The organism is Pseudidiomarina aestuarii, assembly GCF_003987355.1.
In the GTDB taxonomy this organism is placed as follows: domain Bacteria; phylum Pseudomonadota; class Gammaproteobacteria; order Enterobacterales; family Alteromonadaceae; genus Pseudidiomarina; species Pseudidiomarina aestuarii.
Genome location: NZ_PIPR01000002.1, coordinates 113,436 through 228,778, shown reverse-complemented (window position 1 = coordinate 228,778; position 115,343 = coordinate 113,436). Strand labels below are relative to the sequence as shown.

At 49.3% G+C, this 115,343-nt stretch carries 105 protein-coding genes and 1 riboswitch (2 of these 106 cut by a window edge); of the genes, 39 read left to right on the top strand and 66 right to left on the bottom strand.

Translation table 11 applies throughout. The annotated features are described in order from the left end of the window. The 3 genes from CWE22_RS09905 to nudC form a co-directional block, all read right to left on the bottom strand. A protein-coding gene (locus CWE22_RS09905; RefSeq protein ID WP_169931310.1) for an efflux RND transporter periplasmic adaptor subunit crosses the window boundary here: on the bottom strand, window positions 1-52 show its 5' portion. It extends 1,004 nt beyond the left edge of the window; only the first 52 of its 1,056 coding nucleotides appear in the window; the start codon lies at window positions 50-52; its stop codon lies off the left edge, out of view. 121 nt (window positions 53-173) lie between these two features. Then, entirely contained in the window at window positions 174-1,244 is a 1,071-nt protein-coding gene (hemE, locus tag CWE22_RS09900) for a uroporphyrinogen decarboxylase (protein WP_169931367.1), read from the bottom strand. Window positions 1,245-1,289: 45 nt separating this feature from the next. Beyond that, window positions 1,290-2,120 carry an NAD(+) diphosphatase gene (gene nudC / locus CWE22_RS09895; protein WP_169931309.1) on the bottom strand — a complete coding sequence of 277 codons (831 nt, stop codon included), beginning with the start codon at window positions 2,118-2,120 and terminating at the stop codon, window positions 1,290-1,292. A 111-nt stretch (window positions 2,121-2,231) separates the two neighbouring features. On the opposite strand from nudC, the gene rsd reads away from it, so the two are divergent. Next, window positions 2,232-2,723: a sigma D regulator gene (rsd, locus tag CWE22_RS09890; RefSeq protein ID WP_169931308.1), complete on the top strand. Its 492-nt coding sequence runs from the start codon at window positions 2,232-2,234 to the stop codon at window positions 2,721-2,723. A gap of 63 nt (window positions 2,724-2,786) precedes the next feature. On the opposite strand, the gene CWE22_RS09885 is transcribed toward rsd, so the two are convergent. Continuing rightward, entirely contained in the window at window positions 2,787-3,575 is a 789-nt protein-coding gene (locus CWE22_RS09885) for an FKBP-type peptidyl-prolyl cis-trans isomerase (RefSeq protein ID WP_169931307.1), read from the bottom strand. An 86-nt stretch (window positions 3,576-3,661) separates the two neighbouring features. Between CWE22_RS09885 and CWE22_RS09880 the strand changes: the two genes are divergently transcribed. Together CWE22_RS09880 and CWE22_RS09875 are read left to right on the top strand one after the other, a co-directional pair. Beyond that, a complete protein-coding gene (locus CWE22_RS09880) occupies window positions 3,662-3,895 on the top strand; it encodes a SlyX family protein (RefSeq protein WP_169931306.1) in 234 nt (77 codons plus the stop codon). 50 nt (window positions 3,896-3,945) lie between these two features. Then, the gene (locus CWE22_RS09875; RefSeq protein WP_169931305.1) at window positions 3,946-4,839 is read left to right on the top strand and encodes a phosphoribulokinase; all 894 of its coding nucleotides are present in this window, start codon (window positions 3,946-3,948) and stop codon (window positions 4,837-4,839) included. An 87-nt stretch (window positions 4,840-4,926) separates the two neighbouring features. Here the strand turns inward: CWE22_RS09875 and CWE22_RS09870 are convergent, their stop codons facing one another. The 9 genes from CWE22_RS09870 to rpe all read right to left on the bottom strand — a co-directional run bounded on the left by CWE22_RS09870 (window position 4,927) and on the right by rpe (window position 14,986). Further along, entirely contained in the window at window positions 4,927-5,769 is an 843-nt protein-coding gene (locus CWE22_RS09870) for a 23S rRNA (adenine(2030)-N(6))-methyltransferase RlmJ (RefSeq protein ID WP_169931304.1), read from the bottom strand. Window positions 5,770-5,777: 8 nt separating this feature from the next. After that, the gene (locus CWE22_RS09865) at window positions 5,778-6,185 is read right to left on the bottom strand and encodes an OsmC family protein (protein WP_169931366.1); all 408 of its coding nucleotides are present in this window, start codon (window positions 6,183-6,185) and stop codon (window positions 5,778-5,780) included. Between the two features lie 31 nt (window positions 6,186-6,216). Beyond that, complete coding sequence (gene astD / locus CWE22_RS09860; RefSeq protein ID WP_169931303.1) at window positions 6,217-7,686, bottom strand: succinylglutamate-semialdehyde dehydrogenase; 1,470 nt, start codon at window positions 7,684-7,686, stop codon at window positions 6,217-6,219. Between the two features lie 44 nt (window positions 7,687-7,730). Further along, entirely contained in the window at window positions 7,731-8,744 is a 1,014-nt protein-coding gene (gene astA, locus CWE22_RS09855; protein ID WP_169931302.1) for an arginine N-succinyltransferase, read from the bottom strand. A gap of 28 nt (window positions 8,745-8,772) precedes the next feature. Beyond that, entirely contained in the window at window positions 8,773-9,975 is a 1,203-nt protein-coding gene (locus tag CWE22_RS09850; RefSeq protein WP_169931365.1) for an aspartate aminotransferase family protein, read from the bottom strand. Window positions 9,976-10,251: 276 nt separating this feature from the next. Beyond that, the gene (locus tag CWE22_RS09845; RefSeq protein WP_169931301.1) at window positions 10,252-10,851 is read right to left on the bottom strand and encodes an anthranilate synthase component II; all 600 of its coding nucleotides are present in this window, start codon (window positions 10,849-10,851) and stop codon (window positions 10,252-10,254) included. Between the two features lie 67 nt (window positions 10,852-10,918). Further along, window positions 10,919-13,168 (bottom strand): sensor domain-containing phosphodiesterase, encoded by a 2,250-nt coding sequence (locus tag CWE22_RS09840; RefSeq protein ID WP_169931300.1) that lies wholly within the window; start codon window positions 13,166-13,168, stop codon window positions 10,919-10,921. Window positions 13,169-13,274: 106 nt separating this feature from the next. Further along, window positions 13,275-14,279: a tryptophan--tRNA ligase gene (trpS, locus tag CWE22_RS09835; RefSeq protein WP_169931298.1), complete on the bottom strand. Its 1,005-nt coding sequence runs from the start codon at window positions 14,277-14,279 to the stop codon at window positions 13,275-13,277. Between the two features lie 23 nt (window positions 14,280-14,302). Further along, window positions 14,303-14,986, bottom strand: a complete 684-nt coding sequence (gene rpe, locus CWE22_RS09830) for a ribulose-phosphate 3-epimerase (protein ID WP_169931296.1) — start codon at window positions 14,984-14,986, stop codon at window positions 14,303-14,305. Window positions 14,987-15,168: 182 nt separating this feature from the next. On the opposite strand from rpe, the gene CWE22_RS09825 reads away from it, so the two are divergent. Further along, the gene (locus CWE22_RS09825) at window positions 15,169-15,468 is read left to right on the top strand and encodes a hypothetical protein (protein WP_169931294.1); all 300 of its coding nucleotides are present in this window, start codon (window positions 15,169-15,171) and stop codon (window positions 15,466-15,468) included. 21 nt (window positions 15,469-15,489) lie between these two features. Continuing rightward, complete coding sequence (locus CWE22_RS09820) at window positions 15,490-15,681, top strand: DUF2970 domain-containing protein (protein ID WP_169931292.1); 192 nt, start codon at window positions 15,490-15,492, stop codon at window positions 15,679-15,681. Window positions 15,682-15,711: 30 nt separating this feature from the next. Here the strand turns inward: CWE22_RS09820 and prlC are convergent, their stop codons facing one another. After that, window positions 15,712-17,760: an oligopeptidase A gene (prlC, locus tag CWE22_RS09815; protein ID WP_169931290.1), complete on the bottom strand. Its 2,049-nt coding sequence runs from the start codon at window positions 17,758-17,760 to the stop codon at window positions 15,712-15,714. A gap of 102 nt (window positions 17,761-17,862) precedes the next feature. On the opposite strand from prlC, the gene CWE22_RS09810 reads away from it, so the two are divergent. Then, window positions 17,863-20,142 (top strand): S9 family peptidase, encoded by a 2,280-nt coding sequence (locus CWE22_RS09810; RefSeq protein WP_169931288.1) that lies wholly within the window; start codon window positions 17,863-17,865, stop codon window positions 20,140-20,142. Between the two features lie 75 nt (window positions 20,143-20,217). Here CWE22_RS09810 and CWE22_RS09805 read toward each other — a convergent pair whose 3' ends face one another. Beyond that, entirely contained in the window at window positions 20,218-20,919 is a 702-nt protein-coding gene (locus tag CWE22_RS09805) for a M48 family metallopeptidase (RefSeq protein WP_169931286.1), read from the bottom strand. Window positions 20,920-21,029: 110 nt separating this feature from the next. Here CWE22_RS09805 and gorA point away from each other — a divergent pair, with 110 nt between their 5' ends. Then, complete coding sequence (gene gorA / locus CWE22_RS09800; RefSeq protein ID WP_169931284.1) at window positions 21,030-22,385, top strand: glutathione-disulfide reductase; 1,356 nt, start codon at window positions 21,030-21,032, stop codon at window positions 22,383-22,385. 3 nt (window positions 22,386-22,388) lie between these two features. Here the strand turns inward: gorA and CWE22_RS09795 are convergent, their stop codons facing one another. Together CWE22_RS09795 and CWE22_RS09790 are read right to left on the bottom strand one after the other, a co-directional pair. Continuing rightward, the gene (locus CWE22_RS09795) at window positions 22,389-23,069 is read right to left on the bottom strand and encodes a DNA-3-methyladenine glycosylase I (protein ID WP_244596049.1); all 681 of its coding nucleotides are present in this window, start codon (window positions 23,067-23,069) and stop codon (window positions 22,389-22,391) included. Next, window positions 23,057-23,596 (bottom strand): GNAT family N-acetyltransferase, encoded by a 540-nt coding sequence (locus tag CWE22_RS09790; RefSeq protein ID WP_169931282.1) that lies wholly within the window; start codon window positions 23,594-23,596, stop codon window positions 23,057-23,059. The genes CWE22_RS09795 and CWE22_RS09790 overlap by 13 nt, the downstream gene beginning before the upstream one ends. Before the next feature lie 115 nt (window positions 23,597-23,711). Here CWE22_RS09790 and CWE22_RS09785 point away from each other — a divergent pair, with 115 nt between their 5' ends. Next, window positions 23,712-24,398: a GOLPH3/VPS74 family protein gene (locus tag CWE22_RS09785; protein WP_169931280.1), complete on the top strand. Its 687-nt coding sequence runs from the start codon at window positions 23,712-23,714 to the stop codon at window positions 24,396-24,398. A gap of 114 nt (window positions 24,399-24,512) precedes the next feature. After that, window positions 24,513-24,950 carry a VOC family protein gene (locus CWE22_RS09780; protein WP_244596048.1) on the top strand — a complete coding sequence of 146 codons (438 nt, stop codon included), beginning with the start codon at window positions 24,513-24,515 and terminating at the stop codon, window positions 24,948-24,950. Here the strand turns inward: CWE22_RS09780 and CWE22_RS09775 are convergent. The 3 genes from CWE22_RS09775 to CWE22_RS09765 form a co-directional block, all read right to left on the bottom strand. After that, on the bottom strand, window positions 24,908-25,147 hold the full coding sequence (locus CWE22_RS09775; RefSeq protein ID WP_169931278.1) for a helix-turn-helix transcriptional regulator: 240 nt from the start codon (window positions 25,145-25,147) through the stop codon (window positions 24,908-24,910). The two genes, CWE22_RS09780 and CWE22_RS09775, sit on opposite strands and share 43 nt — an antisense overlap. A gap of 2 nt (window positions 25,148-25,149) precedes the next feature. Further along, the gene (locus CWE22_RS09770; protein WP_169931276.1) at window positions 25,150-25,566 is read right to left on the bottom strand and encodes a hypothetical protein; all 417 of its coding nucleotides are present in this window, start codon (window positions 25,564-25,566) and stop codon (window positions 25,150-25,152) included. Window positions 25,567-25,649: 83 nt separating this feature from the next. Beyond that, entirely contained in the window at window positions 25,650-26,150 is a 501-nt protein-coding gene (locus CWE22_RS09765) for a MarR family winged helix-turn-helix transcriptional regulator (protein ID WP_169931274.1), read from the bottom strand. A gap of 197 nt (window positions 26,151-26,347) precedes the next feature. On the opposite strand from CWE22_RS09765, the gene CWE22_RS09760 reads away from it, so the two are divergent. After that, complete coding sequence (locus tag CWE22_RS09760) at window positions 26,348-29,242, top strand: insulinase family protein (protein WP_169931272.1); 2,895 nt, start codon at window positions 26,348-26,350, stop codon at window positions 29,240-29,242. A gap of 68 nt (window positions 29,243-29,310) precedes the next feature. On the opposite strand, the gene CWE22_RS09755 is transcribed toward CWE22_RS09760, so the two are convergent. Further along, window positions 29,311-30,816: a DUF3300 domain-containing protein gene (locus tag CWE22_RS09755; RefSeq protein ID WP_169931271.1), complete on the bottom strand. Its 1,506-nt coding sequence runs from the start codon at window positions 30,814-30,816 to the stop codon at window positions 29,311-29,313. Between the two features lie 188 nt (window positions 30,817-31,004). Between CWE22_RS09755 and CWE22_RS09750 the strand changes: the two genes are divergently transcribed. Then, window positions 31,005-32,009, top strand: a complete 1,005-nt coding sequence (locus CWE22_RS09750; RefSeq protein ID WP_169931269.1) for a GGDEF domain-containing protein — start codon at window positions 31,005-31,007, stop codon at window positions 32,007-32,009. 12 nt (window positions 32,010-32,021) lie between these two features. Here the strand turns inward: CWE22_RS09750 and gdhA are convergent, their stop codons facing one another. Next, the gene (gdhA, locus tag CWE22_RS09745; RefSeq protein ID WP_169931261.1) at window positions 32,022-33,374 is read right to left on the bottom strand and encodes an NADP-specific glutamate dehydrogenase; all 1,353 of its coding nucleotides are present in this window, start codon (window positions 33,372-33,374) and stop codon (window positions 32,022-32,024) included. 166 nt (window positions 33,375-33,540) lie between these two features. Between gdhA and CWE22_RS09740 the strand changes: the two genes are divergently transcribed. Genes CWE22_RS09740 through CWE22_RS09730 form a run of 3 tightly spaced genes read left to right on the top strand, consistent with a single transcriptional unit; the run spans window position 33,541 to window position 35,714 of the window. Beyond that, entirely contained in the window at window positions 33,541-34,227 is a 687-nt protein-coding gene (locus CWE22_RS09740) for a hypothetical protein (RefSeq protein WP_169931260.1), read from the top strand. A 2-nt stretch (window positions 34,228-34,229) separates the two neighbouring features. Beyond that, entirely contained in the window at window positions 34,230-34,838 is a 609-nt protein-coding gene (locus CWE22_RS09735) for an FtsB/FtsL family cell division protein (protein WP_169931259.1), read from the top strand. A 21-nt stretch (window positions 34,839-34,859) separates the two neighbouring features. Further along, window positions 34,860-35,714 carry an MgtC/SapB family protein gene (locus tag CWE22_RS09730; protein WP_169931257.1) on the top strand — a complete coding sequence of 285 codons (855 nt, stop codon included), beginning with the start codon at window positions 34,860-34,862 and terminating at the stop codon, window positions 35,712-35,714. Here the strand turns inward: CWE22_RS09730 and CWE22_RS09725 are convergent. Beyond that, window positions 35,694-37,358, bottom strand: coding sequence for a serine hydrolase domain-containing protein (locus CWE22_RS09725; RefSeq protein ID WP_169931255.1), 1,665 nt, complete (start codon window positions 37,356-37,358; stop codon window positions 35,694-35,696). The two genes, CWE22_RS09730 and CWE22_RS09725, sit on opposite strands and share 21 nt — an antisense overlap. 135 nt (window positions 37,359-37,493) lie before the next feature. Between CWE22_RS09725 and CWE22_RS09720 the strand changes: the two genes are divergently transcribed. The 4 genes from CWE22_RS09720 to CWE22_RS09705 all read left to right on the top strand — a co-directional run bounded on the left by CWE22_RS09720 (window position 37,494) and on the right by CWE22_RS09705 (window position 40,717). After that, window positions 37,494-38,060 (top strand): SOS response-associated peptidase, encoded by a 567-nt coding sequence (locus CWE22_RS09720; protein ID WP_244596047.1) that lies wholly within the window; start codon window positions 37,494-37,496, stop codon window positions 38,058-38,060. A 154-nt stretch (window positions 38,061-38,214) separates the two neighbouring features. Beyond that, window positions 38,215-38,847, top strand: a complete 633-nt coding sequence (locus CWE22_RS09715) for a peroxiredoxin (RefSeq protein ID WP_169931251.1) — start codon at window positions 38,215-38,217, stop codon at window positions 38,845-38,847. Between the two features lie 83 nt (window positions 38,848-38,930). Then, window positions 38,931-39,821, top strand: coding sequence for a response regulator (locus CWE22_RS09710; protein ID WP_169931250.1), 891 nt, complete (start codon window positions 38,931-38,933; stop codon window positions 39,819-39,821). Window positions 39,822-40,018: 197 nt separating this feature from the next. Further along, the gene (locus CWE22_RS09705) at window positions 40,019-40,717 is read left to right on the top strand and encodes a 2OG-Fe(II) oxygenase (protein WP_169931248.1); all 699 of its coding nucleotides are present in this window, start codon (window positions 40,019-40,021) and stop codon (window positions 40,715-40,717) included. On the opposite strand, the gene CWE22_RS09700 is transcribed toward CWE22_RS09705, so the two are convergent. Beyond that, window positions 40,703-41,155, bottom strand: coding sequence for an OsmC family protein (locus tag CWE22_RS09700; RefSeq protein WP_169931247.1), 453 nt, complete (start codon window positions 41,153-41,155; stop codon window positions 40,703-40,705). The genes CWE22_RS09705 and CWE22_RS09700 overlap by 15 nt on opposite strands. A 64-nt stretch (window positions 41,156-41,219) precedes the next feature. Here CWE22_RS09700 and CWE22_RS09695 point away from each other — a divergent pair, with 64 nt between their 5' ends. Together CWE22_RS09695 and CWE22_RS09690 are read left to right on the top strand one after the other, a co-directional pair. Further along, entirely contained in the window at window positions 41,220-42,899 is a 1,680-nt protein-coding gene (locus tag CWE22_RS09695; protein ID WP_169931245.1) for an NAD-dependent malic enzyme, read from the top strand. Between the two features lie 68 nt (window positions 42,900-42,967). Further along, on the top strand, window positions 42,968-43,951 hold the full coding sequence (locus CWE22_RS09690) for a hypothetical protein (protein WP_169931243.1): 984 nt from the start codon (window positions 42,968-42,970) through the stop codon (window positions 43,949-43,951). Window position 43,952: 1 nt separating this feature from the next. On the opposite strand, the gene CWE22_RS09685 is transcribed toward CWE22_RS09690, so the two are convergent. Continuing rightward, entirely contained in the window at window positions 43,953-45,191 is a 1,239-nt protein-coding gene (locus tag CWE22_RS09685; protein WP_169931241.1) for an Nramp family divalent metal transporter, read from the bottom strand. A gap of 106 nt (window positions 45,192-45,297) precedes the next feature. Here CWE22_RS09685 and CWE22_RS09680 point away from each other — a divergent pair, with 106 nt between their 5' ends. The 6 genes from CWE22_RS09680 (at window position 45,298) to CWE22_RS09655 (ending at window position 49,766) form a co-directional block, all read left to right on the top strand. Then, window positions 45,298-45,786, top strand: coding sequence for a methylated-DNA--[protein]-cysteine S-methyltransferase (locus CWE22_RS09680; protein WP_244596046.1), 489 nt, complete (start codon window positions 45,298-45,300; stop codon window positions 45,784-45,786). 166 nt (window positions 45,787-45,952) lie between these two features. Beyond that, window positions 45,953-46,258, top strand: a complete 306-nt coding sequence (locus CWE22_RS09675) for a DUF4148 domain-containing protein (protein ID WP_169931239.1) — start codon at window positions 45,953-45,955, stop codon at window positions 46,256-46,258. Window positions 46,259-46,493: 235 nt separating this feature from the next. Continuing rightward, window positions 46,494-47,282, top strand: a complete 789-nt coding sequence (locus tag CWE22_RS09670) for a DUF3667 domain-containing protein (RefSeq protein ID WP_244596044.1) — start codon at window positions 46,494-46,496, stop codon at window positions 47,280-47,282. Between the two features lie 6 nt (window positions 47,283-47,288). Continuing rightward, complete coding sequence (locus tag CWE22_RS09665; protein WP_244596042.1) at window positions 47,289-48,335, top strand: bifunctional glycosyltransferase family 2/GtrA family protein; 1,047 nt, start codon at window positions 47,289-47,291, stop codon at window positions 48,333-48,335. Then, window positions 48,332-49,060, top strand: a complete 729-nt coding sequence (locus tag CWE22_RS09660) for a hypothetical protein (RefSeq protein WP_169931235.1) — start codon at window positions 48,332-48,334, stop codon at window positions 49,058-49,060. Before CWE22_RS09665 ends, CWE22_RS09660 begins: the two co-directional genes overlap by 4 nt. Continuing rightward, the gene (locus tag CWE22_RS09655) at window positions 49,053-49,766 is read left to right on the top strand and encodes a PepSY domain-containing protein (protein ID WP_169931234.1); all 714 of its coding nucleotides are present in this window, start codon (window positions 49,053-49,055) and stop codon (window positions 49,764-49,766) included. Before CWE22_RS09660 ends, CWE22_RS09655 begins: the two co-directional genes overlap by 8 nt. Here the strand turns inward: CWE22_RS09655 and CWE22_RS09650 are convergent. Beyond that, window positions 49,763-50,824 (bottom strand): helix-turn-helix transcriptional regulator, encoded by a 1,062-nt coding sequence (locus CWE22_RS09650; RefSeq protein ID WP_169931232.1) that lies wholly within the window; start codon window positions 50,822-50,824, stop codon window positions 49,763-49,765. The genes CWE22_RS09655 and CWE22_RS09650 overlap by 4 nt on opposite strands. A 107-nt stretch (window positions 50,825-50,931) precedes the next feature. Here CWE22_RS09650 and CWE22_RS09645 point away from each other — a divergent pair, with 107 nt between their 5' ends. Further along, the gene (locus CWE22_RS09645) at window positions 50,932-51,816 is read left to right on the top strand and encodes a MaoC family dehydratase (protein ID WP_169931230.1); all 885 of its coding nucleotides are present in this window, start codon (window positions 50,932-50,934) and stop codon (window positions 51,814-51,816) included. A 31-nt stretch (window positions 51,817-51,847) separates the two neighbouring features. Here CWE22_RS09645 and CWE22_RS09640 read toward each other — a convergent pair whose 3' ends face one another. From CWE22_RS09640 to CWE22_RS09610, 7 genes are all read right to left on the bottom strand, one after another. After that, window positions 51,848-54,385 (bottom strand): penicillin acylase family protein, encoded by a 2,538-nt coding sequence (locus CWE22_RS09640; RefSeq protein ID WP_169931228.1) that lies wholly within the window; start codon window positions 54,383-54,385, stop codon window positions 51,848-51,850. Between the two features lie 174 nt (window positions 54,386-54,559). After that, window positions 54,560-57,064 carry a cellulose synthase subunit BcsC-related outer membrane protein gene (locus tag CWE22_RS09635; protein ID WP_169931226.1) on the bottom strand — a complete coding sequence of 835 codons (2,505 nt, stop codon included), beginning with the start codon at window positions 57,062-57,064 and terminating at the stop codon, window positions 54,560-54,562. Continuing rightward, window positions 57,054-58,223, bottom strand: a complete 1,170-nt coding sequence (bcsZ, locus tag CWE22_RS09630) for a cellulose synthase complex periplasmic endoglucanase BcsZ (protein WP_169931224.1) — start codon at window positions 58,221-58,223, stop codon at window positions 57,054-57,056. The genes CWE22_RS09635 and bcsZ overlap by 11 nt, the downstream gene beginning before the upstream one ends. A gap of 1 nt (window position 58,224) precedes the next feature. Beyond that, window positions 58,225-60,393, bottom strand: coding sequence for a cellulose biosynthesis cyclic di-GMP-binding regulatory protein BcsB (gene bcsB / locus CWE22_RS09625; RefSeq protein WP_169931222.1), 2,169 nt, complete (start codon window positions 60,391-60,393; stop codon window positions 58,225-58,227). An 85-nt stretch (window positions 60,394-60,478) separates the two neighbouring features. After that, complete coding sequence (bcsA, locus tag CWE22_RS09620) at window positions 60,479-63,067, bottom strand: UDP-forming cellulose synthase catalytic subunit (RefSeq protein WP_244596051.1); 2,589 nt, start codon at window positions 63,065-63,067, stop codon at window positions 60,479-60,481. Next, window positions 63,067-63,822: a cellulose biosynthesis protein BcsQ gene (bcsQ, locus tag CWE22_RS09615; RefSeq protein WP_169931218.1), complete on the bottom strand. Its 756-nt coding sequence runs from the start codon at window positions 63,820-63,822 to the stop codon at window positions 63,067-63,069. Before bcsQ ends, bcsA begins: the two co-directional genes overlap by 1 nt. Beyond that, entirely contained in the window at window positions 63,819-64,019 is a 201-nt protein-coding gene (locus CWE22_RS09610; RefSeq protein ID WP_169931217.1) for a hypothetical protein, read from the bottom strand. Before CWE22_RS09610 ends, bcsQ begins: the two co-directional genes overlap by 4 nt. Before the next feature lie 152 nt (window positions 64,020-64,171). Between CWE22_RS09610 and CWE22_RS09605 the strand changes: the two genes are divergently transcribed. Genes CWE22_RS09605 through bcsG form a run of 3 tightly spaced genes read left to right on the top strand, consistent with a single transcriptional unit; the run spans window position 64,172 to window position 67,507 of the window. After that, entirely contained in the window at window positions 64,172-65,710 is a 1,539-nt protein-coding gene (locus CWE22_RS09605) for a BcsE family c-di-GMP-binding protein (protein ID WP_169931215.1), read from the top strand. A 10-nt stretch (window positions 65,711-65,720) separates the two neighbouring features. Next, window positions 65,721-65,882, top strand: coding sequence for a hypothetical protein (locus CWE22_RS09600; protein ID WP_169931213.1), 162 nt, complete (start codon window positions 65,721-65,723; stop codon window positions 65,880-65,882). Beyond that, window positions 65,879-67,507, top strand: a complete 1,629-nt coding sequence (bcsG, locus tag CWE22_RS09595) for a cellulose biosynthesis protein BcsG (RefSeq protein WP_169931211.1) — start codon at window positions 65,879-65,881, stop codon at window positions 67,505-67,507. The genes CWE22_RS09600 and bcsG overlap by 4 nt, the downstream gene beginning before the upstream one ends. 1 nt (window position 67,508) lies before the next feature. Here bcsG and arfB read toward each other — a convergent pair whose 3' ends face one another. The 5 genes from arfB to CWE22_RS09570 all read right to left on the bottom strand — a co-directional run bounded on the left by arfB (window position 67,509) and on the right by CWE22_RS09570 (window position 77,973). After that, window positions 67,509-67,922, bottom strand: a complete 414-nt coding sequence (gene arfB / locus CWE22_RS09590) for an alternative ribosome rescue aminoacyl-tRNA hydrolase ArfB (RefSeq protein WP_169931210.1) — start codon at window positions 67,920-67,922, stop codon at window positions 67,509-67,511. Beyond that, the gene (gene recD, locus CWE22_RS09585; RefSeq protein ID WP_169931209.1) at window positions 67,923-69,848 is read right to left on the bottom strand and encodes an exodeoxyribonuclease V subunit alpha; all 1,926 of its coding nucleotides are present in this window, start codon (window positions 69,846-69,848) and stop codon (window positions 67,923-67,925) included. Then, window positions 69,845-73,501, bottom strand: a complete 3,657-nt coding sequence (gene recB / locus CWE22_RS09580) for an exodeoxyribonuclease V subunit beta (protein WP_169931208.1) — start codon at window positions 73,499-73,501, stop codon at window positions 69,845-69,847. Before recB ends, recD begins: the two co-directional genes overlap by 4 nt. After that, window positions 73,498-76,968, bottom strand: a complete 3,471-nt coding sequence (gene recC, locus CWE22_RS09575) for an exodeoxyribonuclease V subunit gamma (RefSeq protein WP_169931207.1) — start codon at window positions 76,966-76,968, stop codon at window positions 73,498-73,500. Before recC ends, recB begins: the two co-directional genes overlap by 4 nt. 87 nt (window positions 76,969-77,055) lie before the next feature. Continuing rightward, window positions 77,056-77,973: an META domain-containing protein gene (locus tag CWE22_RS09570; protein WP_169931206.1), complete on the bottom strand. Its 918-nt coding sequence runs from the start codon at window positions 77,971-77,973 to the stop codon at window positions 77,056-77,058. A gap of 62 nt (window positions 77,974-78,035) precedes the next feature. Here CWE22_RS09570 and CWE22_RS09565 point away from each other — a divergent pair, with 62 nt between their 5' ends. From CWE22_RS09565 to CWE22_RS09550, 4 genes are all read left to right on the top strand, one after another. After that, entirely contained in the window at window positions 78,036-78,563 is a 528-nt protein-coding gene (locus CWE22_RS09565) for a protein tyrosine phosphatase family protein (protein ID WP_169931205.1), read from the top strand. Window positions 78,564-78,631: 68 nt separating this feature from the next. Then, window positions 78,632-79,561, top strand: coding sequence for an oxygen-dependent tRNA uridine(34) hydroxylase TrhO (gene trhO / locus CWE22_RS09560; protein ID WP_169931204.1), 930 nt, complete (start codon window positions 78,632-78,634; stop codon window positions 79,559-79,561). Window positions 79,562-79,639: 78 nt separating this feature from the next. Further along, on the top strand, window positions 79,640-80,113 hold the full coding sequence (locus CWE22_RS09555) for a Dps family protein (RefSeq protein WP_169931203.1): 474 nt from the start codon (window positions 79,640-79,642) through the stop codon (window positions 80,111-80,113). Window positions 80,114-80,185: 72 nt separating this feature from the next. Further along, window positions 80,186-80,383, top strand: coding sequence for a DUF3185 family protein (locus tag CWE22_RS09550; RefSeq protein ID WP_169931202.1), 198 nt, complete (start codon window positions 80,186-80,188; stop codon window positions 80,381-80,383). Window positions 80,384-80,470: 87 nt separating this feature from the next. On the opposite strand, the gene CWE22_RS09545 is transcribed toward CWE22_RS09550, so the two are convergent. From CWE22_RS09545 to trxA, 10 genes are all read right to left on the bottom strand, one after another. Beyond that, entirely contained in the window at window positions 80,471-81,823 is a 1,353-nt protein-coding gene (locus tag CWE22_RS09545) for an MFS transporter (protein ID WP_169931201.1), read from the bottom strand. An 11-nt stretch (window positions 81,824-81,834) separates the two neighbouring features. Further along, window positions 81,835-82,617, bottom strand: coding sequence for a phosphotransferase (locus tag CWE22_RS09540; RefSeq protein WP_169931200.1), 783 nt, complete (start codon window positions 82,615-82,617; stop codon window positions 81,835-81,837). A 12-nt stretch (window positions 82,618-82,629) separates the two neighbouring features. After that, on the bottom strand, window positions 82,630-83,214 hold the full coding sequence (locus tag CWE22_RS09535) for a nicotinamide mononucleotide transporter family protein (RefSeq protein ID WP_169931199.1): 585 nt from the start codon (window positions 83,212-83,214) through the stop codon (window positions 82,630-82,632). After that, a complete protein-coding gene (locus tag CWE22_RS09530) occupies window positions 83,214-85,334 on the bottom strand; it encodes a TonB-dependent receptor (RefSeq protein WP_169931198.1) in 2,121 nt (706 codons plus the stop codon). The genes CWE22_RS09535 and CWE22_RS09530 overlap by 1 nt, the downstream gene beginning before the upstream one ends. Window positions 85,335-85,391: 57 nt before the next feature. Continuing rightward, window positions 85,392-85,502, bottom strand: a riboswitch (TPP riboswitch). A 42-nt stretch (window positions 85,503-85,544) separates the two neighbouring features. Continuing rightward, complete coding sequence (gene fre / locus CWE22_RS09525) at window positions 85,545-86,243, bottom strand: NAD(P)H-flavin reductase (protein WP_169931360.1); 699 nt, start codon at window positions 86,241-86,243, stop codon at window positions 85,545-85,547. After that, a complete protein-coding gene (ubiD, locus tag CWE22_RS09520; protein WP_169931197.1) occupies window positions 86,243-87,730 on the bottom strand; it encodes a 4-hydroxy-3-polyprenylbenzoate decarboxylase in 1,488 nt (495 codons plus the stop codon). The genes fre and ubiD overlap by 1 nt, the downstream gene beginning before the upstream one ends. Before the next feature lie 80 nt (window positions 87,731-87,810). Then, a complete protein-coding gene (locus tag CWE22_RS09515) occupies window positions 87,811-88,344 on the bottom strand; it encodes an Lcl C-terminal domain-containing protein (protein ID WP_169931196.1) in 534 nt (177 codons plus the stop codon). A gap of 10 nt (window positions 88,345-88,354) precedes the next feature. After that, window positions 88,355-89,944, bottom strand: a complete 1,590-nt coding sequence (locus CWE22_RS09510; RefSeq protein ID WP_169931195.1) for an Lcl C-terminal domain-containing protein — start codon at window positions 89,942-89,944, stop codon at window positions 88,355-88,357. Between the two features lie 163 nt (window positions 89,945-90,107). Next, on the bottom strand, window positions 90,108-91,373 hold the full coding sequence (gene rho, locus CWE22_RS09505; RefSeq protein WP_169931194.1) for a transcription termination factor Rho: 1,266 nt from the start codon (window positions 91,371-91,373) through the stop codon (window positions 90,108-90,110). A 216-nt stretch (window positions 91,374-91,589) separates the two neighbouring features. Continuing rightward, window positions 91,590-91,916, bottom strand: a complete 327-nt coding sequence (gene trxA, locus CWE22_RS09500; protein WP_169931193.1) for a thioredoxin TrxA — start codon at window positions 91,914-91,916, stop codon at window positions 91,590-91,592. Between the two features lie 90 nt (window positions 91,917-92,006). On the opposite strand from trxA, the gene rhlB reads away from it, so the two are divergent. Together rhlB and CWE22_RS09490 are read left to right on the top strand one after the other, a co-directional pair. Then, window positions 92,007-93,296 (top strand): ATP-dependent RNA helicase RhlB, encoded by a 1,290-nt coding sequence (gene rhlB, locus CWE22_RS09495; RefSeq protein WP_169931192.1) that lies wholly within the window; start codon window positions 92,007-92,009, stop codon window positions 93,294-93,296. Further along, window positions 93,297-94,208: a Ppx/GppA phosphatase family protein gene (locus CWE22_RS09490; protein ID WP_169931191.1), complete on the top strand. Its 912-nt coding sequence runs from the start codon at window positions 93,297-93,299 to the stop codon at window positions 94,206-94,208. On the opposite strand, the gene hemB is transcribed toward CWE22_RS09490, so the two are convergent. From hemB to trmH, 12 genes are all read right to left on the bottom strand, one after another. Continuing rightward, on the bottom strand, window positions 94,191-95,171 hold the full coding sequence (hemB, locus tag CWE22_RS09485; RefSeq protein ID WP_169931190.1) for a porphobilinogen synthase: 981 nt from the start codon (window positions 95,169-95,171) through the stop codon (window positions 94,191-94,193). The two genes, CWE22_RS09490 and hemB, sit on opposite strands and share 18 nt — an antisense overlap. Window positions 95,172-95,242: 71 nt before the next feature. Beyond that, a complete protein-coding gene (locus CWE22_RS09480) occupies window positions 95,243-97,036 on the bottom strand; it encodes a sensor domain-containing diguanylate cyclase (protein WP_169931189.1) in 1,794 nt (597 codons plus the stop codon). A gap of 7 nt (window positions 97,037-97,043) precedes the next feature. Beyond that, complete coding sequence (locus tag CWE22_RS09475) at window positions 97,044-97,826, bottom strand: TatD family hydrolase (RefSeq protein ID WP_169931188.1); 783 nt, start codon at window positions 97,824-97,826, stop codon at window positions 97,044-97,046. Then, window positions 97,826-98,302 carry a hypothetical protein gene (locus tag CWE22_RS09470; protein ID WP_169931187.1) on the bottom strand — a complete coding sequence of 159 codons (477 nt, stop codon included), beginning with the start codon at window positions 98,300-98,302 and terminating at the stop codon, window positions 97,826-97,828. Before CWE22_RS09470 ends, CWE22_RS09475 begins: the two co-directional genes overlap by 1 nt. Before the next feature lie 6 nt (window positions 98,303-98,308). Beyond that, complete coding sequence (gene tatC / locus CWE22_RS09465) at window positions 98,309-99,040, bottom strand: twin-arginine translocase subunit TatC (protein ID WP_169931186.1); 732 nt, start codon at window positions 99,038-99,040, stop codon at window positions 98,309-98,311. After that, the gene (tatB, locus tag CWE22_RS09460; protein ID WP_169931185.1) at window positions 99,033-99,347 is read right to left on the bottom strand and encodes a Sec-independent protein translocase protein TatB; all 315 of its coding nucleotides are present in this window, start codon (window positions 99,345-99,347) and stop codon (window positions 99,033-99,035) included. The genes tatC and tatB overlap by 8 nt, the downstream gene beginning before the upstream one ends. Window positions 99,348-99,350: 3 nt before the next feature. After that, on the bottom strand, window positions 99,351-99,539 hold the full coding sequence (gene tatA, locus CWE22_RS09455) for a Sec-independent protein translocase subunit TatA (RefSeq protein ID WP_169931184.1): 189 nt from the start codon (window positions 99,537-99,539) through the stop codon (window positions 99,351-99,353). Window positions 99,540-99,572: 33 nt separating this feature from the next. After that, window positions 99,573-101,219 (bottom strand): ubiquinone biosynthesis regulatory protein kinase UbiB, encoded by a 1,647-nt coding sequence (gene ubiB, locus CWE22_RS09450; RefSeq protein WP_169931183.1) that lies wholly within the window; start codon window positions 101,217-101,219, stop codon window positions 99,573-99,575. A gap of 3 nt (window positions 101,220-101,222) precedes the next feature. After that, window positions 101,223-101,828, bottom strand: coding sequence for a ubiquinone biosynthesis accessory factor UbiJ (locus CWE22_RS09445; RefSeq protein ID WP_169931182.1), 606 nt, complete (start codon window positions 101,826-101,828; stop codon window positions 101,223-101,225). After that, entirely contained in the window at window positions 101,828-102,580 is a 753-nt protein-coding gene (ubiE, locus tag CWE22_RS09440) for a bifunctional demethylmenaquinone methyltransferase/2-methoxy-6-polyprenyl-1,4-benzoquinol methylase UbiE (RefSeq protein WP_169931181.1), read from the bottom strand. Before ubiE ends, CWE22_RS09445 begins: the two co-directional genes overlap by 1 nt. A gap of 54 nt (window positions 102,581-102,634) precedes the next feature. Further along, entirely contained in the window at window positions 102,635-104,719 is a 2,085-nt protein-coding gene (gene recG, locus CWE22_RS09435; protein WP_169931180.1) for an ATP-dependent DNA helicase RecG, read from the bottom strand. Then, window positions 104,716-105,405, bottom strand: coding sequence for a tRNA (guanosine(18)-2'-O)-methyltransferase TrmH (trmH, locus tag CWE22_RS09430; protein WP_169931179.1), 690 nt, complete (start codon window positions 105,403-105,405; stop codon window positions 104,716-104,718). The genes recG and trmH overlap by 4 nt, the downstream gene beginning before the upstream one ends. Window positions 105,406-105,457: 52 nt before the next feature. On the opposite strand from trmH, the gene CWE22_RS09425 reads away from it, so the two are divergent. Together CWE22_RS09425 and CWE22_RS09420 are read left to right on the top strand one after the other, a co-directional pair. Next, window positions 105,458-106,108, top strand: a complete 651-nt coding sequence (locus CWE22_RS09425) for a TIGR01621 family pseudouridine synthase (protein WP_169931178.1) — start codon at window positions 105,458-105,460, stop codon at window positions 106,106-106,108. A 74-nt stretch (window positions 106,109-106,182) separates the two neighbouring features. Continuing rightward, entirely contained in the window at window positions 106,183-107,469 is a 1,287-nt protein-coding gene (locus CWE22_RS09420; RefSeq protein WP_169931177.1) for a M20 family metallopeptidase, read from the top strand. Window positions 107,470-107,530: 61 nt separating this feature from the next. Here the strand turns inward: CWE22_RS09420 and CWE22_RS09415 are convergent, their stop codons facing one another. Together CWE22_RS09415 and CWE22_RS09410 are read right to left on the bottom strand one after the other, a co-directional pair. Continuing rightward, window positions 107,531-109,177, bottom strand: coding sequence for a fatty acid--CoA ligase (locus tag CWE22_RS09415; RefSeq protein ID WP_169931176.1), 1,647 nt, complete (start codon window positions 109,175-109,177; stop codon window positions 107,531-107,533). A 90-nt stretch (window positions 109,178-109,267) separates the two neighbouring features. Then, window positions 109,268-110,791 carry a carbon-nitrogen hydrolase family protein gene (locus CWE22_RS09410; RefSeq protein WP_169931175.1) on the bottom strand — a complete coding sequence of 508 codons (1,524 nt, stop codon included), beginning with the start codon at window positions 110,789-110,791 and terminating at the stop codon, window positions 109,268-109,270. Between the two features lie 167 nt (window positions 110,792-110,958). Here CWE22_RS09410 and CWE22_RS09405 point away from each other — a divergent pair, with 167 nt between their 5' ends. Beyond that, the gene (locus tag CWE22_RS09405; protein ID WP_169931174.1) at window positions 110,959-112,293 is read left to right on the top strand and encodes a Na+/H+ antiporter NhaC family protein; all 1,335 of its coding nucleotides are present in this window, start codon (window positions 110,959-110,961) and stop codon (window positions 112,291-112,293) included. Here the strand turns inward: CWE22_RS09405 and CWE22_RS09400 are convergent. The 4 genes in view from CWE22_RS09400 to gmk are tightly spaced (at most 43 nt apart) and all read right to left on the bottom strand, a layout consistent with a single transcriptional unit that may run on beyond the window. Continuing rightward, the gene (locus CWE22_RS09400) at window positions 112,290-112,682 is read right to left on the bottom strand and encodes a RidA family protein (RefSeq protein WP_169931173.1); all 393 of its coding nucleotides are present in this window, start codon (window positions 112,680-112,682) and stop codon (window positions 112,290-112,292) included. The genes CWE22_RS09405 and CWE22_RS09400 overlap by 4 nt on opposite strands. A gap of 15 nt (window positions 112,683-112,697) precedes the next feature. Further along, entirely contained in the window at window positions 112,698-114,812 is a 2,115-nt protein-coding gene (spoT, locus tag CWE22_RS09395; protein WP_169931172.1) for a bifunctional GTP diphosphokinase/guanosine-3',5'-bis pyrophosphate 3'-pyrophosphohydrolase, read from the bottom strand. A 5-nt stretch (window positions 114,813-114,817) separates the two neighbouring features. Continuing rightward, window positions 114,818-115,093 carry a DNA-directed RNA polymerase subunit omega gene (rpoZ, locus tag CWE22_RS09390; protein WP_169931171.1) on the bottom strand — a complete coding sequence of 92 codons (276 nt, stop codon included), beginning with the start codon at window positions 115,091-115,093 and terminating at the stop codon, window positions 114,818-114,820. A gap of 43 nt (window positions 115,094-115,136) precedes the next feature. Next, window positions 115,137-115,343 carry the 3' portion of a guanylate kinase gene (gmk, locus tag CWE22_RS09385; protein ID WP_169931170.1) on the bottom strand. 441 nt of this gene lie beyond the right edge of the window, so the window shows 207 of its 648 coding nt (coding positions 442-648); its start codon lies beyond the right edge, outside the window — the gene reads right to left on this strand; the stop codon is at window positions 115,137-115,139.

The following is a 115,343-nucleotide window of genomic DNA, read 5'->3' as shown; positions in this document are numbered from 1 at the left end:
CAATGACGACGGCAAAAATAGTCACTGGATTGAAGAGGTTCCGTTTCGACATATAATCCTCGGTTACTGCGCTGTGGGCTTGGGTGAGAATAAACTAGGTTTATTGTAACGCAGCATGCACCAACGGCAGCCCCGCTTAACGCTCATTAAACGGGGTTTACCGCAAATAAGGATCAACGGTGGTAGGCAGGGCTCAATTTGTGGACTGCTTCAATAAATGCGCCCGCATGATCAGGGTTTACTTCGGGATGAATTCCATGCCCCAAGTTAAAGACATGACCATGTCCTTGCCCATAGCTCGCAAGGATGGTCGCTACTTCCTCTTCAATACGTTGTGGTGATGCGTATAACACGCTCGGATCCATGTTGCCTTGCAGCGCTACTTGGTCTTGAACCAACTGCCGCGCGATGCCCATATCGGTGGTCCAATCGACACCCAGCGCATCACAGCCAGAGGCAGCCATATCTGCCAACCAAGCACCACCGCCTTTAGTAAACAAAGTAACCGGTACCGCACGACCATCGGCATGTCGAGTTAAACCGGCCACAATTTTCTTCATATAGGCTAGGCTAAACTCGCGATAATCGCGTGGACTGAGCACGCCACCCCAAGTATCAAATACCATGACTGCTTGCGCACCTGCCGCAATTTGCGCATTCAAGTACAGAATGACTGAATCGGCGAGCTTATCGAGCAATAAATGCATGGTTTGCGGCTCGGCAAACAGCATCTTTTTCACGACACTAAAGTTCTTCGTACTACCGCCCTCAACCATGTAAGTAGCGAGAGTCCAAGGACTACCTGAAAAGCCAATCAGCGGCACTTTACCGCCCAGTTCGTGGCGAATGGTACGCACGGCATCCGTGACGTAGCGCAGCTCTTGTTCTGGGTCTGGAATACCCAAGCTTTCAACGGCACGGTGATCACGCAGCGGTCGCTCGAAACGCGGGCCTTCACCTGCTTCAAAATACAAACCTAACCCCATCGCATCGGGGATCGTTAAGATATCTGAAAACAGAATGGCGGCGTCTAAAGGGAAGCGGCGTAGCGGTTGCATGGTCACTTCACAAGCCAATTCTGCGTTCTTACACAGGCTCATAAAGTCGCCTGCATGCGCTCGAGTAGCTTTATATTCTGGCAAATAACGTCCAGCCTGGCGCATCATCCAAATCGGCGTGCGTTCGGTCGGCTCACGCATCAAAGCGCGTAGATAGACATCATTTTGTAGGGCTGGTTTGCTCAAGCTCATGCTCACATCTCGTCTCGTCGCTGAATGGCGCGCATTCTATCAATCTTCGCCGGTGGTTTCCTGCTCAATTTTCCGTTTAAGGGAATCGATTAACTTATAGGCGATGGTTCCTTGCGGTGGCACCCGCGGCAACGCATCAATCGGAAACCAATCTCCTTCTTCCAATTCGAATGGATCGAGGTGGATTTCACCCGCTTCCCACTCCGCTATAAATCCGATCATCAACGAATGTGGAAAGGGCCACGACTGACTAGAAATGTATTCGATGTTTTTGATTTCTACGCCCGCCTCCTCCATCACTTCTCGAGCGAGCGTCTGCTCGAGCGTTTCACCCGATTCGACAAAACCTGCGAGAACTGAAAACAATCCCTCGGGATGACGCTTGCCGCGAGCGAGAAGTACTTGGTTGCCTTTGCGAATCGCAACGATAATGCAGGGTGAAATGCGCGGGTAGCAACGATGCTGGCAACTATGACAATGCATCGCTAACTCCCAATCAACAGCCTGCATACGGGTTCCACAGCGGCCGCAAAATCTATGGGTCAGGAGAAACTCGGTAAATTGCTTGGCTCGAGCCGCTACTGCAAATAACTCTTCATCACCTTGCAGCAGTATCTCGCGCACGTTCCCGAACTCCCCCAACTCCGCAAATTGCGTATCGCCATAGTCAGCCAGAATCAAATAACAGTTGCGCTCACGAAGTTCGCCAAGGTAGACCACTTTATAGTCGCTGAGATCCGGCATCGGAATTTGATTCAAGATGCCGTGTGGAGGCAGTGATTCGCCTCGTTCGAGAATGATCTCGCCGCCTGCCACTATGAACCACCATGCGGGTTCGTCGGCAGCTGGCCGTTGATACGGTTTATTCATCTGATTCGACTCACAGGTATATGCTCTTTTACGATTATTCTGAGCGAAAACGGTTGACGGTAGCTTAGCATCATCAGTATGTTGAACACTATGTTCTGACAGGAGAATCGAATGCTAGAAAGGAACGAGCAAGCAAAGCAGCGCTGGGGTGGTGCTCATAAATCTATCGACACCTGGCTGCATGCACGTCAAGACTTGCTAATTGAATACTTCAAGCTAGCCGGCTTACCGCCATACGAGCGGGAAAGTCAGGCGCTGCCCGCGTTAGCAGACGTGCGCAATTTTTGCAGCATGCTTATGGATTACATTTCTGCCGGACACTTTGAGATCTATGACCACATTATTGAGTCGACCGATAAAGCACCGCAAAGTACGCGTGACATTGCTAACGAACTATTTCCATTAATTAGCGACACGACAGAAATAGCGCTCGACTTTAATGATCGATACAGCGAACGCGATGAACGGTCCGACCTAAAGAATTTTGATCGTGAATTGTCATCGCTGGGCGAAGCGTTAGAGCTACGCATGGAGTTTGAAGATCGCTTACTAGCGGCTCTCGATCAGCATGAGTTACTGGTCGTGGTTAACGAATCGCAATAGCACTACAAAACTGATAAAAAAACCAGCTCAAACGAGCTGGTTTTTTTGTTTCCGGGTAACCGTTTAGTTACCAGTAGATTCTTCCGGTTGAACTTCGGCAGCTGGCATTTCAGCTTCTTCTTGCTCAACAATGTCTAACAACTCAACTTCAAAAATGAGTGTTGAGTTTGGTGGAATCATGCCACCACCAACTTCACGCTCACCATAAGCTAAGTTCGCTGGGATAACGAAGCGATATTTGGAGCCAACACCCATCAACTGAACGCCCTCGGTCCAGCCCGCAATCACACGATTCAGTGGGAAAACAGCAGGTTCGCCGCGCTCGAATGAGCTATCAAATACTTCGCCATCAATCAGCGTGCCTTCGTAGTGAACTTCGACAATGTCGGTTGCTACTGGCTTTGGAGCATCGTCTGGCGCAGCACTGATGACTTCATATTGCAGGCCTGATTCAGTGACCATCACGCCTTCTTTTTTCGCGTTTTCAGCAAGGTAGGCTTCGCCTTCGGCTTGCGCTTTGCCGCCAATCACTTGCTGACGTTGCTCGACAACCATTTCTTGCATTTGCGTCAACAGCGCTTCGGCATCTTCTTGGCTGATTTTTGATTCAGCTTTCAATGAGTCGACAAAACCTGCAATAACCAACTGACGATCTAAAACAAATTCAGCTTCTTCTTGGTTCGTTAAATTAGTCGCGACAAAAGTTCCTACAGACGAACCCAACGCATAAGCCATGCGGTCACGCTCTTCGGTCGGTTCTACTTCGCTAACTGGATAAGGTTCTGGTTTACTACAGCCAACAATTGCCACTGCTAAAGCAGTCAGAACAAATGGCTTTACTAATTGCTTCATGTACATCTCCATCATTGAATTCTGTATGAGAGTAGGTTGTAATTCGCTGCGGTCACTATACTACACATAAAGAAGGGTGTTTGCCTATGGCAGCTCAAAAAGAAGACGAGTTTAACGAGAGACTTACACAACTGGAAAGTCAGTTAGCGTTTCAAGAGGATGAAATTGCCTCATTGAATCAACTTGTCACCAGTCACAACGATGAGTTGCAAATGTTGCAGCGTAAAATGGCATTGCTGATAGATAAATTTCAGCAAATTCAAGAACGTGGTAATGATGACCCACAAGACCCTGCCGCGGAGATTCCACCCCACTATTGATCAAAAGCGACTGAGCCCGTATAACATGTAGTCCACTTTTCGGAGGATTCATGTCGCAAACACATCCAATCATCGCTGTTACAGGCTCATCTGGAGCAGGTACAACGACGACCAGTCAGGCACTGCGACACATTTTTCGCACGCAAAATTTGCACGCTGCATTCGTTGAGGGTGACAGCTTTCATCGGTATTCGCGTCCAGAAATGGAATTGGCGATTCGGAAAGCTCAAGAGCAAGGCAAGCACATTAGTTATTTTGGTCCGGAAGCAAATAACTTTAATCGACTGGAATCCTTATTCCGCGAGTACAGCGAAACCGGCATGGGTCAAACACGCCGTTACTTGCATAACTTTGATGATGCCGTTCCATACCATCAGATGCCGGGTACATTTACCCCCTGGGAAGACTTACCCAGCGATACCGATTTACTCTTCTATGAAGGCTTACATGGCGGAGTAACGGGCGACGACTATGACGTTGCACAATATGTCGACTTATTAATTGGCATGGTGCCGATCGTCAACTTAGAGTGGATTCAAAAGTTGATGCGCGATACTTCGGAACGCGGTCACTCCCGCGAAGCCGTGACGCAAAGCATCGTGCGCAGTATGGAAGACTATATTCACCATATTGTTCCGCAATTCTCACGTACACACATAAACTTTCAGCGTGTTCCAACCGTGGATACCTCAAACCCATTTAGCGCGAAAGATATTCCTTCATTAGACGAGAGCTTCGTAGTTATTCGCTTCCGCGGCATGCGCCACGTCGACTTCCCGTATTACTTGCAGATGATTGATGGTTCATTCATGTCGCGCATGAATACGCTAGTCGTACCGGGTGGAAAAATGGTGTTTGCGATGGAACTGATCCTGGCACCGCTGATTGACGATCTGATGTCGAAAAAGCGTCACGGCGGCGAACTCGACTGGATCTGCCGCTAAAAAATGCGAATAGCTATTGGCTACTTGATACTAGAAAAGACAGATCTCGCTCTGCGAATAGCCAGTAGCTAGTCACCAATAACGCTTTTAGTCAGTTAGCCATTGGGTTTGTGCTTGAGCGCCGCGGTCCTGAGCTAACAATGGACGCAGGAACTCAAGTAAAGCCGGGGCTTGTTGGGTCAGTCCGTACGGAGGATTGATAAACAGCATGCCGCACCCATTCAGCTTGGTGTTGTCGAGCGGCTCACGGATCAGTAAATCAACCGCATACACTTTGTCAGCTTGTGGCAACGCTAAGACGCGTTGATGAAACTCGCCGATGGTGAGCGGATCTTTGATGGGATACCACACTGCGTAGGTACCCGTACTCCAGCGCTTCAGTGCCGCTTGCAAGGCATTGATGACTTGGTCGAACTCATCACGTTGCTCAAAGGGTGGGTCAATCAATACCATTCCGCGCTTTTGCGGGGGTGGTAACAGCGCCTTCATTGCTGCGTAACCATTTTCTTGCTGCAGCACTTTGACCTGACGCTGACGGCGAAAGTTGACCGCAAGTTCCATCGCATCCAACGGGTGCAATTCAGACAATGTCAGTTGATCTTGCTCGCGCAAATGTGCTTGTGTGAGCCATGGTGAGCCGGGGTACCAGCGCATGCTATCACCGTCATTTAATGAGCGCACTGCGGCAACATAACCTGCTAACGCTTCGGGCACCTGAGACGCTTGTAGCAAGCGGCCAATACCTTGTTCCCACTCTGCAGTTTTCTGAGCTTGCTCTCCGGTCAAATCATACATACCGATGCCTGCGTGGGTATCCAACACAAACATCGGTTTATCCTTTTGCGTCAAGTAGTCTAAACACACCCATTGCAACGCATGTTTCAAAACATCAGCAAAGTTGCCTGCATGATAGCTATGGCGATAGTTCATAGAGCCCGTTACTCAGTTGCCGCTTCAATACTGAAGCTATGCGTCACATTGACTGAAACTTCCAACATTTTCGCGACCGAGCAATATTTCTCTGCACTCAATTGCACCGCTCGCTCCACATGCTTCTCGGCAATATCCGTGCCGGTCACCACAAAGTGCAAATGAATATCTGTGAACACTGCAGGCGTAGCATCGGCACGCTTGCCATCCACGTCACAGCGCACAGCCGTCACTTGCTGACGAGTTTTTTCGAGTATCGACACCACATCAACAGATGAGCAGCCACCAGCAGCCATGAGCACCAGCTCCATTGGACTCGCAGCAGTAGCTTTATCACCATCCATTCGCACGGTATGGCCAGAGCCCGACTCTGCGGAAAACTCCATGCCTTGTATCCATTTCACTTGCGCATGCATTGCTGCTGCCATCGTCATTTCCCTCGTTCGACTAAAACTTTAGACCGGGCGCAAACTTCTCTGGCAATGTTGAACGCTCGGCTTCAACGGACGCCACAGGGTATGCACAATAATCCGCTGCATAATAGGCGCTGGCACGATGATTGCCGCTGGCACCAATGCCACCGAATGGTGCAGCACTGCTGGCACCGGTAATGGGCTTATTCCAATTCACAATACCTGCGCGAATGCGTTTAAAGAAGTACCTATAAGTGTCTTCACTATCACACAAAATTCCGGCCGATAGACCGAAACTCGTATTGTTCGCTTCGACAATAGCCGCGTCAAAATCTGAGTACCGGTACACTTTCAAAAGTGGACCAAAATGTTCGATATCCGGCATCTTCTCAACGTTAGTTACGTCCAAGATTCCCGGTGTGACGAAGCCAAGATGATGGTCCTTTTGCTCCATTCGCAGTAAGACTTTGGCGCCGGCATCAATCAAGTCGTTTTGCGCACTGACCATGTCTCGCGCCGCCTTGGCTGAAATCATCGCACCCATAAAAGGTTGCGGTTCTGCCTGATAATCACCAATTTCAATTGCCTTGGTCACTTCCAAGAGGCGTTGCAGAATGGCATCGCCTCGCTCACCCTTTTGGATGAACAAGCGGCGGGCACAGGTACAGCGCTGCCCAGAGGTAATGAAAGCAGACTGTACGATGTCATGCACAGCGGCATCGATATCGCTCACGTCATGAACGAGCAATGGGTTGTTACCACCCATCTCTAACGCCAGGATTTTATCAGGACGGCCGCCAAATTGCTTATGCAGCACATGTCCAGTCGATGATGAACCCGTGAAGAACAGGCCATCAATTTGTGGATGTGCAGACAGCGCTTTGCCGGTTTCTACCAAACCTTGAACTAAATTCAGAACGCCATTCGGCAAGCCAGCTTGCTGCCACAATTTCACCGTAAACTCGGCAACTTTCGGAGTCATTTCGCTCGGCTTAAACACCACTGTATTACCGGCTAAGAGTGACGGCACGATATGACCGTTCGGCAAATGCCCCGGGAAGTTATATGGCCCGTACACAGCAACTACACCATGCGGCTTATGCCGAATAAATGCTTTGGCACCGGGCATCGGGTTCTCAACCGTTCCCGTGCGCTCATGATATGCTCGCTCTGAAATGGCAACTTTACCGATCATGGCACCCACTTCAGTGAGTGTTTCCCATACTGGCTTGCCTGTTTCTTGAGCGATAGTGAGTGCTAACTCTTGTTTATTGGCTTCGAGTAACTCGGCAAACTTTTGACAGATAGCGAGACGCTCTGAAAAGTCTTTGTCTGCCCACGCGACAAAAGCCTCACGGGCTGCATAAATAGCTCGCTCGACCTGTTCTTCAGTCGCGGCCTTGCCTTCCCAAACCACTTCGTCGCGGGCTGGGTCGATCGATTTGAATGAATCACCTGCACCGGCAACCCATTCGCCGTTAATAAATAAATTCTGTTCAGACATTCTGTTCTCCAGTTGCAACTGTGAGGCGCCCTTCAATTGCTGAATTAAAGAGCTACGATACGAACTGCATCATCTGCTTTCAAGCGCAGTCCGGCGGCACTTTCCGCATCGATAACAATATGGTCGTCGCGCACATGAATACGGGCTTGAGCGGCTCGAAAATCGGCAACTCGTGTGTTACACACAATGTAAGCCTGACCGTCAGTAACTACGCCAATTTTTACCGGCAGACGGCGGCTGTCGCGCACGCTACGAATATTTTCTACTTCCACTTCCACGGTTGGACCTGCGTCAAAAATATCGACATAACCACGGAATCGAAAACCTTCATTCTCGAGCATCCGCAGCGCTGGTCTGGTGTTCTCGTGAACTTTACCAATCACGGCTTGGGCCGCCTCGTCTAATAGCTTGACGTAAATAGGATACCGCGGCATCAATTCGGCTACGAAAGTCTTTTCGCCAATACCGGTAAGATAGTCGGCTTGGGTAAAGTCCATCGAGAAGAAGTGCTTCTGTAACCAACCCCAGAATGGCGATTGGCCGTCGGCATCGGATACACCGCGCATTTCAGCAATCGCAAATTGACTGAAACGTTTTCTAAACTCCGCCATAAACAACATGCGAAACCGCGATAACACCCGGCCATTCATATTTTTGCGATAGGGCTCACGCAGAAATAGCGTGCAGAGTTCACTCACACCCGTGTAGTCATTGCATAAAGTCAGCGTTTCGAGTGCGTTGTAGACATCAAGTTCTTTCGAATGATGAATCACTTTACCCAGCCGATAATGATAAAAAGCATCGGTCAAACCGACTGCCGCCTCAATGCCGCTGCAACCGACAATCTCGCCAGTTGCAGTATCTTCCATGACGAACAAATACCCTTCTTCACCAGGCTCACTGACCTGTTCACGCGCGAACGCCTCTTGCGCTCTCGCAATGCGACGCCGCAACAGCCTCTCGTCAACAGGCAGTGAAGTAAAGCCATGTCCTGATTCTACCGCACATGTGTATAACGCCGCATAATCTTGCGGCGTAATAGGACGAACCACTAACATAATGTGTCTCCGCTAGCGCTGGGCTAGCTTAACCAACAACTTTCGCGATAGCGCGTTCGAATCGAGCAAGACCTTCGTTAATATCTGCTTCTGGAATGACCAACGATGGAGTGAAACGAATCACGCTTGGTCCTGCGACCAACACCATCACACCCTCTTCACCACCGGCGTTTAGAAAGTCGCGTGCTTTGCCTTCGTATTGGTCAGCAAGCTCCGCGCCCAGCAACATGCCTTGGCCACGAATGTCTTTAAAGACGTTGTACTTGGCATTGATTTCGGCGAGCTTCTGCTTGAAGATTTTTTCGCGATGTTTGACGCCTTGTAATACTTCGTCAGTATTCACAACGTCGTACACAGCTTCAGCCACAGCGCATGCCAGCGGGTTACCGCCATAAGTACTGCCGTGAGTGCCTGGTTTTAAATGCTCGGCAATGGCTTTTGTCGTAAGCATCGCGCCAATTGGGAAACCGCCTCCCAATGATTTGGCAGACGCCAAAATATCAGGAGTAATACCCAATTGTTGGTATGCATACAGGCTACCTGTGCGACCAAATCCGGTTTGCACTTCATCAAAAATCAAGAGTGCATTGTGCTTATCACACAACTCACGTACGCCTTTTACGAAGTCAGCATCAGGGCTAATCACGCCGCCTTCACCTTGCAATGGCTCCATCATGATCGCACAGGTGCGATCAGACATCTGCTTCTCAAGTGCTGCTAAATCGTTGTACGCAACGTGCTCTATGCCACCAGGTTTCGGCCCGAAACCATCAGAATAAGCAGGTTGGCCACCTACGGTAACGGTAAAGAACGTCCGCCCATGGAATCCTTTGGTAAACGCAATGATTTGGTCTTTTTCTGGCCCAAACTTGTCCAAAGCCCAACGGCGCGCTAATTTCAGCGCGGCTTCGTTCGCTTCTGCACCCGAGTTAGCGAAGTAAACGCGGTCTGCAAAGGTCGACTCTGTAAGCTTTTTTGCCAACCGTATAGCAGGCTCATTCGTAAACACGTTACTTAAGTGCCATAACTTATTGCCTTGTTCAGTCAACGCCTTGACCATAGCTGGATGGCAATGACCTAAACAGTTCACCGCAATACCACCAGCAAAATCGATATATTCACGACCTTCTTGATCCCACACACGCGAGCCTTCGCCTTTCACTGGAACCATTTTTGCTGGATTGTAGTTTGGTACCATGACCTCATCAAAGGTCGCACGGGTTACAGTCATATTCTGTGTCATAAAACTCCCTCTCGCTGTGGGTATTCAAAGATGAATTCGGCTTTAAAAGTGCGTCTATTATCGCAGATTTTTTGCTCGCTGTCGTCGCTACAGCGTAGAAAAATCAAGCTATCACGGGGAGTTAGTTGGTTTTGCACAAGGGCTGCATGAATATGCGGAAAAGCCAGTGAATAGTGAATAGTTAACAGTTAAAAAAGAGCGCTATTGGCTATTAGCTACTGGTTACTCGAAAACACAGATCTGCGCTCTTCTAGTAACGAGTAGCTAATAGCTAGTAACGCTTTTCGCTTTGAGGTTGAGCCAGTTGGCTAGTAGTTGGTGGCCATGCTCGGTTTGGATGGCTTCAGGATGATACTGGACGCCCCAGATGGGTAGATCGCGATGCCGTATCGCCATCACTTCGCGTTCACCTGAGCTTGCAGTAGTCCAAGCATCAACGACCAAAGTATCGGGAATACTGTCGCTGGCTAACAGCAGTGAATGGTAGCGAGCGACTGTGAAAGGATTCGGTAGATTGTGAAACAGGCCTGTTTGAGTGTGCTCGACACTCGACGTTTTACCATGCATGACTGCGTTTGCTCGCACCACTTTGGCGCCAAAAACTTGGCCAATGGCTTGATGCCCAAGACATACCCCCAGAATAGGAAGTTTCCCAGCAAAGTGTTCAATGACTGCGAGTGAAATACCGGCTTCATTGGGCGTACACGGACCCGGTGAAATGACGATACCGCTGAGCGGAAGCTCCTCGATTCCTGCTAGTGTCAGTTCGTCGTTACGAATAACTTTGACTTCCGCTTTCAGCTCACGGAAATAACGTACGACGTTGTGTGTGAAAGAGTCGTAATTATCGATCATCAGCAACATAAATTTACTCTAACGTATCGACTGGAATCGCCGCATCCTAGCATTGATTGGCGTGTCGTTGCTAAGCTTACGAGTTAGAAGTCTCGCAACCAGCGGCGCGGCCATCACGCAACCAGTTCGCTTCGAAATCAGCGATAGGTTGCGGCTCACCATACCAATAACCTTGCGCGTAATCACAACCCAAGCGGCGAAGTTCTTGCGCTTGCTCCGCAGATTCAACACCCTCAGCTAAAGTCTTCATCCCAAAAATATTCGCAGTAGCGATAATGGTCTGAATTATTGCTTTATCAGCAGCGCTGGTCAGTAATTCACGCGTGAAGCTGATGTCGATTTTGAGCACATCGGCTTGAATTTGTTTTAAGTAATTCAATACGGAGTGGCCGATGCCGAAGTCATCAATTGCTAGTGAAAAACCTGCTTCGTGGAGCTTGGTTAGGGTTGCCAGTGCCACCTCAGGATCGCGCATAAAAGCGGTTTCGGTTATCTCCAACTCGAGTTGTTTCGGATGACAACCCGACGTCGCTACTTGCTCCAGTAATTCTTCGACAAACTGCGGTTGCTCTAGGTCGCGAATAGAGATGTTGATGCCAACCCGACCGCACATTTCCAGACCTTCTTCACGCCAGATCTGCAGTTGTTGCAGCACGTTTCGAATCACATATTGCGTGATGCGACATATCAAACCGCGCTCTTCGGCAAGAGGAATAAACTCAGCCGGACTAACCCAACCAAAATCAGGATCTTGCCAACGCAACAATACTTCTGCGCCAACTAACTGACCCGTTTGAATGTTCAACTGCGGCTGTAAGTAGGTCCGTAATGCTGACGTGCGGATGGCATACTCCAAACCTTCCACTAGGGCAATTCGACGTAAATAAAAGTTATTCAATGCTTCGTGATAGCGGCAGTACGGGAGATCCATAGTCTTCGCATGGAACATCGCCATATCCGCGCGGCGCAGCAACACATCAGCACTGTCGGAGTGCCGCGGTAAGGTTGCCACACCAGCACTAATGTTGATACGAAATTCAGCGGACTGAATTTCATAGGCCTGACTCAGTTGCGCCAACAATCGCTCAATCAACGCCTCAATTTCGGCTTCATGATGGAAAGTGATAATCGCAAATTCATCACCACCAATTCGCGCTATCAAATCACGGCTACGCACATGTCGCTGCAGACGCTTCGCAACTTCCAGCAATAATTGGTCGCCTATGGCGTGTCCAGCGGACTCATTGATTTCTTTGAAGTGATTAATATCGAAAGTGATCACAGACAACGTTTGGTCCGTGTTTCTCGCTACCGCAATTCGTCCGTCGAGCTCATGCATAAATTCAGAGCGATTGCAGAGCCCAGTCAATTGGTCGTGCGCGGCTAAATAACGAATGCGATCTTGTTGCTGCTTTAAGTCAGAGATATCCGAATAAACAATAATCGCACCGCCGTCTGGCAACGGTGATGCGCTGACTGACAACCATACCGAATAAGCACCCTGCTCTAACTTCATGATTTGGTTGGTGACCGGACGCCGTTCCCGTAACGCCCGTGATGAAGCAAAATCTTGCGGAGCAAGAATGAAGCCACGTTCATCGAAGATCCGCCAATCTGGGTCATCAATTTGGCGATGCGTCAACGCTTCCATGCTTTGATTAAGAATTGCCTCAGCTGCATGGTTTGCTTCGATTAACTGTCCGTCAGCATTGCAAATCGATATGCCAACCGGAGCCAAATCATAAATAGAGGAAAGTCGCTGTTCGCGCTCCTGCAGTCGCTGATTGGTCTCGCTGGTTTCAGATTGTTGTTGAATGAGGTCTTCGGCAGCACTTTGGTACGCACGCAAGTTCATTTCTGCTTGCACAGCATCACCGAGTGCCCGGAGCGTAGTGAGTTGGCTCTCTGTAAGCTGTCGCACTCGGGTATCGAGAATGCACAAGGTTCCGACTTGCTCGCCGTTTGGCGTTTGCAGCGGAGCACCGGCGTAAAAACGAATACCGGGGTCATCATGTACAAACCGATTATCTTTGAAACGCGCATCTTGCGTGGCGTCTTCGACCACCATGATATCGCGCTGCTGAATAGCATGACTACAAAACGACAGACTACGCGGAGTTTCCTGCACGCTTAAGCCACTTTTTGCCTTGAACCACTGTCTATCAGCATCGACGAATGAAACCAGCGCGATGGGAACATCAAATGTTTGGCGCGCTAATTGAACCCAGCGATCAAACCGCGCTTCGTTGGGCGTATCGAGCAATTTAGTTGCACGTAATGCTGCTAACCGGCGGTTCTCCGCCATGCTCGAATCCGATTCACTCATTCACCAAGCCTTCATGATAGAAGTACGTCGATATATGACATTTTATATAAGCAAAATAGCATAAAGATTTTTCGAAGCGAACACTTATTTATGTGCTCTGAAGGCCTTATGGGCGCGGCACAAAACCGACTGCGTCATAGACCTGCCGTAACGTCTGCGCTGCTCGTTCCGACGCAGCATCGGCACCTTTTCTCATTACCTGCTGCAAATAATCTAAGTTATTCCGATACTCTTGGTAACGCTGTTGAATTGGCTCCAACATTGCCACAACTGCTGCGGCCGTATCGGTTTTCAAATGACCGTACATTTTGTCTTCGTATTGCGGAACTAAGTCGGCAATGGAAGTCCCAGTAGCTGCTGACAAAATCGACAGTAAGTTAGAGACACCTGGTTTTTCTTCAGTATCAAAATAGATGCGTGCCTGCTCATCGGAATCCGTGACAGCCCGCTTCAATTTTTTGGTTATCTTCTTCGGATCTTCTAACAAACCAATGTAGTTATTTTCATTATCGTCAGACTTGGACATTTTTTTCGTCGGATCTTGCAAGCTCATCACACGCGCACCCACCTCAGGAATAAACGGCTCGGGTACGGTAAATATGTCGCCATAAATATTGTTAAAGCGCGTCGCAACATCACGAGTCAATTCAAGATGCTGCTTTTGGTCGTTACCCACGGGTACTTCATTCGCTTGATATAACAGAATATCGGCAGCCATGAGTGCAGGATAGGTAAACAAGCCAGCATTGACGTTATGGGCATGACGGTCAGACTTGTCTTTGAACTGAGTCATCCGATTCAATTCACCCATTTGCGTATAACAATTCAAGATCCAAGCTAGCTCGGCGTGCTGTGGAACATGCGACTGCACGAAGATAGTGCTCTGCTCTGGATCCAAGCCACATGCCATATACAAGGCGAGACCGTCGAGGGTAGCATTGCGCAATTGCTCTGGCTCTTGACGGACGGTGATCGCGTGAAGGTCGACCAGCATGAAGAGGCAATCATGAGTACTCTGCATTTTCACCCACTGGCGTAGTGCACCGATATAGTTACCGATGGACAATTGACCGGATGGCTGACAGCCACTGAGAACAATGGGTTTAGACATGATTGACTTCCTGAATGAAAAAATTAATTAGATGATTTTGTAACTGTGGCAAGTTCGGCGCGCATTGCCTCGATAACAGTTCGATAGTCTGACTGATTAAAAATAGCTGAACCTGCAACAAACATATCTGCTCCAGCGGCTGCCACAGAGGCAATATTATCCACCTTAATGCCACCATCAATTTCTAATCGAATGGGGCGACCGCTCGCGGTGATGCGCTGCCGTGCTTCTTTAAGTTTATCGAGGGTGGTTGGAATAAACTGTTGCCCACCAAAACCTGGGTTGACTGACATCAACAATATGACGTCCACTTTATCCATGACGTAATCGAGGTAATGCAACGGCGTTGCCGGATTAAACACTAGCCCAGATTGGCACCCTGCAGCACGAATCAATTCCAACGACCGGTCAATATGTGTTGAAGCCTCTGGATGAAAAGTAATGATCGACGCCCCCGCTTCCGCAAAATCACCGATAATACGATCGACGGGTTGTACCATTAAATGCACATCGATAGGCGCGGTAACACCGTACTTGCGTAGAGCCGAGCACACCATAGGACCTATCGTCAGATTCGGAACAAAGTGATTATCCATAACATCAAAATGGACGACATCAGCACCAGCCTCTAAGACAGCATCAACTTCTGCGCCAAGTCGCGCAAAGTCTGCAGATAAAATGGAGGGGGCGATTAAAAAATCAGTCACTTTAGTATCCTCATACTTGCCTCAGCCACGCGGGCTGTGGGCAAGGGCCGGCTGTGTTTATTCATGCGCCATAGTGTACCAGAGGATAACGCGCTTGGCAGTCAAAAAAATACGCCAAGATACTTGGCAAAATAGGCATTTGCCTGCTACATTATGAGCAATTATTAAACAAGGTTATTTCAATGACTTCACGTTTAGCGTCAATATTGGTGGTTTGCGGCATGATCCTGCTGGGGTCGATGCTGTCTCCGTCGTGGCAAGCCCGCGCCAATAATGTCACGCAGCAATGCGATGAGCTGTTGAAAAACACCGAGCAAAAGCAAGCCTACGAAGAATGCACAGCTCTCGAAAAAGAAGTCACTTGGAAAAGTTGGTTCTCGGGACAAAGCCGTTCAACACAATTTCACTTCCTCGACTTATTCGAATTACTGTTTGGCAATTCTGAAACCAAACGCGATTTCGCTCCGAAGAAAGTTCGCTAGTTATTAATGAGTAAGTACTGAATGAGTAAGCCAGGCCCTCTCAGTATTTTATTGAGCGTGCTCGCTGCCTTATTTGGTGTCCAAACCGAACAAAATCGTCAACGTGACTTTACCAATGGTAACCCCGCCGTTTACATCACGGTCGGTATCATTTTTATTATTCTGTTCGTCGTCTCATTACTCTTAATCGTGAACTGGGTGCTACCCGCTTAAGCACGAAGCTAGGTAACACCCACTGAATCATTAACGCGCGGCAATTCCCGAATGTCGCAGTAGCGCATCGACTTGTGGTTCACGACCACGAAAAGCTTTGAACAACTCCATCGCATCCTTTGAGCCACCGCGCTCTAATATCGCTTCAAGGAAATCGCGTCCGGTAGCTGCGTTGAAAATACCCTCTTCTTCAAAGCGTGCAAACGCATCGGCAGACAGCACTTCAGCCCATTTGTAGCTGTAGTAACCAGCAGCATAACCACCAGCAAAGATATGTCCAAAGCCATGTTGAAAGCGGTTGTACTCAGGCGGCTGACGCACTGCAACCTCACGGCGTGTTTGATCCAAGATAGCTTGAATCTGAGCGCCACCTTGACTCGGATCGAAATCACGGTGAATACGCAAGTCGAACAAACTGAATTCGAGTTGTCGCACCATCTGCATAGCCGATTGGAAGTTCCGCGCGGCTAACATATTGTTGAGTAAATCTTGCGGCAAGGGTTCACCGGTTTCGTAGTGGCCTGAAATCGTCTGCAACGCTTCCGGTTCCCAACACCAATTTTCAAGAAACTGTGACGGCAGTTCAACAGCGTCCCAAGCCACACCATTAATACCAGACACCCCAGCCACATCGACGCGAGTCAACATGTGGTGCAGGCCGTGTCCGAACTCATGAAATAGTGTCAGCACTTCATCATGGGTAAATAGCGCTGGTTTACCACCCACCGGCTTATTGAAGTTACAGGTGAGATACGCCACAGGCAGTTGAACTTGGTTGGTAGCGGTGATGCGACGGACAGCACATTCAGCCATCCAAGCCCCGCCACGCTTGCCGGAACGCGCGTATAAATCAAGGAAAAACGAGCCGCGCGGTGAGCCATCCTGATCAGAAATTACGAAATAGCGGACATTCTGATGCCAGATATCTTCTCTCGGCTGTTCGGTAATGCTTACGCTGAACAGTGACTCGACGACATGGAACAACCCCTTGATGACTTGATTCTCGGGGAAGTACGGACGCAGTTGCTCATCCGAAATGGCGTATTCTTGCTGCTTCAGCTTCTCACTGTAGTAAGCAACATCCCATGCCTCAATGCTATCGACACCAAACTGTTGCCGAGCGAAGTCAACGACATCCTGATAGTCTCGCTGCGCCTGGGGTAAGGATTTTGCCGCTAGGTCACTGAGAAAATCTTCAACTTGCTGCGGGGATTCCGCCATTTTAGTCGCGAGTGATAACTCCGCATAGTTATTGAAACCGAGCAATACTGCTAACTCATGGCGCAGTGCCAAGGTTTCTGCCATGATCTCAGAGTTATCAAACTGTCCGGCTTGCGGACCTTGGTCCGATGCTCGAGTGGTAAAGGCTACGTACATTTTCTCGCGCAGTGGTTGGTGATCGGCGTACATCATCACCGGCAAATAGCTGGGGATGTCGAGACCAAAGCGCCAGCCTTGTTGGTCATGTTCACGCGCCAGTGCAGCGGCTGATTCAATTGCACTATCTGGCAGTCCAGCCAAGTGCGATTCATCGGTAACGAGACAATGCCAACCGTCGGTAGCATCCAACACATGATTACTAAATTGCGAAGACAAATCAGCCAACCGCGACGAGATTTCTGCATAACGTTGCTTCTGCTCTTGCGGCAGCGCCACACCACTCAATTCAAAATCACGCAATGTATCCACAATCACTTTTTGCTGAGCTTCACTCAACTCGGTAAAACTTGGTTGCTCGTGCAAAGTCCGAATCGTTCGATAAAGACCTTCATGCTGTCCAACAAACGTTCCATAGTCGGATAACAAGGGCAGACACGCATCATGTGCTTCACGCAGCTCTGGCGAACTCACCACAGCATTTAAATGTGATATCGGTGACCAGCTTCGCTCTAGCAAATCGTCAACGTGCTCAAGGGGCGCCATGACGGTTTCCCAACTTGGTGAGGGCGTTGCCACGACTTGCTCAATAACCTGTTTACACGCCGCAATGCGTGCTTCAATGGCAGGCTTGATGTGTTCAGGCCGAATCGACTGAAACGGTGGTAAGTGGTAATCATTGAGCAAAGGGTTTTGACTCATTGGACATCCTCTTGAATAATGCGTGAACTGATTTTGTGCTAATGCAGATGGATCTGAGGGCTTCTACCCCAGATATCAACTCCAGTTCAAGGAAACGGATCTATGTCGACGCCACTATCTTACACCAAACTCATCGTATCGAGTGCGGCCACCTTATTTCTACTCGCTGGTTGTAGCGCTTTGCCGCAGGCTTCCGATCCTGCCCCAGTGAAAACTGCAGATAGTGAACCAGCTCTGACGCTAGAGCGACTTTATCAAACCAGTGATTTTAGTGCGGGTGGCGTTCCACCAACGCGTTGGCTTGCTGACGGCAGCGGCTACACCACGTTGGAACTTTCGGATTCCGGCGCCGGCGACGATCTCGTTCGGTATCATCCTGAAACGCAACAGCGCACTGTTTTGATCACTGCGGACCAACTGCGCCCGACCGCAACCGAAGCACCGTTAGCGGTTGCTGATTACTCATGGTCAGACGACGGTCAAAAACTTCTGATTTTCACCAATACCAAACGGTCTTGGCGGACCCATACATTGGGTGATTATTGGGTTTTCGACCGCGCCAGCAAACGCCTGCAGAAACTGGGCGGTAGTGCCGATGCATCGACACTGCAGTTCGCGAAGTTTGATCCTCAAGGTGAACGCGTCGCTTATGTGATGAAGAACAATATCTATGTTGAAGACCTAGCGACATCACGCATCACCCAAATCACCAAAGATGGCAACGACACCATTGTGAACGGAACTTTTGATTGGGTAAATGAAGAGGAATTCTTCTTACGTGATGGCTTCCGCTGGTCTCCAGATGGCCAGTCGATTGCCTACTGGCAGCTGGATACCGAAGGCACTCCGTTGTTCACCATGATCAACAATACCGATACCTTGTATCCCACCCTCAAGCAGTTTCCGTATCCGAAAGTTGGAGAGACGAATGCCGCCATGCGTATTGGCGTCATTCCTGCCAATGGCGGCGCGACAACGTGGATGAAGGTTCCTGGCGATCCTCGTCAGCATTATTTGGTGCGGATGCAATGGGCCGGTAATAGTGACCAGTTGCTGATTCAACAACTCACACGCTCACAAGCGGTGAACGTAGCATTCATCGCCGATGCGGATAATGGCAGCGTGCGTGAAGTCATTCGCGAAACGACGGAAAGTTGGGCTGACTACGTTGATGATCCGAAATTCATCAACTCAGGCGCAGCCTTTACATGGTTGAGTGAGCGCAGTGGTTGGCGGCATCTGTACCGAGTACAACCGGATAACGGTCGTGTGACCGCCATTACTCGCGGGAACTGGGATGTTATCGACGTTTTGCAGATCAATGAAGATCAAGGTTGGGTCTACTTCATAGCATCTCCGGACACGCCGTTGGAGCGTTACTTATTCCGCGCCAGCCTCGATGGCAGTGGCAAACTCGAGCGCCTCACACCGAATCAACCCGGCACGCATAGTTACCAGCTCTCTGCCGATGCAGCGTACGCAGTGCATACATACTCGGCGGTTTCGCAAGTACCTGTGGTCGATATGATCACCCTACCCGATCACCGCTCGATTCGAGTCATCAAAGACAACGCAGACGTCCAGGCCAATTTCGATGCGTTGGAACAAGCACAATTCGAGTTCTTCCAAGTGACTGCACAAGATGGTCTGGCGCTAGATGGCTTCTTAATGAAGCCTGCAGATTTTGACCCGGCAAAGCAGTATCCGATTCTGTTTTATGTGTACGGCGAACCTTGGGGGCAAACGGTCAGCAACAGTTGGGGTGGCGAGCGCTTTATGTTCCATCAGTACCTAACTCAGCAAGGTTACTTAGTGGCTTCCATTGATAACCGCGGTACGCGTTCACCGCGTGGCTATGAATGGCGCCGTTCGATTTATAAGCAGCTTGGCGTGGTAACGGTGCGTGACCAAAACGATGCGTTACAAGAAATGCTCGAACGTTGGTCATTTATCGACGCAGATCGCGTAGGTATTTGGGGCCACAGCGGCGGCGGCTCGCAAACGCTGAATGCCTTATTCCGTTATCCAGAATCGTTCCATGTCGGCATGGCGTTAGCACCGGTACCTGATTTGACTTTGTACGACACGATTTACCAAGAACGTTACTCTGGCTTACTGCCTGAAGATGCAGACAGTTACCGCGAAACATCCGCGATTACGCATGCTAAGAACCTGCAAGGTGATTTGTTGCTAGTACATGGAACCGCCGACGACAATGTTCATTTTCAGGGCAGCGAACGGTTAGTCAACGAGCTAATTAAGCACGGAAAGCAGTTTGAGTTCTTCGCCTATCCGAATCGAACGCATGGTATTCGCGAAGGCGAAGGCACGACGTATCATCTGCGCACCATGATGGTCGACTTCCTCGCCGAAAATCTTTAAAAGCGTGACTGGTTATTGGTTACTGGCTACTAGAAAACACAGATCTGCGCTTTTCTAGTAACTAGAAGCTAATAGCTAGTAGCTGAGGTAGTTGGGAGCTAGGGTGGTGCTGCCGTGCTGTTTGAGCCAGCGCTCAGACACCTGATAGTCCGGGTCGATAGCCGCGACCTCTTGCCAGAAGGCTTTGCTGTGATTGAACTCGCGCAGGTGTGCGAGTTCGTGCAGCACAACCGAGCGCACGACTGATTCTGGGGCTAGCCACAACTTCCACGTGAATTTGAGTTCCCCCTTTACCGAACAATGTCCCCATTTGCTGGAAAAGTCAGCCAGTGCCCAACTTTTGGGCTGCAGCTCAGCATGGCTCCACTGCGCAAAAAATGCATCTAACCATTGCAGTGCATGTTGTTTGAACCAAGCTTTCACGTGCTTCTCAATATACGCACTTTGCTGCTTCACGCGCTGCGGAACGGTCACCAATAACTGCTGTTCATGGCGCTCGCACTGCCCCTTGCTGCCTGTTTGCACCTTCAACAGCAACGGCTCACCCAACCAACGAATTTCTTCACCCGCTTGCCAAAGTCGCCGAGTCAACGCTTGCAGCTGTTGTTGCTGACGGTAAAGGTGCTTCTCAATCCACTCACGTTTCTGCTCCACCACAGCGTGAATACGACTGTCTGTGACATACCACGGGGCGTCCACTCGCACCTCGCCCTGCTTCACTTTGATAGCAACAGAGCGGCGTTTGCGGCTGCGATTGATTTGATAGATTAGTGTCATCGACTCTTTGTTCTCAGTGTTCACTCAGGTTGCGTTGCACGCTGTCGAGAAATGGGCGATCATTGCCGACTTTACCACAATCGGATTCAGTGATTACAGGAGTACACTACATGACACGTCATTTCGACTATCTTGCCATTGGCGCCGGCAGCGGCGGTATCGCATCTGCAAACCGGGCAGCCATTCGCGGTGCGAAAGCAGCTGTGATTGAGGCGAAAGCGGTTGGCGGTACTTGTGTCAATGTGGGTTGTGTCCCGAAAAAAGTAATGTGGTATGGCGCGCACATTGCGGAAGCACTGAAATACGCGGAAGCCTATGGTTTTCATCTGACCCAAGACGGCTTTGATTGGGCAACCCTAGTCAAACATCGCGAAGCTTATATTGAGCGTATTCATGGCGGCTATCAGCGCGGATTTTCCAGTAATGGTGTGGACTACATTGAAGGATTCGCTCGCTTTGTCGACGCCAACACAGTTGAAGTCAATGGCGAACATATCACGGCTGATCACATCACCATAGCTACAGGGGGGCGACCGCTCATTCCTGATGTACCTGGGGCAGACTTCGGTATCGACTCGGATGGCTTTTTTGCTCTGCAAGAGCAACCCAAGAAAGCTGTAGTTGTGGGCGCGGGTTATATTGCTGTCGAAATCGCCGGGGTATTGCATGCTTTGGGCACTGATACCCATTTACTCGTGCGTCACGACCGTCCTTTACGCCAATTCGACAATGACATTACTGATGCCTTGTTACAGCGCATGGACCAAGATGGGCATCAATTGCATACCCATTGCGACGTCGAAAAAGTTGAGAAAAACTCAGCAGGTCTGCTCACCATTACTTGTAAAGATGGCCAACAGTTCACTGACGTTGATTGCCTGATTTGGGCTATCGGCCGAGTCCCGGCGACTGATAAAATTAACCTTGAGGCAGCCGGTGTAGAAGTCGGCGAGAATGGCCTCATCCCCGTCGATGAGTATCAAAACACCAACGTCAAGGGGATCTATGCAGTTGGCGATATCACTGGTGCTGCGCAACTCACACCGGTTGCCATTAAAGCAGGTCGATTGCTCGCAGAACGGCTTTTTAACAAAGATATGGCCGACGCCAAAATGGACTTTTCGCTGATCCCTACGATTGTGTTCAGTCACCCGCCCATTGGGACTATCGGCATGACCGAAGACCAAGCACGAGCCTGTCACGATGACCAGGAGATCAAAGTGTATCGCTCACAGTTTGCAGCTATGTATAACGCGATTACGCCGCATCGTGCGCTCAGCACGTTTAAGTTGATTTGTTGTGGCCCTGACGAACGCGTCATCGGTCTCCATGGTATCGGCGAAGGAATGGACGAAATTCTGCAAGGCTTTGCGGTTGCCATGAAAATGGGCGCGACCAAGGCAGATTTTGATGCCACCATTGCATTACACCCCACCTCAGCTGAGGAATTCGTGACGCTAAGATAACCCTTATCGCGCATCCAAAGTCATGGACAGGATGCGCGATAGCTGACAATACGGCAGGCCAGTCTCGGTCTGCCACTCATTAAATGTGGTTTGAATTTGCTGCATACCACGTTTACTGAACTCGCTCGCATCTAACAATTTATGGTTACGTAATGCCGTCAGCGTGTCGGGCGTATAAATATAGCCATCCCACCCCAGCCGCCTGAGCACGTGTTGCGCTGCGGTACCTCCCAGCCGTGAACCATATTTCTTCAGATACACTTGCAGGCCTGCTTGATCATCCGCAGGCCAATCGGCAAGGAAAGCTCCAAATGAACCGTGCTGCTCCGCAACCTCGACAATCATGCGTGCATTTACTGGAACAGTCGCTATTTTCTGGGGATTGCGCACAATGCGCTCGTCGCGCGCTAACTCGTCCAAACGTTCTGGCGGCACTTGCTGCCAATATGGCGGGAAAAATCCCGCGAAAGCTGCCTCAAAACCTGACCATTTATTCTCAATCACCCGCCATGCGAAACCCGCGCGAAAGATGCAACGCGTCATTTCCGCCAAAACTTGGCGGTCATCCAAGCCCAACAGCTGCTCGCGGGATGCAGGTTTTGGCAAGCGTTCGCGCAGCGCTGACTCGCTGCCCTGTCGAGCCATCGCTCGCTCATAGAAATAAGAAAACTTTATCGCTGACATTGGTAAAACACCACCTCATGGTCGCCTAGTGGATCAGGATGCACCGCCTTCTTCACAAATTGCATCCCCAGCTTCTGCATGACATTGATTGAACCCACATTGGCTTCAAATACAATCGCGGTAAAGGCTCGAATAGCTGGATCATGCTGTTGTAACGCTCGCATCAAGTGTTGTGCAGCCTCGGTCGCATAACCCTTGCCCCAAGCACTGCGACGCAAGCGCCAGCCCAATTCAATATCGGTTTCATCTGGATGGTCGCTGAAAAAATGCATGGGGCGCGCTAGCACCATCCCAATTGACTCACCACTACTGCTCTCAATAAGCCGCCACATCCCCCAACCGCGTGAGCTATTTCGATAAGAGTACAACCGCGGCAAAATCACTTGTTCAATATCTTCTTGCGTTGAACAACGACCACCGTTGATAAATTGCATCACTAAAGGGTCGCTATCTATATCCAGCATAAAGCTGGCGTCCTCCGCTCCCATAAAAGCGTAACTTAACCGCTCAGAAGGTCCAATATTCACGTGCTGCTTCTCATTATTTAGTTGGGTCGATAGATTCCGTTACATTACCTTTCTTGACCTAGGCTGACCAGCGGGTAATCCTGAACTTAACTGTAACAAGATACGTGGAGAATTCATGGGCGACTTAAAAATTTATCAAGCACTCATATTACTAGCGTTGTGTGAAGAAAAAGGCACCATGAATGCGAGCTTTGTTGGCTATGCTGTGGCCTCAGCACTGTTGACCGAACTACTCATGCTGGAAAGGATTCAAGTAGACCCAACAGCCGAGAAACCCAAAAAGGCAAAAGTAAAAGTCATTGACGCTTCTCCGACAGGCGATGTCATTTTGGATGAAGCGCTGGATAAGATCCATAACGCCAAGCGTCAAGCCACGCTGCGCGACTGGGTATCGAAACTTGCCGGAATCAAAGATTTGAATCACAAGGTCGCAAAGACTTTGGCCGCTGACAATATTCTCAAAGCGGAAGAGGAGCAGATACTATGGCTCTTCACTCGACGTATCTATCCAGAACTGAATCCTGAACCAGAGCAACAATTGCGACATGAGTTACGCCGCTTGGTCCTCGACAAACCAATAGAGATTGATCCGCGTATTGTGGTGACTTTGTCACTGGCTCGCGCAGCACATTTGCTACCTCAAGTGTTTAGCAAAGCTGAGTTAAAGGCTAACAAAGAAAAGATTGACGCTATCGCAAATGGCGAGGGGATAGGTAAAATCACGAAAGAAGTGATTGAAGGTATTCAGGTAGCAGTCATGATGGCGGCCATCATGCCGGCGATTACGGTAACAACAACCTAGCTACTGGCTACTGGCTACTGGCTACTGGCTACTGGCTACTAGATATTAGAAAACACAGATCCATGCTTTTCTAGTAACTAGTAGCTACTAGCTAGTAACGTTTACGAGGCACTCATGCGACTAGTTTTGATGATCACTATTCTACTGGCGAGTTCAGCACTTATTGCGAAAGAGAGAGTAGAAGGAATTGGCGGGTTCTTTTTTAAATCCGAGAATCCGGCGCAGCTCGCTGCTTGGTATGAGGAACACCTCGGTGTTAAACAAACCCCAACCACGTACGAGGAAGAACCGTGGCAACAGACCGCCGGACCTACTGTCTATGGCGTGTTTAATCAGAAAACCAAATACTTTGGTGCTGACGACCAACAGTGGATGATCAATTTCCGAGTTCGCGATCTTGATGCGATGGTGGCTCAGTTGCGTGCAGCTGACATTGAAGTCGAGGTTGAGAGCGAAGTTTATCCTAATGGCCGCTTCGCTCGACTTGCCGACCCCGAGGGAAATCCAATTCAGTTATGGGAACCGGCAGTTTCCGCGTCCGACTCGAACTGAAATACAACTTCCAAAGGCTGGTTGAACACTCGCGCAATTCGAAAAGCAACCTCGAGTGACGGTGAGTAACGCCGTTGCTCGATGGCCGCAATCGTTTGTCTCGTCACGCCAACGGCATCACCTAAATCGGCCTGCGTCATGTCGCCATGTTGTTGACGCAGCTCACGCACGCAATTCGTGATGGGTAATGTCGCCATCGCTAAATACCCCGACGAAACGCGATGATTTGTAGCACGTACTCAAGGAGCTGGCTAATAATCAGAGATGCTAACACCATGTAGAACAACAGATTACCGTCACCGTAATACAAAAAATGCCCCAAACTCGTAATTACACCAAAGGCAAATACAAAGCTTGCCTTAGCTGACGACCACAGCGAAATAGAGCGCTCACGCTCATCTTTGGGTCGACTGGCATCGCGCGACGATGTTATCGCCAAGGCGACCTGCGCGACGATACTAATAAAAATCATGCTCACTACAAACTTGATGATCATCATGGGTGGAGCGATGGCACCAATCGCCAGTGACACCTGAACCACATCAATAATAAAACCGCCACCAATCACCGCCAAAACGAGAAACATTACCCACGCCGATTTTTCGGAAAAGCTCATAACTCACCTCAATGTTAAGTTTGTTTAACATTGGCAGGTTAGATTCTCTTTTTAGTGATGTCAAATATTTTTAACATGAAAAGCTAGGATTTTAAGAACTGCTCCGCTAGATCAAACAGCTTGCTCTTATCTTCCTTTGAATAAACCGACATAAGCTCTTCACACAATTGAAATCGCTCGGTCGTCACTTTATCAATAAAGTGAAAGCCATCCTTAGTCAGTGCGATGATGCGAGAGCGGCTGTCTTTCTTACTTTTCGCTCGAAACACCAAACCGCGGTCAATCAATCGATTGGTGCAAGCGGTGAGAGCTCCTGATGTGATAAACAGCTCGTCCAACAATTCACCGGGTGTTGCTGCATAAGGAGGACCACGGCGGCGTAGCGCTGCCAGCAAGTCATGTTCAGACCAGCCCAGTTGAAACGGTTTGAGGGACTCGAGACCAATCTGCTCAAGCCGTTTGCCGACTCGCAGTAATACGCCCACCAGCCCCGCTTCTAAAATCGGTAATTCGGGGCGTTGCTGACGCCATTGTTCGAGCATCGTACTCACTGCCATACGTGAACTAATCTTTGCCTCTGCCATGACGACCTCATATCTTTACAAAAAGATTTACTATCTTTATATAAACCCATATTTTTAATGGATTTACAATAGTTGATACTTTGTTACAAAGTAATTTGTCGTGTTTAAAGATGTTGGGCGCATTAACCACTATGATACGAAGGATTTATCTTCAGCAATTCGAATTTCTGAACATCAAGGTATAAGAGCAACAAATCATGAAAAACTTCTTTTTACTCAGTGCAGTTGCTACTGCACTATTGCTGACCGGTTGTGATAGCCGCCCCAGCAATGAACAAACTAATGCTGCATCTGAGCAAACAGCTCAGCAACAAGCGGCAACTCAAGTACTGAAAAGCCCAAACGATGATCGTGCTTATCGCACTTTAATGCTTGATAACGGTTTAGAGGTGATGTTGATTTCTGATCCGTCAACGGAAAAGTCTGCAGCATCTTTGAGCGTCAGCGTCGGTCTTCTGCATGACCCAATGACTCAGCAAGGTATGGCTCACTACTTAGAACATATGCTGTTCTTGGGTACTGAGAAATACCCTGACTCCAATGAATATGGCGAGTTTATGACTGCCAACGGTGGTAGCCAGAATGCCTACACTTGGCTGGATATCACCAACTACATGTTCAGCTTGAACAACAATGCCTATGACGAAGCCTTAGATCGTTTCTCCGATTTCTTTAAAGCGCCAAAGCTTTATCCTGAATACACTGAAAAAGAGAAAAATGCGGTCAATGCCGAATGGTCTATGCGACGTGAAATGGACTTCTTTGGTCAATACAATTTGGCTCGTGGATTGCTTGGTGACCACCCTGCAAATCGCTTCTTAATTGGTAACCTTGAGTCACTGGGCGATAAAGAAAATAGCAATCTGCATACTGAAACGGTTGATTTTTATAATCGCTATTACTCCGCCAATATTATGAAGGCGGCCATGATCAGTAACCGTTCATTAGACGAACTCGAAGCTTTGGCGGAAAAGCACTTTAGCGCCATTGAAAACAAGAACATTGAAGATCCAACCGTAACAACTCAGTTAGATTTTGAGCAAGTGGGTGGCAAACGCATTCACTACGTACCGAACGAAGACGTCAAACAAGTTCGCTTAGAGTTTATCATTGAAGACAATAGCGACCAGTTCCGCGTGAAACCGAACGAGTTCATTACCTACTTGATTGGTTCTGAAATGGAAGGTACGCCATCCCATACGTTGAAAGCCATGGGACTAATCTCGAGTCTGAATGCTTATGCGTCACCAACCGATTACGGTAACTACGGCACTTTAAACATTATGCTGGAGCTCACTGATGCCGGTATGCAACAGCGCGAAATGATGATTGCTTCGATTATGCAATACATTGATAAAATTCGTGCTGAAGGCGTTGATGAGAAATACTTTGCGGAAATCAAAACCAGCCTCAACAACCGTTTTCAGTTCTTAGAAAAAGGCAACCAGTTCAGCTACGTGTCGAATTTGGCTGAATCTATGCAGAACGTGCCTGCCAATTACGCTATCGCTGCTCCATATGTTTATGAAGCTTTTGATGCGCAAGCAATCAATGCTGTATTGGACCAGCTCACACCTGAACGTCTACGCGTTTGGTATGTAAGTAAACAAGAGCCAAGTGACAGTGAACTTCATTTCTATGACGGTAAATATCAAGTTGTCGATATCAGTGCCGAAGAGATGGCGAGTTGGGGTCAAGAAGGCCAATTAGCGTTTAATTTGCCAACAGTAAATCGCTTGATGCCAGAAAACTTTGCTTTGGTTGAAGCGAAAGAACAAGCCAAACCAGAAATCGTGCTGGAGTCTGAAGGCATGACGGTATGGCACTATCCGAGTCAGCTATTTGCTGATCAGCCACGCGGCATTATTGAAATTGCGATGAACAATGGTCGCGCTCAAGAAGATGTCAAAGCGGCCGTGTTGCTGGACATCTGGCGTGACCTATTTAACCTAGAGCAAAGCGCATTGCGCACTGAAGCTTCGGTTGCGGGTATGCAGTTCAACTTCAATACCGGTAGCGGCGTGACCTTACGTGTGTCTGGCTTTACCGACAAACAGCCGGTGTTACTGCAAGAAGCAATCGCAAACCTCGTTGTCGAGGCTGACGAGCAGAGCTTTGCTAACGCCGTCGACCGCTTTGTTCGCGGCTTACGTAACCAAGGTAAACAATTTCCGTTCTATCAGGCCTTTGGGGCATACAACAAGCTCATTCGTGAAGGTAACTTCAACACTGAGCAATTGATTGCGACTGCGGAATCACTGAAGCCTGCTGATCTGACTGCGTTTGCCAACGAACAGTTGAGCAATAACCACATTCGGGTATTCGCATTTGGTAACTATGCCCTCTCTGATCTCGAGAACGTCGTGACTGTTGTTGATGCTGCATTGCCAGCCGAACGTCAATCGACTAACTACGACCGTGCTCGTTTTATCGCGCCAGCTGAGAAGCAACGCATTGTCTGGCAGGAGAATATTGATGTAGCTGACGTTGGTATGATTGACGTCCATGTGCATCCGGAGCCAGGTTTTGCAACGCAAGCAGCGGGTAACGTGTTATCAGCGCACTTCAGCAACATCGCATTCGATAAGTTACGTACCGAAGAGCAACTTGCCTACGCTGTCGGAGGTACTGCAACAGCCATTGATGAGTACACTGGTTTTGCGATGTACATTCAAACCCCAGTCAATGACGTTGCGACCATGCAAGCACGCTTCGACGCGTTTAAAGGTGAGTATGAAGAGCGCTTAAATGCACTCACTCAAGAAGAGTTCGAGCAGTTGAAAGCCAGTGCTTTGGTGTCGCTGAAAGAGCCACCGAAGAACATGTCTGAAGAAGTGTCTCCGTTGATCAATGACTGGTATCGTGAGCGTTTCGATTTTGATAGCAAGCAGCAGCTGATTGCAGCGGTCGAGGCCGTGACGTTAGAGGATATTAAGTCCTTCTATCAACAAACCATGTTGAATCCGGACGCGGCTCGTATCTCTGTTCAGATGCGTGGTACTAAGTTTCTCGAGCAGCCGTTTGCTGAGTTACCAAACCAGCAAGTTGTCGAGTCTCTTGCGAAGTTCCATGCGGAGATGGCGAAGCAATAATCTTTACCCATCAAAAGACCCGGCCAGTGAACACTGCGCCGGGTTTTTTATTGCCTATCGATTCACAACTATTCGATTTCTTGCTGCGGCCGTGAGGAGCGCACCGCTGGCCGCGACACTGGCTGCACAGGCTGCACACTCGGCTGTGAAATACGCGGCTGTGAAACACGCGGCTGTGAAACCCGCGGCTGTGAAATAGCCGGTTGCGAGACTCGTGGTTGAGAAACCGCAGGCCGTGAGTAGCTTGGTTGCGACACCCGCGGTTGAGAGACTGCCGGTGGCAGAGTTGGTTGTTGTCTCAGCACCGGCTGACTGCTGCGCACGCGCGGCTGCACTGCAGGCTCAGCGATACGAGGCTGCGGTGTCTGCTTAAACAGCGGTTGCTGCTTCGGCAATGGCGTACTCACCTGAGGCCGCACACGCGTAGGCTGTTCAGTAATGGTCGGCTTCTGCGCCAAACGCGTTCTGACATCTTCCGGTGTACGTACCGCTGGACGTTGTGTCCGAACTGGCTGTTCCGTGATATCAAACACATCTTGACGCAAGCGGTCATCCGCTACGCGAGTATCACGCGTTGGCAACCGTTTACCAGGATTCTCGGTTACAGTAGGTGCAGTCGATAACTTACGACGCGCTGCAGTACGATTCTCTGCTGGATCACGACGTTCGACCACATGACGCTTAGGTCCATCCCACTGCAGATCGCGACGCTTAAACTTCACCCCACGACGATGCTCGGGTTCATGTTGCCAACGACGTCCATCCTGAACAATTTGCCGACGCTCTGGATAACGCTGCTTCGGTTTGTGGTAATGATGGTGATGGACCACAACATAGCGTTGAGGCCAGTAGAAAGAACTAAAATAGAAAGCACTTGGAACGTGATAGTTAATGCCCCAATAGATGCCAGACCCCACACTCACATGAAGCGCAGGGTAGTGCCAGTAAACGGGTGAACGATTACGCCACCACCAGTCACCGTAAACATAGCGGCTATCGTAGTACGGCACATAGACCACCTCACGCCGAACCGTCTCAATCACAATCGTCTTTTCTTCGCGCTGCACATTGATATGTTCATCACTGGCTAGATTACCCGCTGTGTAAGCTTGCTGACGCAGACTCTGAATGCTCGCCAGCACAGCTTCTTCTTCAGCTAAAAAGGCTTCGCCAAGGGCTTGTGTCCACGCTAGATCCTCACTCATTCGTTTCAAGACGTCCGGTGTTGCAACCAATGCCTTCACACTGGGATCCCATGGCTGGGATTCCACGGCTGTTAATGCTGCGTCCGCATCGAGGTGCGCATAGTCTTGCGTCCAGCGCTCTGCTTGCACCACTTCCAATGGATACGTCGCCGCAATCAGAATGTGAGAAAGTAACGCATCTGGGTACAACGCAATCGGTGCTAACAGTTCATCGACCGTAGCGTTTTCGTAATAGGCCGCATCACGCACAACCTGCATAGTTTCGGTGCGAACCACTTCGCTGCGGGCTGCATACGTAGAGGTGCAACCGGTAACTGTCATCAAGCTCAGCGCAATGACACTCAGTTTTAAACTTGTATGATGTCGCATAATCATGCCTCCAATCGGCAGACAACAAAACAGCTGTCGTTATGAGTATAGATGCTCGATCTGCGAAAAAGGTCACAATTTCCTCTCTTTTAATTGTAAAGGTTATGTAACCAAATATTTTAATGTTGGCTTCCCATTCCTAAGCGAATGACATATAACAAGTTATCGGGAAACATTGGAGTAACAACATGGCCAGCACCGCATATCGACACCAGTACACTCTGGTCATGAGTGTCCTTTGGATTATTGGCGTGTTTTCGTTCGTTATTGGCACACTCAATGTGGTTGTTTTTGCAGCCTATGAACTCGCAACTTTCAACTACATCAGCCTAACCGCAGCAGTATTGATTGGTGTCTATCACCAACGCCATCGACAATTACGACGTTCCTCGTGGCTCGTGTGTTTAGCAATTACCTTTAATGTCATGATGTTCATGCACTTAGTCACCGGGAATAGTTACTCGGTGTTGTGGGTGACTGTAATTCCGCCGATTGTCTTCTTTTTACTCGGGCGCAAAGTCGGCGCTTGGTATACCGCCATTGTGTTTGGCTACACTATTGGCTTCATGGCGTATCAACTGCCACGCGCGCAGCCTCTGACCATGGGTCTGGGTAGCTTGTTGAATATTATCGAAGTTTTCACCGCCCATTGGTTCCTTTTCCGACACTACGAGAAGTCTCGTGCCGATGCCTATGATGAACTGGAACGGTTGTCGAATACGGATAGATTGACCGGTCTCGCCAATCGCTTGAGTCTGGACGCAACGCTGTCGCAATTTACTCGTTCCGAAAACGATAAAGTTAATGAAGCCGCTGTTGTGCTCGCTGACATTGATCACTTTAAAACGATCAACGACCGTTTCGGACATTTGCAAGGTGACCGTGTGCTACAACACATTGCGCAGTTGTTGCGCTTGCAGGTACGTGAATCAGATTTTGTTGGTCGCTGGGGCGGTGAGGAGTTCATGCTTATTCTACCGAACACCTCGACCACCGAGGCATTCGCTATTTGTGAACAGCTACGCGAGCAAATAGCAGAGCTGAAGCTATTTCCAAATGAGCGCACAACAATGAGCTTTGGTGTCGCCAGTTTGCAACCCAACCAAGCGCCAGAACAAGCAGTCGCTGCTGCTGATCAGGCGCTTTACGAGGCTAAACATCAGGGCCGAAATCGCACTATTATGAACTTTTAACGTTCACGTGACCTAAACGACGCCTTGCTGAATCATAGCGTCGGCAACGCGACGAAAACCAGCTATGTTCGCGCCAACCACAAGATTATTTTTCTCACCAAACTCCTCGGCTGCATCGCGCGACGCTTGATAGATATGGCACATGATGGTCTTCAATTTTTCGTCGACCTCCTCAAAGGTCCAGCGCTGCATACTGGCATTCTGCGCCATCTCCAACTGCGACGTTGCAACGCCACCCGCATTCGACGCTTTCCCGGGCGCATAGGCAATACGAGATTCCAATAGAATATCTGCCGCTGCCGCCGTACACGGCATATTGGCGCCTTCAACCACGCCTTTGCAGCCATTCTCAACCAGCGCTTCAGCATCTTCTTTTGATACCTCGTTCTGGGTCGCGCATGGAAACGCTAAATCAGCGGCATAGCGCCAAATTTTCTCGCCATTATCGGGGTAATCATCACGCGGTGTGTATTCAGCTTTGCTGTGTTTCTCAAGATACTTTTCGAGCCGCTCGCTACCGGCCTCTTTCAGCTCTTTCACGGTATCTAAATCAATGCCATCTTTGTGGTAAATGGTGCCACTGGAATCACTGCAGGCAACTGGAATGGCACCGAGTTCAATCAACTTTTCCATGGTGTAGATGGCGACATTACCAGAGCCCGAGACCAAACAACGCTTACCTTTAATTTCAAAGTCGCGGTCTTCCATCATATATTTGGCAAAGTAAACCGCGCCGTAACCGGTCGCTTGCGTACGCACTTCCGAACCGCCCCACAATGAGCCTTTCCCGGTCAACACGCCATCAAACCGATTCACGATACGTTTGTATTGTCCAAATAGATAACCAATTTCGCGAGTTCCCACTCCGATGTCGCCGGCCGGAACGTCCGTAGTCGGGCCAATATGACGATAGAGCTCCGTCATAAACGACTGACAAAAACGCATGATTTCTTGTTGTGATTTGCCCTTGGGATCAAAGTTTGAACCACCTTTACCACCGCCGATTGACAAGCCTGTCAGTGCATTTTTAAAGATTTGCTCAAAACCGAGAAACTTTACGATGCTGCCATTTACACTCTTGTGAAACCGCAAGCCACCTTTGTAGGGACCCAGAGCCGAGTTGAACTCTATTCGGTAACCTTTATTGACTTGAATCTTGCCATTGTCATCTAACCATGGCACGCGGAACATAATCTGCCGTTCTGGTTCGACCAAACGCTCGATGATCGCGTGTTCTCGGTAACGTGGATTGCTTTCAAGGAGGGGTTCAATGGATTCGAGAACTTCTTCGACGGCTTGATAAAATTCAGATTGAGCGGGACTGGTTTGCTTTAACTGCTCGATGGTGTCGTGCATGTAGGTCATATCGGGGCTTCCATCCTCTTGTTATTTGCACTCAGCATGCGTGAGTGCAGGTTTCCTGTCAAATGTCCCATTACCTACGTATTGCGCTGTCTATTTAGACCAGTTAGAGTGCTATTAACACAACCTTTACAACTCGATACATTGAGTAATAAGGATATTGCCGCACATGACGCGCTTTGCACATTCAGCAGTCTTCATTTTCTATATCGCGCTGAGCTTCGGTCTCTGGTCGGCTGCCAGCCAACCGTCAGAGCAACCCGTATCAGCAACCAACGACCCAGTGCTTGAGTCCGCATCTGAGCAGTCTGTAAAAAATCCGCTGCGCCCAACTGACTCCAGTCATTCGCTCGCCCAGCTCTATGAGCTCCTCGCTGAACTGAAAAGCGTTCGTGACGAACTACAAGCGAGTTCGGAGCATGCAAATATTGATGTGGCAGCGTTCACGACTATGACCAACGACCAGAGGCGCGAGTTACTGCAAGATGAACTTGCGCAGGGTAAAGCAGTACCAAAATCAGCGATGCCCTACCTGCTCGGGTATGACACTACGTTCGCGGAACTATACGCACCCGATAGCCGCTTCGCGGACTGGGATTTTGAAGCTGAGCAGGCTGAAGTCGCAGCGATGCTTGCTGAACCAGAGGCTGCCGAAACCTTTGAACGGATCAGTTGCCTTAAAATGACCTGTAATATCCACTTCGGGACCAATAATTATTCGCAAAAAAGAGGGATTGAGAACGCCTTCAGAAATGCTTTGTCGAACCAACCGAACGCCGGTAGGCAGCGTTGGCTTCACACTAAACAGGATTCCAGCGAAGTGCATATTTCGTTTGGTCGCAGCTTGGATAACTAATCATGAATCGTTATCTTCTAATCAGTCTCCATGTTATCGGCATCATGTGCGTTGCTTTGGCTGGTTATCAAAATTGGCAGGCATCAATAGCCAGCAATTCCTTGGCACAGTCCTCTACTCAGGTTGAAGTCAACATAGAGCCCAGTATTGCAGCAGCATCAAGCACTTCCTATCGGGAAGAGTACGATCAAATCAAAGCCGACATTGCTGACTTAGAGGCGGAGATTGTGAATCTGCGTGCATCAGGCAAACGTCTCAAATCTGAACAAACTGAATTACCGAGTCATCCCCTCGATGATGAATGGAATCAGGCGCGTGACCCGGTTGCCGATTTTGCGGATGACGGCCCAGAAGACGCTGCACTGACGCAGCAAGTTGATGATCTCTTTATTACCCACGAAATGCTGCGTGATTATAATTTTCGCAATTTGGAATGTCGACAAACGTCCTGCCGCTTCTTTGTGGATACAGACTCAACGAACATGATGTCGATGGTGATGCGAACTCACCGAGCTTTGGTTGAAACGGGACTTCGTTCTGAGCAACCGTATGTGCATTTGGTCCCCAATGCAGACGGCGAATTCGAAATGATTGTAAACTGGGAAAATTAAACCACCCGTGAGTTAATTACTATGCCTTTCAAGTTTGCTGCGATTGTTAACGAGTGGCGTTCAGCGCTACTGATGTCTCTGGCATCGCTCGCTTTGCTGTGGTTGCTGCCCAATCAAGGCTTTGGCCCCTATCAAGCCATAAACCCATTTCAAATTTGGCTATTTGTCATCTTCATCACGGGTATTTCGCTGGTCGGTTACGTAGCAGTGCGTCTACTTGGCAGCACCCGCGGACTGCTGATGACTGGTTTTTTCGGCGGCCTCGCCTCGTCAACAGCGGTGACCTTAAGCTTTGCTCGAATCGCTAAAAAGCATCCTGCCTACTCAAGCACGCTAGCGGCTGGCACCATACTAGCCGCGGGCACTATGTTTCCTCGAATATTGATTGAAGTTGCTGTTATCAACTCAAAACTCGTCGAGACGCTGATGGTTCCACTTCTATTAATGATGGTGATCAGTTACAGCGGTGTGATTTGGTTGGTTAAACAACCCGTAGCGAAATTACTGCAGCCTCAAGAATTACCGATCAATAACCCATTTCATTTTGTTCCAGCGTTACAATTTGCCTTGCTATTAATTGTCATCATTCTTGCAACGGAGCTGGGACGGGCTCAATTTGGTGACCAAGGACTATTTGTCGTCGCTGCATTAAGTGGCATTACGGATGTGGACGCTATCACTATCACGGTCAGTCAGCTTGCTTTGTCAGACATTAGCGAATCATCCGCCGTTTTGGCGATTATGATTGCCGCCGTTACCAATACTTTGGTTAAGGCGGCAATTGTTTGGTTCATTGCGGGTCGACGGCTGGCTTACCAAGTTCTCAGTGTGTTTGCCATCGCCCTAGGCAGCGGTTTACTCGCCTTTTGGTTGTAAACGCGGTGCTGGCATCGCTCGACCACCTTGATTTAAAGTCAGCTCTTGAGCAGGTCCATCCGCGCTGAGGTCAAATACCATTTCGATACCAAACTGGTCGTTGAATAGAACATTGTCGCCCTCCGATTGCACTGGGAATGCATTTTGTCCCGTTGCTTGGGCAGTCATACCTGCATCAGTGCGACGAATGGTAATGACAAAGCCGGGTTGCAGCTCATATTCACCCACCAGACGTTCCTGTTGCTCCGCAGTTAATGAACTGACATTGCGCATCGCGACTTCATTGCTAACTTTCTCAGCACGTTCAGCTTCAGCACTATTCACCTGATAAAAGTCAACACCAGTAACATTACCGCTCTCATCTCGAACCGCTTCAAAATATGCTGCGGAGCCTTCTAAAGCGAACTGATCATTCCCTACAGGAATAACGACTGACTGCGTGCCGCCTTGACGCTGATTCAGCAAACGACCATCTTCCAGCTTCAGCGTGCGCTTAGTGTCCTCATTGATTTGGTAAGTGCCCACGAGTTTTTCTAATTCCATTGAACTCATTTCGACTGGAGTTTTTTCAATTGGGAATGTGTTGCCCGCTGCTATCGCTGCAAGTCGGAAGGCGACATCGGTTGGGCTAGCAGGACCGCCGGCAATGTTGGACAGCACCACCACAGATATTTCCTGCTCTGGCAACCACAGTGCATAGGTGCTAAAGCCATGAATACCGCCACCATGTGACAACGTATCCCAGCCACGGAGCTTACCCGCGGCAATGCCATAGCCGTAATCATCAGCAATATCTTCTGGTGTGATCATTTTCTCGTAACTAGCAGCAGAAATGACCTTGCCACTATGCAGTGCAACCTGCCATTTATCCACATCAGCGGCTGTTGCAGATAAGGCTCCTGCAGCATGCGGCTGAGTCATACTCAGGTGCGGCGCATTGATAGGTCCATCTTCACTATTGTGGTATCCCGGAATCCGGCGAGGCGTGATTTTCGCATCTGGATAGTAAGCAGTATCGTTGATTCCTAATGGCTTCAACAAACGATTGACTATGTAGCTATCCCAGGGTTGTGCAGTAACCTTTTCAATAATAGCCCCCAACATGACGTATGCAGAATTGTTGTAGCGCCATTCAGAACCGGGGTCAAAATCAAGCGGAAGCTCGGCGAATACTGCGATTAATTCGGCAGTCGTCAACTCACGCTGAATTCGTGTGTCACTCATATAACCAGGAATACTGGTATAGCTAGCAATACCCGACGTGTGGTTGAGTAATTGATGCACGGTAACATCGCCAAATGCGAGATCGGGCCACCATTTGGAAACCTGGTCGTCCAAACTGAGCTTGCCTTCATCGACTAACTTTAGAATCGCGGCAGCGGTGTATTGTTTCGTCACCGAAGCTAAGCGAAAAATATGGTCGTTTTCCATAGCTACGGCAAGTTCCATATCTGCCATCCCTGCTGCGGTGGCGTATACCGCCTCACCTGCCCGCGAAACATGAATAGCGGCACCAGGCAGATTCTGCTGGTAACTTGAACGTACAACTTGATCGTAAGCACTGGTATCCGCCTGTGCCGAAAATGATAACAAAAGCGTACTGAGGGCAATCGTCGATAGACCGGTTGAATAAGTTATTTTCATTGTTTTCTCCCAAACCGAGTTGAATTGAGAGAAAGTCTAGTTCACTTTGTTTAAAAGTGTTCGCGATGTTCGTTTACAAATGTAACCAGACATGAACATCAAGCTAATGGAGGGAATAAAAAAATGTGTGGCCGCATGAATGTGATCGCAGCGCCGTTAACTGCGTATCTCGACGAGCAGTTGGGTATCGAATTCAAAACACAGGATAATACTGACTTGCGCCCTACTCAGCGCATTGACACATTGATGTGGAATCAAACGACAGAGTCAATCCAGCAAGTACCGACACGCTGGGGTATTCAGCCAACCTGGGCAACAAAACTTCTGATTAATGCCCAAGTAGAAACAGCGGCAGTGAAGCCTACCTTTAAGCGTGCTTTTACCCAATCACGTTGTGTGATTCCAGTTTCAGGTTACTACGAGTGGCGAACCGAAGAAGGTCGTAAAGTGAAGTATCTGTTCGAAAGCAGGGACAACAGCCCTCTATTTATGGGAGGACTCGTCTTCCATGGTCCACAGCATCCAGAACTCGTCAGTTTGACCATTGCACCGAATGAAACCTGCGCAGCGTATCATCATCGCATGCCATTCTTTGTCCTAGTGGACGCTATGAATTATTGGTTCACCAGCGCTGTCGAACAGTTAGGACCGTTACTACAACCACTCCCAGATGCGGCCATCCAGGTGAGCCAAGCAGAATAACTTAGCGTAAATCAAACTAACGACCACCGAAGTGGTCAACTAAACTATTGGTTACTGGCTGATAGATATTAGTTACTAGAAAACACAGATCTGTGCTCGTCGAGTGGCCAGTAACTATTCGCTTTTAACGATTTTTATGTTCAGGAGGTTTATTATGGCACTGCGTATTGGCGATACCGCGCCTGACTTTTCCATCGATACCACGAATGGCCCTATCCGGCTGCACGACTGGGCGCAGGGATCGTGGGTGTTCTTTTTCAGCCACCCGGCAGACTACACGCCGGTTTGCACGACCGAGATGGGGCGCACCTCACAACTGGCTCCAGAATTTGCCAAACGTAATGTCAAACCACTTGGCTTATCGACCGACACGGTTGAACAACACAAAGGCTGGATTCAAGATGTCAACGAAACTCAGAACACCGTTCTGGAGTTTCCAATTGTGGCTGACAAAGAACTGAAAATTGCGCAGCTGTACGACATGATTCACCCGAATGAGAGTGTCACGGCTACGGTGCGCTCAGTTTTCATCATTGACCCGTCGATGAAGATCCGTTTGATGATGACCTATCCGATGACCGTCGGACGCAATTTTGACGAGATCTTGCGCGTGATTGATGCATTGCAAACAACCGATAAGCAAGAGGTTGCTTGTCCAGCAGATTGGCGTCCGGGTAATCCAGTCATTATTCGCCCCACCGTCAGCGATGAAGACGCCAAGAAAAAGTTCCCTCAAGGTTGGACAACTTTGAAGCCATACTTGCGCATTACTGAACTCGATAAATGATTAAATTTCATACGAAGCCCTAGCATTAACCACTACTCGTGGCATAATCGAGTAGTGGTTAATTGATTGAATTAGGGGCTCCGTTGAAGTACACATTTGATGGATTTACGATCGACTCCGACCAACTGTGTATCGACTATCAGGGAAAATTGCTTCAGATCGACAGTCGTATCATTAAACTGATGATACTACTGATTCAGAAATATCCAGAAGTAGTCAGTCAAAAGGAATTACTCGAGACACTGTGGAACGGCTCCGTCGTATCGACTTGGTCCGCGTCGCGTCTTGTTGCAGACGCCCGAACCTTTTTTAAGTCTCACCAGTATGATCTAGCGATTATTCAGACGCTGCGTGGGCGTGGTTATCGACTCGCGCCGGAGTTAGCGCAAAGGTTGAATCAGCCCAATAACAGTGTCACGCCGTCACAACCTGTGACGACGCCAACGCCTGCCAAGAACAAAAAAGTCTGGATTAGTACAGTCGTTATGCTGGCAATTGCCGCCATTTCTGCACCCATTTACATGACGGCATTTCATACTGAAGCCAATACTCCTCGAGTGATCAAATACAGCGAGCCACTTGAAGTGGTCGGTCGTATTTTGTGGGTGGACGATAATCCATCCAACAATGAACGAGAAGTTACTTACTTTGAAACGCATGCTTTTGGTGTCTACAGCGCGTTGACGACTGACGATGCATTAACACTGCTTGAATTGTATAACTACGACATCGTTATCTCAGATATGGGGCGTCATGATGATCCGCTCGCAGGTATGCGATTACTCGATGCCATGCGAGCAAGAGGCGATGACACGCCTTTTGTGCTCTACACTATAGTTGCCAACGAAGCGCAACGTCACTTATTTGCTGAAAAAGGGGGTTATGCCGTTACCACCAACCCCGATACCCTCGTTGAAACCATCATGAATATGCCGCTTCAAAATTCTTCAAATCGTTTCAAAGACAAACCGTGAAAAGCAGCACATACTCAATGTGCAGTTTGTTTCACGGATGTGCGAACCACGGATGGCTTCGCCATGGATGGCTATTTATTTGATTTGAAATGACAGACATTCAAATTTAAGGGCGCGGCTTCTCACGAATCCGCGCCTTCTTTTTTGCAGCGACATCAGCTAGTGTATGGCTATCTATCTTCGTTTCAGGATATGTTGTGGCTGTAGATTTTATTGAAGTTTATGATGATGCGCTGTCGGCTGAATTTTGTCGTGAATTCATTCAGCGTTTTGACACGAGTCCACACCTTACAGCGGGCCGCACCGGCGGTGGTGTAGATACCAATAAAAAAGTCAGTGAAGACTTGTATCTCAATCAGCATCCCGATTACCAAGATGCTCTTGCGGTCATTCAAGCGGCGACTCGAAAGCATGCTGTGGAGTATTTTACCAAATACCGTTTTGCCCTCATTGCCCACGTGGCCCTACAAATAAAACATCCGCAAACAGGCGAGCCGACCGCTTTAACGCATGAAAATTTTGACGACATCGCAGCCGGTAACGAAGAGGCCTACATGCAGTTTCTTTATCGCATGGGACCCATTCAGGCGCAGAAGTATCCGCAGGGCAAAGGCAACTACAATTATTGGCACTGTGAAGTATATCCAGAGAAAAATAGCGTCGAAGCGTTGCATCGAAGCTTACTCTTTATGTTTTATTTGAATGATGTGGAACACGGTGGCACGACCGATTTTTATTATCAGAATCGCAGTATTCAACCAAAAACAGGACGTATGGTCATTGCTCCTGGCTACTTTACCCACACCCACCGCGGTACCGTGCCAGAATCCAATGACAAATACATCCTCACCAGTTGGATTCTGATGAATTCTGGTCAACAATTATTTGGTGCTTGAACGAACGCCCATGCCCGTGCTGTCATGCACTTTCGCGGTAACTTCAATACCCTGCCTGACACTTTGAGTCACCACACAAAAGTCCTCAAATTGCGCCAAGATCTTATCTAATTGGGGTAATTCGATAGCGGGATTACCGAGGCGTAAGTCGACATCTAAGTGCGTCACCCGCAAACGTCCATCAACACGATCGGTAGTGGCTGTCACTTGCGCACGCATTTGACCTGGATCCCCCTTATATTTGCGCACCGCAAACATTAAGCTGGCCGCCATACAATTCGCTACGGCCGCGGCAAGCAATTGACTCGGACTGGGCCCAGAACCGCTGCCCAGCGGCTCAGGCTCATCGGTTGTGATAGTCCCAAAATCACCAAAATCAACTTCAAATTTATAGCCTTCAACCAACTTGAGATTGACGACAGTGGCCTGATTACTCATGTTTTAGTCCTCATTTTTTGGCATAATAGCTGCCCTTTTGACTATAGCGCGAGGAGAATGATTCATGAAGAATCCGCTGTATATTCCTTATGCAGGCCCCAGTCTGTTAGAAACACCTTTACTGAACAAAGGTAGTGCTTTTACTCGCGAAGAACGTGCTGCCTTTAATCTAACGGGTTTATTGCCACCGCGCTATGAGACTATCGAAGAACAAGTCAAACGCTGTTACCTGCAATATTCCAGCTTTGATACCGCGCTAAATAAACATATTTACCTGCGTGCTATCCAAGACAACAACGAAACTTTGTTCTATCGCTTGTTACAAAATCATCTCGAAGAAATGATGCCCATCATTTATACGCCAACGGTGGGTGATGCTTGCGAGCAGTTTTCCGATATCTATCGCAGTTCTCGTGGACTGTTCATTTCTTATGAAGAACGCGACCAACTCGATGATATTTTGCGTAATGCGACCAAACGTAAGGTTAAAGTCATCGTCGTGACCGACGGCGAGCGAATTTTGGGCCTAGGTGATCAGGGTATCGGTGGCATGGGCATTCCTATTGGTAAACTGAGTTTGTATACCGCTTGTGGCGGTATCAGCCCAGCTTACACCTTGCCAGTCTGTTTAGACGTGGGTACCAATAACGAAAAGCTTTTGAATGACCCTATGTATATGGGTGCTCGGCACAAGCGCATTGGACAAGCAGAGTATGACGAGTTTATTGAGAAATTTATGCATGCAGTCCGGCGACGTTGGCCCGAAGCAATGATTCAGTTTGAGGATTTTGCGCAACCGAATGCGATGCCAATTTTACGCAAGTATCGCGATGACTTCTGTTGCTTCAACGATGACATTCAAGGCACCGCGGCTGTTACGGTCGGCACTTTGCTCGCTGCGTGCAAGGTTAAAGGTGTGCAACTGAGCCAGCAAAAAGTGGCGTTTGTCGGAGCCGGTTCCGCTGGATGTGGTATTGCTGAACAAATCATCCAACAAATGATTGCTGAGGGAATATCCGACGAGCAAGCACGCCAGCAAGTATTTATGGTCGATCGCTTCGGGCTACTGACCGAGGGCATGGAAGGCCTCAGAGACTTTCAAGCTGCGTTGGCACAGCCGCGAGCAGCATTAGAAAAATGGGAACATAGTGGCGATTATCCTTCCTTGCTAGACGTCATGCACTGCGCTCAACCGACCATTCTCATCGGTGTGTCTGGGCAGCCAGGTCTATTTACAGAACAAGTCGTGCGTGCCATGCATCAATATACATCGGCGCCAATTATCTTCCCATTGTCGAATCCGTCACGACAAATTGAAGCGCACCCCGCACACATTATCGAGTGGACCGAAGGACAAGCCATCGTTGCCACCGGGAGTCCTTTTGATCCCGTCAAATTCCAAGGTCACGAATTCCCGATTGCGCAATGCAATAATAGCTATATCTTCCCGGGTATCGGATTGGGCGTGCTGGCAGTCAAAGCTCGGTCCATTAGTGATGCCATGTTAATTGCCGCAAGCTCAACACTTGCTGAAGCGTCACCGAAAGTAAAAGGTGAAAGTGAGCATTTACTTCCAGCTATTACGTCTATTGCTGAGCTCAGCAAGCAAATTGCGTTCGCGGTAGCCAAGGTGGCGCAAGAACAAGGTTTAGCGCTCGAGATTAGCGACGAAACGCTTCGCCAACGGATTGATAGCCAATTCTGGCAGCCAGCTTATCGCAACTACAAGCGGGTCAGTATTTAACCGATTCCAACTGGTCAGCCTTCAACTTTCCTAGTATGTTGAGAAGACATGGAAAGTTGGAGGTAGGCATGAGTCAACTGCAGTTCTCGAGATATTGGATCGGTGCGCTGATATACGCGGCGATGATCTCGGCTGCCAGTGCCCAAGCGACGGAAACCAATTCAGAGCAATCTAACAATCCGCCACCGGAAATGATTGATGATTTTCGTGAAGGCGTAAAAAGTTCCGTTAGTGCGACTGCCGCATGGCTGGACTCATTTTTTACCGATGAGGTGAATCCAAAAGACTACGACACCGCCTATGGTAGTTTTTCGATACGTCCAGAATGGGACGAATATGATGGCTTCAAAATAGATTCCAGCTTCCGCGCTAGCGTAGTATTCCCCCATGCCGAACGACAATTTTCAGCCTTCATAGGTCGCGGTGATTTCGACGATATCATCAACAATACGCAAACCACTCGTCCATCAGTGATTCGACGTGATCAAAGTGATGAGGAATGGATGGTTGGGCTAGGCTTTGACCCTTACGTCGAAGATCATCACAGTTTCTCCATAGGCGCAGGTTTCCGCGGTGGTATAGACCTAGACCCGTATGTGCGCGCCCGCTACCGGTTTGAGACCATTCTCAGTGATGCGAGTGAAATTCATTTGCAGTCTGTCGGATTTTGGCGCGATAGCGACGGCTTTGGCATTGCACAAACCATTGAGCATGACCAAGCCTTCGGTGAACGTTGGTTTAATAAATTTTGGATTCGCGGGACCTTTGCTGAACGGACCGAAGGTATTCGTTGGCATGCTTCAGAAAAACTTTACTTTATGTACCATCCAGAGCGCGCTATCGGTGGTGAGGTCTGGTGGTATGGTGAAACACGTAATGCAGTACCCATGCAAGACTATGGGCTACGGGCACTCCATCGGAGTCGCTTCATGCGCGATTGGCTGTATGTGGAAAGCTGGATTGGCTTGCACTGGCCACGTGAGTTCGTTGAAGAATCACGTCGACCACGTTGGCTGGTTGGCATTGAAGTTGAGATGTTATTTGGCGACTAGCCTACAGCCAGCCAAACGCACTCGCTAAGCTGCGTCCACCCAGACCACAGGCTACCAATAACACGAGCATACCCAGTGTATTTTGCCGCCAGTTATTGCGCCATTCGCCCAGAACTTCACGATTGCATACCCAAAGTAAGAAGCCCGCCATCAATGGTAACAACAAGCCATTTGCGACTTGAGCAAACCAGATAACACTAACCGGACGAATACCCAGCGAGGCGATACCTACGCCTATCGCTAAGATCGCCAACCAAGTCAATCGAAACGGCAATCCCTTTAAATTACGCTCATATCCAAGTACACCGCTCAACGCATACGCAGAAGCAAGCGGTGCAGTCAGTGCCGACGACAGTCCAGCGGCAAAGAGTCCGATAGCCATAAACGCCGTTGCTGCATCGCCAAATAGTGGCTGCAGCCCCACCGCCAGGTCAGCGGCCCCCTCAATAGTGGCTGCCGTTCCAAAAAATGCCGATGCCGCGGTAGCGACTATCGCTATGGAAATAAATCCGCCCAGCGGTATCGAAACGTAGAGATCGCGCTTCACTTCACGCAGTTGCTCCGGTGACTGCCATTTTTGTGCAGCTGTCGAAGCATGCAAAAATAAGTTGTAAGGCACCACTGTCGTACCAATCAAGGCTACCACTGTCAGTAGTCCGCCAGTTGGAATACTCGGGATCACTAGCCCACTGAACAACGCTCCCCAATCCGGATCGGTCAAAATAAAGGTCACTACAAATGCAATGCTCATGGTCACGACCAATCCGATCAGCACCCGCTCCAACACCTTATAACTGCCCAACCAGAGCAGCACAGACGCCAGCAACCCTAGTAACAAAGGAACCCACTGCGCAGGTACTAGTGGAAACCATCCGCTTTCGCCCAGCCCTGCAATACCGAGACTTGCACCCGTTAGGTTACCGCCTTGATAGACGCTGTTGCCAATCACCACGGCACTTAAAACCAATACCACCACAAACCAACGAACCAGTGGATTGGAGATTGCTGCACGAATATTCTCACCCAACCCTTGTTGCGTCACGACACCTAAACGCGCAGCCATTTCTTGCAATATGATGGTCGCAATAACAGAAAAGACCAATGCCCAAAGGAGTGCATAACCGTAATTCGCTCCGGCCAGAGATGCAGTAACTACAGTACCTGGGCCAATAAAAGCAGCGGCTACGAGTGCAGCAGGACCAAGTTGTGGTCGAAAACGAGCAGAATCAGAACGTTTCATGGGCTATCCTTTACTAAAGTCAGTCGACACTAGCACAGCTTATTTCGATTATGCTAGAACTCTAACTAACGAATTTTGTCCGATCAGAATAAGGATGAACGCACCAATGAAAAAAATGACTTCACTCTACTGTGGCACGGTTATGACTCCGCTCGGCCTGGTTTATGTGGGTAGCGATGGTGTCGCGGTAACCGAGGTGTACTTTACTGACGAGCCGGTCAATTCAACTGCTGCATGTGAAGTGGTTGACCGCGCGTTACAACAACTCAAAGAATATTTTGCTGGAGAAAGGCAACATTTTGATTTACCCCTCACTGCTCAGGGAACCGCTTTTCAGCAGTCGGTCTGGCGCCAATTGCGAGCTATTCCGTACGGGCAACTGGCAAGTTATAAGGATATCGCACAAGCAGTCGATAACCCCAAAGGAGTTCGTGCTGTTGGTATGGCCAATAATCGAAATCCAATCAGTATTGTGATTCCGTGTCACCGAGTTGTCGGCAGCAATGGTTCACTTACTGGCTACGGCGGTGGTTTGGATAAAAAAGAATGGTTGATAGCACTTGAGAAAGCTCACTCTGATGCAGAACTGCACTGATAAAGTAAGGAAAGTGCTAAACTAGAGCCCTGATGTTAAGAATCAGCAAATGTAATGCCAAAAAGCTAGACGAATCCGAGAAAGTGGCACTTAATGACATCGAGGCAGTAAGGACAAGGCAGAAATTCTGCGCTGTCCTGTAAACAGTAAACAAGGAGTCACTCTCATGAAAAAAATTATCTTATTACTTGCAGCATCTACTTTAGCTTGGTCGACACTGGCTTTCGCAGCTCCTCAAAGCAACGAAGATCCGAAGCAGAACGACAAGGGTCAAGAAACTGCTGAACAGGTGAAAGCTAAAGCTGAGCAAGCAAAATCAGAGCGCGACGCATTGCGCGAGCAAATGAAATCTGAAAAGGAAGCGTTGCGCAAAGAACGCGAAGCGCAACGTGACAAACTTCAAGCTGAAAAAGATGCAGCTAAAAAGAAAGACAAAGACGCGAAGAAAGATGGTGATAATGGCGATTACTAAGTCATAGCCGTCGGAGTTTTTCTTTAAAAAAGAGCCTTAATCGGCTCTTTTTTTATGCAGGCTTTTTTATTTTTAATCAGCTACACTGCAGGCAGTAGGATAAGAATAAGAGACGCTAATGGACCCCAGCGCGCAACTGCCAGCACCGTTACATTTCTGCAAGAATTGTGACAGTGAGCTCATTGGTGAGTACTGTCACCAGTGTGGTCAACAAGACAAACAATACGTCCGTAGTATGTTTGCTGCGGTTGGTGACCTATTTGGTGAGATAGGTCATTGGGATTCTCGGTTTTATCGAACCATCGTTGGCCTGATGGCTCGCCCTGGCTTTCTTTCACTAGAATTTGTTCGTGGTCGACACGCATCTTATGTACCGCCACTGCGGCTCTATTTTTTCATTTCCCTGATTTCTTTTTTGATCCTCACTTCCTTCATTGATTTTGACACTATTGATTCATCTGCATTTACTGGCCCGGAACCTGTAGCTGTTGAAGGTGAACCCGCGAAAAAGCTAAGTCCGAAAATTAACATCGGTTGGCTTTCTGAAGCAGAAGAAGCTGAGATCAACACTAAACTGCAATACCTTGCTGATAATCCTAAGATACTGGTGCAACGCTTAGTCTCGTTGGCACCACAAATGATGCTTTTGATGCTGCCATTTTGGGCGTTGTTCTTGAAGCTAATCTACATTTTCAATCGACACTATTATCTAGAACATCTCGCAGTGGCTTTGCATACCCATGCTTTTCTGCTGATGTCGATTACAGGACTTACAATACTCTCGGTCAGCATGAGCTCACTCACGGCGCTGACTGGAAATTCGCAGTTTGTTGAAATCGCCGACTGGTTAGAAACATCCATTCTTATCTGGATGGCGACCTACATGCTGATTACGCAAAAGCTTTTTTATCAGCAAGGTTGGTGGAAAACACTATTCAAGTTTATGGTATGCTCCCTCGCTTATATCTTATTACTGAGCGGTGCGTTCATTGTGCTCATTATCTACGGCATTTTAACGGCCTAATTATTTATGCAAAACAACTCAGCCAGTCAGATGCTGCCTGTTATTATTATTCCTGCACTCGACCCTGATCAACATTTAGTGGATTTAGTCGCCGAGTTGATCGAGCAATATCGAAACAGCTTTCAGCACCTTGTGGTGGTGAATGACGGCTCCAGTAAAACCGACGCTTTTCAAGCAGTGGCTAAGTTTGATGCTGTTACTGTGCTCGAGCATGAGCAAAACAGTGGTAAGGGCGCTGCATTAAAAACCGCGATGAAGTGGCTACTCGGACAACCCATTACTGCAGTGGGTGCAGTCACCGCCGATGCTGACGGCCAGCATCGCCCCCATGACATCGCGCGGATCGCTGAACAGCTGCTTCAACAGCCAGACACCTTATGGCTCGGTGGTCGCTGTTTTGCTGGCAAGGATGTGCCATTGCGCTCTCGCATTGGAAATAGATTCTCGCGATTTATGTTTCGTCTCGGGTTGGGGGTGGATGTTGAAGACACCCAAACGGGTCTGCGTGGAATTCCATTTGCTGTCCTCCCTGCATTACTCGAGTCCGACAGCGACCACTACGAGTTTGAGCTTGATATGCTGATGTTTACCAAGCGAATGCAGTTTCCGATCGATTCTATTCCCATTGAGACGGTGTACGAAAACAACAACGAGGTCAGCCACTTTCGACCCTTGATTGACTCGATGATGATCTACCGGAAATTTATTAAATTTTCAGGGGTCAGCATCATTTCTGCAGTCATCGATTACGGTGTGTTTGCTCTCATTTATGCCTTTACCGGTGAGATCTTAGCGGCAATTGCCGGTGCTCGATTGTTCTCTGGCATTTTCAACTTTACTGCAAACCGTCAGTGGGTCTTTCAGCGGGGTGGACAGTTACGATGGGACGCGGCCAAATATTCAGCTTTGGCGGTGGTGTTAGTTTTGCTCAACTATGCCTTTACCAAAAGCCTGTTATGGCTCAGTGTGACACCATTTATCGGTAAACCCTTATCTGAGTTTATGGTGTTCCTACTCAGCTATAAGTTACAGAAGAAGCTGATTTTCAAATGAAACGTACTCGCATTCGTTGGCGTATTTGGCATCGCCGTCTAGCTTGGCTCGTTGGTATCCAACTGTTGCTGTGGAGCATCAGTGGTGCTTACATGGTATGGCTGGAACTCGATTATATCCGTGGCGCCAGTCACACCAACGCCAAAGGGCAGCAACAGTTGTTGCTTGAACAAGCCCCGAAGACGATTGCCTCATCCGCACAAGTGCTGGAACAATACACTGACGTAACCGCATTAACTCTGCGCCGATTGCCAACCGAGCAATGGGTCTACCAAGTGGATAGACGTTACACCACGTTATTAGTCGATGCAGTATCACTGGAGTCATTCACACTGCAGCAAGCCGACATCGTTGCACTGGCTAACGACTATAGAACATCACAAAGTAGTATTGATGATGCTCCAGCGGTTCGACTACTTACTGAGCAGTTGCCACAGGAGGTGAACTTTGCTGCGTTACCTTTATGGCAAGTGACATACTCTGATCTCTTAAATACAACGCTCTATATTGATCCCGCATCAGGTGTACTAGTGAGTACCCGGCATGATTTTTGGCGGTTGTTTGATTTTATGTGGATGCTCCACATCATGGACTACGATGAGCGTGCTGATATTTCGACTTGGTGGGCTCAGGCGTTGATGCTTCTCAGCTTAGTCTTCATCCTTACGGGTGTCTCCTTGTTGCTCCTTCAATTGAGACGACTAGGGAGGCGATTCCATGCGTAGTCTATTGCGATTGCATCGTCTGTTAGCACTGCTCATTGCAGCGCAAGTAATCATTTGGGTGGTGTCTGGATTTTATTTCAGCTGGCTCGGGCATACCGCACTTGCGGGTGAGAAATATAGAATCACATCAGCTCCGCAATTATTGACTGAACCACCTGCTATTGGCATGCAGACCATCGCTGCGAGATACCCTGAAGCAATTTCAATCGAACTTCATCAGATTATGAATACACCCCAGTACTCCATTGTGCTGCCAACCTCAGAGGTCTATGTTAATGCAAATACTGGTGAACGTTGGTCTACTTCAATGGCCACAGCTCGTGCGCTAGCATTGACCAACTATGTCGGACCCGGCGTTATCGCTGCGGAACGCCAAGTAGACCTCTCGACTGTACTACCGCAACTAACTGGCGAAGGTTTTGCCTTCACCTTCACCGACAATGAACAAACAGTCATTTATGTGAACGCCAGTAATACAACAATCGCAGGTTTTGGGAATCGTTACTCTGCGATAACCGATTGGATGTTTCGACTGCATTTTATGGACTACAGCGGTCAGAGAGATTTCAATAATCTATTGAATCGTTCACTCGGCCTTGTACTTTTGTTTTTTTGCTCTTCCGGAATCCTAATTATCGTGCGCCAACTCGCATCGCGCAGACAAAGGCTGCAACGCAGCAAGCAGCTCACCCGGCAAGATGCTTAAAAGGAGCGTTGGGTCGGCACTTCGAGCTCTTCGACTTCCATATTTTTTAAAGCTTGTGCTAATTCCTGCTTGAATCGTTCGCGAAAATCATCTGGACCCACAACTTTTAAATAAGGAGCTCGAGCCAGCAGCCACTGAATTAAATTGAGTGTGTAAGGCACTGTCACTTCGAGTAATCGATTAAAGGGCTGACCAGGTATGTCGCTTAACGTCTGATCGGTACCCAGAGGTGCATCTTCAATTTCTCGACGCACTGAATTAAAAATGATGGCTTGGAGCCGAAAGGGCTCGCCGAAGCGAAACGCGAGCGCACCCGATTTAGTATAGGCATCTAATTCAAAGTCACCCACGTCGGCGGCAAAAGTGACCGACTCTTGAATGCGACTAATACGTGAAAAAGGTAACTGCCGAATCCTTCCATCTGCGCGTTGACGAATAATCAGATACGCCACCGAACCGCGATAGAACATACCCAAAGTGGTCGCCTCAAGGGTTTGCGCTGGATCGCCTTGGTGGCGATGATAATCCAGGATCACAGCTACTTGCTTGAGAGCAGCGTCCTGCAACCGGTCATTTAAATCAGAAGCCAAATTGGGACCGAGCAATCGATGACCGGCACTCGTTACACGAACCCGATCAAGCCAACGTGATGCTGGTGTGTCACGATGCGCTAGTTGCTGGCGGGCGCGCTCGAATAATGGTTTTACGGCATCAAAGGTATGCATGGGTCCTAATGCATCGAGTTGCTGTTCAGCGACCACTAATGCAAGTGCTACCGGATCTTCAAGCTCTAGCAATTGCTCAAAATCAACTGGATCTACTGCCCAGAGGTTGGCCCGACCTTGTTTACCTGTTTGGTGCAAACCGAAATGACCATCAAGCGTTTCCAGATCACGTTGAATGGTTCGCTCCGACACGGTTTTGAGCTCTCGCTCAGCCAGCACTTCGCGTAACTCTGCAACTGTCCGTTCACGCTCGTAGAGCGCGAGTAACATGTAAACACAGCGTAAAACAACTTCTTTATTATCGTTGCGATGATGAGAGGTAGGTCCTGGCATGCTGGAAATCCATGTATACTATGTGTGTTTTGATGCTAGCGGGCATCGCCTAGCAAAGTCAAAATTATGTTATTCTATCGTCCGATTTTGGACTCAAAGGATGTGAGATGCACACGCAAGCCAATACTACGCTGCCAAAACTTCCGGGGATGCTGATTCGCTCGTTGTTTACGGTTGCTCGAGATGATCAGGCAACAGCCGCAGCGACCTCAATTGCCGGTCAGTTTGTCGCCCCTGCCTTTAGCGCAGAGCAATTGCATAGTTTTCACAATGCATTCGGTGGCTTTGTGGGTGAAGTACCGTTAACTCTCATGTATTGCTTAGCTCAGCGCGTTCATCTGGCGCAAATGCTCGATCCTGAGTTCCCGTGGCCAGCACCAGGACTGGTACATGTGAGCAACGCACTTGAACAACATGCGCCTATTAGTCCAACCACTGAATTCGTCATGCATGCTGTCATCAAGCTCCCGGCACGTGGACCCAAAGTATCACCACGGCGCTTGCGTCCGCTGTTCACTGTGAAGTTTTATCAGAACGATGAACTTGTGGTTACTTGCGTGTCCGAATACCAAGTCATGCCGAAAGATGCACCAAAGTCTTCCAAAACCCGTGAAACTAAGACTGCAACCATGCCTGGCGAAGATTGGCAACAAGTGGAAAGTTGGCGTTTGAATGTGCAGACAGCGCGACAATATGCTCGTCTATCTGGAGATTTTAATCCCATTCATTTACATCCGTTCTTATCGCGCTGGTTTGGATTCCAACAACCAATCATTCACGGCATGTACATGGCCGCGCGCGCGCAAGCAGAAATTGAGCGCTCCGCGAACCAAGCAGTCAAAACTATTGATGTGACATTTAAACGCCCAGTGCCGTTGCCCGCGCGAATTTCGCTGTGGCAGCAACCGGCGAACAACCAGCAGCCGGGACGTTATCAAATTTGTGGCGCTGAAGACCACCTACAACGATTAGAAGGCAGCTTCAGCTTTTAAAACCAGAACTTCAACATGAACGTGCGGCGAGTTACTCGCCGCTTGTTCCTGTCAATTCCAAGACCTCAATTGTATTCGCCTCAATATCTTCATTACTGAATAAAATTGGGCGCAACTGCGGCTCAGATGAGTACAACTGAGTTTGGTCAATGTAATGATCAGACTCAGGATTCGATGCTTGCGAGTATGTCAAAATACCCTCAGCGACCGGTCCATTATCGGTAAACTCCATTGCAAACTTCCAGCTTGAACCGTAGGTAATATGGTAGCCACCGGCCGCAGCACTCAAGTTTGATCCTGGCAGCAGTGGATAGGTATGACGGCGCAGTAAAGTACCATCATTGCCCATATTACTGCTGAAGACGTTGAATCCACCTTCAATGTTATTGGAGCCAGCCCACGGTAAGCGAACTCCTGAAGGCTGTCCATTCGGCAGACTACGCTCAACAAACTGAACAGCGCCCAACGGTGCAGCCACATCTAAACCTGCGTTCACAATACGTTGTTGTGCTGCTGCAAGTTGTTGGAGCACAGTATCGTTTGCTGCGAGTGTATTCGGTGTATTGGTTGGGTCTGCGGCATCAAAACCGTTCACCCATTGCGGGTTACGACGGAACTCTGAGGCAAATTCACGGAACATCATGCCACCCACGCTGTTCAGGTTCATCGTGCCATTCCACTGCCCTAACGCATCACAAGCGGGTGCAATAGATACCGAACCATTTGCGGTTTGTACAGGTGTATCGCCCTGCGCCTCGCAGTGCGCCAGCAAGTCCGTCAACACCTCTTCCCCTAACCAGTTTCGGTTATTGGTGAGACGATCCACCAAGTCGGCACGAGTGAATAGACCGTCTACCGAACCACCTTCGGCTAGGAATTTCTGCCCCATGCGTGAACGGTAGGATTGCTGATTGCCAGTCGGTCCCCAAAGCGGTGAGACACCCGTTATAGGTGCAGCAGGATTGGTCAACCAATAGCTATCATTGGAGTTTTGAACAAAGTCCGTACGGTTGAGCTGTGGCGCTTGTTCAAACGGCACTTTCCCATTTGGCATAAAGCCACTGTCATCACCCGGAAATATCGGTAACCCAGTAGCACCTGTTAACGTTTGATAAAGTTGATTACCACCCCACGCCTGCAACGCTGCTGGTGCAATATTCGGTACTGAGCTGCCGTCTGTAAAGAAGGCTTGACCATCTGCAGACACGGCCATGGTATTGTTAAATACCGTGCCCATATTATCCGCAAATGTCGCTTGGAACTCTTCCATGCTTTCCGCTAAGTTCATACCAAACCACTGATCAAATAAATCGAGGTTCGGCAAGTTGGCATCAAACAATGCATAAGCGACTTCTTGGCCTGTAAAAGGATCTGTGCCCCAAGGTAACGCTCCTGGCACCACGATAATCGGACCAAACTCGCTGTGGTAACTGCGCTTCTGCAGGGTTGCAAATGTTCCTGGACCTGTAGCCACCTGAATCTCATGGAATTTCTCTGTCATCGGCACAGGTTCGCCATCCAGCAAATAGGTTTTCCGATCTGGGTCGCTCGAGTCCAGGGTTAAGCGATGGATAGTGAAACGCGATGCTGTCGAGAACGTATGCGTCCAAGCCATGTGCTCGGTCATACCAATGTTGACCACGCCCGGCATACCCGAGAGTGAGCCACCAACAACTTTCATCTCACCCGGTACTTCAACACCGAAACTCCAGAAGCGCTGGTTACCGGTATATGGGAAGTGTGGATTCGCAATCAGCATCCCTTTGCCTGTGGCACTTAAATCGGAACCGATAGCCCAACCATTCGAGCCAGCTTCCGTTGGATTGGTGTCTGGAATGGTCACATCAGCTGCGTCAAATGAGCCGAGATCAAAACTCTTTCCAGTCGCTTTGTTCATGGCGCCCATCATTTGATCTGGAGGGGTTGCGAGGAACAACGGACCGGTAAAGTTAGCAGCACCTGGCAGTAACGCAACGCCTTGTGCATAGGTCAGTAAGTCAACCGGTGTGATGGGTTTTACCCACGGTTGACCTGCACAGGTGGGGTCAATGTTGTCAACGCCGGTATCGGCCAGATAACGGTTGTAACCACTGGTGTACCCACTAATCATTGCTTGTGCTTCTTCGCTGATTTCAGCGAGTCCAGCTTCTGCGTTCGCGCGAATCCCTAAAGTCAAATAACCGAAGTCATTTAGTAAATTATCCGAGTCACCAGAGCCTGGAACGCGGTCAGGGCCGAAGTATTGCGAGCGCTGTGAATTAAACTTAATAACCTGATCCGCGAGAATACAAATATTGTCGCGCGCGAATGCATAACCAATACCGTAACCAACACTTTCTAAATTTTCGGCTTGAACATACGGCACGCCATAATCTGTCCAACGCACTGTCGCCTCTAAGTTACCATTTGGAGCAAATGCAACTAGGCCAGAAGGCGGTGGTGGCGGCGGTGGTGGTGGTGGCACGAGATCATCATTGTCATCGCCGCCACAGGCTTGTAAAGCAAATATCGAAGAGGTTACGAACAGCGCTGCAACTAGCTTGCGCTTAAAGATAGGAGTGTCAGACATGTGAATACCCTTGTTGTTCTGTATTTATTATTTTCGTTACAAAAACAATAAGAGTATGTGCCTTACTGGTCGGAGCTGCAAGTTAGTTTGCCGCTTCTCCCCAGCGGTTACACTTAATTATAAGGGCGTTGGTCGTATTTTTTTCAATCTCCTCAAGAGCTCTAACAGACAGTTTTATTCAAACCAAGGATTGTCGACGTAGCGCTGCGGAGGTGATGGTGGACGCCTTGCAGGCAAGCTCCAGCCACCAAAGTGATAACGCAAATACAGCATGAAGTTATCTGGTGTGAAAAATTCTGACCGCTCCAAGGTCGTACTAAATCCAATATACCAATGTGAGTTCACACGATATTCAAGTGTGGCTTGGTAACTCTTCCCAAAACCACCGCCGGTGCCACCAGCAAAGGTGGGTTCGATGCCGGTAATCGGCACCAGAGCCTCGGCTTGTGCTTGTAATTCAGGATGGTTTGGAAAGAAATCGGACGCCGCTAGGCGAGTAGATGAACGCCCGAACGAGGCACGCAACCGATACGACAGACGCTGATAGCGACCATACAGCGTAATTGGAACACTCATTGAAACGTAATGTTTAGGACTATAATAGCCGCCTTGCCCGAAAGTCGTCTGACTTTGATCATTTGCAAAGCCCCAACTCAACGCGGTCAAACCGAGGTCTACTGCGAAGGGTTCGGTATCGTAAACGGTCGTATAGAGTCCAGAATACGCATACCACTGGCGATTACTTTTGGTGGCATCGCCATGAAACCAATTCATTCCCGCATTAGCCCACCACCCCCAGCCTGTGCCTTGATCCCAGTTCATACTAAAACCAAGGTTATTGCGTGTTACTGGGCCCCAATCCTCACCGCTGAACGGATCGGTAATACCGGCAAAGTTCACCAGAGCCGAAGTGAGTATTCGCCTCTGAACCTCAACACCCCAGCCGAACTCGCCCACATCACCACTGTAACTTAACCCGCCGACCCAAGCGTAATCATGAAAACCCCATGGGCTGGAGCCGATATCAAATTCCCATGCTTCCCAACGTGCACCTACTCCAAAAGCTACACCTTGCTCTTTCGCTTCGGGCTGAATGCCCTCAGGACAGCGGATCGTACAAATAAGGCCTGTACCAAAACGATTGCGCCAGAAATTATCATCCAAATCGGCAGCTCCCGCATTCGCACGAATCGGATCGACTTGAATAAACCATTCACCGGTTGGATCATCTTCCATCGGCACCGTCAGCCGCACAATAAACGAGTCGGTGTTCATGGTTGAAATACCCGGTGTACTCTCTCGTTCAGCCCGTTCGTACCCTAACCATAATACCGCTTCGCGGCGATCACTCAGATCTTCGAGTCGGGTGGTTGGAATACTGACGAAGTCACCGCCAACCGATTGCGTTCGCGTGTTTTGCACAGCAGCAAGACGCCGATCAAGTAAACGCTGTTGCAGCGCGATAACGCCCTCACCACTCTCGCTACCCGGCAGTTTATCCAGCTGTGTCTGTGCTTCAGCAAACTCACCAATCCGCTCTAAAAATAAGGCATAAGCAAAATAGCTATCGCCGTCGGGATTGACTGCTATTTGTTCCAAATAAAGGTCACGAGCCTCCTCAATTTGACCGTCTTCTTCCAATGGTCGAGCTCGGTCGGCAACGTCCCATGCACTGGGCAAGTCAGGCTCAGGGACGATCTCAGCAGTTTGCGGTGACGCTGTCACAATTTCTGGACCGATATCCACCTCTGACTCGTTTAACGTAACCGTTGTCGTGCTCTCGCTGGATGGTTCCGTGCGGTCTGGAACTGGCTGTGGTTTGGCTCGCTCTGCTATTAGCTGTCGTCGTTGACGAGTCAGGTCACGTTCAAACCGTTGCACTTCGTCATGATTCGGAAAGTATCTTGCTAATTGCTGCACTGCCTGCAATTCAGTCTGGCTGGGCGTTAACGTTGGTAACACACGCAGCCATAAGCTGAGCGCCGCGTTTCCATACACTGAATCTAAGGTCAAACTGGTCAGTTGCTGCAGGTCGGGGGTCGTAAGAAGGCCTAACGCAAGCTTTTGATTGAAGATGGCGAGAGTCGTTGGGATATGCTCAGGATAACGGCGTTGTAACGCTCGCATCCCCTCCAATGCTGCCTCTCGCTCACCCGCTCGGGCAGTAATTTGCCAGTACTCAAGTGCCAGATCGACCGCTAATGGAACAGTGCTGTATACCTGGGGCAGTAACGCCGCAGCTTCACTCGATCGCCCAGCAATATCTAATAATCGAATTTCTGCCAAAGTTTGCAGTTGGTCATCAGTAAGTTCCAGTGATTGCTGTAAACGTAAGGTTTCCAGACTGCGCGGAGCAACGCCCTGCATCTCGATCAATAATTCTTGAGCGGTTGCACGGTCTCCTGCTTGCAAAGCTGCGGTAGCACGCAATTCCAATACCAGTGGGTGACGAGGCAAAACTCTCTGGAGTTGTTCCAACGCCACTTCGAGTTGAAAGGTTCGACCGCGTTGTAACCACAATTGAACACGTTCCTCGACCAAGCGCAATGATTGACGCTTGGCTTGATCTTGCTCTACCTCTGACCAACGAGTCGTTGTGAATGTGGCATCTTGTGCCTGCACTGGAGCAAACCAAACAAGCAATAGCAACGAGATATTCAAGAGCTTCTTATTCATCATCAAGCTCACACCAGGAGTATTCCCAGTTCACTCGCAAGTGGCCATTTTCGGCAAAGCTATAACACTGCAGCGCACCGCTCCCGAATAGTAACAGCATAGTGGTGTAGTAACTGTCCGCATATCGTTCAGGCGCGGTAGCGACAATGCGCGCTCGTTGCAATTTAGCTGCCTGTGAATTTAATTGATCGAGATAGGGTAGCAATATGGCACTAAAACCTAGATTGCCGGTGCCATGATAAGTAGGCTCTAGCCAATCAATTCGCTCCGGCACGCGACCAGTCGAGTCGATTTCCATCGCTAGATCCGAGGACTGATTCAAAAGCTTGGCGAAATCACCGCCGCGCTCCGCCTCCAAAGCTAACCAAAAATAACTCCGAATAGCATCATAATCGGCACTGGGCTCCGGCTGATCAGTCGTCAGACTAAAATCAAAGTTCAGTTGTATCCAATCGGCGTACAGTCCGTGTGGGTGCAGAGCGTAGATTTGTGCGCTCGACTCATACACAGCTTGCCACGTATCCACTCCTGTGCCGGTATATAGGCCCTCAAGCATTGGCAAAGCCATATAACTCGGGTTCACGCGGAAAGTGTTCGTTGTGCTATCGACAAACCCCATGGGTGCAGGCAATAGTACTTGGCGACCGGCAATTGAAATAATTTCGGAGCGCAAAATTCGGTCGGCGACTAACTCACCCAAGGCCCCATATCGAGGTTCATTCCAAAGGCGACCCGCCTCGATTAAGGTGTATGCAATCACCACATCCGCGTCACTCGCCGGATTGCTGTCAATGACACCCCACTCTCCGTTCTCGAAACCCCATAGCCACGCCGGTAATTGCTGCGTGATGTCGCCATTGCTTAAGTTGTTCTCGGTCCACTTGAGTAACTGCTCAAAGCGTTCGCGATCATTCGCAACGAGCGCAAAGAACAACGCATAGGACTGCCCCTCAGAGGTAGAAATCAGCCGCTCATCCGAACGGTCGATTACTCTTCCATGAGCGTCGATAAAATCAGTAACCAAACGCTGGTAGTGGTACTGAAACTGCAATGCCTGAACCGGTGGCTGTGCAGGCGGGGGCGCTTCTTGGCAACCGCCAACTATAGCTCCCGCCAAACACAACAGCGTGACTTTTATCGTGCGCCGCCACCGAGTCCACATATTATTTCTTCACGACCCGTTGTTGTGCGCGCCGTTGGAATACTCGAACAATACTTAAAGCAAGAATCAATACAGCGAGTAAGGCCAGTAGTGTCACCACCATCGGATATTGTGCGAGGTGATAGGTGAATCGCTTCCACCACGACAGACTGCCGACATAATATGGCAGAATGGTATCGTAACTATCGACCCGTGCCGGTGTCAGCACCGCCATAAATCCACTGAACTGATCAGTACTGCTGGCATTATTGAATACCGCTCGAACGCGCTCTAAATAGGAGTCGGTGGTTGCAGTAATGGCAATGACCGAGTGTTGAGTGGAGAAAGGTGATTGGAAACCAACCACCGCAGCACTGGGTCCACTGTTCTGGAGCGCCAGTTCAGGCTGATACAGTAAGTTATCCTGCCCACTCAATGCGTGCCCCTGCAGTTGAGCTTGCAATGCCTCATCCCCAAAGCGTTCAAGCCACTCTCTGAGGGTACTCGAGCCAAGAATTAAATAATCACGTTCTGTGCTGGGTTCTAATTCAGCAATCGTAGTGACCGTAAGTTGTGTGGCGGGATAACCCGTTGCAGAGCTTATTTTGGCAACAACCGTCAGTAATGTTTGCACAATGTCGTCAGTTAACGTTTCGGGGACAACAATTCGTGTGCGCGACAGGTCATCATATTTGGAAAATGGGAATCCAGTCTTCGCAAATAAGTGCACATCCGGTAACGCAACGTAATGATCATACCCGCGCAAATCGATCAGCGAGTTGCCATCGACTGCACCGCGTGCGTTCTGTAAGGGCATTACTCGACAGGCATCACTGACTGAGCCAAAACTAAATTCAAACTGCAGTTGATTAATCGCCCCTAGTTTGAATGAGGGAATCTGCACATTGTTTTCAGCAAATAATCCACCGTCGATTAAAGGCACACGAACACGTTCCTCGGCATTCTCCATACCGGCCTCAGTCATCGTGAAACCTTTAATAAACTCATTATTTACGCTGACCAGCATACGGCTCTCGTCGCGGACAATGGGTGGTGTATAGCGGAAACGTAAGTCGATCGGTATGCCATATTGCTGCCAGGTGAAAAGATCGGGCGGCAAACGCAACTCCAATTGAATCGGCGAACGATTTGAGGCGCTGCGCTCTAATTCACTCGGATGGTCGACTAAATCAGCGAACCGTACGGGCTGATCAATAGAAATCCAACGAGGCGCAGCATAGGCCTCTCTTGACTCGATGGGCATGGGATTAATGGTTGCACTCGACCCGCTTAAGCCTCGATTACCCGTTACAAATGTCGCCGTTGCGTCACGCAAACTCGCGGCTTCAGGCGCCGCAAGAACCAATAGTTTGTAGGTGGGGTACGCAGGATTATCGATAATCTCAACTTGAGGTGCTGCTACCTGCGGATAATTGCGGAGCGCCCAGGGTCGTTCATCATTCGTAAGCATGACGATGGCATGCCGACGGGGCCAACGTAAACGCCAATCTTCATCCCACTCTGGCTCTTCTCGTTGCATCCGCAGCACTTCGATTTTTAGTTCACGCCAATCAGCCAGCATGCCGAAATAGGAGGCCATGATACCGAGCGCTTCGGTTTCTTTCCGTTCTGGTTGAGGAGGTAAGATAAATTGCAATGATGCACTACCAAAATCATTTTTATCAAACCATGGCTCAGGAAAATAAGCGAGCTCATCAGCAACTTTCAGCTGTTGATAATCCAACTGCAACTCACTATTGCGCAGCACTTCGAACCAAGCTGATGGCGAAGCCGATGTACACTGCCCAACATTCACCTCACTCAGTAATTCAAAGCGCAGTTCATTATATTGCGCAAATAACCGAGGATCTAAACGCAAAGTGACGGATTGATTCGTTCCTGCGTCATTGGCTCGCAAAGGAATGACGCCCGTGACTTCATTATTCAACAGCACCCGCACTTGCGTGACAACATCAATGATTGCTGGTGAAGTCTGATAATTTAGACGCAAAGTGGCGCCAGTCACGACGCGGTCAAAGCGACCGCCAAAGCCAATGGTCATCTGTGAGTTAACCCCACTAATCCGCAATGGCGCTTGACTGGTCATCGTTCCCACCGCATAACGCTCTGTCCACTGGGGAAGCTCTGTTACGGGGCGAAAACGCTCTAAAACAGAGAGCTCATTGTCCATGCGGCTCTCTTGTGCGGAAACCGGCCCTATTGTAGGCCCTACAAGCAGTGCAGCGAATAGTACACATGCCAAACTAGTCGCCTGTTTAGACACCCAATGATTCATCTTCCTCTCCTGTACCCGGAGCTTGTGGGAGCACACTCATGATGACTCCCCATCCACGATTGATCAAACCGAGAACCGGAGCTAACGGTGGCGCCAAGCGTACCGCTAAGTTTTGATAACCCCGTAAACCGATCCCTAAAATTTCACGCAAGCTCGAAAGTGGTTGATCTTTCGTTTCATTAAATCGCCAACCCACCCAAGCATCTGCACGAGCGAATGTTGCACGTAAGAACGCTCGTTCCGCCGCACTATCCGGAAACTCAAAGCGCACGCCAATAGTCAGTCCACGCATACTCACTACCCGAGCAGGGAAGCCGTGTCGGGTAGTACCATGATGCATTACCACGTGAATCGAGTCATCCGGTGCTAACGGCAGTTCGTCATAGAAGCGGATGCCAGCTCCTGAGCTGGCAAAATCGATCAACTCGGCAGCATAGCTGTGTTCGCTTGCAGTCATAATGCTGATCGGGCGGTCCACCCGAATTCGATGCGATGCGCGAATCTGTTTCGCTTCCTCAGCCACTGCCAACGCTCCGCCTAAAATAAACAGATTGTAGGTAATCCAGAATAAATTCAGGGTCACTGTCACTAGTTCATCGCGGGGACCATAAATGAGCGAATAAATACCAAAGCCTGCGCCAATAAACGAAAGTCCAATCAAGATGAGATAGGGCCAAGAAATATTCAGGTCGAAATAGTCCTTTTCGATAGTACCGCCCTTCGCGGTTACGTTGAACTTTCCATGCTTGGGCGCAAACAACGCGACTGTTGTGGGTCGCAAGATGTACCAAGCTAAAACGGTTTCGTACATTTCTGCCCAAAAGGAGTGTCGATAGTTGCCCTGTGCTCGAGAGTTGGCCAAATTAGCGTGAATCAAATGTGGGATTGCATACATAGCAATCATCACTGCCGGTGCAAAAACAATGTAGCTATGCAGCAACAAAAAGGCGAGTGGCGCCAACAAGAAAATCGTACGCGGTATTCCATTCAAGAAATACAACATCGCATTGGCATAGCAAATTCGTTGTCCCCAATTGAGTCCTTTACCACGGAGTGGATTGTCGAGCCTGAAAATCTGCGCCATGCCGCGTGCCCAGCGAATCCGTTGCCCGATATGCGCCGACAAGCTCTCGGTGGCCAGTCCAGCGGCTAAGGGAATATTCAAGTATGCGGAATTATACCCAAGTCGGTGTAATTTCAGAGCTGTATGCGCATCCTCCGTGACCGTTTCCACGGCGATACCACCAACCTCTTCAAGTGGTCCCCGCTTCAATATCGCGCACGAACCGCAAAAAAACGATGCGTTCCACATATCGTTGCCATCTTGAATCAACCCGTAAAACAACTCGCCTTCATTGGGTCGACTGCGGAATACCGACAAATTACGCTCAAACGGGTCAGCCGAGAAAAAATGATGGGGAGTTTGTACAAGCGCTAACTTGGGGTCTTGGAAGAACCACCCTACCGTCAATTGTAAGAACCCACGAGAAGGAATATGGTCGCAGTCGAAGATGGTAATATAGTCGCCAGAAGTGATCTTCAGTGCGTGATTTAGATTGCCCGCTTTGGCATGACTATTATCTGCACGGACAATATAGCCTACGCCAACTTCCTCACAGAATGCTTTGAAATCCGGTCGTTTGCCGTCATCTAGAACGTAAATATTCAGACGATCCTTGGGCCAGTCCATTGCGGTCGCCGCCACTACCGTGCTGCGAACCACACTTAACGGTTCATTGTAGGACGGAATATACACATCAATTGATGGCCAAAGTGATGAGTCCGCAGGCAACTGTGCGACACGACGCTCGAGTGGCCATACGGTTTGAATGTAGCCAAGCACCAAAATCAACCAGGCATAGGATTCAGCAACAAGCAGCAAAATGCCGAGCGCTGCATCAAACGGCACATCCCAATTGATCGTTTGGGTTACCCGCCAGAACAAATAGCGCGTACTCACTATGACTGAAAGTAGCACCATCAACAGCATAGGAATGCGCCCTTGTAAATTGCGCACCCACAGCGCTAAAGCCCAGAAGAACAGCAACATTAACCCCTGATCGGTAGCATCCATCGGTAACGAAATAACCAGCGCCACCAGCAATGCTGCCCCGACTGTGATGAGGATACGTAACGTCTGCGAAGGAATCCATTCACGCCCAAGCAGCGCCAAAAAGAAACGTTCGAAGCCAGAAGTAGCGAATTTAACCGGTTTGCTGGCCAACTTCCGATGATGCCAGGGGTTGAGCCGCTGCAGAATCGAGGTCCGCTCAGCAGCTCGTTGCGATAAACCATCGGCTCGTTCTTGCTGCGTTTTGAACAGCAGTAACCAAACTGCCTGCAGTGCTACACGGATCGGGTCCAGCCAGCGCGGGCGTTGAAAATTGACATGAGGGAACCAATAATTGAGCCGTAAACGTTGGTCAGCATGATCAAATTGTTCACTTGCACCCGAGTTAAGCAGAGTTACCTCAAAATACAGCCAGAACAAATAAAAAGCCGACGACAGACGTGACTGTTTACGTCGAACTTCGCGCCATTGTTCTCCCAACTGCATGAACCATCGCATCACTGCTTAACCTCGAGTCGCTCTTCAAGCCATTCCGCAATAGCTGCGAACTCTACATTGGCTTGTGCACCTATCGTAAAATCAAACGTCGTTTGTTGGGTCGCCAAAGCTTCGGGTATATGTTGATCACGTTGAATAAACGTAGGTACTAACAAATGCGGGTCCAATTCACGACGCAATAAGTCGGCAATATCTCGACTAAGCTCTAAATGCGGTGCGCATTGATTAAGCAGCAGCCAGTGACGTAAGCCCTGATGTTGGATTTGTGGCCAAGTAATTCGAGAAAAATAACGTAACGCAGGGTAAGCGCGAGGCTCTGGCGTCAGCACATGAAGCATGATTTCCGCATGAGTCGTTAACCAGTTTAAGATGGTCGACTCTGAATTTGGCACGTCGATGAATACAATAAGCTCTTGCGGCGACTCAAATCGTTGCAACAGTTCGTAAAGCCCCCCCAGAATACCTTCGATGTCGGTCCGATCAGGCTGCTCATCAATTTCACCATGCGGCAGGTAAATCAGACCATTGTCTGTCTCAAAGGCAGCTTCTCTCAAATCATCGACCAGTCGCCCAGAACGAAATAAGCCTCGCGGATCGCCGATGGGCATACCAAAATGGAGTCGTAAGCTGTTCGTCGCACATAAATCGAGTGCGATCACAGGATGCTTGCGTCGGCGCATCGCGTTGGCAAGATTTGCTGCGATAGTCGTCGTTCCAGCACCACCGAAGAGTCCCTTTACCGCAATCAACTTCATGTAGATTCCGCCTCATTGGCAAGCACTTGCTGCGCAATAGGTTCCGCAAACAAACGCCAACGCTTGCGGATTGATTGAATGCGGTCAGTTTCAACGACTTCGTTGTAATCAACGGCCAAGCGCCTGACTTGAGTCTGTAACCTTTGGATGTCTTCGGCTGTTGATGCTGTGGTATGAATCCGCCAGATCGATTTCATGGTTGTCTTTCGCTTGTATCAGTCGAGTAGGCTTTATGTAGCAGTATGAATTAATTATTTAAAAAGTTAAATATCCCGTTACAATAAGGTTAGAGCAAAACCCGCTCTTTGCGACTTTACAGCAGCGGGACTACAACGTTTAGGTATCACTTATGCGCATTGAGTTCGACAATTTTATCGACGGGCTCGAACATCAGATTCCGGATATCGAGCCGGGCCAACTTCATCTGGTCGTGGTCGAGCAACTGGAGTGGTTGTCACGACTGGTGTGGCATGTTTGTGCGCAACAAAGTCTGCTGTATATGGTGGAAAGCCATCTCCCAGAGGACCACCGACTGGATTTGTCGACCTGCCGTAAGGGAAGCGACATGGCCGAGTGGAAACCAGCGAATCAGTACAGTCATGAGGGTTTTGGTCGAGCGCTATCGAGTTTGGGTAATCGCTACGATGTCATTTGTATGCAATTCACGACGCAATCGTCGTCTGCGTTACTTGATTTCATGCTCAATCAAGGTGGACTGCTGACGGCTCGGCGTTGGGCTCGAAATCAGCAAAAAGTTCTGCTTGTAATTCTGGATGGTGACAAAGATGATCCGAAGCTGAGGTCCTTTCTTGCCGATAACGCCTGTCATTGTCATAGTTTGAGCGCAATATACCAAGGCCAACCCTATTGGCGCTGGGACATTAGTCACTGGTTTGATGGCGCGCATGTGATCCAACGAAATCTAAGATTAGAAGCGCAGCCGGAAGGCCGTTTTGCTGTGGTTGATGAACCCAATATTAATACCGAAAATTACTCGTTGCAGAGTGAACAAGCTCCGGTTTACTACGTGAATGGCGCACTTGATGGCAGTGATGTCGCGCCCATCGAGTGGTATATGTTGGATCAAGCAGATGAATGGCTCGACCATTTGACGCCGATGAGCGATGACGCATTGATTATTGGCTACTTCAGGGGTCAAACGATGCAACGTTTACTGCGCGACGTCTATGAGATACGTAAAGTATGCGGCCCCTATGTGCGCCTATATATTCGTGAGCGCGATCAAGCCATTCGACATCACGACGAGCGTTTACTCATGCAAGCCGGCGCCACTATGGTCTTGCCATTCGGTCTGCGGTTTAGCCAAGTGGTCAGTCTCGTCGAAAACTCTGTCGATTGGCGCTACAACCGTCGGCTACCGGAACATTTCGACGAACTGACTGACCAGCTAGTCCCAGCACATTTGCAAGGATATCTGCAGATGACTGATTTTGCCGAACAAATTGTTCTGCTCTCGCAGTTAGCCGAAAGACAAGGTGTGGATTTCACATTAGTCAAAGCGAAACCGAGTTCAGGGATGACGTGCATTGAGGTACTCAAGGCTTTTAAACATCGCCGTGAAGGTGACTTATCCAGTAGTGATGGTCAGTATGTCTACTTCTTTTTGTTTGCTTGCCGAGCGGCCGATGCCGACCGAGCGTTAACATTTCTCTTCGGGTTACCCGTGCAAACCTTATTACGAGAAGAAGAACGTATGCACTCAGTGTATTTAATGCAAATGACACGGGATCAACTACTCGCGACGCAACGTGCTCCCGATTTTAGTGAGCAACTTAACATTGCCGATGTCACGGTTGAGCATAACAGCGAAGCCTATGACCGATTTTTCCCCGGCCCACGACCTGCCAAATCAGCTCGGTTACAGTAAGGTTAGAACGATGCCTGATGATCAATTAAGTATATTGCTGACACTCGTGTTTATCTTAGGTTTGATTGCTGGGCTTTTGCTTTCATTCACCGTGCGTAAAGTATTTAGCTGGGTAATGAATCGTATCTTCCAATATCGCTATGTGCGAATTCGACGCGTGAACCGTTCATGAAACAACCGAATTATTATATCCGCCATCGCGAACAAATCCTTAATCGCGACGTCTTCAGTTGGCCTGGTCTGGGTGGCTGGAGCTTCTACTTTTTGGTGAAATTCGGCCTCGCTTATTTTGATTTTGTGCAGGTAGACCTGCTCTATAACTTCACATTGATTGCCGTTTTAGTATTGCCGCTACGCTACGCTTGGTTACAAGTTGCTCGGCAAGTTATCGCGATTCCTGTGGGAATTTCCCTGCTGTACTACGAGAGTTATCTCCCTCCGTTCAATCGGTTGTTAGCCCAATGGGAGCAAATCAGTGCTTTTAGTTGGCAATATATATTGGAGCTAACAGGCCGGATCGTACAGTTCGAGTACATTGCCGTGTTGATCGTGAGCTGGATTATTTATCTCTATATGGCGCGGACTCTACGGATGACGATGATTGCAATTTTGGGTCTATTCAGCTTGTTCTGGTTTTCTCCAGCAGCACAGCAAGATCTGAACATCGTTGACAATTTACCTGCTGGTGCAGCCGATGCATTGCCTGGCGCACGCCGCCCGTCATCGCCCGACGAATTCTTGACTCAGTTTTATGAGGATCAAGCCAAAATCCTCTTTGATGCAACCGTTCAACTGACACCTGATTTCGATATCTTAGTCGTCAATATTTGTTCACTCTCGTGGGATGATCTGGCAGTTGCAGGACTTGATCAGCATCCGCTATTCAGTCGGTCTGATATTGTTCTGGATAACTTTAACAGTGCCACAAGCTATTCGGGACCAGCGGCGCTTCGCTTATTACGCGCCCAGTGCGGACACCCGCCACACGACGATTTATTTGAACCCGCACCCGAGTGTTTATTAGCTCAGCAATTGGCCGAGCATGGCTTTCGGTCCGAGTTACTGATGAATCACACTGGTGAGTTTGACAATTTCCGACAGCAGCTCCATCAACACGGCGGCTTGCCGCCTGCAAACGACATACCACTGGGGAATGCACCCGTGGCAATGACAGGCTTTGATGAACAGCCGATTTATGCAGACTACCCAATACTATCGAGTTGGGTTTCGACGCAGACCAATAGCCAACAGCCACGACTCGGATTTTATAACACAACCAGCCTACACGACGGGAATCGGGTGCCAGGATTTCAGGGTAATAGTCTCGAGAGCTTCCGGTTTCGTGCGCAACAACTCCTTGATGATCTGCTTCAATTACAAGCAGACATTCGTGCCAGCAATCGGAATGTATTGCTCATTATCGTGCCAGAGCATGGTGCCGCGCTACGCGGCGATAAGTTGCAGTTACCTGGCTTACGGGAAATTCCGAGTCCAGCACTCACTCATGTCCCAGTTTTGATCTCGCTGTTCGGTGAAGCGGTGAATAATCAGCGCATACCGCCGCAACGAGTCGCTCGCACAACGGGGCCAAGCGCTGTGGCTGCTGCCATTGTCGGGGTACTGGAGCAACAACCTTTCCAAGGCGGTGAGTATGATCCAGCTGCGATTGCAGATTCATTGCCGGTCACAGCTTGGGTAGCAGAGAATAAGGACGTTAAAGTGATGGATTATAATGACCAATATATTCTCAAGCTGAACAACCAAGCTTGGATTCGGTATCCGGGCGCTAACAAGTAACTTAATCGAGCGGTTTTTTGCGCAACGATTTGATGTCACCGCGCTTCTTTTTGCTCTCGATGCGGCGCTTCTTGCTGGCTTTAGTTGGCTTGGTCGCAATTCGTTTCTTAGCAACGCGCCCCACGCTTTTGACTAACTCGATAAATTGCTCTAAAGCGAGTTCTCGATTCGTCAATTGGCTGCGCGTTTCCTGGCATTTGATGATGACCTTGCCGCTGGCAGTGATGCGATGATCAGACTTTGCCAGCAATCTTTCTTTATAGAATTCAGGAAGTGACGATGCTCGGATATCAAAGATGAGCTGTGCTGCTGTAGACACTTTATTAACGTTTTGCCCGCCCGCACCACTCGAACGAATGAACTGCCATTCAATTTCAGAATCTTGAATTTCGACCCGCTGCGAGATAGTAATCATTTAGAGTCCCCCGCTTCGCTCAATGCGCCTGAGTACCGCGGTTTCAACTACCTCAGGAGCGGCTGCTACTAGCGTAAATTGCTGCTTAGCCCGCGTAATACCCGTATAAACGAGCTCCTTCGTCAACACCGGGCTGTCGCGATCTGGAACCACGAGAACCGTGTGTTTGAACTCTGAGCCCTGAGACTTGTGTACCGTCATCGCATAAACCGACTCGACTTGAGTGAGACGACTCGGTAGCAACCAGCGAACTGACGTTGCTTTAGGTTCGGCTACCCTACTTTCAGCGCCTTTCGTTTCAGACCACAGCGCCACTCGCAGTGGTTCATCCGCTGCGCGTTGCAGTACAACGCCAATATCACCATTTCGAACATTGAGACTGTAATCGTTGTGGGTAATCATAATCGGCCGACCATAATACCAAGTTGGCAGCACTCCGCCGCGCAGCGCTTCTGCATGTAACCAAAGTGCAAACTTTTGATTTAGTTCGCGCACGCCCCATTCACCCTCTCGCACCGCCACCAAAACCTGAAACTCAGTTAGTTGTGTCAGCAATTGTGCTGCCCATGAATCAATATCTGCAGCGTTATCCGGTCGATTCGAAAGCAGCTTCATGTAATCCGCAAAGCCACGTTCGATAAACTGACGAAACCTTTGCTCTCCGGCGACACGCACTGGAAAATAATGGATTTCATTCGCCTCGAGCTCTCCAGACAACCACTTTTGTAGCCATGATGTCTGTTGCTGATTAACCTCATGCGCTAATTTGCCGATACCCTCCTCAGCATTGAATCGGCGACTCGTCCGTAACATGACGACGTGCTGCAAATAAGGGTTCGATGCGGCTGCCTGTTGCATAGCTTTGGGTATGCTTTGACCACTCACACGACCAAGCCAAGCAGCTAATTCTGGCGCATACGAGCCAGCATCAGCGCCGCGACAGAGTTGTCCCAGTACAGCTCCTGCTTCTACCGAAGCTAACTGATCTTTATCACCCAGCAATATTAGCCGCGCACCACTTGGCAAAGCTTCAACAATAGCGGCCATCATCTCGACATCGACCATCGACGCCTCATCGACAATGAGTACATCCAACGCCAGCGGGTTCGTGCGGTGATGACGAAAGGCTCGACTGTGCGGCTGTGTTCCCAACAATCGATGCAACGTAGTCGCTTCATCTGGCGCTGGGAACTGAATTCCGCTTTGATTTAGTTTAGGCAGCTCTGCCCGAATAGATTCTGTCATCCGTGCGGCAGCTTTGCCTGTCGGTGCTGCTAATTTAATGCGCAGAGGCTGTGGACTGAGGGCTTGCAAGGTCGCTATCAGCCGAACCACTGTATAGGTTTTACCGGTACCTGGTCCCCCCGTGATAATGCTGAACAAACTACGTGTTGCCAGCGCGCAGGCCATGCGTTGCCAACTGATTGTGCTATCAGGTTCACCGAACAACTGAGTTAATAAGGGACGAAGACGGTCTTCATTAGGAGTCGTCTCGGTTTGCATCAACTGGGCCAGCCCGTGTTTAATGACTTGCTCATAACGCCAGTAGCGACGCAAGTAAACACAGTTACCAGCAATAACTAGCGGTGAATCCTCGCCCTGGGTGGCAGCGCTGTTCGTGAGTTGTTTTAGCACCGCTTCCGGTGTTCCTAGTCGAGTAATCACATCGTGTGGCGATGTAGCTTCTCGAGTCAGCGGTGAGAATGAGTGTTCTGGCGGTAACGCCAATACTTGCTCCGGATCTTGCCAACAATTGCTAACGTCCAAACGCGGATGACCGCGCCCAAGTTGGTAACTCGTCAGGCCTGCAATAACCGCACTGACTTCATCTTCAGTCGCTCGCATGACGTAGCGGGCCAAATTCATATCGATTGCACGGATCCAGCCACAGGCGTACCACTTTTCTAAGCTTTCCATTAACTTCATTGGTCGCTCCCTGCCTGTTTCGTACCCGCAAACAAATCATCCAACGCTTCAATCAGAGCCCATGGCGGGCGTTCGAAAAAGGCACCACCCGTCTCATGTCGATACCCACGCATAAACAAGTAGACCGCACCGCCGACGTGCGTCTCGTAATGATACTCTGCACCCAAGCGAGCACGCAGCAACCGATGTAATGCAAGTGTGTAGATAACGTATTGGAGGTCATAGCGACTCTCAATGATCTTTTGTCGCACGGCTTCAGTGGAATAAGCGGAAGCATCTGGACCCAGATAATTGGACTTATAATCGGCGACGTAGTAACGACCTTCATGCTCAAACACCAAGTCAATAAAGCCTTTCAACATACCGTTGAGTTGTGTTGGTAACACACTGGGACGGTCGGCTTGCTGCAAGGTATATTTCTTAACGAGGCTATCAATGGCCGTTGCAGGCACCTGTTGCGCGGCAAACCAAAATTCAGGCTCTGCCTGATAAACGGTTAAACCCGCCAAAGTTAGAACACTAGAGTCCAGTTGAATTGGTGTCGTCAAATAACTCCCCAACCAATCCGTTAACACATCCTGATGTTCCAACCAGGGTGCCATAGTTGCGGATTGCTCCACCAAAACGCGTGGATTCTGTTGAACTGAGGCAAAGCCCTGATTTGCTGCTGCTTCCAGCAAGTTATGCAAGAATGTACCTGCCTGTGCACCTTTTGGAAATGCATGCATTTCACGTGGCAGCTGTGTGCTCGTCTCAACCTGCTCTTCCAATGCACGAGCGCGCTCAGCCTCCGTTGCATTCTGTTGCTGGGTAGTTTCGGCACTCGGAATCCAGTCACCATAGGTCAGCGCGCTATAACTTGCCAGCCACCAGCGTTCTAGCTGGCGCCCCGCTGGAAATTTACATACTTGGGCTGCGGGGCGTTCGGGCTGTACCTGCTGATAGCTCGTCACTGAGTGGTCATTCGATACCGTTGCAAGTGCTAATCCTTCGATATGCAAATCCGCTATCCCATCGGTTCCCTTTATTTCAGCATCAGCACCAACCAGTAACGTTGCTAAGGCACTTTGCGACCACTGTGGAAACGGCGCTATATCTAAGTATGTTGCGTATTGAGCGCGCGTCAGAGCGACGTATAATTTTCGTACATCTTCCGCGAGTCGTTCATGCTCAGTTCGGGCTACACCAGTCTCATCATCTTTGCTAAAGACAAACTTTAATAGCCCTTGCTCATCATGGTAAGCAGCTGGAAAGTTTGATTTACCGGTAAATGGTTTCGCATCTGCAATGAAAGGCAGAAATACCAGTGGATACTGTAGCCCTTTGGATTTGTGGATTGTAATGACTTGTACCAACTCGCTATCACTCTCTAGTCGGACTTGCTGCTCAGCCGAGTTGGTTTGCTGATTCCCTTCTCGTGCATGCTGAATATGATCCGCCAAGTAACGGAGTAGGCCGGCCATACCGTCTTGCAGCGTGGACTGCTGTTGCAACAGCTCCGCCATGTGCAGCACATCCGTTAGCTGTCGCTCGCCATCGTCAGAAGCTAGCAGTTGTACAGGTACTGAAAAGTCATGTAAGCAGGCATGCAGAACCGCAAGTACGCCTTTTTGCTGCCACAGTTCATGATAGATCGTAAACCGATCGACCATCGCATCCCAAGCCATTTCGTCGGTCGCCAGAGCGTCTAGGTCGGTCAAACTTAAACCCAGTAGCGCAGTTGCCAACGCCGTGCGTATCCGCTGCGGTTCCCTCGGATTCGCACTCGCATTTAAGATGTGGAGAACATCAAGTGCGAGCGGGTTTGCAAATACCGAATCACGGTCAGACAAATATACGCTGCGTACACCGCGCACTCGCAAGGCCTCACGAATTTTCTTTGCCTCCTTGCCGCTTGCTACCAAAATAGCAATATCGCTTGGCCGCACTGGGGTAATGGAGCCATCGGCTTGCCGAAAACCACAGGTGGAATCACTCAACAGGTTTACAATCTGCTCGGCGCAGCGCGCACTGACAGCCCCCCGCAACTCCTCTTTGTTAGGCTTTCCACTGAGTTGATGAACAAACGCCTCCAATGCCGGCGCTTCGTTGCCTTGCACGACCCAACTATCGTTGCGCCCATGCGCTGCCACGGGCCAAAAAGGAACCGGGTTATCACTATCTGTGGCAAACCGAAAAGCTCCTTGAGGAGTCTGTTCTGCATGTTCGAAGAGCGCGTTGGTCGCTGCCACCATGGCCTCTGAAGAGCGGAAATTTTTCGCTAACGTGTAGTGTCGGCCAGCAGTTGCGGCTCGAGCTTCAAGATAACTATAAATATCCGCGTAACGAAACGAATAGATAGCCTGTTTAGGATCGCCGATGATAAACAGTCCCGTGTTTCTGTCATTCTGAGCCAACCGATACACGGTATCGAAGATGCGATACTGCACGGGATCGGTATCTTGAAACTCATCAATCATCGCCACTGGAAATTGCGCACGAATAACCGTTGCCAGTTGCTCGCCCTGTGGTCCGGACAATGCGTCGCGTAAGCGCGTTAGCATGTCATCAAAACCCATTTCAGCTCGCTGTGCCTGAATGGTTCGAAAGCGCTGTCGCAGCCATTGCGCTGCATGTTGCAAGAGCGGTTGCCCGACATCAGGCAACTGCTGGACCGCAGCATATAAATCTTCTAGCAAAGCGAAATTAGGCATGCCGTCTAACTCAACTTTCGCCGCCTCGCGAATACCCTCTGTACTCAAACGCCGGCGTGCCGCATCCGTCAGTTCCGGCGCCAATAGAGCGTCACCATGTTCCAAAGACTCCACCCACGAGTCCAGAGCTTGCAACCATGCTTCCACATAATTGCTCTTAATCTTGTGGCCATTAAAATTTTTAGCCGCTAGATGACGCTCAAGAAACTCACGTAAGTCACTGACAAATAAGCGCCATGGCAATTGATGATGCTGTTCTCGAAGTCGCTGCTCTGCTTGAAAGCGCTCAGTGATAATGTCGGTGGGAGACTTGACATCGCGAGTGGGACTTCCTGTTAGCGGTGCGTGAATTAATCCACGAGTCGACTGAAGTAGGGCTTCCGGATCACTGAATTTGTTGGTGAACAAACGATAATGGTCTTGCTGTTCAGTTTTTAAAGAGGCGACAAAGGTCCGCCAATAATCTTGTGAGACGGTTCCCCAAAGTTCGTCATTATCGGTGTTCAGTTGCTGAGTAAATAGGCTTCCCGTTGAGAACGCATGCTCCCGAAGCATCCGGTTACACCAACCATGGATGGTATGAACCGCAGCCTCGTCCATCGACTGCGCCGCCAGATCTAAGCGGCGGGCTAATGGAGCCCATTGCGACTCTGTATAATCTGCGCGCAACACCTGTAAAAATTGATCATCGACGTCGATTTGTTGACGAAAATAGCTCGCCGCCTCGCTCAAGCGAGCCCGAATGCGATCGCGCAGTTCTTCAGTTGCAGCCTCCGTAAAAGTCACCACCAAAATATCTTCTGGCCGCAACGCTGAACTCCGCTCAATACCTTCACCATGACCGAGTACCAATCGCAGATATAGCGCTGCGATGGTGTAGGTTTTCCCTGTGCCTGCGCTCGCCTCAATTAAGCGACTGCCATGCAACGGGAAAACCAGTGGATTCAATAAGTCACTCATGACTGTTCCTCCACTGTAGACGCACTAAATAAAGCGGATAGCATTGGCAAATACAATTGCGGTGCAGTGTTCAAAATCGCTTCATCTTTGATCAACTGACTATAGGTTGGAAACAAGCGACCGCTGTAGACCGCCCGCTCGACCCGCGCAGAAAAGAATTGGCCACTTTCTTCATAAAACTTGGCAGCTTTTTGATGATTCACTTCAGGTTGTTGCTGCTGAATCAGCTCACCTATTTGCTTATAGCTGGCTGACCAGCCCTCAAATATGGTTTCAAAATCCAATCCGATGGGTTGTTGCAAAGCTTGGTGCGTGTGCCGTAATAGCCGTTGCAGATAGTTGCGAGCTACATTGGCATCTAATGGCTTCAATTCCAGGGTTCCGACTTGACCTAATAGCACTGTCGTTGTCGGTGCTTCTTGGTTCAGTAGCACATGCTCCACCCAAGCAACCAAAGCGTAGTGCGGGCGGCCTTGCCCCTTGCTATCGACTAATTTAGACGCTTTGACCAAAATCGATAAACGTTGACCGGAGTCGTTCACTCGAATGCGTCGTGCTATCGATTCTACGCTGACATGCTGCTGGTTGATGCTACATTCAGCGTGAAGGTGCTGCATTGGCAATGAGTCAGGATAGGCCGCAAGCCACTGCAGCAGAATCTCAGCATTAGGTGCGAGTAATTCTTGAAAGTGAGTCGACATCGTCGCGCCAGCAGCGCCGGCCGGTAAAATTCCAGCGCGTACATAGCGCTGAATTTGATGGTTTAGACTGACTTCCCAAGGGACCTGTACATCTTCATAAAGACTATCGACGAGAGCATCCAACAGCGGCTCATGCAGCTGGTAGGTACTTAAACCGTCTAGCGCAAAGCGTTCTTCATCCTTTACCGTAGCATCGCGATCACCGAAATAGACTTCAAAACGCAAGTTGAATAAGAGTTTCGCCGGTTGCTCGAGTGCAGTGGCTAAGTGGCGCGCGCTAAATGCACTGTCATAGAACCAATCGGATAGCGGTTGTGTTTGAGCTAATTGCTGCTGGACGTCATGCACCAAACGCCATTCGTGCGCATAGGTAAAGGGTACCCTGCTGGCCGGCTCACTACGTTCGAAATACTGCCAGCTAAAGGGTTGTAAACCATGCTGCTGAATCAGCTGTTCAGATTTAATTTGTGGCCAACATTGTTGTACATACTCCAACAATTGACTCACCAGTACCGACGGCGGCCGTTCGCTATTGTCACGAATACTGCGGCCACACCAACTGATATAGAGTTTTTCACGAGCAGACAATAACGCTTCGAGGAACAAATAACGGTCATCATCCCGACGCGAGCGATCACCCGGACGATAATCTCGAGCCATCAAATCAAAATCAAACGGCTTCTGGGAACGCGGATAGTCACCGTCATTCATCCCCAATAAGCAGACCCATTGAAAAGGGATCGCTCGCATTGGCATTAAGGTCGCGAAATTGACACTGCCAGCAAGAAACCGTTGTTGCAGACTGGCTTGATCAAGTCGGCTGAGCCAGCTTTCAATAACAACCGTCAAATCAATTGGCGCACTGTACTCTGCTGCCATAGTTGCCTCAGACCAAGCAGCCAGTTGCTCATGAATGCGACTTACGAGGGCAATATCAAAATCAGACTCGGGTGCGAACAGGGCGTCTACAAAGTTACTCAGGAGCGCCTGCCACTCGGCTGCGGAGCGCGCTGCTTCGCTCTGCGTAAAATAATCTTCAACAGTATGCAGTAACTCTGCTAGAGCTCCTGCTGCTTGCGCCTCTAAACCGGCAACTTCAACGTAAGGTTCCGTTTGGCTCCAAAGTGACGGTTCCGAATGTATCGTCGTCGAGGTGCCGACCGCATACCCCAGCAGCATACGCTGCAAACCAAATAACCATGAATTTCGGCCCTCATCAGCAGGTACTCCCAAGGCCTCGCGATGCTCCGCATGCAGCGCCCAACGGATACTGGCACCATCGATCCAGCGCTGTAATTGCGGCAACCATTCAGGTTGCAATTGAAAACGCTTTTGCACCGCAGGCACTTGCAGAATATCAAGGAGTGCACTCGCGGTAAGCCGCTGATGACGAATCGTCACCAGATACTCCAACGCAATCAGCAACGGTTGCTGATGTCGCTGACCTTGGTCAGCCAAGGTATAAGGGATATACCGTGGGTCATTCCGATCCAACTTACCAAACACCGCATTAATATGAGGCGCATATCGATCAATATCAGGCACCATTACCATGATGTCTCGCGGTCGTAAGTCGGGATTTTGCGCAAAAGCTGCGAGGAGCTGATCGTGTAATATCTCCACCTCTCGTTGTGGACTGTGCGCACTATGAAAATGCAGCGACTGCTCACTCGTCAGGTCGGAGTCACTGCCAAGCTGGAGCCGCTCTTCTGCGGATCTCAGCTCTAGAATATCGTGTTGGATTTCCTGCAATACTGAGGTCGGTGGCGCGCCGTCGAAGAGTTCAAAACTCAACTCCCGCAACGACTCACTTTTCTGACGTGTTTCATCAAACTGATCGAGCAGGCGAATATAATCTCGACCTTGCTTCCCCCAAGCAGCTAACAACGGATTGGAGAGTGCATGCAGAGCGTCTTCATGCATATCTGCTTGCATGCCAGGCTTGAAAGCATGGCGCCGTTGTTCCAAGCGCATTAACTCATGACCATCAATAATATCTGCCCAGTGATAACGACAGGGGTTATGCACGCACAATACAATTTGCATGCATCCCTTCAATGCGTCGAGCAGCTCGAGTAATTGCTGGGGCAGACTCGAAATGCCAAATACGATGACACGCGGTGGCAGAGCTTTGGGACGACTGGCCGGCGTCAACTGTCGTGCAGCTTGAATAAACTGTTGATGTAACTGTGCTCGATTATTCCATTGCTGCGCGCCGACATCTTGCAGCAGCTCACGCCATAAAATTGGTTGCCAACGGTTCTCGGCATCCGCTTGTTGCGTTCCACCACTCGCCCAATCAGCCAGCCAATCAGCGCGATACATTTGATACTGGTCGAATAGATCGGCGAGCCGCTCAGACAATTGATACCACTTGCGAGGATCATCGCTGTCACCGAGATATTGCACCAGCCCCTGAAAGGAATCGGGTTGTTGGTGCAACAAGTCAGGTAGTAAACGAAGAATTCTCCACGTCAGTCGATCTTTGTCGAAAGGCGATGTGGTGGGTAGCTCGTCACCCAATACAGCGCGGTAGGCTTGCCATTGGAATCGTGCAGGCAGGGTAACATCCAACATGGCAGCGATGCCCGCAGCCTCGGCCAAATGAATTTTTAACCACTGCGAGATACCATTCGATTGCACCAACAGGGTTTCATTCACTAACGGGGGTAGAGGATACGTCCCTGTGAGACGCACAACTAAATCGGTCAGTTCCTCTAACCTATGGCTGTGCGCGACGATAAATCCTGGTGTCAAATCACTCATGCGGCATCCTCTGTTGCATGACGTCATCCTATCGAATCATGCTCTCCGACACTAGCATTGCTGCACGTCGGATTGTGTCGCATTGAGTTATTTTTTACGTTGCAGTTGAATCACATTGCCATCCGCTAAGACCAAGTCCAATTCACCGGCCGCATCGAGTCGAAAGCTTTGCACCTCAGTCAATTGGCGGAACCATTCATCTTCAATTGCCATGGCGTCAACATCGCAGAGCATTTTCGTCGCTGCGAGCGGATTGAACTGTAATCCTTCACCGGTCAACTGGTAGGTCCCACGATAGCGATTGCAACCCGCAAAGCCTGCCACATTCGCCTCTGGTATAAATTGAATCGTTGGCGCTTGCTCCGCAGTGGTCTGCGCTAACTGCCACGTCACGCCTTCCAATAACTGTCGTGGGTCACCGGCACAACCCGGTGTTTGCTCGCCATCACGCTCCAGATATGCGGTGTAGGGGTAACTCTGTCCACTCATTGAGTCTTGACAGTATTGATCGAGAATCATCAGATTGAGCTCAGACCCAGCGGCAATCGACCATGTCATCAATGGCTCGTCTTCCACTAAACGCGGCGCCGCTACCGTCAACTCTTGCTCGGAACCTGGCTCTCGCAACGTCAATGTTTGTCCCGTCAGGCTAGCAAGCCAGAATGGCTCATTTCCACGAGCACTGAAAGAGGTCGGTAGTGTGCCTTCTTCGATGCACAATGGAAACGCTTCGCCATTGATGGTCAGTGTGGCCTCATTCCCTTTACTCCAAAACTCGATCGCAAAGTCATCATCACGGTAGCGCGCACCCGAGGCAGCAACGGTCTCTACCAACGCATAATTTTGGTCTTGTAACTGGATATCTAATCCAGACTCCGAAGCCGTCGTAGTCAACGTCAAAGCGGCACATTGATACACCACGGTTGGCTGTGTCACAGATTCAGGCTTAGAGCAGCCAATCAATAAAAGACCTACGCTGAAAGGAATAATGACCTTCTGCCACATTCGGACTATCCTTATACTTAATTTCGGTTTAACACTGACTCTGAGAACTCATGGAGGTTCCCATGCTACGCAGTCTTCTCACACTCTTTATCATTGTTGTCAGCGGTTTGGTTATGACTGTAGCGCATCCCAAACAAATCTCAAAAATACCAGAGTCACTACAAAATATGACTAACGTACGATTGCCAGTACCGGGTCGTATTTCAGCTGGGCCACCAACCGCAGAACAACTGGTTGCTTTTGCAGCTGCAGGCGGAGATATCGTTATCAACCTGCAGAGTTTTGAAGAACTCCAAGATATTCCTGAAGCTTCGTGGGCGGCAAAAGCTAATCTAGATTATTTCCACATCCCCATAGCGGGTAGCAATGATTTAACCCGTGAAGCCGTTGCGCAGTTTGACCAGATTGTGACTGCCAACCGGGATCGACAAATGTTAATGCATTGCGGTAGTGGCAATCGAGTGGGTGCCATGATTGCCTTGCGCGCAGCATGGCATCAAGGTGCTACCGCTGCTGAAGCGATTGCGCTCGGTGAGGAGTATGGACTTGCCAGTTTGAAGCCACACGTTGAGAGTCTTCTGAAAGAATAAATTTATGCTATAATCCGCGCGCAATTTTGACCTCGGATTTGCGATCCGAACCGCCAAAAGGAAATGCTATGTATATATGCGCTGCACTCTACAAGTTTGTGGAGTTAAATGATTTTGCCGACTACCGTGAGCCACTCTACCAATGTTTGGTCCAACACGAAGTCAAAGGCACCTTACTTCTCGCCCGTGAGGGTATCAACGGCACTATTTGTGGCACCCGCGAAAATATTGATGCGGTACTCGCATTTATTCGCAGTCGCGCCGAATTTGCTGACATTGAACACAAAGAATCACCCAGTGATACCCAAGCCTTTTATCGCACTAAAGTGAAGCTCAAAAAAGAGATAGTCACTATGGGCGTGGATTGGGTCGACCCAAAGAATATTGTGGGTACCTACGTCGATGCGAAAGATTGGAATCAATTGATTTCCGATCCGGAAGTATTGTTGATTGATACTCGAAATGATTACGAATATGCGGTCGGTACCTTTGCTGGAGCTGTCAATCCAAATACGGAGAGCTTTCGCGAGTTCCCTGAGTATGTGAAAGACCACCTCGATCCAGAAAAGCACAAGAAAGTTGCGATGTTTTGTACCGGCGGTATCCGCTGCGAGAAATCCACTGCCTATTTGAAGTCACAAGGGTTCGAAGAGGTGTATCACCTCAAAGGCGGGATTTTAAAATACCTGGAAGAAGTGCCTGCTGAGGAAAGTACTTGGAATGGTCAATGCTTTGTTTTTGACCAACGCGTAACTGTGGGTCACGGCTTAGTACAAGGTGATTATGACCAATGTTACGCCTGTCGCATGCCAATCACCGAAGCTGAAAAAGCATCCGAACATTACCAAAAAGGTGTAAGCTGCCCGCATTGTTTCGACAAGACTACCGTTGAGCAGAAAGAGCGTTTTGCCGAGCGTGAAAAGCAGATTCAATTGGCGAAACAGCGTGGCGAAGGACATATCCGTGATGGCAAGATCGATGAACTCAATCGGGTTTAATCGATTTTAACGGAACTCCTAGTTGTCTATACTAGTCTAAGAACATAGACAAAGTAACGCGACAACAAGGAGTTCTGTATGTCACAACTAAATGTCATTGGTCTCGAGCGTAATAACGCTGAACAACTTGCTGAACGACTCAACGAGTTGCTGGCCAACTATCAAATTTTCTACATGAATGTGCGCGGCTTTCACTGGAATGTGAAGGGCCGGGATTTTTTTGAATTACACGTCAAATTTGAAGAAACCTACAACGATTTATTGCTGAAAATTGACGAAATTGCCGAGCGCATCTTAACGCTGGGTCAGCGTCCCTTGCATGCTTACTCGACTTACATCAAGAGCAGCACGATTCAAGAGACAAAAGATATTCACGATGGCCAAGCCTGCGTTCGTGAAGTGTTGGAAAGCTATAAAACGACCATTCGTCTACAGCGAGAAATTCTCGACTTAGCGAATCAGTCTGACGATGAAGGTACGTCCGCTTTAATGAGCGACTACATTAAGGAACAAGAGAAAACTGCTTGGATGTTAAACGCTTACCTTGCTTAGTAGCTAATCATAGAAGTTTTGCTATGCTGTAACCGTAGTACCCTAACTCTCTGATAGAAAAGGAAGCTAAGTATGAACAAACTCGTAGGAATCGTGTTGTTAGTGGTTGGAATTATTCTGCTGTATTTCGGCTACCAAGCATACGACTCAGCAGCATCCGAAGTTTCTCAAGCCGTTACCGGTGAAACGACTGACGAGGCCATGTGGTATCTGATCGGTGGCGCTGTCGCTGTCGTGATCGGCCTCTACGGCATCATCAAGGGCAAATAACTGAACTAATAGTTAATAGTTAATAGCAAAAAAACCACCAGTTCACACTGGTGGTTTTTTGTTTGTCTAATAGCTAGTAACCAGTAGCTAGTCGCTGTCTTTTTGGGGATTCGGGAGTGTAAGAGCTCGCAGCCCTGCAATGATCCCTAATGCAATCAACAAACCCAGCACCACACTGATGCCCGCGGCTGATTCGAGTGGCCCGAGCAAAATACCCATCAATAACACAAAGCCGATAACCGTATTCGAGACCGCAGTGAATTGCGCCCGATTGTCTTGGGTTGCCATGTCGACTAAATAGGTTTTCCGGCCCACTCGCGCACCGTGATGCGCTACCGCCGCACTAAAAATCAGTAGTGCCCCAACCCACTGGAACCCCAACCACTGTCTCTCAAACTGGTACATGAGCAAAGTTGCTAACATGACTAGGCAGGACATCAATGCCGCTGCCGCCATAACCTGATGACTCGCTCGGTCGGACCAACGTCCCCAGAAGCGGCCCGCAACTAAACCGGCCAGCCCACTCGCTAGCATCATGCCTCCGAGAGACGTCAGAGAACCCTCACCACTGCGCTGAATCACTACTACGATATAAGGAATAGCAAATGCTGACGAGACCAACAGTGCTCGCGTCAGAACAAACTGCCCAAACTGACGATCTGTCCACAACAGTTGAAGTGAGCGGACAGCCTCGGTCAGAGCATTACCACCGCCGCTCGTTGCACCCGGTACTTCTGGAACTTGCGCATACACCAATGCCGCAACGACCCAAAGAATAGCGGCAAAACCCAGTAGCCCAGCAAACAGCCATGGACTACCGGTGGCAAGCCACTGTTCATCGAATACCTGTGGTGAAAATAGAATCACGCCGGCGGTAAGAACCGACAAGAAACCAGCTGTCGAAGCCGCTAAACCGGACATTCTTCCACGCCGGGTTTTGGATATAGTCTTACCTTGGACGTCTTTAATCGCCACAGAGCAGACACCCCGCGCGATGCTAAAGCACGTCAGCAAAATAACAATCGCCCAGCCAAGAGCCTCACCAGAGAGCGTCAAAACAGCTACCAGCATACCGACCAAGGCAGCGGCTTGACCGAAACTACCCACTACCCAAAACCATTTTCGGATGGGTGTTTCACGCAATTGTTGCGCGACAATCAGTTGTGGCAGCAAGGCCAAAGACTCACGCAAGGGCACTAGCGCAGCGATAAACGCTGCAGGGGCACCCAAGCTCGACAAGAGCCAGGGTAGCACCAATCGAGCGCTGACGAGTGAATCACCCAGCTTGGTGAGAGTTAACGCAATGAGGTGAGCGACAAACGCTTGAGGCTGATCGGCACAAGCGCTGTCTGGAATGTCTTTACAGACTCGAGCATCTTCATCATCAGCAAGATAGCCATACATGCGTTCGACTAGGTCCTGATCGTCCGTGTTGCTCATTGAGCCTCCGTTCAGCGCATTTGTTGCTGTAAATTATGATGTAGCTCGTACCATAGTTGACTAATCGTCTCGACTAATCCTAACCAATCGAGCACGATATCGCGATTGATTTGTACTCCTGCTTGAGCTTCATAAGCGTTCAAAAATGCCATTTGTTGACGCGCATCAAACTGGTTCACTTGCATCGAGCTTGCAAGGTCAAAGTTACGATCACCCATGCCTGCATATTCCCAATCGATCACCAGTGGTGGCTCGGACACAAACACATGGTGATAAGCCAAATCGTTGTGACAAAACGTTGGGTGTGCGCCAAAACCTTCAATCAGTTTTTTAAAGGGCTGCAAACGCTTTTGAAACTGCCGCGCGCGTTCGGCATCAAACTTCGCTAAGCCGTCGCAATAATGCTTCAACCGCAGACGGAGTGACCACACCGGCACTTCGATTTGTAAGCGATGAATGTGCGCGCTAACTTCAGCCAAGTACTGAATTCGGTCACTGACACCTAATTCGGAATGAGCCAAGTCAGGTGCTTCAATAAAAGGTTGCAGCATGAGCCCCTGAGCGAGGTCAAAATAAATCACTTCAGGGGCTAAAGCATGCGCGGCAAGCTGACGCTGAACTTCGACCTCTTGGGCACGATCAAGCCCATACGGGTGATCGTATCGAAAGTGTTTGAGGACGTAACTACCGCTGGTGGTATTGATGCGATACACATCATTGGCAACACCGCGCAACAGGGGCGCAGTGCTGATCACACCATGTATCGGTAAACTAGTAAGCCATTGCTGCTGCATAAACTGCCATTGTTATTTATGTGCTTCTCGTTGCCATTGCCACATGGCGTAGAAAACTAATCCTACATAAATGACATGGAGAAGCGCCGTTGCGACAAATCCTTGTAAAATGAACAAATAAACATACGCACAATCAATTACCAGCCAGTAATACCACGTTGCGAATTTCTTACGCGCCAGCAACCAGGTTGCAACAACGCTAAAAACCGCGAGATAAGTATCCAGCCAGACTGCCTCTGCATCAGTGTACCTAAGCAATAGCATCGCGACCAGCGCGGCGACTACCGACCATAGTAGAATAAGCTTGATATGTCCGCGCCAACCCAGTTCAATCGCTGTTACCACGGCATTAGCGGGCAACTGTCGCCACTGCCAATACCCATAACCGGCCATACCCAGGTAGACAATGTTGAGTGCCGCATACATATAGAGTTGAGCCTGATACATGAGAACCATATAAATGGTGCAACTGATAGCTGCGGCAGGCCAACACCAGAGCGACTGATGCGCAGCTAAAACCAAATAGGTCACCGCTAAGATCACCGCAAGAAGCTCCCACGGTGAACTTAGCGCAAGTTGTTCAAGGACCCACTGCATTAGAATGCGTATCTTGCAGTGAATCCAAAGCGCCGCGGCTCGCCAAACTGCTCATAAGTGCGGGCGGCGTACTCAATTCTCGGATCATTCCCAAAGAAAAAGCCTCGTATGCCATAGGTCTCATCAGTCAGGTTACGCGCCCACGCACTCAAATTCCAACCACCCACTCGCCAGTCGATTCGAGCATGCAGCAGCTCAACCGCCTCAGCGCGACTAAAGTGTGAATCCGAGTAGTAGAAACCGTCTTTCGCATCGACTTGAACGACTGCCGTCACTGCATCCGAAATGTTGTATCTAAGCCCGATATTGGCTTGGTAGTTCGGCGCATGAGCTTGATCCCGACCAGTCATGTCAATGCCGTCTTCAGTGACAAAGCCCTCGATTTCGGTATCCAACCACGCCAAGGTTGCAAACCACTTGGCAGCTTCGGTCCATTGATAATCCCACTCAACTTCGACACCCGACACACTACCGCTGGCAGCATTTTGTAGATAACCTACAAACGATTGGTCGCGATTGATCCAGCCTTTCAGTTGTACGTCATCTCGTGCTTGAACGAACAGCGCAGAGCGCAGTGCCATCGCACCATCGGCTGACGCCCATTTATGCCCTAGCTCGATACTCGTGAGTAACTCTGGCGCAAAGGTTGAGCGTGCCTGCAAAAACTCCCGCAGTTCGGTGAGGCTGGGATCTTGTGCTTTCCCTAAAGCTTCGCCATTGACACCGCCCGGCTTGTAACCACGAGCTAGGGTTGCGTAGTAGAGATGCCCCGGAACTCCTTGATAGCTAAGACTCAGACGTCCGCCCCACATGGTGTCATTGGGTTCTTCGGTCACACCATTGTTGTCTGTGTAAGGATTATCATAGCGTTCGCCGCGTAACCCTGTGGTCAAGGTCCAGTCACTATTCAAATAACTCGAAAGCTCACCGTATACTGCTAAATGCCGATTATCGTAGTCACTTAAAAAGCGATCTTGGCTCCCTAAATCAAAGTTGAAAAAATCACGCTGCAAGCGCTCGTCACGTTGATAACGATACAGACCGACAACCCAGTCGTGTTCCGCGCCAAGCCATTGCACAGGTTGGGTACTGAGCCCTCGCAGCTCTAATGTATGATCGTGCCGATCACGCTGATAACTATCAAAAGATGAGTATTCCCAGCCCGGCGCAATGCCGACAAAACTCCAATCTTCGTCGTACGAGTAGGTGCTATCTGCATCCAAGTAGGAATAAGACACTAACCATTCACTCGATTCAAAACCATTGAATGTAAGCGCCATTCGCGCAGCAAAACTGCTTAAGTCATCTTCGCCGGGCTCATCCGACAAAGTTTGACGCGTATTGTCGAGCGAAAAAGCGTCATAACCATTGTCTTGAGACAGCGCGTGAACAGTCGTTTGCAACGACCAGTTTTGTGCGAGGTCACTAAACACGTTCAGGCGTGCCATCCGCTCTGAGCGACTCTGCGTGTCGTCACGTTGTAGGTAGAGGTTCTCGGTAAAGCCATCCGAGCGTTGTTGATAGACACTCAACCGTGCAGTGCCAAGCGCTCCCAACTCACCACCAAGGGCCAAACCGCCTTGGCGCTCGCCATAATTGCCAACACCTAAGTGCCAAAGACCACTAAACTCGGCTTGTGCCCGAGTACTCTCGAGAACAATCATGCCGGCTAGGCCATCCGCACCAAAACGACCGCTCTGTGGACCCCGGTATACTTCGACCTGACTGATATCAAACAGCTGTGCCGCTTGCCCCAGTCCGCTATAGTTAATACCGTCAATGAGCAAGCCTACAGACGGATTGATCGGATCAACAAACTGACTGCGCTCACCAATACCGCGAATTTGGATAAAGCGAGCGCGCGAGCTACCGCCAGAAAAATTCACATTTGGTAGTTTATTCAACACGTCTTCGAGGTGAGACGCGCCGCGTTCAGCAAACTCGGCATTGACTAAAGCAGTGACGCTTGTCGGCGTTTCATCGATAGTGGTGGCGCGATACTCACCGGTAATCGTGATGCGTTCGAGAATGTCAGTTGGTTCCGTTTGTGCTTGAACCGCAGTTGCCGAAAAGGTACTGGTGAGCGCTAACGCTAAGGTCGAAAATTTCAATTGAGACATGGATTATTTCCTTGTTACTGCAAAGAGAAACAATCCGGTTGGGCAGGTATTGCAATGGTGTTTGATAGCTACCATCCCTACGCCAGTATTAACCGGATCAGGTGCAAAGGGTTCGCATTTTGCATCTCAGCCCGTGCGCGTAGCGCTTGGGCACCCCTTGGTAATGCCGCAGCAGTATAACAAAGCCCCGCTGCTGATAAAATAGACGAATTAAATAAAGGCTAGCGCATCGCCATACAGTTGACTCAATGGCAGCCCATTGGCGTGGAAGTCATCGCGAATCACACGAACCATTTCGAACCGACCGGCAACGTATACATCGGCTTCACTCAAATCACTTTGTTCGGCAAGCACCGCATGGTGAACGAGTCCAACAGCGCCTTTCCACTCGCCATTGACGTTTTCGACGACTGGTCGATAAGAAAAATGTTCATGCCGCTCGGCCAGTTCAAGGAGCTGCTGATGGAAATACAAATCAGCGCGTTCGCGGCCCCCCCAATACAAAGTAATCGGGCGGTTAGACCCAGACTGCAAATGAGACTGCAATATGGACCAGGTGTAGGAGAAACCGGTACCGCCAGCCACCAGGATCAAGGGTCGCTCACTATTGCCTTGATAGAATGCGTTGCCTAATGGAGCCTCTACCGTAATCGTTGTTTGGTTTTGTAATCGTTCCATCACTTCGGTTGCATAACGGTTATCCGGATGCGCGCCAATATGTAACTCGAACAATTCGGGATTGCTTGGACAAGACGCAATGGAAAACGGGCGTTTGTCGCGTTCCCCCATCACCACCTGCAGATACTGACCGGCTTCAAATTTGACCGCTTCTGGCGGCTCTAAATGCACCCGATAGACCATGGGTGTGAGCGCATCGATACTGACGATACGGCAAGTCAGTGTTTGCATCATGATGATTTTCCTTGCACTGGCAAAATGTCTAGCTCGTCCCAAAGTTCATCGACTCGGGTCTTAACTGCTGGGTCCATAACTATAGGTACACCCCACTCGCGGTCGGTTTCACCGGGCCATTTGTTTGTGGCATCCATACCCATCTTCGAACCTAATCCGGACACTGGCGACGCGAAATCGAGATAATCAATCGGCGTGTTCTCAATCAATACCGTATCACGCGCTGGATCCATGCGCGTAGTCATCGCCCAAATCACATCTTTCCAGTCACGTGCGTTGACGTCGTCATCACACACAATCACGAATTTGGTGTACATAAATTGACGCAGGAAACTCCAGACGCCCATCATGACGCGCTTCGCATGCCCGGCATATTGCTTCTTCATGGTGACTACGGCAACACGATACGAACAGCCTTCTGGTGGCAGATAAAAATCGACGATTTCTGGGAATTGCTTCTGTAAGATCGGCACAAAAACTTCATTGAGTGCTACACCCAGAATCGCCGGCTCATCAGGTGGCCGACCGGTGTAAGTGCTGTGATAGATCGGCTTTTTCCGCTGAGTGATGTGGGTCACCGTGAAAACTGGGAACGTATCCACTTCATTGTAGTATCCGGTGTGATCACCGTATGGACCTTCGGGCGCAGTCTCATCGGGTGCAATGTAGCCTTCGAGAATTATTTCGGCATGCGCTGGCACTTGTAAATCAGAGCTTAAGCACTTCACCACTTCCGTTTTACCGTCGCGCAATAGCCCCGCAAACGCGTACTCAGACAAGCTATCTGGTACCGGCGTCACCGCGCCTAAAATGGTGGCTGGATCGGCACCTAATGCTACAGCCACCGGGAAGTTTTTGCCCGGGTTCTGCCGCTTGAACTCCTGGAAATCGAGCGCACCACCGCGATGGGATAACCAGCGCATAATGAGTTTGTTTTTACCGATAACCTGCTGGCGATAAATACCTAAGTTTTGACGTTCTTTGTGCGGCCCGCGCGACACTGTGAGTCCCCATGTAATTAGGGGCGCAACATCATCTGGCCAACAATGTTGGATGGGCAGTTTCGTTAAATCGACATCATCACCGCTGTATACCACTTCCTGACACGGCGCTTTTTTGAGTTGTTTCGGTGCCATGCTCAGCACCTTTTTGTAGACCGGCAGCAGGTTCAATGCATCGCGAAATCCTTTCGGCGGTTGCGGCTCTTTAAGAAAGGCTAAGAGTTGTCCAACCTCACGCAACGCGGCAACTGACTCCTGCCCCATGCCTAATGCAACACGCTCAGGCGTTCCAAACAGGTTAGCGAGAACTGGGATGTTATGGCCTTTCACATTCTCGAATAGGAGCGCTGGACCACCGGCTTTTAGCGTGCGGTCAGCAATTTCTGTCATTTCTAGGTAGGGATCGATTTCGTGCTGAATACGCTTCAGCTCACCCCGCTTTTCGAGTAACGCAATAAAGTCGCGCAGGTCTTGATATTTCACGCAGTCTCTCGTGTATTAAACGGCTGAAAACTGCGCGCAGTATACCTACTTTTACGGTGAATTTCAGCGCTGCTGAAAGTTTAGTCAGCTTCGCGAACGAGTCTCACGTAACGTTGAATTTCCGGCTTGTCGTTGAATTCGGTGCCATCGTAAAAGTCGATATAGCGACCAAGCACAACGGAGTCGACATCTGCTGAATCCGGAGTATGCGTCCAAAACGGCGCGCTCGGTGTTTGTGGAAATAACTCGGGGCGAATCGCTGGATCGACACAGGCGTATTCCACAATCGTCGCGAGCTCTTTAACGTTGGGTAAGCGCCAATCGGTGTGTCCGGCTAAGTCAAAGTCGTCCTGAGCTTGCAAAGCAGCGCTCCAACTAGGAACCTGCGTCGCTGCGCCAACACAGGCATTAGTGCTGGTGTCAAAGCTCTGCCCGTAAATACAGACTGCCCACGTTAGGCCGGTTTTCATATCTAATAAGGTACCGTCGCGATTGTCGTAAAACTGTTCTACTTGGGTACTGGCACGAATCGTATCGTAAAAACATGCTGCCGATGCTGACGTAGCAGAGAGTAACGCGAGAGCTACAGCGCTGGTCTTAAGAATGCGTTGCATACTAATCTCCTTATTCCTGATACGCGACAGGGTTACGGGCAGCACGGATGCTGTTGTAATCATTTTTATTACACAACATTCGGCGAGCAGTTTGAACTTCCAAGCACCACGCCGAACTATTCGGGTCAGCTGCTGGCGTCGCGCTCATTAAACGTACTGTGCCATCGCTATTTGGCGTCATCATGGCAACATCAGGGAAAAACAAATTATCTTGCGTTTGGTTTTGCTGATAAAGCGCAATACTTTGCAGTTCACTGATGGTTGGTAAACGCCAATCATCAAAACCACAGTAACCATCGACATTTAAATAATTGATATAATTTTCGCTCGAGCAGCCTAAATCTTGCCGAATTACATTGACGGCTGGGAATCTGCACTCATCGCGCTCAAAGTAAACCGGCTCATTATCATCAGGTATTCCAGGGAAAGCACTTATTGGAGTTAAAGTACCTGGGTTACCCGCATTGTTCTCCACGTCACTATCGAACCATTTGTATTGATAGGTCGGGTTAAAATAAAAATTATCAAGTGCATCACCCTCAGCCCACACCGCATAAACAGTGCCTGACAAGTTGTCTCGAACACAGGAGAAGCTCGATGCGTTTTGTGGCAACGCATTACCCGAGCTATCTAGCTTGGTCAAATTCAGGTTGCCCGAGCCATCTGCATTGTTGTCGACGGCAGCAGTGGTGTCTCGACCATAATCCGCATCTTGGTTCGGATGCTCAGCGTCAGGTGTCGCCGCAGCAAAGTCGCCGTTGTTGTAATACTCGACCGCGCCGGTGTCCGCTAAAATCGCATCGCCGCGAATCACAATGGTTTGAGTACTGAGGTCTGGATTTGAATCGGCTTCGCGCACATTAGCAAAGGACAGAATGACACTTTCGCCACCTTCCTTCACATCATCGGCAATTAACGTCAGTGCAATTTGTTGCTCTAACGATCCAGCAGGAATAGTAAATGAGGTTTCCTCTAGAGAGTAATCGACTCCAGCCGTAGCGGTACCGCTCACGTCTAAATCGAAAGTGACGTCACTTTCAGTGCCATTCGACAAGGTTACTGTTAAACCCAAAGTGCCTGCTTGTTCAGTCGTCTCGAAAATGGATTGTTCGAAGGCGAGCACCGGACGCGGATCATCATTCACTATGGTTACTTGCACTCGTGTCGTACCTAAGGTCAGCCCTTGGGCATTGCTAAAGTCGACAAAGAAGTCGCGATCGTCGTTGAAGACAGCATTGGAAATAATTGGGATGGTAATGGTTTGACTGGACTGACCCGCGGTAAAAGTTACTGTGCCGCTGGTATCTTCATAATCAATGCCCGCAAGACCACTCGCATCGGCAGTCGCATAATCGAACGACACCGCAGCGCTTGCTGCTGCCGACAAGCTCACAGTAATGTTTGCCTCAATAACTTCGTTCGGGCTTCCTTCACTGACAGTTACATTACTTGCACTTGCAGTAGGAGGAGTTGAACCAGAGCCGCCACCACCGCCGGAGCCTCCGGAACCACCGCTGCCGGTATTGCGCTCGCCACTGCCACATGCAGCCAGCGTAAACGCCAAGCTAAGAATCGCTAAGTAACGTAGACCAGCAGTCATATTTTATTTCCCTGTGCTACAAACCAATAAATTAATAACAAGTATTAATGATAGTTGACGTAAGACGCAAGGAAAATTAGCGGATATCGCACAAGGAAAGGTAGATTGTAGAGGAAAAGGAGCATCGACACTGTCAATGCTCCTTGATAATGCGAACGGTCGATTAACTCTTCTGGCGCTTCATCGCTTCAAAGAATTCATCATTCGTTTTCGTCATTTGCAGCTTATCGATTAAGAATTCCATCGCTTCGGTTTCACCCATTGGATGCACAATCTTCCGTAGAATCCACATTTTCTGGAGTTCTTCCTGGGTGGTCAGTAATTCTTCCCGACGCGTACCCGAGCGATTAAAGTCGATAGCTGGGAAAACGCGCTTCTCAGCAATCTTACGATTCAAGTGCAACTCCATGTTGCCCGTTCCCTTGAACTCTTCGTAAATCACTTCATCCATTTTCGAACCTGTGTCGATCAATGCAGTAGCAATGATTGTCAAACTACCACCTTCTTCGACATTTCGTGCTGCACCAAAGAATCGCTTCGGTTTATGCAGCGCGTTGGCATCGACACCACCGGTCAAAACCTTGCCTGAGCTTGGAATCACGGTGTTGTACGCACGTGCTAGACGCGTGATGGAATCCAGTAAGATGACTACGTCTTTCTTATGTTCAACCAAGCGTTTTGCTTTATCGATGACCATTTCAGCCACTTGCACGTGACGGCTAGCTGGCTCATCAAAGGTCGAGGCAATAACTTCGCCTTTCACCAAACGGTGCATTTCTGTCACTTCTTCTGGACGCTCATCAATCAGCAGGACCATCAGTACGCAATCTGGGTGATTGGCAGCAATCGATTGTGCAATATTCTGCAGCAACAAGGTTTTACCCGCTTTGGGTGGTGCAACAATCAAGCCGCGTTGGCCTTTCCCAATAGGTGATGCTAAGTCCAGGACTCGTGCCGTAATGTCCTCAGTTGAACCATTACCGCGCTCCATCCGCAAACGCTCATCGGCGTGCAAAGGAGTCAGGTTTTCAAAGAGGATTTTATTACGGGAGTTTTCAGGCTTGTCGAAGTTTACTTCGCGAATTTTCAGCAGGGCAAAATAACGTTCACCCTCTTTCGGTGGTCGGATCTTACCCGACACCGTGTCACCCGTACGCAAATTGAAGCGACGAATCTGACTCGGCGATACGTAGATATCGTCTGGACCAGCCAAGTACGATGAATCTGCTGAGCGCAAGAAGCCAAAGCCATCTTGCAAGATTTCAAGCACGCCGTCGCCGTAAATGTCTTCACCGCTTTTTGCATGTGCTTTTAGGATCGCAAAAATAATATCTTGTTTGCGCATACGAGCCATCGATTCGAGGCCCATTTCGTCAGCTAGCTTTACAAGCTCATTGACTGGTTTATTTTTTAATTCAGTTAGATTCATATGGAGGGTACGGACTTATCTGTGGCCAAAAGAAATTAGGGTTTGATTTCGTTAAACGCTAGGAGTCTACTGCACGGTCGCCAAAAGGCTGACAACCTGAAGAAAAGATTTAATGAAAGAAAAGTATCACCGAAACACGGAAACGTCCAGTTTTTCAGCAAAAAAGGTTGTTTTGCCGCAACAAAACAACCTTTTTAAACGAACGGGTCGTCATTCTTAGATGTTTTGGTCGAGGAACTCAGCGAGCTGCGCTTTTGACAACGCACCTACTTTGGTTCCAGCAACTTCACCGTTCTTAAACAGCAGGAGCGTCGGAATTCCACGAATACCATACTTAGGTGGTGTTTGGTTATTGTGGTCTACGTTCAGCTTACCCACTGTGATCTTATCGGCATACTGAGTCGCGATATCATCGAGGATTGGCGCGATCATTTTACATGGTCCACACCACTCGGCCCAAAAGTCGACCAATACCGGTTTGTCTGAATTGAGAACATCGTTCTCAAAACTGTCATCACTTAGCTGAACAATTTTGTCACTCATGATAATCTCCGCTGCTGTAATTCGCGTGAAATAATAGATACGCTATTATTTCTGTTTTTGAATGTTAGCGCAAACTGATATGCTTACGCCATGAGTAAAACACACTTAACAGAGACACGCTTTGCTGATCTCGACCTGCATCCGCAGGTACTAAGCGCATTGCAAAACGCCGGCTTCGAATACTGTACGCCTATTCAGGCTCTCAGTTTGCCTGTTGCCCTGACTGGAAAAGACGTTGCTGGTCAAGCACAGACGGGAACTGGGAAAACCCTGGCCTTCCTCGTCGCTACTTTTACCACCCTATTAAATAAACCTCGCGAGGGTGACAAACGTTATCCACGTGCAATCATCATGGCACCTACGCGTGAACTTGCCATTCAGATCGCCAACGATGCTGAATTATTGGCGAGTCACTGCGATATGCGCCTCGGCATCATTTATGGGGGCGAGGGTTATGAAAGTCAACGCCAAGCCCTAGAAGAAGGTGTCGATATTTTAATTGGCACCACAGGCCGACTCATCGACTATTGTAAGCAAGGTATCTATGACCTTGATAAGATTGATGTTGTTGTACTCGATGAAGCCGATCGGATGTTTGACCTTGGGTTTATTAAAGACATTCGTTACATGTTTAATCGCATGCCAAAGCCCAAAGATCGGCAGAGTTTATTATTCTCAGCAACGCTGTCGCAGCGGGTACAAGAACTGGCTTACGATCATATGAATTCGCCGACCAAAATTGAAGTCGAGCCGTTACAAAAAACGGGCGAACGAATCAGCGAAGAACTCTTTTATCCATCGAAGCAAGACAAAATGAAGTTATTGCTGACATTGATTGAAGAAGATTGGCCCGAAAAAGCGATTGTCTTTGCCAATACCAAACATGTCTGCGACAAACTCTTCCAATGGCTGGAAGCCGATGGACACCGAGTCGGATTATTGACGGGTGATGTACCACAACGTAAACGACTGAAGATTCTTGACCAGTTCACCGAAGGTGAGTTGGACTTTTTAGTCGCCACCGATGTCGCTGCACGCGGCCTGCATATTCCAGAAGTCAGTCATGTCTATAACTATGACTTGCCGGATGACTGTGAAGACTATGTGCATCGCATTGGTCGAACTGGACGCGCTGGAGCGAGCGGTAAAGCCATCGCTTTAGCCTGTGAGGAGTATGTCTATAACTTGCCTGCTATCGAGGATTACATTGGTCACAGTATTCCCGTCACCAAGTATGCTCCAGAAGCCCTGTTAACCGATATCAAAACACCTCGACCGACAGCTCGGCGCCGCACTCGCGGTGGCAAGCCGAGCGGTAACCGTGGCGGACAACGCGGTGGTCAGCGTGGCGGGCAACGCAGCGGTGGCGGAAACCGCTAGATGCAGAGGACGCCAAGGCTGGCTGCCATTGACTTGGGCTCGAACAGTTTTCATTTGATTCTAGCCCAAGCAACTCCTCAAAAAGGCTATCAAGTCTTAACTCGGCAACGGCAAAAGGTTCGCCTTGCCGACGGCCTCCGTGAAGATGGTACGCTCGACGAAGCGGCCATCCATCGGGGTATTGCTTGTTTGGCAAGCTTCACCGAACTCCTTCGTGATATCCCCGATCATGCAATCCATTGTGTTGCTACTGCGACATTACGCAAAGCTTCAAATCGAGCTGACGTATTGCGACAGTTTGAAGCGACTTTGGGTCATTCCATAGAAATTATTTCCGGCGAGCGCGAAGCAGAACTTATTTATCGGGGTGCTACGCAAAGCCGAGCCCAGCCCGATGCGCAGATGCTCGTGCTTGATATTGGTGGCGCGAGCACAGAAGTGATTGTGGGTACTGGCACGCAACCGCACCGCTTGAAAAGCTTAGATATGGGCTGCGTTGTTTGGCAAAATCGCTTTTTTCGCGACGGAGCCATTACCGCGGCAGCGCTCGATGCAGCGCAAGCCGCCGCTGCTCAAGAGTTAGCACCCGAGCTGGACGCCTTTCTGCATCATTCATGGCAACACGTCTGCGGTGCTTCGGGAACGTTTCGTGCGTTGCACGATATCCTGCATGCGCAACAACAATCGCGCATAAACGGCGACTGGCTACAACAAGTGCGCAGCGCCTGTATTCAAGCAGGGCACTGCCGTAAACTCGGCAACGTTGGCGTCCGCCGTGATCGGCAAGCCGTGTTTATGGGTGGGTTCTCGATTTTATTGGCTTTAGCGGATGGCTTACGGTTAGAACACATTGAACTCGCGCAAGGAGCCTTGCGCGAGGGATTGATGACTCAGTTATTGACCCGACTGTAACCGCTCAGCCGCGTACTTCGCAAAATAGGTAAGGATCCCGTCCGCACCCGCGCGTTTAAACCCCAGTAGTGATTCCATAATCACGTCCTCGGTTAACCAGCCATTGGCGATAGCAGCCTGCATCATGGCGTATTCACCACTGACCTGGTATGCGAAGGTCGGTACTTGAAACTCGTCCTTCACCCGGCGGACGATATCTAAATAAGGCATTCCTGGCTTCACCATCACCATATCGGCGCCTTCTTCAATATCCAAAGCAACCTCATGAATGGCTTCATTACTATTCGCAGGATCCATTTGATAGGTCTTCTTGTTGCCGCCCTTCAAGTTCCCAGCTGAACCGACCGCATCGCGGAATGGTCCGTAGAAAGCCGAGGCATATTTTGCTGAATACGCCATGATTTGCACATTATGAAAACCGTTCGCTTCTAGCGCTTCGCGGATCGCTCCAATCCGTCCATCCATCATATCCGAGGGTGCGACCACATCGGCACCCGCACGCGCATGCGACAGCGCCTGTTTCACCAAAGCATCAATAGTGATGTCATTCAGAACATACCCATCGTCATCGATAATGCCGTCTTGTCCATGACTTGTGAACGGATCGAGCGCAACGTCGGTAATTACACCAAGGTCAGGAACTGTCTCTTTAATGGCTCGTACCGCTCTTTGCGCCAAACCTTCATCATCCCAAGCAGCTTCCGCCGCGAGCGATTTTGCTGCCGCTGGAGTCACCGGAAAAAGTGCTACCGCTGGAATGCCTAGGGCATAAATGGTCTGGCATTCAGCCACGAGCAAATCAATCGATAAACGCTCTACACCGGGCATGGACGCGACAGCTTCGCGCTGTTGCGTGCCAGGCAAAACAAAGACTGGATAAATGAGATCAGCTGCTGTTAACTGGTTCTCGGCAACTAAGCGACGGCTAAAATCATGACGACGCAAGCGACGTAGTCGTCGCATAGGGAAATAGCTCACGTGGAACGCCTCGTTATTTAGTTCAAACTGAAAATATGCTGTTAATAGTACAACATTCAGCGTGAATTGGCTTGCTCAGGTTCGTGAATTTGGGTGGTCACTTTGACGATATCTCGACCCGAATTCTTGGCTCTATAGAGGGCATCATCGGCAGCAGCGAGCAGTTGCGTGGGCTCTTTATACATATCAGGTTTGGCAATAGCAACGCCGATACTGATGGTAATCTTCATCTCGCCTTGATCGGTCTTGAAAACATGATCGCGCACGGCTTGTCCAATTTTGACCGCAATTTCACGCGCGCCATGCTCATCCGTATCTGGCAGTAGAATGACAAATTCCTCACCACCATAGCGGTATACAGTATCGGTTGCACGTTGCAATTGACTGACCAAAAGCCGCGCCAATTCGACCAGAACTTGGTCACCGCACAGGTGACCGAAACTGTCATTCAGCGGCTTGAAATGATCAATATCGAGCATCATCAACGTCAAATCTCGACCGGTACGTTTGGCACGGCCAAACTCTCGTTTGAATTCTTGATTCAAGAAACGCCGGTTATATAGTCCAGTCAAACCATCTTCATTACTTTTTTGCTCCAATTCTTTATTGGCTAATTGGAGGCGACCCATGACCTGCTCAAGCTCTTCGGTACGCTGTGCAACCATAGACTCCAGCTGCGTATTCAACTTTTCCTTCAACGCGAGTTGTTCCACTCGACTTTCGTTGAAACGCAGCGCCAATACCCAACTCAGTAGCAGTACTTCCAATGCAGAGGCCGCCATAATGGCGTAACGCTGCACAAATACCGATTCAAAGAGGCCTAAATAGCCTAGGGCATTGATAGTGATAGCAAACAGCAAGCTACCTAACGCTAAGGTATAAATACGAGCGTAGGTAAGCCCTCGGGTCCACAGCGAAATACCTGTCGCCAACAAGTAAATACAACTGGTGACCGCGAGCCCAAGAACGTATGGAATTAACGTTGCATAAGGGAGAAAGATACTGAGCACAAACGTGACGGAATAAATACCGATAAAGAGCTGCAACCCGCGATGCAATCGAGGACTGCGTTGTGCTGTTTGCAACACGCCGGCCGTGACCAAGCTGGCAAAGATAAATACCACACTTCCAATCATGGTGACGATACGGTCTTGCAGCCAAATCCAGTTGGGCCACAAATATTGATAGCCGGTGCCATCGAGTCCCGCCATCAATAAGCCAATGCTCAGCGTATAAGCAGAGTAATTCAGAAAGCTGAACTCTCGCGTGACCAAATAATTGAAGAAGTTATAGACCACCATGCAGAGCAACAAGCCAAAATAGAGTCCTGTCGCTGCAACTTGGTATTGTTGCGCCTGCATAAACTCGGCCGGCTGCCAAATCTCTAGAGGGAATCGTAACGAACTTTCAGTGCGTACCCGCAGATAGATAGTTTGCTCCGCTCGGGATGCCATGGGTATGACGAAGTTCTTATTCAGAATTGGACGCTGCGCGAAGGGCAAATTATCACCCACCAGCAATTGATCGATAATGGCGCCATTCTGAACAAAATAAATGTCGACCGAATCAAGAAGTGGATAACCAAGGTACAGAATTCGATCAGATCGGCTGGCTGCCACCTCTACCTTGAACCAATAAGCTTGAGGGGTATAACCAAAAGAGACTGCTTCACCCTGCGGAATTTGTTCCCAAGATGAGCTCGCACTCGCCAACAATTGAGCGAACGAAGTCGTTGCCGTTTCTGGTTGGTAGTATATTTGCGGTTCTTCTACCGCCGCCTTGGCGGCAGGAGCAAGTCCAATTAGACACACCAGACCCAGCAAGGCCCAGAGTGTTCGAATGGCTGTCATGCAATCCCTATTTTTGAAAAAAGTTTTGGCTATTTAGCCAACTTTGCGCAGCGAACTCGCTAACTTCCTGTTGTCTTAACTGCGCAACAAATTCACCTATATGTGGCAGATATTCTGACGCATTATAAGCCGGTCTCGGACGCAATGTACGCGGTAACAAAAATGGCGCATCGGTCTCAATGACTATCTTATCGGCCGGAATATGCAAAACTGAATGTTGCAGATCACGTCCTCGCCGCTCATCACAAACCCAACCAGTAATACCTATATAACAACCAAGATTAAGGTAACTAGCAAGTGCTTTTTCGTCACCGGTAAAACAATGCGCTAAGAATCGCGGAATTCGGTCTTGAAATTCACCGAGGAGCTCGACTTGGGGTTCATGCGCATCGCGTTCATGTAGGTATACCGGCATCTGCAATTCCGCAGCCAATTCGAGTTGCGCACGAAAAACTTTAAGTTGAATGTCGGGCGGCGAATAATTCCGATTAAAATCGAGTCCACACTCACCGATGGCTCGCGCAGCAGGATGCTGTGCGAGTTCTCGGAGTTGTGCAATATAATCATGGGGCGCGGTTGCTGCATCGTGTGGATGCACACCAACGGTGGCAAGGAGGTAATCAGGATACCGGTCACATAGTGCGAGCGCTTCGCGGCTATGTTGAACGTCGGTTCCAATGACTACAATTTGTTCGACACCGGCCTGCAGCGCTGCTGCAATATAGTCTTCAAGCTGATGAACGAGCTTGCCATTCGTCAGATTAGCGCCGCTGTCGAACCAACGCATCATCAGTCAGCGCGTTGAACACGAATACGTTTATTGATGTCTGTACGCCCTAAATAGAAGCTATTTAAAACACCGCGTTCAATAAAATAATCGGCATCGTTCGGTAATTGATAGGACGTGCTATCCATCTGTTTCCATTTTTGACCATTGGTCAACACTATCACCCAGCGACCATATGGATCTTGAGACTTCTCTGCAATAGAAACATACATCATGTCATCGACGACGCGATTCTCTTCTTTGTACTCTTTACCGAAACGATCTTCAGGAGTTCGTGCAGCAGCTTTTTGCTCTGTTGCACTGACCTGGTCGCCAGCTGCCAGCTTGTCGAAGCAAACAAGACGCTGGAGTGGGTTTTCGATTTGCGCGCACACAGCTAATTGTTCAGAACTCACGCTTTGCGCTTGAGCTGCAACAGTGAAGCAAGCTGCCACAGCAGTACTGCCAATTACGCTGCTGAGTGATACACGTTTTACCATGATGTCTTAATCCTGTTCTGCATTTGGTTGTGGACGCTGATATAGACCAGCGATCACGACTCCAAGTTCAAAAAGTAACCACATTGGAATCGCTAAAAGTGTTTGGGAGATTACATCAGGGGGTGTTAAGAACATCCCCACAACAAATGCTCCGACAATGACATAAGGACGCTTTTGACGCAACGCCTGAACACTGGTTACCCCACTCCAACAGAGCAAAATAATGGCAACGGGTGTCTCAAAAGCAATGCCAAACGCTAAGAATATGGCTAACACGAAATCTAAATAACGGGCGATATCGGTAGCCACTTGTACGCCCTCAGGTGCAGCGCCAGCTAAAAAATTCAGTGCTAGTGGAAGCACAATAAAGTAGGCGAAAGCGATACCCGCGTAAAACAACACAGTACTACTGAGCATCAACGGCAAAATTAAACGCTTTTCGCGATGATACAATCCTGGTGCGATAAATGCCCATACTTGCCACAGTAGCAGCGGCGCTGACAGCACAATGGCAGCGACTAAAGCGAGTTTAAACGGTGTAAAAAAGGGCGTTGCGACGTCGGTCGCGATCATCGTAGAACCTTGCGGCAAACTCGCCAACATCGGCGCAGCCACTGCTGAATATAAATCATTAGCGAATGCGGCTAACGCCAGAAAAACGGCAAGGATAATGAGGACTCCGCGCAATAATCGTTTGCGGAGTTCCAACAAATGGTCGAGGAGCGGCGAATTACTCATCGGTATCGGTTTTCTTAGCGTAGGGACGTTGCACTTGCGATGCGGCCTGCTGCAATTCAGCTATCGAGCGCTGTAATTCAGGTGAAAGTTTTTGGAGGTCACCTTGCTCAGCTTGTTTCAGGTGATCATGAAGTTCTTTAATTCTCAATTCATGATTGAGCTCTGCTTGCATGCGAGTGCTATACGAGCGCGCACCGGAGACGGCACGCTGCATAGCTCGCAATGCATGGGGAAGTCGCTCCGGACCCAAGACGATGAGCCCGATGACCGCAATGAGGATCAGCTCCCAGAAGCCGATATCGAACATTGCTTAATTATCCTTTCGGTCTTCCGGAAGTTCTTTCTTTGCGCTTTGGTCCTGCTCATCGTCGCTCGACGATTTCTTGAAACCTTTTACCGCGGAGCCAAGATCACTGCCGATATTACGCAAACGCTTGGTGCCAAAAATCAGCACAATAATGACCAAAACAATCAGTAATTGCCAAATACTAGGTGCCATAACTTGTTCTCAATTCGGTTTATAAGTTGCTGTTTAACGGGAACGTCGCCCGCGCTGCCAACCGAGTATACCACTGAATACGAGCGCAAGTGCACTGCATCCTGTTAGCCAAGGACTCTGATCTGTTGCATAAAATAGACTTGTACTGACAATCAGTGCGGCGGTAATAGCACCGTACCATACCCTCTGGGCAAAGCGCTTTTGATGGGCTTGAAATTCAGCCAATGCTGCACGTTGCCATTGTTGCTGTTCTCGTTGCGTGCGCAGATAGTCATATAACAACGTCGGCATTTCCGGCAGCTTTTCGGCCCAAAATGGCGCGTTCTCTTTAACCGAACGCAACACCGCGCGCCAACCTAGCTGCTCTTTCATCCAGCGTTCGAGGAACGGTTTGGCGGTTTTCCATAAATCCAGTTGCGGGTATAAAGTACGCCCTAAGCCTTCGACGTACAGCAAGGTTTTTTGCAACAACACTAACTGCGGCTGCACTTCCATTTCAAAGCGTCGCGCTGTGTTGAATAAGTTCACCAGAACATGGCCGAATGAGATATCTGCTAGCGGCTTATTAAAGATCGGTTCGCACACCGTGCGTATCGCCGATTCAAACTCTTCAATATTAATATGTGCAGGTACCCAGCCCGAATCAACGTGTAGCTCCGCCACTTTGCGGTAGTCACGATTGAAAAACGCGAGAAAGTTTTCTGCCAAATAACGTTTATCTTCGCGATTCAAGGTACCCACAATACCAAAATCAATACCGAGGTATTTCGGGTCATCTGGATTCTCGCGACTGACAAAAATGTTGCCAGGGTGCATGTCAGCATGAAAGAAGCTGTCACGGAATACTTGCGTAAAGAATACTTCCACCCCACGCTCAGCCAGCAACTGCATATTCACACCGAGAGCATGCAAGGTTTCCACATCACTTACTGGAATACCATCAATGCGCTCCATCACCATGACCGATAAACGCGAGTAATCGCTATATACCGTTGGAATATAGAGCAGGTCAGAATCTTCAAAGTTACGGCGGAGCTGCATTGCATTAGCGGCTTCGCGCAGTAAATCGAGTTCGTCAAGAAGTGTCTTGCGATATTCTTTCACCACTTCACGTGGCTTGAGTCGCCGCCCATCGGGTAAATGTTTGGCTAACACCGACGCCAGTGTATCCATCAGTTTTAAATCGGCATCAATCGCTTTGCGAATATCGGGACGTATGACTTTGATAACAATATCTTGTCCGGCATCGGGCCCATGTTTCAGGGTTGCCGTGTGTACTTGCGCAATCGATGCGGAAGCAAGCGGCGTAACGACGAAGTTATCAAATTCATCGTGGATGGATTGAATATCCAGTGCACGTTCAATCAAGGCTTGTGCTTGCTCGCCTGGGAAAGGTTTTACTTTGTCTTGCAGCTTTGCTAATTCATTCGCGATTTCAGGATCCAGTAAGTCGCGGCGGGTCGACAGCATTTGCCCAAACTTAATCCAAACGGGCCCCAATGATTCCAATGCAAGACGCAAACGCACACCGGCTGACTTGTCACGATGGCGATTCGGCATCCAAAACAACGCGTAACGCAAAAAGCGAACCGACCAGGGCAGCCACTTCGCAGGAATGAGCTGATCTAAGCCATAACTTAAAAAGGTTTTGGTAATGAGATACAACCGTTGAATTCGCATTGCCTAACCCCGTTGAAACTGTTTAAGCGAGCGTTCCAGTCGGTCCAGTTGCGCGCGCAGCTGCTGGACATCCCCACGAAACATCTCAAATTCGGTACGACTCGGTGCTAACTGCTTTTCTTCAATAATAGCGTCGCGTACCCACTGCTTTTGGTCGGCGTGGAACTGTTGCCACCAGCGTTCACTGCGCTGCCAAAATTGCAGGAGCATTTGCGCAGGCACATCGCCAATGCGCTGTGAGAGTACTTCCGGCCAATCCACATCCAATTCTGTCACCGCTTTGCTCAGCGCTTGGGCGAGCATTGGGTCGCCCTCGATATCTAGAGCATCGGCTTTTATCAATCGAGTAATATTGGCGCTATCACGTAACTCTGGGAGCACAGCCAGACGGGTTACGATATGACACTCCACTGGATCCGAATCGACCCAACTTAAATTAAAACCATCGCTTGTTGCGGTGACCGTTAGTGGTGCACCAAATTCTTTCAACGTTACCCGCAGGCGTTTGCCCACCAATGGCGCAAGCCGGCTTGGCGTAGCATGATCCAATTGTAGAATGTGATTGAGCAGAGCTTCGGCAGCACTAGTGGGTAACACGGTCCACAACATTAGAATTTGAATCCTCGGTGCAAGGCAACAATCCCGCCCGTTAAGTTGGTATAGGTGACGTTCTCATAGCCCGCGACTTCCATCATTCCTTTCAATGTTTCTTGATCAGGATGCATGCGAATGGACTCCGCTAAATACTGATAGCTTTCGGCGTCGCCAGCGATCACTTGACCCATTTTGGGAAGGATATTGAATGAATAGAAATCATACATCTGTGACAGCATCGGTGGCTCTGGCTTGGAAAACTCCAGCACCAACAAGCGGCCACCCGGCTTCAACACGCGATGCATGGACTCCAGCGCTTTTTGTTTGTCGGTAACATTCCGCAGACCGAAGGCAATGGTAATAATATCGAAAGTATCATCGTCAAACGGGAGTTCTTCAGCGTTGGCTTGCTGATAGGTGACATTACTGACAATACCCAAATTACGCAGCTTGTCTTTGCCGACTTCGAGCATGGCTTCATTAATATCGGCTAGCACCACTTCGCCCGTAGGGCCCACGCGACGAGAAAATTGCGCGGTTAAGTCTCCGGTACCGCCCGCCAAATCGAGCACTTTCATGCCGCTTCGAACACCGCTGCAGTCAATAGTGTAGCGCTTCCACAACCGATGAATGCCAAATGACATGACATCATTCATCACGTCATATTTTTTCGCCACCGAGTTAAATACATTAGCGACTAAACCTTGTTTGGCCTCTTTGTCGACCTGCTGGTAACCGAAATCGATGGTGTCTTTGGACTTGCTCATACGGGTGCCTTCATCATTACTGCGTCGAGAATTACCTGCTAGTGTACTGCATTTTTACGCTTGGGCGTAGTGATCACGCCGCGGGAGCCAGCGCTGAATCAATGCGTCTGCTGTCTGCGGATAGTCTCGCCAAATTTGTTGCGCGAGAGCCTGTACATCGTTCAACAAATGGCTGTGTTTCAACAAATCAGCCACTTTCATCTCAGTTAAACCGGTTTGTTTCTGACCAAGCAACTCGCCCGGACCACGCAACTCGAGATCCCGTTGTGCAATCACAAAGCCATCATTGCTATCGCGCAACACACTGAGACGCTGGGTGGCAGTCTTCGACAATGGTGCGTGATACAGCAATACGCAATGGCTAGCGACTGCACCGCGTCCGACTCGTCCGCGCAACTGGTGAAGCTGCGCCAGCCCCAGACGCTCTGGATTTTCGATAATCATCAAACTCGCATTGGGAACATCAACACCCACTTCAATGACTGTTGTGGCTACAAGCAAGTCGAGTTCATGCCCTTTGAAGGCTGTCATCACAGCTTCTTTTTCACTGCTTTTCAGCCGACCATGCACCAGCCCAATCCGCAAATCTGGCAGTGCTTCCGCCAGTTGTGAAGCTGTGTCCTCTGCCGCCTGACACTGCAGAGCTTCGGACTCTTCAATGAGTGTACAAACCCAATAAGCTTGGCGACCCTCTTCTTTACACACTTGATGCACCCGTTGGATCACTTGGTCACGACGCGTATCCGGTATTGCCACTGTGGTAACTGGGGTTCGCCCTGGCGGTAATTCATCAATAACTGAAGTCGACAAGTCGGCATAGGCGGTCATTGCCAGCGTACGGGGGATAGGTGTTGCGGTCATAATCAATTGGTGTGGTTGATAGCCTTGGTCAACCCCCTTTTGACGCAGTTCCAGCCGCTGATGTACACCGAAACGATGTTGCTCATCAATTATCACCAGTGCTAAATTGTGATAGGTCACTTCGGCTTGAAACAATGCATGCGTACCTACCACAAACTGCACCTGTCCGGAGCCGATAGCCGCTAAGTTCTCCTGCCGTTCTTTCGCCTTTTGCTTTCCGGCTAACCAACCAACGCCAATACCAAGCGGCTCTAGCCATTGACGAAAAGTCAGCGCATGTTGTTCGGCGAGTATTTCGGTGGGCGCCATGAGTGCTACTTGGTAACCCTGTCCAATTACTGTCAGTGCGCTGAGTGCAGCAACGAGAGTCTTGCCCGAACCGACATCGCCTTGCACCAAGCGCATCATCGGAATATCCGCGGCTAAATCCTGCTGAATTTCCTGAACAACGCGCCGCTGCGCGGCTGTGGGCTCGAACGGGAGCTGACTCAAAAAACGCTGTTGTAATGCCACATTGGGGATCAGACTGCGGGCTTGATGGGATTGCTTCAGAGCTCTCAACTTGAGCAGACTCAGTTGGTGAGCGAGCAATTCTTCGGTTGCTAGGCGCGTCTGTGCGGGGTGTGTGCCTGCTTGCAATTGTTCGAGGCTAGCGTCCAACGGAGGGCGATGTAGCGTCCGAATCGCCGTCTCCAGTGACATTCCTTCCGGTTGCAAAGCTGACGGCAATAATTCCTCTAATGCTGTGGGATTCAGGTAACTCAACGCTTGCTCACTGAGTTTGCGTAAGGTGGCCTGTTGCACGCCCTCGGTCATTGGGTAGACAGGCGTCAACGTCTCTTCAGCAAATTCCGGTGGCACCGCGTTAGCAGCGAGCACTTTATATTCTGGGTGGATCATGTCCAGCCCATTGATTCCCCGACGCGCTTCGCCAAATAGTTGCAAGCGAGTACCTTGCTCAAACTGTTTCAGTTGCGCTGCACTGAATTGAAAAAACACCAGATTCAGCACCGCGCTAGCATCTTTGACTCGAACGCGCAGCATGCGCCGCTTGCCATACAGCACTTCTGCTTTGATTACCTCCGCAATGACGGTCGCTGCGGTTCCAGTCTGTAGTGCTGCAATAGGATAAATGCGGGAGCGATCTTCATACCTTAACGGTAAATGCAGCAGCACATCTTGCACCGATTCCAACCCAAGTTTAGCTAAGCGCTCTTGCAGCTTGGGACCGACCCCTTTAAGGGTGTTGATTGGAATACGGTGCAATGCGCCGTTCATGCGGGCTGCCCCGTTCTCATGACCTGCCACCAAGCTTCGTCGGCAACTATTTGGCCGTCCTCGGCAATGGCTGGATAAGGAATGTTGCGTTGCTTGCAAATGCGTGCGAAAAGCGGGTGCCCCCCTTCAAAAAGCACGCGTTGGCGTTCCGATTCGGCGAGCCGTGGTTGCTCATAAAGCCCCGCATTCACGCGCTGTCGTTGCGCTTCATAGAGCACAATGGAAGCTGCCACAGAAACATTCAGGGACTCCGCCATACCTACCATTGGGATCACAATTTCTTGGTCGGCCAATGCCAGCGCTTCTGCCGTCACGCCGAATCGTTCTTGGCCCATGATAATGGCGGTTGGCTGCGTGTAGTCAATAGCACGGAAATCCACCGCATTTTCCGATAGATTCGTTACTAGAACCTGCATTTTCTGTGCTTTTAAAACCTCTATTGCGGTGGCAAGCTCAGTGTAATGATTCACCTTGACCCATTTTTGACTACCCACAGCAGTCCCGCGAGATAATTTGCCTCGCTTGTCGTACCATACCGCATGAATTTCATGAATGCCGACTGCGTCGGCAGTGCGGATCACAGCCGATAAATTGTGGTTTTTATGCACACTTTCCAGACACAGTGTAAGATCGGGCTGGCGAGCATCCAGTAATTGATTCATTCGCGCAAGGCGCTCAGGTGACATAGGGTGCAGGTTCCTTTCTGTCATGATCTATTTATCAGGGAAGTATAACGATATGCGTGAGTTATCCCTAGTCTTTCACCATCCTGACTTTTATATCCTGAATAAGCCAGCCGGTGCACCCATGCATGCCAATGATCTCGAAGCTGGCATTGTTACTCAACTCGCCGAGCAATTAAACGAGACGTTATTTCCTGTACATCGACTGGACACCCCGACCTCTGGCGCATTACTTATTGCCCGCTCTAGCACCTCTGCAGCAGCCCTCTCAGAGCTATTTGCTCGCAGGGCTATCCGCAAAAATTACCTAGCCATCGCGGCGGGGAAACCAAATAAAAAGCAGGGTTTGATTAAAGGTGACATGGTCAATGCACGACGCGGTAACTGGCGTTTATTGCACACGCAAGAGAATCCAGCAGTGACGCGCTTTTTCAGCTATTCCCTCAAACCGGGTTATCGGTATTATGTGCTGCATCCTGAAACTGGGAAAACGCATCAACTTCGAGTTGCTCTGAAAAGTATTGGCGCGCCTATTTGTGGTGATACGCGCTATGGCGGTGAAACGGCGGACTACCTCCACTTGCACGCCTGGCAACTCCAATTCGACTACGCCGGAGAATCGTTTTGTATTACCGCCCCGCTGCCCAATTATGGTTTATTCAACGAGCTTCCTGAACTGGACCCAACCAGCACGACTGACGAATAGTTGCCGATTTCTGCGCCCCTTGCCATACTGACCTCTTGCGTTATCACCCTAACTCCATCACAACGAGGTGTTTCATGTTTCGATTGTCACTGGTTACTGCGAGCCTCATCGCGGGTCTTTCACTTCCGGTTCAGGCGCAAGAGCCTGTCACCATTTCCGCTGAACTCGAACAGAAAGTAATCGAATGGCGCCGCGATTTTCATGAGCATCCAGAACTCAGTAATCGTGAGTTTCGCACCTCTGAAAAGGTCGCTGAACATCTCGAAAGTTTGGGCTTAGAGGTTCAAACCGGAATCGCACATACCGGTGTTGTGGCCATTTTGAAGGGCGGTAAACCGGGACCACTTGTCGCTTTGCGTGCCGATATGGATGCGCTACCCGTCGTTGAAAAAACAGATGTGCCGTTCAAATCAACCGCAGTATCAGAATACCGTGGTCAAGAAGTTGGTGTCATGCATGCGTGTGGACACGATCTCCACATCGCGATGTTGATGGGAGCTGCCGAGCAATTGGTGGCGATGCAGGATGAGCTAGCTGGCTCTGTCATGTTCATTTTCCAACCTGCTGAAGAAGGTGCACCAGTGGGTGAGGAAGGCGGTGCTGAGCTGATGCTGGAAGAAGGATTATTTGCCGATGCCAAACCGGAAGCTGTATTTGGTATTCATGTCTGGTCAGCAGGAAATACTGGCACCATTGGCTATCGCGAAGGACCTTTAATGGCATCATCGGACCGCTTTGAAATCAACGTCAAAGGTCGCCAAACGCACGGTTCCCGCCCATGGGGTGGTGTCGATCCGATTGTCGCTGCAGGCCAAATCATTACTAATACACAGAGTATTGTCAGCCGCCAAATTGATATTACGAAAGCGCCAGCGGTATTGAGCTTCGGCATTGTCGAAGGCGGCGTACGCAACAACATCATTCCTGATGAAGTTTATCTGGAGGGAACGATCCGTAACTTTGATATGGACAACCGCCAGCAAATCTTCGCCGATTTAAAGCGCACTGCGGAACACACAGCGGCTGCCAGCGGTGCAGAAGCGCACGTGCATATTGATGAAGGCTACCCAGTAACTGTGAATAATCCAGAGTTAACGCGGATGATGTTGCCGACTATTGAGAAAGTGGCAGGTGCGGAAAATGTGAAAGTGAATCCATTGGTGACTGGTGCCGAAGACTTTAGCTTCTATGCACTCGAAACACCGGGACTGTTTGTGTTCCTCGGTATTACGCCAGAGGGACAAGATCCTGCCGAAGCGCCAAGCAACCACTCACCTTACTTCTTCGCTGATGAAGCGGCGCTGAAGACCGGTACAGAACTCTACATCAACTGGGTGGTCGATTACGCCGCTCAACAGTAACTCGCTCTAGACAGCAAAAGGCCGCCCAACTGATTCAGGCGGCCTTTTTTGTACTTCCGATTTACTTCTGCAGTTGTTGGCGAATGACCTTTTTGTCAATTTTGCCGACACTGGTGCGCGGTAAGTCATCGACCACACTGACGGTGTCAGGGATGGCCCATTTTTCAATCACGCCTTCATCAATAAACGGCTGCAAATGCTTCGCTACTGCGGCTTGATCAAGTTGTGCGCCACCTTTGACGGTAAGCATGGCATGAGGTCGCTCGCCCCACTCGTCATCCGGCAAGCCAACCACAGCGGCAAGCTCAATATCTGGATGTTGTGAGATCAGATTTTCGATATCGAGTGACGACACCCATTCACCGCCAGTTTTAATCACGTCTTTGATGCGGTCTTTGATTTGCAGCGTGTAACCACTATCGATCGAGCCTACATCGCCGGTATGTAGCCAGCCGTTTTCCCAAAGTTCTGCGCCTTTTTCTGGCTCATTTAAATAGCCTTGGGTTAACCAAGGTGTACGGACAACCACTTCGCCCATATCCTCGCCATTATGGGGCAGGAAGCGACCTTTACTGTCAATAATTCGCATATCGACAAAAGGTACTGGCTTACCAGCTTTCGTGCGGATGCGAACTTGTTCTTCGAGCGACAAATCAGTGGAATTCAAAGGCAGCCAAGTGGTACTCAACAATGGACAGGTTTCCGACATACCGTAACCGGTATAGACTTGGATGCCCCGCTCAAGCGCTGCTTTCGCTAAGCCCTCAGTAAGAGCGCTACCGCCCAACAACACCTGCCAACCACTGAAGTCGATGGCTTTGGCTTTCTCACTACTCAATACCATTTGTAAGATGGTTGGTACGCAATGTGAGAACGTGACTTTTTCAGTCACAAATAACTTCAGTAATTGTGGTGGGTCATAACGTCCAGGATACACCTGTTTCAAGCCCATCATGGTCGCAACATAAGGTACACCCCACGCATGCACGTGGAACATTGGGGTAATTGGCATGTACACACTCGACGCTTGTAATAGCTGCATCGAATCGTTCATCGAAGTGGTTGCCGCCAGTGCCATGGTATGCAGCACTAACTGCCGATGTGAGAAAAATACGCCTTTTGGATTACCGGTCGTTCCGGTGGTATAAAACGTGGTCGCAATGGCATTTTCATCAAAATCTGGGAAATCGAATTCAGGTAGTGCTTTGCTAAGAAGTGTCTCGTACTCACCAAGAACCTCGAACGGAGCCTCGGGAGCTTCAGCCGCGTCGGTACAATGGATGTAGCCTTTGACTGTTTTCAGCTCACTCTTCACTTTGTCAATCAACGGAAGAAAATCATCATGTACCAGCACCAGATCATCCACAGCATGATTCATGGTATAAACAATTTGCTCCGGTGCTAAACGCACGTTGACGGTATGCAAAATCGCACCAATCATCGGTACCGCGAAGAAGCATTCCAGATACCGCGGATTATCCCAATCTAAAACTGCAACGGTATCGCCTTGCTTGACGCCAGCTTCAGTTAACACATTCGCCAAACGTTGGACGCGCTCATAAAACTCGGCATAACTGTAACGCTTACCATTATTACCACCAACAATCTCGTTGGAACCGGCATAACGCTGGCTGGATAACAGGAGCTGCTTGATCAGCAATGGATACTGGTGGGCATCCGCTGTTGGTTTAATTGTTTTTACCGGCATGCTTCATCCTCATTGTTGTTGTCAGTTACTTGCTACTAGCTACTGGCTATTAGCGCGGATTGCTAATATCGAGTAACTAGTCGCGAGTAACTAATATTTTCGGGTGACCTCGTAGAGGTCGGTGCGGCGATCTTTGAGATTCGTTACCGAGCCTTCATGATGTAAATAACGCAATTCATCTAAGTTCAGATCGGAGAAGATCAGTTGCTCCGTATTTGGTGTGGTCTCAGCCATAGTCGCGTCATAAGGAAACGCAAAGTCTGACGGCGAGAAGACAGCCGACTGTGCATACTGCACATCTAAACTCTCCACTTGCGGCAGGTTACCGACACTGCCGCAAATAACTACGTAACATTCATTCTCGACGGCTCGCGCTTGTGCACAATGGCGAACGCGCAAGTATGCATTGCGCGTGTCGGTCCAAAATGGCACGAACAAAATTTCTAAGCCCTCATTGGCCATCAGGCGACCCAGCTCCGGGAACTCCACATCGTAGCAAATCAGCATGCCTACCTTACCGGCATCGGTGTCGAACACCCGTACCTCATTACCGCCCTCAATAACCCAATCGCGCTTTTCGTGGGGCGTGACATGAATCTTCCGTTGCTCTTCAACGGTACCATCTCGACGACACAAATAGGTCACATTGAAAATAGTATCGTCCTCATCCAACGGCATTGAACCGGTAATGATGTTGACGTTGTAACTCACCGCCATGTTCGACATTTCCCGTTTGAAACGCTCGGTGTAGCCTGCCAAAAATCGTATCGCATCCTTTTGCTGACTCTGGTCCGTTAAACCCATAAGCGGAGCGTTAAAAAATTCAGGGAAAATGGCAAAATCGCTTTGATAACTGGAAATAGCGTCCACAAAGTACTCAACCTGACGGAGCATTTCTTCAACCGAGTCCACCTCACGCATTTGCCATTGCACCGCCCCCACGCGCACGTTACGGATACGACTGCCGAGAATATTGTCCGATGGTTCGTAGAGAAAATTATCCCACTCCAGCAGCGTGGCAAAGCCAGCCGAACGCTTGTCCTCGGGTAAATACTTACCAAGGAGTCGTTTTACTGTGAAATCGTTTGCAAGTTGGAACGTTAAAATGGGGTCATAGATTTCACGACGGTGAACCTGCTCAATGTATTGCCCAGGCGTAAGCTCCTCAGCGTATTTATGGAAATTGACGATTCGTCCGCCCGCCAAAATTGCTTTCAGGTTCAGCTGTCGACACAGTTCTTTACGAGCGTCATACAAACGTCGGCCTAACCGATAACCGCGATAATCCGGATCGATCAACACATCCAAACCATAAAGCGCATCACCTTTGCGGTCATTCAGGATGTTCTCGCGAGCGTCCATCAAATCTTCATAGGTATGTGGATTCGAGAAGCGTGCGTACTTTACCTTCATGGTCAGCGCGACACCGACAATCTTGCCGCCATCTTCGAGACAAATCTGACCTTCTGGGAATTCTTTGATGAGCTTTAAAATGGTGTGTTCGCCCCAAGCACCACCAATATCTGGATACACTCGATCCATCAAGCATTTTAGTTGTTCATAATCATCACGGCGCAAATTGCGCAACTGCAAGTGGAGATCATCAGGGCTCATAGTTTTCCTTAATTCGATTTCATCAGTCATCTGTGCGATAAAGTATGACGTACTTGTATGGAAAGGCAACCGCGCTGCAATAGGTGAATCTCGCTTGCATCGCCAAAATAAGACATATAAACTTCTGGACGTCTAAATAATAATAAGCTCATCAAACAGGATCTTTTATGACACAGCCCGTTCGCGCTAGTGCCAAGGCTCTTTTGCCGCTTGGTCTCTTTCTTACCTTATTCCTCGGTACCGGAATCTATTTTCAACTCAGTGGCGTCGACTACGCGTTCTATCAATTAGCGAGTCCAGTTGCGATTCTGCCCGCCATCATTCTCGGTGTGTTATTAAGCAAAGAGGCTTTTGAAGAGCGCATCAATACTTTTGTGGCTGGTGTCGGTGAGCGCAACATTGTCACGATGTGCCTGATTTATTTATTAGCAGGTGCATTCTCAACGGTCGCAGCAGCAACCGGTGGTGTAGATGCCATGGTTGCCTTGGGATTAAATGTCATCCCAGCAAGCTTTTTATTGCCTGGACTGTTCATTATTGCCGCGGTGGTTTCCACTGCAATGGGCACATCCATGGGCACCTTAGCCGCATTAGCCCCAGTTGCACTTGGGTTAGCGCAAGCCGCCAATATCGACCTGGCACTCATGGCGGGGGTGTTAGTGAGCGGCGCAATGTTCGGTGACAACTTGTCTATCATTTCCGACACCACCATTGCGGCGACTAGGACGCAAGGCTGTGAGATGCGCGACAAGTTCAAAGCTAACCTCAAATTTGCGATACCCGCCGCGGTGCTTACTATCATCTGGCTGAGTACTTATGATACTGGCAGTGTGCCACCACAAGCTCCTGACGCAAACTACTGGCTCAGCCTGCCCTATTTCCTCATCATTGCTCTGGCAGTCATGGGATTGAATGTGTTTGCAGTACTAACCATCGGCGTCATTCTAGCAGGTGCTTTTGGTATGGTTGCGGTGGGTTACGAGTGGGTTGCCTTTAGTAAAGATATTTATGAAGGCTTTACCAGCATGCAGGAAATCTTTTTGCTCTCATTATTGATCGGTGGCCTCTCTGCGTTGATTCGCCAACAAGGTGGGCTGGCATTCCTAGCTGGTGCTGTAGCCAAAGTCACCAGCTCGCTGTTTAAGCATAAGCAACAACGCGCTGCATTTGGTATCGCTGGGTTAACTGGGCTGACTGATTTTGCGGTCGCAAATAATACAGTGACCATATTATTGTCAGGTGAGGTCAGCAAGAAGCTCGCTGAAGAAGGCGATTTAGCACCACGTCAAAGTGCTAGCTTGCTCGATATTTTTGCTTGTGTGGTACAAGGCACATTGCCTTATGGTGCGCAGGCATTACTGATGGGTGCCAGCTTTGGGCTATCACCTTTACAAGTAAGCTTGCACACCGGTTACTGCTTTATCCTCGGCGGCGTAACTGTCGCCATGATTATCTGGCGCAAGCCACTGGAAGGCCGTACGCCAGTCGCGACCAACGCCTAGTTGGTACTCGGAAGCTCCATGACGCCATCGATTTCAATTTGGGCGCCCTTAGGCAACCCTTTGACTTCGATGGCCGCTCGAGCGGGATAAGGCACTTCGAAAAACTCAGCCATCACTTCATTAACGACCGCAAATTGGCCGAGGTCAGTCAGATAGATTTGCACTTTAATCATATCTTGAAGCTCACCACCCGCAGCCTCACAGACCGCCTTCAAGTTTTTGAACACCTGCGTGGCCTGCGCACGAAAATCGTCACTGATAAATTGCATCGTTTCTGGAACCAGCGGAATTTGTCCTGACAAATACACGGTAGTACCAATTTTGACGGCTTGCGAATAAGTGCCAATTGCGGCTGGCGCATTTTCCGTGTTGATAATAACTTTAGACATGATGAGTTCCTCAGCTTACTTGCGCAGACGGGACACGCGCTGAACATCCGGCATTTTCCGAATATAGCGGATCACATCTGCGAGTTGCTTCCGATCGTGGACCGTCAAAGCAACATCGATATAGTAAATATTGGCATCGACTTCTTCAGTTTTCAGACCATGAATATTACAGCCTGTTGCTGAAATAGCAGACGTCAGTTTAGCGAGCGCGCCTTGGTGATTGACAATTTCCACACGCACCTCGGTAATAAATTCGGCTTCCGGTTTGTTATCCCATTGTACTGGGAAGTAACGGCCAGGCTCATCTTCATGCCCACGCACGTTCTTACACTCACGCCGGTGAATCACTAACCCTTTACCTGGGCTCACGTGCGCAATAATGTCGTCGCCCGGGATCGGTCGACAGCATTTAGCGAAACTCACCAGTAAGCCTTCGGCGCCTTTAATCGCAAGCGTTTTATGATTGGTGGTGGTCGCTGTATCGTCCTTCAATTGGGACAACTGACCCATCAAGCGCTTCGCGATTGCAATCGACATCATATTGCCGAGACCAATTTCTCTCAGCAGTGCCTCGCGTGATTCCACTTTGGTTTCTTTCAGTACGCGCTTGAATTCCTTCTCTGGAATTTCGTCGAAGTTTGTTGAACCTAAGGCGGCACGCAATAAGCGTTCACCTAAATGCTCGGCTTCGAGTGTTTCTTGACCTTTCAAATACTGTCGAATTTTAGCTCGCGCCTTGCCAGTAACCGCAAAGTTCAGCCACGCAATGTTGGGGCGCGATCCGGGGGCCGTTTTAATCTCTACCGTTTGCCCAGTTTCCAATGGCTTACTCAGCGAGAAAACGCGGTTATTGACGCGAGCACCAATACAGGTATTACCGATATCCGTGTGCACAGCATAAGCAAAATCAACAGGGGTAGCGCCTTGTGGTAGCTCAATGATGCGCCCTTCCGGCGTAAACACATAAATTTCTTCTGGGAATAATTCAGACTTCACGTTTTCGATAAACTCGAACGCGTTCCCGGTGCTTTGCTGCAGTTCCAGAAGACTCTGCATCCAACGCCGTGCTCGCACTTGCGCTGTGGTGCCTGAACTTTCTTCAGTTTTGTAAAGCCAATGCGCGGCAACACCACGATCAGCCATCAAATTCATCTCTTCCGTGCGAATTTGTACTTCAACCGGAATACCGTGGGGCCCTTTCAAACTGGTATGCAACGACTGGTAACCATTCGACTTGGGAATGGCGATGTAATCTTTGAAACGAGTTTCAATAGGTTTGTATAAATTATGCAGCGCGCCGAGAACCCGGTAACAGGTATCGACCTCGTCAACGATCACTCGGAAGGCATAGATATCCATGACCTCTTCGAACTGTAACTCTTTGTGCAGCATCTTTTTGTAGATGCTGTAGAGGTGCTTTTCCCGACCAATGACTCGTGCTTGAATCGACACTTCTTGCAGGCGTTTTTCAATTTCCTGCTGAACGCGCTCTACTAACTCTCGCCGGTTGCCTCGAGCCTTTTTGACCTGCGATTCCAACAGCCGTGCTCGCCAAGGATACAAGGCGTAGAACCCAAGCAGCTCCAATTCATTTTTAATGTCGTGAATACCCAAGCGATGGGCTAGCGGCGCATAGATTTCTAACGTTTCACGAGCAATGCGGCGCCGTTTATCTGGGCGCAAATTACCAATCGTCCGCATGTTGTGCGTGCGATCTGCGAGCTTGATCAGGATGACCCGAATGTCGTGTACCATCGCCATAATCATTTTGCGATAGTTCTCGGTTTGCAGCTCCTCTTTGGAATGGAATTGCAATTTATCGAGTTTCGACACGCCTTCAACCAACTCGGCGACAGTCGCGCCGAATTGTTCAGCTAAATCTTCTTGGGTAAATTCGGTATCTTCAATCACGTCATGCAGCAATGCCGACATGATGGTTTCGTGATCCAGCCGCATGTCGGCCAATAAGCCGGCCACGGCAACAGGATGGGTGATGTAGGGTTCGCCAGATTGGCGTTTTTGCTTGCTGTGAGCCACTGCGGCCAATTTGAAGGCCGCAGCAATTTGCTCTACCTGATGAGGTGGAAGGTAGTCCGTAAGTTGCTGTCGGAGGCCTTCAAACAAATACACCCGAGTTACTCAATACCACGCAGTGCATCAACCGCTGCTAATTCATCAGCGTCTTGTTGTGCCATTTCACGGCGTTCATCGGCATCAAGACGCTTAGCATCAATTTTGCCTTCTTCAATTTCACGTAAAGCAACCACAGTCGCTTTCTCATTATGCTTCCACGGCACCAAAGCATCTTTGCCTTGAGTGGCTAGCTGACGGGCACGACGTGACGCGACCAAGACTAAATCAAAACGGTTGCCAACACGGTCGACAGCTTCTTCAACAGTTACGCGAGCCATTACTTACTCCAGCACTTACAAATGGGTCAGGAATTATACGGATTTAGCCGTCATTCGCCAAGAGATCTTTGAGTTTAGCTGCATGCCGTGCTTGCTGCAATGGCATTCGATGCCGCCGCGCCATGACGATATGCTCAAAATTAGCTAAGGTCGCGCTGAACTCGTCATTCACTAATAAATAGTCAAACTCATGATAATGCGACATTTCTGCCTGCGCTTTCGCCATACGTTGCTGAATAACTGCATCGCT

Coding starts and splice junctions, on each gene's coding strand:
- nudC (WP_169931309.1), bottom strand. CDS start 2,120: ATGAATAAACCGTATCAACGGCCAGCTGCCGACGAACCCGCATGGTGG.
- rsd (WP_169931308.1), top strand. CDS start 2,232: ATGCTAGAAAGGAACGAGCAAGCAAAGCAGCGCTGGGGTGGTGCTCAT.
- CWE22_RS09885 (WP_169931307.1), bottom strand. CDS start 3,575: ATGAAGCAATTAGTAAAGCCATTTGTTCTGACTGCTTTAGCAGTGGCA.
- CWE22_RS09880 (WP_169931306.1), top strand. CDS start 3,662: ATGGCAGCTCAAAAAGAAGACGAGTTTAACGAGAGACTTACACAACTG.
- CWE22_RS09875 (WP_169931305.1), top strand. CDS start 3,946: ATGTCGCAAACACATCCAATCATCGCTGTTACAGGCTCATCTGGAGCA.
- CWE22_RS09870 (WP_169931304.1), bottom strand. CDS start 5,769: ATGAACTATCGCCATAGCTATCATGCAGGCAACTTTGCTGATGTTTTG.
- CWE22_RS09865 (WP_169931366.1), bottom strand. CDS start 6,185: ATGCATGCGCAAGTGAAATGGATACAAGGCATGGAGTTTTCCGCAGAG.
- astD (WP_169931303.1), bottom strand. CDS start 7,686: ATGTCTGAACAGAATTTATTTATTAACGGCGAATGGGTTGCCGGTGCA.
- astA (WP_169931302.1), bottom strand. CDS start 8,744: ATGTTAGTGGTTCGTCCTATTACGCCGCAAGATTATGCGGCGTTATAC.
- CWE22_RS09850 (WP_169931365.1), bottom strand. CDS start 9,975: ATGACTGTAACCCGTGCGACCTTTGATGAGGTCATGGTACCAAACTAC.
- CWE22_RS09845 (WP_169931301.1), bottom strand. CDS start 10,851: ATGTTGCTGATGATCGATAATTACGACTCTTTCACACACAACGTCGTA.
- CWE22_RS09840 (WP_169931300.1), bottom strand. CDS start 13,168: ATGAGTGAATCGGATTCGAGCATGGCGGAGAACCGCCGGTTAGCAGCA.
- trpS (WP_169931298.1), bottom strand. CDS start 14,279: ATGTCTAAACCCATTGTTCTCAGTGGCTGTCAGCCATCCGGTCAATTG.
- CWE22_RS09825 (WP_169931294.1), top strand. CDS start 15,169: ATGACTTCACGTTTAGCGTCAATATTGGTGGTTTGCGGCATGATCCTG.
- CWE22_RS09820 (WP_169931292.1), top strand. CDS start 15,490: ATGAGTAAGCCAGGCCCTCTCAGTATTTTATTGAGCGTGCTCGCTGCC.
- prlC (WP_169931290.1), bottom strand. CDS start 17,760: ATGAGTCAAAACCCTTTGCTCAATGATTACCACTTACCACCGTTTCAG.
- CWE22_RS09810 (WP_169931288.1), top strand. CDS start 17,863: ATGTCGACGCCACTATCTTACACCAAACTCATCGTATCGAGTGCGGCC.
- CWE22_RS09805 (WP_169931286.1), bottom strand. CDS start 20,919: ATGACACTAATCTATCAAATCAATCGCAGCCGCAAACGCCGCTCTGTT.
- gorA (WP_169931284.1), top strand. CDS start 21,030: ATGACACGTCATTTCGACTATCTTGCCATTGGCGCCGGCAGCGGCGGT.
- CWE22_RS09795 (WP_244596049.1), bottom strand. CDS start 23,069: ATGTCAGCGATAAAGTTTTCTTATTTCTATGAGCGAGCGATGGCTCGA.
- CWE22_RS09785 (WP_169931280.1), top strand. CDS start 23,712: ATGGGCGACTTAAAAATTTATCAAGCACTCATATTACTAGCGTTGTGT.
- CWE22_RS09780 (WP_244596048.1), top strand. CDS start 24,513: ATGCGACTAGTTTTGATGATCACTATTCTACTGGCGAGTTCAGCACTT.
- CWE22_RS09775 (WP_169931278.1), bottom strand. CDS start 25,147: ATGGCGACATTACCCATCACGAATTGCGTGCGTGAGCTGCGTCAACAA.
- CWE22_RS09770 (WP_169931276.1), bottom strand. CDS start 25,566: ATGAGCTTTTCCGAAAAATCGGCGTGGGTAATGTTTCTCGTTTTGGCG.
- CWE22_RS09765 (WP_169931274.1), bottom strand. CDS start 26,150: ATGGCAGAGGCAAAGATTAGTTCACGTATGGCAGTGAGTACGATGCTC.
- CWE22_RS09760 (WP_169931272.1), top strand. CDS start 26,348: ATGAAAAACTTCTTTTTACTCAGTGCAGTTGCTACTGCACTATTGCTG.
- CWE22_RS09755 (WP_169931271.1), bottom strand. CDS start 30,816: ATGCGACATCATACAAGTTTAAAACTGAGTGTCATTGCGCTGAGCTTG.
- CWE22_RS09750 (WP_169931269.1), top strand. CDS start 31,005: ATGGCCAGCACCGCATATCGACACCAGTACACTCTGGTCATGAGTGTC.
- gdhA (WP_169931261.1), bottom strand. CDS start 33,374: ATGACCTACATGCACGACACCATCGAGCAGTTAAAGCAAACCAGTCCC.
- CWE22_RS09740 (WP_169931260.1), top strand. CDS start 33,541: ATGACGCGCTTTGCACATTCAGCAGTCTTCATTTTCTATATCGCGCTG.
- CWE22_RS09735 (WP_169931259.1), top strand. CDS start 34,230: ATGAATCGTTATCTTCTAATCAGTCTCCATGTTATCGGCATCATGTGC.
- CWE22_RS09730 (WP_169931257.1), top strand. CDS start 34,860: ATGCCTTTCAAGTTTGCTGCGATTGTTAACGAGTGGCGTTCAGCGCTA.
- CWE22_RS09725 (WP_169931255.1), bottom strand. CDS start 37,358: ATGAAAATAACTTATTCAACCGGTCTATCGACGATTGCCCTCAGTACG.
- CWE22_RS09720 (WP_244596047.1), top strand. CDS start 37,494: ATGAATGTGATCGCAGCGCCGTTAACTGCGTATCTCGACGAGCAGTTG.
- CWE22_RS09715 (WP_169931251.1), top strand. CDS start 38,215: ATGGCACTGCGTATTGGCGATACCGCGCCTGACTTTTCCATCGATACC.
- CWE22_RS09700 (WP_169931247.1), bottom strand. CDS start 41,155: ATGAGTAATCAGGCCACTGTCGTCAATCTCAAGTTGGTTGAAGGCTAT.
- CWE22_RS09695 (WP_169931245.1), top strand. CDS start 41,220: ATGAAGAATCCGCTGTATATTCCTTATGCAGGCCCCAGTCTGTTAGAA.
- CWE22_RS09690 (WP_169931243.1), top strand. CDS start 42,968: ATGAGTCAACTGCAGTTCTCGAGATATTGGATCGGTGCGCTGATATAC.
- CWE22_RS09685 (WP_169931241.1), bottom strand. CDS start 45,191: ATGAAACGTTCTGATTCTGCTCGTTTTCGACCACAACTTGGTCCTGCT.
- CWE22_RS09680 (WP_244596046.1), top strand. CDS start 45,298: ATGAAAAAAATGACTTCACTCTACTGTGGCACGGTTATGACTCCGCTC.
- CWE22_RS09675 (WP_169931239.1), top strand. CDS start 45,953: ATGAAAAAAATTATCTTATTACTTGCAGCATCTACTTTAGCTTGGTCG.
- CWE22_RS09670 (WP_244596044.1), top strand. CDS start 46,494: ATGTTTGCTGCGGTTGGTGACCTATTTGGTGAGATAGGTCATTGGGAT.
- CWE22_RS09665 (WP_244596042.1), top strand. CDS start 47,289: ATGCAAAACAACTCAGCCAGTCAGATGCTGCCTGTTATTATTATTCCT.
- CWE22_RS09660 (WP_169931235.1), top strand. CDS start 48,332: ATGAAACGTACTCGCATTCGTTGGCGTATTTGGCATCGCCGTCTAGCT.
- CWE22_RS09655 (WP_169931234.1), top strand. CDS start 49,053: ATGCGTAGTCTATTGCGATTGCATCGTCTGTTAGCACTGCTCATTGCA.
- CWE22_RS09650 (WP_169931232.1), bottom strand. CDS start 50,824: ATGCCAGGACCTACCTCTCATCATCGCAACGATAATAAAGAAGTTGTT.
- CWE22_RS09645 (WP_169931230.1), top strand. CDS start 50,932: ATGCACACGCAAGCCAATACTACGCTGCCAAAACTTCCGGGGATGCTG.
- CWE22_RS09640 (WP_169931228.1), bottom strand. CDS start 54,385: ATGTCTGACACTCCTATCTTTAAGCGCAAGCTAGTTGCAGCGCTGTTC.
- CWE22_RS09635 (WP_169931226.1), bottom strand. CDS start 57,064: ATGATGAATAAGAAGCTCTTGAATATCTCGTTGCTATTGCTTGTTTGG.
- bcsZ (WP_169931224.1), bottom strand. CDS start 58,223: ATGTGGACTCGGTGGCGGCGCACGATAAAAGTCACGCTGTTGTGTTTG.
- bcsB (WP_169931222.1), bottom strand. CDS start 60,393: ATGGACAATGAGCTCTCTGTTTTAGAGCGTTTTCGCCCCGTAACAGAG.
- bcsA (WP_244596051.1), bottom strand. CDS start 63,067: ATGCGATGGTTCATGCAGTTGGGAGAACAATGGCGCGAAGTTCGACGT.
- bcsQ (WP_169931218.1), bottom strand. CDS start 63,822: ATGAAGTTGATTGCGGTAAAGGGACTCTTCGGTGGTGCTGGAACGACG.
- CWE22_RS09610 (WP_169931217.1), bottom strand. CDS start 64,019: ATGAAATCGATCTGGCGGATTCATACCACAGCATCAACAGCCGAAGAC.
- CWE22_RS09605 (WP_169931215.1), top strand. CDS start 64,172: ATGCGCATTGAGTTCGACAATTTTATCGACGGGCTCGAACATCAGATT.
- CWE22_RS09600 (WP_169931213.1), top strand. CDS start 65,721: ATGCCTGATGATCAATTAAGTATATTGCTGACACTCGTGTTTATCTTA.
- bcsG (WP_169931211.1), top strand. CDS start 65,879: ATGAAACAACCGAATTATTATATCCGCCATCGCGAACAAATCCTTAAT.
- arfB (WP_169931210.1), bottom strand. CDS start 67,922: ATGATTACTATCTCGCAGCGGGTCGAAATTCAAGATTCTGAAATTGAA.
- recD (WP_169931209.1), bottom strand. CDS start 69,848: ATGAAGTTAATGGAAAGCTTAGAAAAGTGGTACGCCTGTGGCTGGATC.
- recB (WP_169931208.1), bottom strand. CDS start 73,501: ATGAGTGACTTATTGAATCCACTGGTTTTCCCGTTGCATGGCAGTCGC.
- recC (WP_169931207.1), bottom strand. CDS start 76,968: ATGAGTGATTTGACACCAGGATTTATCGTCGCGCACAGCCATAGGTTA.
- CWE22_RS09570 (WP_169931206.1), bottom strand. CDS start 77,973: ATGTGGCAGAAGGTCATTATTCCTTTCAGCGTAGGTCTTTTATTGATT.
- CWE22_RS09565 (WP_169931205.1), top strand. CDS start 78,036: ATGCTACGCAGTCTTCTCACACTCTTTATCATTGTTGTCAGCGGTTTG.
- trhO (WP_169931204.1), top strand. CDS start 78,632: ATGTATATATGCGCTGCACTCTACAAGTTTGTGGAGTTAAATGATTTT.
- CWE22_RS09555 (WP_169931203.1), top strand. CDS start 79,640: ATGTCACAACTAAATGTCATTGGTCTCGAGCGTAATAACGCTGAACAA.
- CWE22_RS09550 (WP_169931202.1), top strand. CDS start 80,186: ATGAACAAACTCGTAGGAATCGTGTTGTTAGTGGTTGGAATTATTCTG.
- CWE22_RS09545 (WP_169931201.1), bottom strand. CDS start 81,823: ATGAGCAACACGGACGATCAGGACCTAGTCGAACGCATGTATGGCTAT.
- CWE22_RS09540 (WP_169931200.1), bottom strand. CDS start 82,617: ATGCAGCAGCAATGGCTTACTAGTTTACCGATACATGGTGTGATCAGC.
- CWE22_RS09535 (WP_169931199.1), bottom strand. CDS start 83,214: ATGCAGTGGGTCCTTGAACAACTTGCGCTAAGTTCACCGTGGGAGCTT.
- CWE22_RS09530 (WP_169931198.1), bottom strand. CDS start 85,334: ATGTCTCAATTGAAATTTTCGACCTTAGCGTTAGCGCTCACCAGTACC.
- fre (WP_169931360.1), bottom strand. CDS start 86,243: ATGCAAACACTGACTTGCCGTATCGTCAGTATCGATGCGCTCACACCC.
- CWE22_RS09515 (WP_169931196.1), bottom strand. CDS start 88,344: ATGCAACGCATTCTTAAGACCAGCGCTGTAGCTCTCGCGTTACTCTCT.
- CWE22_RS09510 (WP_169931195.1), bottom strand. CDS start 89,944: ATGACTGCTGGTCTACGTTACTTAGCGATTCTTAGCTTGGCGTTTACG.
- rho (WP_169931194.1), bottom strand. CDS start 91,373: ATGAATCTAACTGAATTAAAAAATAAACCAGTCAATGAGCTTGTAAAG.
- trxA (WP_169931193.1), bottom strand. CDS start 91,916: ATGAGTGACAAAATTGTTCAGCTAAGTGATGACAGTTTTGAGAACGAT.
- rhlB (WP_169931192.1), top strand. CDS start 92,007: ATGAGTAAAACACACTTAACAGAGACACGCTTTGCTGATCTCGACCTG.
- CWE22_RS09490 (WP_169931191.1), top strand. CDS start 93,297: ATGCAGAGGACGCCAAGGCTGGCTGCCATTGACTTGGGCTCGAACAGT.
- hemB (WP_169931190.1), bottom strand. CDS start 95,171: ATGCGACGACTACGTCGCTTGCGTCGTCATGATTTTAGCCGTCGCTTA.
- CWE22_RS09480 (WP_169931189.1), bottom strand. CDS start 97,036: ATGACAGCCATTCGAACACTCTGGGCCTTGCTGGGTCTGGTGTGTCTA.
- CWE22_RS09475 (WP_169931188.1), bottom strand. CDS start 97,826: ATGATGCGTTGGTTCGACAGCGGCGCTAATCTGACGAATGGCAAGCTC.
- CWE22_RS09470 (WP_169931187.1), bottom strand. CDS start 98,302: ATGGTAAAACGTGTATCACTCAGCAGCGTAATTGGCAGTACTGCTGTG.
- tatC (WP_169931186.1), bottom strand. CDS start 99,040: ATGAGTAATTCGCCGCTCCTCGACCATTTGTTGGAACTCCGCAAACGA.
- tatB (WP_169931185.1), bottom strand. CDS start 99,347: ATGTTCGATATCGGCTTCTGGGAGCTGATCCTCATTGCGGTCATCGGG.
- tatA (WP_169931184.1), bottom strand. CDS start 99,539: ATGGCACCTAGTATTTGGCAATTACTGATTGTTTTGGTCATTATTGTG.
- ubiB (WP_169931183.1), bottom strand. CDS start 101,219: ATGCGAATTCAACGGTTGTATCTCATTACCAAAACCTTTTTAAGTTAT.
- CWE22_RS09445 (WP_169931182.1), bottom strand. CDS start 101,828: ATGTTGTGGACCGTGTTACCCACTAGTGCTGCCGAAGCTCTGCTCAAT.
- ubiE (WP_169931181.1), bottom strand. CDS start 102,580: ATGAGCAAGTCCAAAGACACCATCGATTTCGGTTACCAGCAGGTCGAC.
- recG (WP_169931180.1), bottom strand. CDS start 104,719: ATGAACGGCGCATTGCACCGTATTCCAATCAACACCCTTAAAGGGGTC.
- trmH (WP_169931179.1), bottom strand. CDS start 105,405: ATGTCACCTGAGCGCCTTGCGCGAATGAATCAATTACTGGATGCTCGC.
- CWE22_RS09425 (WP_169931178.1), top strand. CDS start 105,458: ATGCGTGAGTTATCCCTAGTCTTTCACCATCCTGACTTTTATATCCTG.
- CWE22_RS09420 (WP_169931177.1), top strand. CDS start 106,183: ATGTTTCGATTGTCACTGGTTACTGCGAGCCTCATCGCGGGTCTTTCA.
- CWE22_RS09415 (WP_169931176.1), bottom strand. CDS start 109,177: ATGCCGGTAAAAACAATTAAACCAACAGCGGATGCCCACCAGTATCCA.
- CWE22_RS09410 (WP_169931175.1), bottom strand. CDS start 110,791: ATGAGCCCTGATGATCTCCACTTGCAGTTGCGCAATTTGCGCCGTGAT.
- CWE22_RS09405 (WP_169931174.1), top strand. CDS start 110,959: ATGACACAGCCCGTTCGCGCTAGTGCCAAGGCTCTTTTGCCGCTTGGT.
- CWE22_RS09400 (WP_169931173.1), bottom strand. CDS start 112,682: ATGTCTAAAGTTATTATCAACACGGAAAATGCGCCAGCCGCAATTGGC.
- rpoZ (WP_169931171.1), bottom strand. CDS start 115,093: ATGGCTCGCGTAACTGTTGAAGAAGCTGTCGACCGTGTTGGCAACCGT.